This is a genomic window from Bacteroides acidifaciens (genome assembly GCF_903181435.1).
Taxonomy (GTDB): domain Bacteria; phylum Bacteroidota; class Bacteroidia; order Bacteroidales; family Bacteroidaceae; genus Bacteroides.
Map to the genome: position 1 here is coordinate 346029 of NZ_CAEUHO010000001.1, position 115343 is coordinate 461371.

At 43.8% G+C, this 115343-nt stretch carries 88 protein-coding genes, 1 pseudogene and 2 riboswitches (2 of these 91 cut by a window edge); of the genes and pseudogenes, 47 read left to right on the plus strand and 42 right to left on the minus strand.

The annotated features are described in order from the left end of the window. The 3 genes from nadD to CLIN57ABFB40_RS01425 form a co-directional block, all read right to left on the minus strand. Positions 1–379, minus strand: the 5' portion of a protein-coding gene (nadD, locus tag CLIN57ABFB40_RS01415; RefSeq protein ID WP_175628574.1) for a nicotinate (nicotinamide) nucleotide adenylyltransferase. It extends 212 nt beyond the left edge of the window; 379 of the gene's 591 nt are visible here — the first part of the coding sequence; its start codon is at positions 377–379; the stop codon falls past the left edge of the window. Positions 380–391: 12 nt separating this feature from the next. Further along, positions 392–958, minus strand: coding sequence for a guanylate kinase (gene gmk, locus CLIN57ABFB40_RS01420; RefSeq protein ID WP_175628575.1), 567 nt, complete (start codon positions 956–958; stop codon positions 392–394). Between the two features lie 71 nt (positions 959–1029). Then, positions 1030–1911, minus strand: a complete 882-nt coding sequence (locus tag CLIN57ABFB40_RS01425) for a YicC/YloC family endoribonuclease (protein ID WP_172503670.1) — start codon at positions 1909–1911, stop codon at positions 1030–1032. Positions 1912–2000: 89 nt separating this feature from the next. Between CLIN57ABFB40_RS01425 and tsaB the strand changes: the two genes are divergently transcribed. The 7 genes from tsaB to rseP all read left to right on the plus strand — a co-directional run bounded on the left by tsaB (position 2001) and on the right by rseP (position 8830). Continuing rightward, entirely contained in the window at positions 2001–2690 is a 690-nt protein-coding gene (tsaB, locus tag CLIN57ABFB40_RS01430; RefSeq protein WP_175628576.1) for a tRNA (adenosine(37)-N6)-threonylcarbamoyltransferase complex dimerization subunit type 1 TsaB, read from the plus strand. Between the two features lie 58 nt (positions 2691–2748). Next, a complete protein-coding gene (locus CLIN57ABFB40_RS01435) occupies positions 2749–3360 on the plus strand; it encodes a DUF4290 domain-containing protein (RefSeq protein WP_175630314.1) in 612 nt (203 codons plus the stop codon). Positions 3361–3399: 39 nt separating this feature from the next. Continuing rightward, on the plus strand, positions 3400–4704 hold the full coding sequence (gene murA / locus CLIN57ABFB40_RS01440; protein WP_175628577.1) for a UDP-N-acetylglucosamine 1-carboxyvinyltransferase: 1305 nt from the start codon (positions 3400–3402) through the stop codon (positions 4702–4704). Continuing rightward, entirely contained in the window at positions 4701–5255 is a 555-nt protein-coding gene (rimM, locus tag CLIN57ABFB40_RS01445; RefSeq protein WP_175628578.1) for a ribosome maturation factor RimM, read from the plus strand. The genes murA and rimM overlap by 4 nt, the downstream gene beginning before the upstream one ends. Positions 5256–5381: 126 nt before the next feature. Then, positions 5382–6242: a M23 family metallopeptidase gene (locus CLIN57ABFB40_RS01450; RefSeq protein ID WP_175628579.1), complete on the plus strand. Its 861-nt coding sequence runs from the start codon at positions 5382–5384 to the stop codon at positions 6240–6242. 2 nt (positions 6243–6244) lie between these two features. Further along, positions 6245–7429 carry a 1-deoxy-D-xylulose-5-phosphate reductoisomerase gene (locus CLIN57ABFB40_RS01455; RefSeq protein ID WP_175628580.1) on the plus strand — a complete coding sequence of 395 codons (1185 nt, stop codon included), beginning with the start codon at positions 6245–6247 and terminating at the stop codon, positions 7427–7429. Positions 7430–7474: 45 nt separating this feature from the next. Continuing rightward, positions 7475–8830 (plus strand): RIP metalloprotease RseP, encoded by a 1356-nt coding sequence (gene rseP, locus CLIN57ABFB40_RS01460; RefSeq protein WP_175628581.1) that lies wholly within the window; start codon positions 7475–7477, stop codon positions 8828–8830. A gap of 225 nt (positions 8831–9055) precedes the next feature. On the opposite strand, the gene nrdG is transcribed toward rseP, so the two are convergent. Together nrdG and CLIN57ABFB40_RS01470 are read right to left on the minus strand one after the other, a co-directional pair. After that, entirely contained in the window at positions 9056–9544 is a 489-nt protein-coding gene (gene nrdG / locus CLIN57ABFB40_RS01465) for an anaerobic ribonucleoside-triphosphate reductase activating protein (RefSeq protein ID WP_175628582.1), read from the minus strand. A gap of 120 nt (positions 9545–9664) precedes the next feature. Next, positions 9665–12058, minus strand: coding sequence for an anaerobic ribonucleoside triphosphate reductase (locus tag CLIN57ABFB40_RS01470; protein ID WP_175628583.1), 2394 nt, complete (start codon positions 12056–12058; stop codon positions 9665–9667). A 129-nt stretch (positions 12059–12187) separates the two neighbouring features. After that, positions 12188–12375, minus strand: a riboswitch (cobalamin riboswitch). Positions 12376–12753: 378 nt separating this feature from the next. On the opposite strand from CLIN57ABFB40_RS01470, the gene CLIN57ABFB40_RS01475 reads away from it, so the two are divergent. After that, positions 12754–13410, plus strand: a complete 657-nt coding sequence (locus CLIN57ABFB40_RS01475) for a hypothetical protein (protein WP_175628584.1) — start codon at positions 12754–12756, stop codon at positions 13408–13410. A 131-nt stretch (positions 13411–13541) separates the two neighbouring features. Here the strand turns inward: CLIN57ABFB40_RS01475 and CLIN57ABFB40_RS01480 are convergent, their stop codons facing one another. The 5 genes from CLIN57ABFB40_RS01480 to CLIN57ABFB40_RS01500 form a co-directional block, all read right to left on the minus strand. Next, positions 13542–13796 carry a hypothetical protein gene (locus tag CLIN57ABFB40_RS01480; protein ID WP_175628585.1) on the minus strand — a complete coding sequence of 85 codons (255 nt, stop codon included), beginning with the start codon at positions 13794–13796 and terminating at the stop codon, positions 13542–13544. Between the two features lie 165 nt (positions 13797–13961). Further along, a complete protein-coding gene (locus tag CLIN57ABFB40_RS01485) occupies positions 13962–14174 on the minus strand; it encodes a hypothetical protein (RefSeq protein WP_175628586.1) in 213 nt (70 codons plus the stop codon). A gap of 115 nt (positions 14175–14289) precedes the next feature. Continuing rightward, on the minus strand, positions 14290–14385 hold the full coding sequence (locus tag CLIN57ABFB40_RS01490) for a smalltalk protein (protein ID WP_022138898.1): 96 nt from the start codon (positions 14383–14385) through the stop codon (positions 14290–14292). 44 nt (positions 14386–14429) lie between these two features. Continuing rightward, a complete protein-coding gene (locus tag CLIN57ABFB40_RS01495) occupies positions 14430–14882 on the minus strand; it encodes an N-acetylmuramoyl-L-alanine amidase (RefSeq protein WP_175628587.1) in 453 nt (150 codons plus the stop codon). 45 nt (positions 14883–14927) lie between these two features. Further along, positions 14928–15419: an HU family DNA-binding protein gene (locus tag CLIN57ABFB40_RS01500; RefSeq protein ID WP_022138896.1), complete on the minus strand. Its 492-nt coding sequence runs from the start codon at positions 15417–15419 to the stop codon at positions 14928–14930. Between the two features lie 259 nt (positions 15420–15678). Here CLIN57ABFB40_RS01500 and CLIN57ABFB40_RS01505 point away from each other — a divergent pair, with 259 nt between their 5' ends. Beyond that, positions 15679–15915, plus strand: coding sequence for a DUF4248 domain-containing protein (locus CLIN57ABFB40_RS01505; RefSeq protein WP_175628588.1), 237 nt, complete (start codon positions 15679–15681; stop codon positions 15913–15915). Between the two features lie 357 nt (positions 15916–16272). Here the strand turns inward: CLIN57ABFB40_RS01505 and CLIN57ABFB40_RS01510 are convergent, their stop codons facing one another. Then, complete coding sequence (locus CLIN57ABFB40_RS01510) at positions 16273–18726, minus strand: DUF3987 domain-containing protein (protein WP_175628589.1); 2454 nt, start codon at positions 18724–18726, stop codon at positions 16273–16275. A 327-nt stretch (positions 18727–19053) separates the two neighbouring features. Between CLIN57ABFB40_RS01510 and CLIN57ABFB40_RS01515 the strand changes: the two genes are divergently transcribed. Further along, complete coding sequence (locus CLIN57ABFB40_RS01515) at positions 19054–19242, plus strand: hypothetical protein (RefSeq protein WP_136014629.1); 189 nt, start codon at positions 19054–19056, stop codon at positions 19240–19242. 351 nt (positions 19243–19593) lie between these two features. Here CLIN57ABFB40_RS01515 and CLIN57ABFB40_RS01520 read toward each other — a convergent pair whose 3' ends face one another. The 3 genes from CLIN57ABFB40_RS01520 to CLIN57ABFB40_RS01530 all read right to left on the minus strand — a co-directional run bounded on the left by CLIN57ABFB40_RS01520 (position 19594) and on the right by CLIN57ABFB40_RS01530 (position 24595). Next, entirely contained in the window at positions 19594–21516 is a 1923-nt protein-coding gene (locus tag CLIN57ABFB40_RS01520; protein ID WP_175628590.1) for a transglutaminase domain-containing protein, read from the minus strand. Positions 21517–21579: 63 nt separating this feature from the next. Beyond that, positions 21580–23598, minus strand: coding sequence for a DUF3857 domain-containing protein (locus CLIN57ABFB40_RS01525; protein WP_254871677.1), 2019 nt, complete (start codon positions 23596–23598; stop codon positions 21580–21582). A gap of 97 nt (positions 23599–23695) precedes the next feature. Then, entirely contained in the window at positions 23696–24595 is a 900-nt protein-coding gene (locus tag CLIN57ABFB40_RS01530; RefSeq protein WP_175628591.1) for a diaminopimelate dehydrogenase, read from the minus strand. Between the two features lie 233 nt (positions 24596–24828). Between CLIN57ABFB40_RS01530 and ruvA the strand changes: the two genes are divergently transcribed. From ruvA to CLIN57ABFB40_RS01545, 3 genes are read left to right on the plus strand one after another with little or no spacing between them, the layout of a single operon-like run. Beyond that, a complete protein-coding gene (gene ruvA / locus CLIN57ABFB40_RS01535; RefSeq protein WP_175628592.1) occupies positions 24829–25437 on the plus strand; it encodes a Holliday junction branch migration protein RuvA in 609 nt (202 codons plus the stop codon). A 20-nt stretch (positions 25438–25457) separates the two neighbouring features. Continuing rightward, positions 25458–26450, plus strand: a complete 993-nt coding sequence (locus tag CLIN57ABFB40_RS01540; protein WP_175628593.1) for a DUF3843 family protein — start codon at positions 25458–25460, stop codon at positions 26448–26450. Between the two features lie 10 nt (positions 26451–26460). Next, complete coding sequence (locus tag CLIN57ABFB40_RS01545; RefSeq protein WP_175628594.1) at positions 26461–26598, plus strand: hypothetical protein; 138 nt, start codon at positions 26461–26463, stop codon at positions 26596–26598. A 227-nt stretch (positions 26599–26825) separates the two neighbouring features. On the opposite strand, the gene CLIN57ABFB40_RS01550 is transcribed toward CLIN57ABFB40_RS01545, so the two are convergent. After that, positions 26826–27662 carry a hypothetical protein gene (locus CLIN57ABFB40_RS01550; protein ID WP_175628595.1) on the minus strand — a complete coding sequence of 279 codons (837 nt, stop codon included), beginning with the start codon at positions 27660–27662 and terminating at the stop codon, positions 26826–26828. Between the two features lie 151 nt (positions 27663–27813). Here CLIN57ABFB40_RS01550 and CLIN57ABFB40_RS01555 point away from each other — a divergent pair, with 151 nt between their 5' ends. Next, the gene (locus CLIN57ABFB40_RS01555) at positions 27814–29250 is read left to right on the plus strand and encodes a CCA tRNA nucleotidyltransferase (protein ID WP_175628596.1); all 1437 of its coding nucleotides are present in this window, start codon (positions 27814–27816) and stop codon (positions 29248–29250) included. A 206-nt stretch (positions 29251–29456) separates the two neighbouring features. On the opposite strand, the gene CLIN57ABFB40_RS01560 is transcribed toward CLIN57ABFB40_RS01555, so the two are convergent. The 5 genes from CLIN57ABFB40_RS01560 to CLIN57ABFB40_RS01580 form a co-directional block, all read right to left on the minus strand. Further along, the gene (locus tag CLIN57ABFB40_RS01560) at positions 29457–30980 is read right to left on the minus strand and encodes an arylsulfatase (protein WP_175628597.1); all 1524 of its coding nucleotides are present in this window, start codon (positions 30978–30980) and stop codon (positions 29457–29459) included. 65 nt (positions 30981–31045) lie between these two features. After that, positions 31046–32608 carry a sulfatase family protein gene (locus CLIN57ABFB40_RS01565; RefSeq protein ID WP_175630316.1) on the minus strand — a complete coding sequence of 521 codons (1563 nt, stop codon included), beginning with the start codon at positions 32606–32608 and terminating at the stop codon, positions 31046–31048. A gap of 163 nt (positions 32609–32771) precedes the next feature. Beyond that, positions 32772–33935: a M24 family metallopeptidase gene (locus tag CLIN57ABFB40_RS01570; protein ID WP_175628598.1), complete on the minus strand. Its 1164-nt coding sequence runs from the start codon at positions 33933–33935 to the stop codon at positions 32772–32774. Positions 33936–34227: 292 nt separating this feature from the next. Continuing rightward, a complete protein-coding gene (gene gdhA / locus CLIN57ABFB40_RS01575) occupies positions 34228–35565 on the minus strand; it encodes an NADP-specific glutamate dehydrogenase (RefSeq protein WP_175628599.1) in 1338 nt (445 codons plus the stop codon). 216 nt (positions 35566–35781) lie between these two features. Then, the gene (locus CLIN57ABFB40_RS01580) at positions 35782–37893 is read right to left on the minus strand and encodes a prolyl oligopeptidase family serine peptidase (protein ID WP_175628600.1); all 2112 of its coding nucleotides are present in this window, start codon (positions 37891–37893) and stop codon (positions 35782–35784) included. A gap of 171 nt (positions 37894–38064) precedes the next feature. On the opposite strand from CLIN57ABFB40_RS01580, the gene CLIN57ABFB40_RS01585 reads away from it, so the two are divergent. The 7 genes from CLIN57ABFB40_RS01585 to CLIN57ABFB40_RS01615 all read left to right on the plus strand — a co-directional run bounded on the left by CLIN57ABFB40_RS01585 (position 38065) and on the right by CLIN57ABFB40_RS01615 (position 50536). Next, the gene (locus CLIN57ABFB40_RS01585; protein WP_175628601.1) at positions 38065–41040 is read left to right on the plus strand and encodes a PEP/pyruvate-binding domain-containing protein; all 2976 of its coding nucleotides are present in this window, start codon (positions 38065–38067) and stop codon (positions 41038–41040) included. Positions 41041–41266: 226 nt separating this feature from the next. Beyond that, entirely contained in the window at positions 41267–43789 is a 2523-nt protein-coding gene (locus CLIN57ABFB40_RS01590; protein WP_175628602.1) for a DUF4493 domain-containing protein, read from the plus strand. A 22-nt stretch (positions 43790–43811) separates the two neighbouring features. Next, a complete protein-coding gene (locus tag CLIN57ABFB40_RS01595) occupies positions 43812–45077 on the plus strand; it encodes a DUF4493 domain-containing protein (protein ID WP_175628603.1) in 1266 nt (421 codons plus the stop codon). Between the two features lie 17 nt (positions 45078–45094). Then, positions 45095–47329, plus strand: coding sequence for a DUF4493 domain-containing protein (locus CLIN57ABFB40_RS01600; RefSeq protein WP_254871678.1), 2235 nt, complete (start codon positions 45095–45097; stop codon positions 47327–47329). Positions 47330–47395: 66 nt separating this feature from the next. Then, positions 47396–48079 (plus strand): hypothetical protein, encoded by a 684-nt coding sequence (locus CLIN57ABFB40_RS01605; protein WP_175628604.1) that lies wholly within the window; start codon positions 47396–47398, stop codon positions 48077–48079. 10 nt (positions 48080–48089) lie between these two features. Further along, the gene (locus CLIN57ABFB40_RS01610; protein WP_254871679.1) at positions 48090–48938 is read left to right on the plus strand and encodes a hypothetical protein; all 849 of its coding nucleotides are present in this window, start codon (positions 48090–48092) and stop codon (positions 48936–48938) included. After that, entirely contained in the window at positions 48938–50536 is a 1599-nt protein-coding gene (locus CLIN57ABFB40_RS01615) for a PCMD domain-containing protein (RefSeq protein WP_175628605.1), read from the plus strand. The genes CLIN57ABFB40_RS01610 and CLIN57ABFB40_RS01615 overlap by 1 nt, the downstream gene beginning before the upstream one ends. A gap of 300 nt (positions 50537–50836) precedes the next feature. Here the strand turns inward: CLIN57ABFB40_RS01615 and CLIN57ABFB40_RS01620 are convergent, their stop codons facing one another. The 4 genes from CLIN57ABFB40_RS01620 to CLIN57ABFB40_RS20540 form a co-directional block, all read right to left on the minus strand. After that, positions 50837–51082 carry a hypothetical protein gene (locus CLIN57ABFB40_RS01620; RefSeq protein WP_175628606.1) on the minus strand — a complete coding sequence of 82 codons (246 nt, stop codon included), beginning with the start codon at positions 51080–51082 and terminating at the stop codon, positions 50837–50839. A 274-nt stretch (positions 51083–51356) separates the two neighbouring features. After that, a complete protein-coding gene (locus CLIN57ABFB40_RS01625; protein WP_175628607.1) occupies positions 51357–52691 on the minus strand; it encodes an NADP-specific glutamate dehydrogenase in 1335 nt (444 codons plus the stop codon). 337 nt (positions 52692–53028) lie between these two features. Then, positions 53029–55320, minus strand: coding sequence for an NADP-dependent malic enzyme (locus CLIN57ABFB40_RS01630; RefSeq protein WP_175628608.1), 2292 nt, complete (start codon positions 55318–55320; stop codon positions 53029–53031). A 180-nt stretch (positions 55321–55500) separates the two neighbouring features. Continuing rightward, on the minus strand, positions 55501–55608 hold the full coding sequence (locus tag CLIN57ABFB40_RS20540; protein WP_410489598.1) for a hypothetical protein: 108 nt from the start codon (positions 55606–55608) through the stop codon (positions 55501–55503). Between the two features lie 16 nt (positions 55609–55624). On the opposite strand from CLIN57ABFB40_RS20540, the gene CLIN57ABFB40_RS01640 reads away from it, so the two are divergent. Then, the gene (locus CLIN57ABFB40_RS01640) at positions 55625–57040 is read left to right on the plus strand and encodes a glycosyl hydrolase family 95 catalytic domain-containing protein (protein ID WP_175628610.1); all 1416 of its coding nucleotides are present in this window, start codon (positions 55625–55627) and stop codon (positions 57038–57040) included. Between the two features lie 418 nt (positions 57041–57458). Further along, positions 57459–57653, plus strand: a complete 195-nt coding sequence (locus CLIN57ABFB40_RS01645) for a hypothetical protein (RefSeq protein ID WP_254871681.1) — start codon at positions 57459–57461, stop codon at positions 57651–57653. Between the two features lie 7 nt (positions 57654–57660). On the opposite strand, the gene CLIN57ABFB40_RS01650 is transcribed toward CLIN57ABFB40_RS01645, so the two are convergent. After that, a complete protein-coding gene (locus CLIN57ABFB40_RS01650) occupies positions 57661–58509 on the minus strand; it encodes a helix-turn-helix domain-containing protein (protein ID WP_175628611.1) in 849 nt (282 codons plus the stop codon). 155 nt (positions 58510–58664) lie between these two features. Here CLIN57ABFB40_RS01650 and CLIN57ABFB40_RS01655 point away from each other — a divergent pair, with 155 nt between their 5' ends. From CLIN57ABFB40_RS01655 to CLIN57ABFB40_RS01670, 4 genes are all read left to right on the plus strand, one after another. Then, positions 58665–59810, plus strand: a complete 1146-nt coding sequence (locus CLIN57ABFB40_RS01655) for an efflux RND transporter periplasmic adaptor subunit (protein ID WP_175628612.1) — start codon at positions 58665–58667, stop codon at positions 59808–59810. 18 nt (positions 59811–59828) lie between these two features. Next, positions 59829–63029 carry an efflux RND transporter permease subunit gene (locus tag CLIN57ABFB40_RS01660; RefSeq protein WP_175628613.1) on the plus strand — a complete coding sequence of 1067 codons (3201 nt, stop codon included), beginning with the start codon at positions 59829–59831 and terminating at the stop codon, positions 63027–63029. 2 nt (positions 63030–63031) lie between these two features. Beyond that, the gene (locus tag CLIN57ABFB40_RS01665) at positions 63032–64396 is read left to right on the plus strand and encodes a TolC family protein (protein ID WP_175628614.1); all 1365 of its coding nucleotides are present in this window, start codon (positions 63032–63034) and stop codon (positions 64394–64396) included. Positions 64397–64737: 341 nt separating this feature from the next. Further along, a complete protein-coding gene (locus tag CLIN57ABFB40_RS01670) occupies positions 64738–65634 on the plus strand; it encodes a hypothetical protein (RefSeq protein ID WP_175628615.1) in 897 nt (298 codons plus the stop codon). Positions 65635–65715: 81 nt separating this feature from the next. On the opposite strand, the gene CLIN57ABFB40_RS01675 is transcribed toward CLIN57ABFB40_RS01670, so the two are convergent. Next, positions 65716–66996 carry an O-acetylhomoserine aminocarboxypropyltransferase/cysteine synthase family protein gene (locus CLIN57ABFB40_RS01675; RefSeq protein WP_136014834.1) on the minus strand — a complete coding sequence of 427 codons (1281 nt, stop codon included), beginning with the start codon at positions 66994–66996 and terminating at the stop codon, positions 65716–65718. Positions 66997–67125: 129 nt separating this feature from the next. Here CLIN57ABFB40_RS01675 and CLIN57ABFB40_RS01680 point away from each other — a divergent pair, with 129 nt between their 5' ends. Then, positions 67126–68205 (plus strand): N-acetylmuramoyl-L-alanine amidase, encoded by a 1080-nt coding sequence (locus CLIN57ABFB40_RS01680; RefSeq protein ID WP_136014835.1) that lies wholly within the window; start codon positions 67126–67128, stop codon positions 68203–68205. A gap of 336 nt (positions 68206–68541) precedes the next feature. Here CLIN57ABFB40_RS01680 and CLIN57ABFB40_RS01685 read toward each other — a convergent pair whose 3' ends face one another. From CLIN57ABFB40_RS01685 to CLIN57ABFB40_RS01695, 3 genes are all read right to left on the minus strand, one after another. Next, on the minus strand, positions 68542–70161 hold the full coding sequence (locus CLIN57ABFB40_RS01685; RefSeq protein WP_175628616.1) for a RagB/SusD family nutrient uptake outer membrane protein: 1620 nt from the start codon (positions 70159–70161) through the stop codon (positions 68542–68544). Between the two features lie 25 nt (positions 70162–70186). Continuing rightward, entirely contained in the window at positions 70187–73228 is a 3042-nt protein-coding gene (locus tag CLIN57ABFB40_RS01690) for a SusC/RagA family TonB-linked outer membrane protein (protein WP_175628617.1), read from the minus strand. Positions 73229–73301: 73 nt separating this feature from the next. Then, complete coding sequence (locus CLIN57ABFB40_RS01695) at positions 73302–74078, minus strand: glycoside hydrolase family 16 protein (protein ID WP_175628618.1); 777 nt, start codon at positions 74076–74078, stop codon at positions 73302–73304. Positions 74079–74731: 653 nt separating this feature from the next. On the opposite strand from CLIN57ABFB40_RS01695, the gene CLIN57ABFB40_RS01700 reads away from it, so the two are divergent. Then, a complete protein-coding gene (locus tag CLIN57ABFB40_RS01700; RefSeq protein ID WP_175628619.1) occupies positions 74732–75766 on the plus strand; it encodes a YeiH family protein in 1035 nt (344 codons plus the stop codon). Between the two features lie 99 nt (positions 75767–75865). Here CLIN57ABFB40_RS01700 and CLIN57ABFB40_RS01705 read toward each other — a convergent pair whose 3' ends face one another. The 3 genes from CLIN57ABFB40_RS01705 to accC are packed head-to-tail and all read right to left on the minus strand — an operon-like array spanning position 75866 to position 79464. Beyond that, positions 75866–77401 (minus strand): acyl-CoA carboxylase subunit beta, encoded by a 1536-nt coding sequence (locus CLIN57ABFB40_RS01705; RefSeq protein ID WP_167966855.1) that lies wholly within the window; start codon positions 77399–77401, stop codon positions 75866–75868. A 21-nt stretch (positions 77402–77422) separates the two neighbouring features. Next, a complete protein-coding gene (locus CLIN57ABFB40_RS01710) occupies positions 77423–77932 on the minus strand; it encodes an acetyl-CoA carboxylase biotin carboxyl carrier protein subunit (RefSeq protein ID WP_175628620.1) in 510 nt (169 codons plus the stop codon). 20 nt (positions 77933–77952) lie between these two features. Further along, positions 77953–79464: an acetyl-CoA carboxylase biotin carboxylase subunit gene (gene accC, locus CLIN57ABFB40_RS01715; protein ID WP_175628621.1), complete on the minus strand. Its 1512-nt coding sequence runs from the start codon at positions 79462–79464 to the stop codon at positions 77953–77955. 134 nt (positions 79465–79598) lie between these two features. After that, positions 79599–79804: riboswitch (cobalamin riboswitch) on the minus strand. Between the two features lie 203 nt (positions 79805–80007). Between accC and CLIN57ABFB40_RS01720 the strand changes: the two genes are divergently transcribed. Continuing rightward, entirely contained in the window at positions 80008–80331 is a 324-nt protein-coding gene (locus CLIN57ABFB40_RS01720) for a thioredoxin family protein (protein ID WP_175628622.1), read from the plus strand. A 319-nt stretch (positions 80332–80650) separates the two neighbouring features. Beyond that, on the plus strand, positions 80651–81421 hold the full coding sequence (locus CLIN57ABFB40_RS01725) for an N-acetyltransferase (RefSeq protein WP_175628623.1): 771 nt from the start codon (positions 80651–80653) through the stop codon (positions 81419–81421). 1 nt (position 81422) lies between these two features. Here CLIN57ABFB40_RS01725 and pncB read toward each other — a convergent pair whose 3' ends face one another. From pncB to CLIN57ABFB40_RS01755, 6 genes are all read right to left on the minus strand, one after another. Then, positions 81423–82589 (minus strand): nicotinate phosphoribosyltransferase, encoded by a 1167-nt coding sequence (pncB, locus tag CLIN57ABFB40_RS01730; protein ID WP_175628624.1) that lies wholly within the window; start codon positions 82587–82589, stop codon positions 81423–81425. A gap of 94 nt (positions 82590–82683) precedes the next feature. Next, positions 82684–83214 carry a hypothetical protein gene (locus tag CLIN57ABFB40_RS01735; protein ID WP_175628625.1) on the minus strand — a complete coding sequence of 177 codons (531 nt, stop codon included), beginning with the start codon at positions 83212–83214 and terminating at the stop codon, positions 82684–82686. After that, a complete protein-coding gene (locus CLIN57ABFB40_RS01740) occupies positions 83214–83939 on the minus strand; it encodes a hypothetical protein (protein WP_175628626.1) in 726 nt (241 codons plus the stop codon). Before CLIN57ABFB40_RS01740 ends, CLIN57ABFB40_RS01735 begins: the two co-directional genes overlap by 1 nt. Further along, entirely contained in the window at positions 83936–84550 is a 615-nt protein-coding gene (locus tag CLIN57ABFB40_RS01745) for a TetR/AcrR family transcriptional regulator (RefSeq protein WP_175628627.1), read from the minus strand. The genes CLIN57ABFB40_RS01740 and CLIN57ABFB40_RS01745 overlap by 4 nt, the downstream gene beginning before the upstream one ends. 373 nt (positions 84551–84923) lie before the next feature. Next, positions 84924–85703: an SDR family NAD(P)-dependent oxidoreductase gene (locus CLIN57ABFB40_RS01750; RefSeq protein WP_175628628.1), complete on the minus strand. Its 780-nt coding sequence runs from the start codon at positions 85701–85703 to the stop codon at positions 84924–84926. Between the two features lie 374 nt (positions 85704–86077). Next, on the minus strand, positions 86078–87016 hold the full coding sequence (locus CLIN57ABFB40_RS01755) for a DUF1848 domain-containing protein (protein WP_175628629.1): 939 nt from the start codon (positions 87014–87016) through the stop codon (positions 86078–86080). Positions 87017–87473: 457 nt separating this feature from the next. On the opposite strand from CLIN57ABFB40_RS01755, the gene CLIN57ABFB40_RS01760 reads away from it, so the two are divergent. The 4 genes from CLIN57ABFB40_RS01760 to CLIN57ABFB40_RS01775 all read left to right on the plus strand — a co-directional run bounded on the left by CLIN57ABFB40_RS01760 (position 87474) and on the right by CLIN57ABFB40_RS01775 (position 91658). After that, positions 87474–88349, plus strand: a complete 876-nt coding sequence (locus tag CLIN57ABFB40_RS01760) for a DUF6845 domain-containing protein (protein ID WP_175628630.1) — start codon at positions 87474–87476, stop codon at positions 88347–88349. 194 nt (positions 88350–88543) lie between these two features. Further along, positions 88544–89305: a hypothetical protein gene (locus CLIN57ABFB40_RS01765; protein ID WP_175628631.1), complete on the plus strand. Its 762-nt coding sequence runs from the start codon at positions 88544–88546 to the stop codon at positions 89303–89305. A 310-nt stretch (positions 89306–89615) separates the two neighbouring features. Next, positions 89616–90908: an MATE family efflux transporter gene (locus CLIN57ABFB40_RS01770; RefSeq protein ID WP_175628632.1), complete on the plus strand. Its 1293-nt coding sequence runs from the start codon at positions 89616–89618 to the stop codon at positions 90906–90908. A gap of 42 nt (positions 90909–90950) precedes the next feature. Then, positions 90951–91658, plus strand: coding sequence for a TIGR02757 family protein (locus CLIN57ABFB40_RS01775; RefSeq protein ID WP_175628633.1), 708 nt, complete (start codon positions 90951–90953; stop codon positions 91656–91658). A gap of 543 nt (positions 91659–92201) precedes the next feature. On the opposite strand, the gene CLIN57ABFB40_RS01780 is transcribed toward CLIN57ABFB40_RS01775, so the two are convergent. From CLIN57ABFB40_RS01780 to ung, 3 genes and pseudogenes are all read right to left on the minus strand, one after another. Next, complete coding sequence (locus CLIN57ABFB40_RS01780) at positions 92202–92498, minus strand: DUF1905 domain-containing protein (RefSeq protein WP_008026284.1); 297 nt, start codon at positions 92496–92498, stop codon at positions 92202–92204. A 97-nt stretch (positions 92499–92595) separates the two neighbouring features. Beyond that, positions 92596–92925: pseudogene (locus CLIN57ABFB40_RS01785) on the minus strand (3'-5' exonuclease); the annotation flags it as partial. A gap of 25 nt (positions 92926–92950) precedes the next feature. After that, positions 92951–93613 (minus strand): uracil-DNA glycosylase, encoded by a 663-nt coding sequence (gene ung / locus CLIN57ABFB40_RS01790; protein WP_175628634.1) that lies wholly within the window; start codon positions 93611–93613, stop codon positions 92951–92953. Between the two features lie 323 nt (positions 93614–93936). Between ung and CLIN57ABFB40_RS01795 the strand changes: the two genes are divergently transcribed. The 3 genes from CLIN57ABFB40_RS01795 to CLIN57ABFB40_RS01805 all read left to right on the plus strand — a co-directional run bounded on the left by CLIN57ABFB40_RS01795 (position 93937) and on the right by CLIN57ABFB40_RS01805 (position 96243). After that, positions 93937–94239, plus strand: a complete 303-nt coding sequence (locus tag CLIN57ABFB40_RS01795; RefSeq protein WP_175628635.1) for an RNA recognition motif domain-containing protein — start codon at positions 93937–93939, stop codon at positions 94237–94239. Between the two features lie 376 nt (positions 94240–94615). Beyond that, positions 94616–95740 carry a DEAD/DEAH box helicase gene (locus CLIN57ABFB40_RS01800; protein WP_175628636.1) on the plus strand — a complete coding sequence of 375 codons (1125 nt, stop codon included), beginning with the start codon at positions 94616–94618 and terminating at the stop codon, positions 95738–95740. Between the two features lie 53 nt (positions 95741–95793). Further along, positions 95794–96243 carry a cold shock domain-containing protein gene (locus CLIN57ABFB40_RS01805; protein ID WP_175628637.1) on the plus strand — a complete coding sequence of 150 codons (450 nt, stop codon included), beginning with the start codon at positions 95794–95796 and terminating at the stop codon, positions 96241–96243. A gap of 277 nt (positions 96244–96520) precedes the next feature. On the opposite strand, the gene CLIN57ABFB40_RS01810 is transcribed toward CLIN57ABFB40_RS01805, so the two are convergent. Next, entirely contained in the window at positions 96521–97264 is a 744-nt protein-coding gene (locus CLIN57ABFB40_RS01810; protein ID WP_262886941.1) for a glycosyl hydrolase family 28 protein, read from the minus strand. A 953-nt stretch (positions 97265–98217) separates the two neighbouring features. Here CLIN57ABFB40_RS01810 and CLIN57ABFB40_RS01815 point away from each other — a divergent pair. The 9 genes from CLIN57ABFB40_RS01815 to bglX form a co-directional block, all read left to right on the plus strand. Beyond that, positions 98218–99381 (plus strand): IS4 family transposase, encoded by a 1164-nt coding sequence (locus CLIN57ABFB40_RS01815; protein ID WP_175628393.1) that lies wholly within the window; start codon positions 98218–98220, stop codon positions 99379–99381. Between the two features lie 54 nt (positions 99382–99435). Next, positions 99436–101205 carry a hypothetical protein gene (locus CLIN57ABFB40_RS01820; protein WP_175628638.1) on the plus strand — a complete coding sequence of 590 codons (1770 nt, stop codon included), beginning with the start codon at positions 99436–99438 and terminating at the stop codon, positions 101203–101205. A 111-nt stretch (positions 101206–101316) separates the two neighbouring features. Beyond that, entirely contained in the window at positions 101317–103560 is a 2244-nt protein-coding gene (locus CLIN57ABFB40_RS01825) for a DUF5722 domain-containing protein (protein ID WP_175628639.1), read from the plus strand. Between the two features lie 32 nt (positions 103561–103592). Beyond that, positions 103593–106832, plus strand: a complete 3240-nt coding sequence (locus CLIN57ABFB40_RS01830; protein ID WP_254871683.1) for a SusC/RagA family TonB-linked outer membrane protein — start codon at positions 103593–103595, stop codon at positions 106830–106832. 21 nt (positions 106833–106853) lie between these two features. Beyond that, the gene (locus CLIN57ABFB40_RS01835) at positions 106854–108692 is read left to right on the plus strand and encodes a RagB/SusD family nutrient uptake outer membrane protein (RefSeq protein WP_175628640.1); all 1839 of its coding nucleotides are present in this window, start codon (positions 106854–106856) and stop codon (positions 108690–108692) included. Positions 108693–108719: 27 nt separating this feature from the next. Beyond that, complete coding sequence (locus CLIN57ABFB40_RS01840; protein WP_175628641.1) at positions 108720–111581, plus strand: SusC/RagA family TonB-linked outer membrane protein; 2862 nt, start codon at positions 108720–108722, stop codon at positions 111579–111581. Positions 111582–111593: 12 nt separating this feature from the next. After that, entirely contained in the window at positions 111594–113399 is a 1806-nt protein-coding gene (locus CLIN57ABFB40_RS01845) for a RagB/SusD family nutrient uptake outer membrane protein (RefSeq protein WP_175628642.1), read from the plus strand. Positions 113400–113427: 28 nt separating this feature from the next. Then, positions 113428–114567, plus strand: coding sequence for a DUF4959 domain-containing protein (locus CLIN57ABFB40_RS01850; protein ID WP_175628643.1), 1140 nt, complete (start codon positions 113428–113430; stop codon positions 114565–114567). A 146-nt stretch (positions 114568–114713) separates the two neighbouring features. Next, positions 114714–115343 carry the 5' end (the start) of a beta-glucosidase BglX gene (gene bglX / locus CLIN57ABFB40_RS01855; protein WP_175628644.1) on the plus strand. 1377 nt of this gene lie beyond the right edge of the window, so the window shows 630 of its 2007 coding nt (coding positions 1–630); its start codon is at positions 114714–114716; its stop codon lies off the right edge, out of view.

The following is a 115343-nucleotide window of genomic DNA, read 5'->3' on the forward strand; positions in this document are numbered from 1 at the left end:
GCTCCGACTGATACCAACGGTCGAAGCGTGCCCAATTATCCGAACCGATAATAAAATGAAACTCGCGTTCGGGATACGCTTCGCGCAACTTCTCTAATGTATGTACACTGTAAGAAGGACGTGGCAGATGACACTCAAAATCCGAAACTTGGAAGCGAGGATAATCACCGATAGATAACCCGACCAATTGAAGGCGAAGTTCGTCACTCCATAGCTCAGCCTGTGTTTTTAAAGGATTTTGCGGGCTGACCATAAACCAAATTTCGTCCAATCCCTCATATTCACAAAGATAATTGGCTAAAGCGAGATGTCCGATATGAATCGGATTGAATGACCCGCTGAATATTCCTGTTTTTGGTTTGCTGACTTTTTCCGCCATCCCTCTACTTTGTTATTTTTCCAAGAACTCTTTGATAACCTTTAATGCTTCCATCTTAGCTATCTCCAAATTATCATTTACGATGACACGATCAAACTGCGGAGCAAAACCTAATTCATACTCTGCTTTCGCAATGCGGCTTTCAATCACTTCGGGCGCATCCGTTCCGCGACCTTCCAACCGGCAACGCAATTCCTCTACCGAAGGCGGTTGTATGAACACCGACAAAGCCCGGTCGCCATAAAACTTCTTGATGTTGCATCCGCCTACCACATCAACGTCGAATACCACATTCTGTCCCGCTTCCAGTTGCTTCTCCACTTGCGCTTTCAGCGTGCCGTAATAGCGGTCTTTATATACTTCTTCATATTCGAGAAACTCATTATTCTCTATGCGGCATCGAAACTCTTCAGGCGTGAGGAAGAAATATTCGACCCCATGTTGTTCTGTGCCCCGTGGCGGGCGACTGGTGGCAGAAATAGAAAATGCAAGATTCAAATTCTGCGTCAGCAGATAATTGATGATAGTAGACTTGCCCGACCCTGACGGAGCAGAGAAAATAATTAATTTGCCTGTCATTGGTGAAATGATTTAAATTACATTCAAGATTTGAATTACACTCAAAATTTAAATTACGTTCGGAATTTGAATTACATGACGTTCAACACCTGTTCCTTAATCTGTTCCAACTCATCCTTCATCTGAACGACGATTTTCTGCATCTCTGCGTGATTGGACTTGCTGCCCAGCGTATTGATTTCACGTCCCATCTCCTGAGCGATAAATCCGAGTTTCTTGCCCTGTCCGTTACCACTTTCCATCGTACTGATAAAATATTTCAGATGATTTCCCAAACGTTGCTTCTCCTCGTTCACGTCCAGTTTCTCGATGTAATAAATCAATTCCTGTTCCAGGCGGTTCTTGTCGTAATCCACGCTCAAAGTCTTTTCGAGGGCATCCGTAATACGCTCTTTCACCTTTTCCACACGTTCCTTCTCGTACGGAGTGATTTTTTCGAGCAAGCTGTGGATATTCTCAATCTTCTCGCGGAATTTCTTTTCCAGTGCGGCACCTTCCTGTTTGCGGAAATCTACCAGATGACCTACCGCTTCGAGCACAGTGGCATGAACCGTATTCCATTCCTCTTCCGAAAGTTCCTGAATTTCCGTTTTCGACATCACGTCCGGCATGCGGAGTAATACTTGAAGCCAGTCTCCCGGTTCCGGACGAGGAATACCCAGTTCGTTGCAGATTGAATCCAGTTGAAGGTAGTAATTTTCAAGAATAGCCTTATTGACGGGGATAGCGTCCGCACCCTCTTTCTTCTCAATCCACAGGCTGAAATCCACCTTCCCACGTTCCAGCACTTTAGAAATCTCGTTGCGGATTTCAATCTCTTTTTCACGGTAAGCCGGAGCAATACGGGTGGACAAGTCCATCGCTTTGCTGTTGAGCGACTTGATTTCTACATTTATTTTTTTATCAGGAAGTTCGGCCGTAGCTTTACCGTATCCTGTCATAGACTGTATCATATCCTTAAAGTTTTGTGCAAAAGTACACGAATATTTTAAGAATTAGAAATAATCATGTAAATTTGCGACAATTTAATAAGATGATTTTTATGTCGTGTACACTGAATATTGAAACCTCTACCTCTGTTTGCTCGGTAGCGGTGAGTCAAGACGGACAGACGATTTTTGTGAAAGAAGACTTGAAAGGCCCTTCACACGCCGTGTCTTTGGGAGTATTTGTAGATGAAGCGTTGTCGTTCATTGACAGTCATGCTATTCCGTTGGATGCGGTTGCCGTGAGTTGCGGGCCAGGTTCTTACACAGGGCTTCGGATAGGAGTTTCGATGGCGAAAGGAGTTTGTTACGGACGTAATGTTCCTTTGATAGGAATACCGACGCTCGAAGTATTGAGCGTTCCCGTGCTGTTGTATCACGACCTGCCCGAAGACGCGTTGCTCTGCCCGATGATTGATGCCCGCCGCATGGAAGTCTACGCTGCCATCTACGACCGCGGACTGAACGTGAAGCGTGCCATTGCCGCCGATATTGTGGACGAAACTTCCTACCTGGAATATCTCGACCGCCAACCAGTCTACTTCTACGGCAACGGAGCTGCCAAATGCCGCGAAAAGATAACGCATCCCAACGCGCATTTCATCGACGACATCCACCCGCTGGCGAAAATGATGTTCCCGCTCGCAGAAAAGGCAATAGCCAACGAAGATTATAAAGACGTAGCTTATTTCGAACCTTTCTACCTGAAAGAATTCGTTGCTTCCATGCCGAAGAAACTTTTATAAGTCTCGTCCATATATGAAGAATTATCCATCATCCATTGTAGAATTATCCATAAAAGATATGCAATATAATACTCAACAAAAAAGAATGCCGCTTCCCGAATACGGGCGCAGCATCCAGAACATGGTCGATTATGCGTTGACTATCGAAGACCGTGCAGAGCGTCAGCGTTGTGCCAATACCATCATCAACATCATGGGAAACATGTTTCCCCACCTACGCGACGTGCCCGACTTCAAGCACAAGCTCTGGGACCACCTCGCCATCATGTCCGGCTTCGAACTGGACATCGACTATCCTTACGAAATTATCCGTAAAGATAATCTGGTGACCCGCCCGGAACCTATTCCTTACTGCACTGCCCGTATGCGTTACCGCCACTATGGACATACGCTGGAAGTTCTGATAAAGAAAGCCATCGAATTCCCCGAAGGAAACGAAAGGAGAAACCTCATAGCCCTCATCTGCAACCACATGAAGAAGGACTATATGGCTTGGAATAAAGATACGGTGGACGATAAGAAGATTGCCGAAGACCTCTACGAACTATCCGGCGGCAAGCTTCAGATGACTGATGACATCATCCGCCTGATGGCAGAGCGTCTCAATCAGAACTATCGTCCGAAGACGAACTACACCAACAATCGTCAGAACAATAAGAGAAGATATTAAAAAATCAGTTCTTACTACTTGAAACTTAATACTTGAACAATGGCTTCATTTGTAATAGAAGGGGGACATCGGCTCTGCGGGGAGATTCATCCGCAAGGTGCCAAAAACGAAGTTTTGCAGATAATCTGTGCCACGTTGCTGACCGCTGAGGAGGTGACGGTGAACAATATACCTGACATTTTGGATGTCAACAACCTCATCCAGCTCCTGCGTGAGATGGGCGTTACCGTTGCAAAGAAAGGCATTGATTCTTATAGCTTTAAAGCCGAAAATGTAGACCTCGCTTATCTCGAAAGCGATGAATTCCTGAAGAAATGTTCCAGCCTGCGCGGTTCCGTGATGCTTATCGGACCGATGGTGGCACGTTTCGGCAAAGCGCTGATTTCCAAACCGGGGGGAGACAAGATAGGCCGTCGCCGACTGGACACCCACTTCGTCGGCATCCAAGCTCTGGGCGCAGATTTCCGCTATGACGAAGAGCGGGGATTCTATGAAATTACCGCCGGCAGGCTCCAAGGCAACTACATGTTGCTGGACGAAGCATCCGTCACCGGAACCGCCAATATCGTGATGGCAGCCGTGCTTGCCAAAGGCACCACCACCATCTACAACGCTGCCTGCGAACCTTACGTGCAGCAGCTCTGCCGCCTTCTCAACCGTATGGGAGCGAAAATCAGCGGCATTGCGTCCAACCTGCTCACCATCGAAGGAGTAGAAGCATTGCACGGCACGCAGCACACCGTATTGCCCGACATGATTGAAGTCGGCAGCTTTATCGGCATGGCAGCCATGACAAAGAGCGAGATAACCATTAAGAATGTTTCTTATGAAAACCTTGGCATCATCCCCGAAAGTTTCCGCCGTCTGGGCATCAAGCTCGAACAAAGGGGAGACGATATCTACGTTCCCGCACAGGAAACCTACGAAATAGAATCCTTTATCGACGGCTCCATTATGACCATAGCGGACGCCACCTGGCCGGGGTTGACCCCCGACTTGCTGAGTGTGATGCTCGTAGTAGCCACACAAGCCAAAGGGAGCGTGCTCATCCATCAGAAAATGTTCGAAAGCCGCCTGTTCTTCGTCGACAAACTCATAGATATGGGTGCGCAAATCATCCTCTGCGACCCTCACCGTGCCGTAGTCATCGGTCACAATCACGGCTTCAAGCTGCGTGGCGCACGCCTGACGTCTCCCGATATTCGTGCCGGTATCGCCCTTCTGATTGCCGCAATGAGCGCCGAAGGAACCAGCACCATTAGTAACATTGAACAAATAGACCGTGGCTATCAAGACATCGAAGGACGTCTGAACGCCATCGGAGCCCGAATCACCCGCATATGATAAAGAAAGAAGAAGTATATAAAATAGGATTATTCAACAAGCCGCACGGCATCCACGGCGAATTGCAGTTCACCTTTACGGACGACATCTTCGACCGTGTGGATTGTGATTATCTTGTCTGTCTGCTCGATGGCATCTTCGTGCCTTTCTTCATCGAAGAATACCGTTTCCGTTCCGACTCCACCGCCTTGGTGAAACTGGAAGGGATAGATACTGCCGAGCGTGCCCGTATGTTCACCAACATAGAGGTTTATTTCCCCGTGGCGCACGCCGAAGAAGCCGAAGACGGCGAATTATCCTGGAATTTCTTTATCGGTTTCCGCATGGAAGACATTCACCACGGCTCCTTGGGCGAAGTGGTGGACGTAGATACAACCACCGTCAACACCCTCTTCGTAGTCGAACAGGAAGACGGCGAAGAACTGTTGGTTCCCGCTCAAGAAGAGTTTATCCTGGGAATAGACCAGGAGCGGAAACTCATCACCGTGGAACTTCCCGAAGGGCTGTTGAACCTGGACGAATTGGAAGCGGATGACACGACTTCCGGATAAAATCAGGTACGGATGACGCGGTTCCCTTGCGAATCTTGATTGACCAAAACCGTGAAATCCGTGTAATCCGTGTCTGGAAACAGCACAAGTCTTTAATTTTAATTTTTAATTTTTTTATAACCCGAGATGCCGAAGAAAAGACGAAGTAAAGCTTTCTGGAAAAATTTCAAGTTCAAGTATAAACTGACGATTGTCAACGAGAATACACTTGAAGAGATTGTGGGGCTTCGTGTATCCAAGCTCAATGGCCTTTCGGTGTTGCTCAGCGTGTTGGCGGTGCTTTTCCTGATTGCTGCCTGCATCATCGCCTTCACTCCTTTACGCAACTACCTTCCGGGCTACATGAACAGTGAAGTCCGTTCCCAAATTGTAGGCAACGCCCTGCGTGTAGACTCTCTGCAAGCGGTTCTCAACCGGCAGAACCTCTACATAATGAACATTCAGGACATCTTCAGCGGCAAGGTCTCCATTGATAGCGTGCAGACGCTCGACTCGCTGACCGCTGTCCGCGAGGATACTTTGATGGAACGCACCAAACGCGAAGAAGAATTCCGCCGCCAGTACGAAGAAAGCGAGAAATACAACCTGACATCCATCACTTCCCAACCGGACGTAACGGGACTCATCCTTTACCGTCCCACCCGTGGAATGATTTCCGGACACTTCAACGCAGAAAAGAAACATTTCGGCACCGACATTGCCGCCAACCCCAACGAAAGTGTGCTGGCTACGATGGACGGAACCGTCATCCTAAGCACATATACCGCCGAAACCGGTTATTTGATTGGAGTTCAGCATAATCTGGACTTGATTTCAATCTACAAGCATTGCGGCTCCCTGCTCAAGAAAGAAGGCGACCGTGTGAAAGGTGGCGAAGCCATCGCCTTGGTAGGCAACAGCGGAACCCTCAGCACAGGACCGCACCTGCATTTCGAACTTTGGTACAAAGGTCATCCGGTGAATCCGGAGAAATATATCGTATTTTGATAATGAATATAGAAACGAATAAAAAGAAGAAACAAATAGCCATCTTAGGCTCTACAGGCTCTATCGGCACACAGGCATTGCAGGTCATTGAGGAACATCCCGACCTGTACGAAGCCTATGCGCTGACAGCCAACAACCGCGTTGAACTTCTCATTGCCCAGGCACGGAAGTTCCAACCGGAAGTAGTCGTGATAGCCAACGAAGCAAAGTATCCCGAACTGAAAGAAGCATTGAGCGACCTGCCCATCAAAGTGTACGCAGGAACCGATGCCATCTGTCAGATTGTAGAAGCCGCACCTATCGACATGGTACTGACGGCCATGGTAGGCTATGCCGGACTGAAACCGACCATCAACGCCATCCGTGCCCGGAAAGCCATTGCGCTGGCAAACAAAGAAACGCTGGTCGTGGCCGGTGAACTGATAAATCAGTTGGCACAGCAATACCGCACACCGATTCTGCCGGTAGATTCCGAACATTCTGCCGTATTCCAGTGTTTGGCAGGAGAGGTAGGCAATCCGATAGAGAAAGTAATACTTACCGCTTCGGGCGGTCCTTTCCGTACTTGCACGTTGGAGCAACTCAAGTCCGTGACCAAGACGCAAGCCTTGAAGCATCCCAACTGGGAGATGGGAGCGAAGATAACCATCGACTCCGCATCCATGATGAACAAAGGCTTTGAGGTGATAGAAGCCAAATGGCTGTTTGGCGTCCAGCCCAGCCAGATTGAAGTAGTGGTGCATCCGCAATCCGTCATTCACTCGATGGTGCAGTTTGAGGATGGTGCGGTGAAAGCACAGTTGGGCATGCCCGATATGCGTCTGCCCATCCAGTACGCTTTCTCTTATCCCGACCGTATCAGTTCCACTTTCGACCGTCTCGATTTTGCCAAGTGCACCAGCCTGACGTTCGAACAGCCCGATACGGAGCGGTTCCGCAACCTCGCCCTGGCTTATGAAGCCATGTACAGAGGCGGCAATATGCCCTGCATCGTCAATGCCGCCAACGAAGTGGTGGTAGCCTCTTTCCTCAAAGACGGCATCAGCTTCCTCGGCATGAGCCACGTGATAGAAAAGACAATGGAACAAGCTATGTTTATAGCCAACCCCACATACGACGACTATGTAGCCACCGACGCAGAAGCACGGAGAATCGCTTCCGAACTGGTGAGTCGGCAAAGTCTCTGAGCAATGATTAGTAATTTGTAAATAGTAAAATAGTAAATAATAAACATGGAAACATTTTTGATTCGTGCCCTGCAATTGATAATGAGCCTTTCGCTGCTCGTCATCATTCATGAAGGCGGGCATTTTCTCTTTGCCCGTTTGTTTAAGGTACGCGTAGAAAAATTCTGCTTATTCTTTGACCCTTGGTTCACTCTATTTAAGTTCAAACCGAAGAAAAGTGATACAGAATATGCCGTAGGCTGGCTGCCACTAGGCGGCTACGTAAAGATAGCCGGTATGATTGACGAGTCGATGGATACCGAACAGATGAAACAGCCCGAACAACCCTGGGAGTTTCGCGCCAAACCGGCGTGGCAACGTCTGCTAATCATGGTAGGCGGCGTACTGTTCAACTTCCTGTTGGCGCTGTTCATCTACTCGATGATTCTGTTCGCCTGGGGCGACCAATATATAAAGGTACAGGAAGCCCCGCTTGGTATGGACTTCAACGAGACAGCCAAGGCAGTCGGCTTCCAGGACGGTGACATACTGCTCTCTGCCGATGGTGCTCCCTTCGAACGTTATGACGGTGATATGTTGAGCCAGATTGCCGATGCCCGTGAAGTAAGCGTGCTCCGCAACGGTGCGAAAGCCTCTGTCTATATTCCCGAAGACCTGATGCAACGCCTGTTGGCAGACAGCGTCCGCTTCGCGTCCTACCGTTTCCCGTATGTTGTAGACAGCGTAATGGTAAACTCTCCTGCCGCACAAGCTGGCATCCTGCCGGGAGACAGCATCATCGCCTTGAACGGAACACCGATTTCTTTCTCCGACTTCAAGCAAACGATGGCGGAACGTAAGAAAAACGAAGCAACTATGCTCAAAGACAGCATCGACCCTCGTCTCATCACCCTTACTTATGTACGTGGCGGCGCAACGGACACCTTGACTATGCGTGTCGACTCCGCCTACATGATGGGTGTAGCCCCCTGTTTCGTCACAGACCGCCTGTTCCCGATGGTGAAAAAAGAATATGCTTTCCTCGAATCCTTTCCCGCAGGTGTTTCCCTTGGCGTGAAGACTTTGAAAGGCTACGTCGGCAATATGAAATATCTCTTCTCCAAAGAAGGAGCCAAGCAACTGGGCGGCTTCGGAACTATCGGAAGCATCTTCCCCGCAACGTGGGACTGGCATCAGTTCTGGTACATGACAGCCTTCCTTTCCATTATCCTGGCTTTCATGAACATTCTGCCTATTCCTGCCTTGGACGGCGGCCATGTGCTCTTCCTCTTCTACGAGATGATAGCCCGTCGCAAACCGAGCGACAAATTCATGGAATACGCCCAGATGACTGGTATGGTTTTACTTTTCGGTCTATTGATTTGGGCAAACTTCAATGATATATTGAGATTCTTCTTCTAGCCTTCTAGAAAATAGGTTTATTCAAGTTTCGCAAGTCGGTATATCCCGCATGGTTTCCCCTCCTTTCAAGAAGCTATGCAGCGTACTTGCGAAACTTTAGTAGGTTTAGGCACGAATTTCACGGTTTTAGCTAATTTAATAACTGAGAACCGTGAAATCCGTGCCTTTCTTATTTTCAATTCAGTTTGTCTGAATTTGTAAGATGCTATTACCTCAACTTCGGAATTACTTTAATTTCAGAATCCGCTGATTGCTGCTACCACGAAATTCCAGGTAAGGAGAAAAGAGCGACTGCTCGAAACGTCCGTCCACCAACACGTCAATGTAAGGAAGAATAGCCTTCAACTGCGGTTCCGCCTGAATCTCCTCATACGTATAACCGGTGTAGCACCACACGTTCATCCCCGTCTCTTCTTTCACACGCTTGGCAAGCAACAGGAACGCTTCCGGATGAAAAAAAGGGTCCCCACCGGAGAAAGTCACCCCGTCCAGCAACGGATTCGCCTGAATCTCTCTGATGATAGATGAAACCTTCTCTTCCGTCAACGGTTCCCCTGCCTTCGGATTCCAACTTTCTGGGTTGTGGCAACCGTGGCAATGATGAGAGCATCCGGCAAGGTAAATAGAATACCGAATGCCTGCACCGTCCACTATTGTTTCGGGATAAGTCCCTAATAAGTTGAGAGTTGAGAGTTGAGGATTGAGAGTTGTCATTGCAAATTAGAATAAGAAACTATAAATAAAAAAGAGAAGGAAGAGTTGAAACTCGAAATAGGATACCATCATCTCTGATTCTACCTTAACTCTCAACTCTCCCTTCTCCACTCTCAACTTCTACAAGTGCTTCACGCGGTCTTTTTCTTCCGCCCGTTTGGCAGAGTTCCAAGAGCTCAGGTCGCCCGTCAGATAACCGGTGATGCGGCGCATACGGAGAATGTTTTCACTTTGGCAGACAGGGCATTTGTCGAAAATCACCCCTTTGTAACCGCAGTTGTGGCAAGTATCTACCGGATGGTTGATAGAGCCGTAGCCGATTCCCTCGTCATGCATCACTTTCACGATTTTGGCGATGGCACGCACATTCTTCTGCGCTTCTCCGTCCAGTTCCACATACGTGATATGTCCGCCACGGGTGATGGCGTGGAAAGGAGCTTCACGCTTGATTTTCTCGACGATGCTGATAGGCTCTTTCACGTCTACGTGGAATGAGTTTACATAATAATCACGGTCTGTCACTCCGGGGATTTTTCCATATTTCCGGCGGTCCATCTTCGTGAAACGTCCAGAAAGTCCCTCGGCAGGAGTAGCCAGTACCGAATAATTCAAGTTATATTTCTCCTTGTATTCGTCCACTACCTTGTTCATTTCCATCACGGCTTCATACAGCGTGTCCCATGCCTTCTGGCTGTGACCGTGCCCTTTACCGTAAAGAGCCACCATCGCATTGTGTCCGCCGATAAAACCGATACCCAACGTACCGCTGCGCAATACATCTCCTACCTGTTCGTTCGGATTCAGTTCGGCACCGCCTTTCCACACGTTGTTTGCCATCATGAACGGGAACTGACGTGCCAGTGCCGTGCGCTGGTATTGGTAACGTTCGTAAAGCTGGTCGGCTACCAAAGCAGCCATATTGTGTACGGATTCGATGAAAATCTCTTTCGCTTTCTGCTCGATAGCATCCGTGTTGCGTTCGTCCTCTATCAGGTTCTCCGCCTTGATACGGGCTTCGATAGCCAGTCTCGGCATGTTCAGCGTGGTGAAAGAAAGATTGCCGCGTCCTAAAGACGATTTTTCTCCCGCCACATTTTCAAACACACGTGTGCGGCAACCCATTGTCGCCAATTCGTAGATGTAACGTTTCGGGTCGTCCGCTTTCCATTTCTCGTTCGTGTTGAAAGGCGTATCGAGGAACATGAAGTTCGGGAACAACGCCTTTGCGGTAGTCTGGCAAGCCTTCAGCAACAAGTCAAAGTTCGGAGCTTCGTAACGGTCTTTCATCGCGTCCTCTATATTCTCCGCTTTCATTGCTTTCTCAAAGTCCTTTTTCGAGTAAGACACCCCGTCCTTCACCTTGAAAATCTGAATCGGGAATACAGGAACCTCGCCCCGTGTGCCCAAGCCCTCGATGGTAGCTTTCAGCAATTCCTCAATCACCATCCGACCTTCGGCAGAAGTATCCGTACCGTAATTGATAGAACTGAACACCACCTGGTTACCGCCGCGTGAGTGCATCGTGTTCAGGTTATGGATAAATCCTTCCATTGCCTGGTGTGTATCCTTGCGGGTCTGCTGGTATGCCTTCTCCGTGATGCGTGCCAAGTGTTCCTTATCTATAATGATTTGCAGGGCTATCAAAGCGATGCGCAGCGTTTCGCGTTCCGCCTCGGTAGACTTGATAGACGGCAGATACTCCTCAATCAACGTGCGGATTGCCTTCTCGTCCGCCTGATTGCCGTTCTCCATCGCCACATAGAAATTGATGAACGAAGCTAGGTGCTTACGGAAAGATTTAGCCACCCCTTTCGCCATGAAGAAGTCGAAAGCAGGAATCGCTTGTCCGCCGTGCTGCTCGTTCTGGTTAGTCTGGAAAATGATAGTCGCCAACGTTGCGTAGCTCTGGATACTTTGCGGGGTACGGATGCTGCCGTTCTTTGTGCGGAAGCCGCGTTCAAAGAGGTCGTCCATGTCATACTGGATGCAAGTCGTCGTCTTGGTCGGATAATAATCCAAGTCATGGATATGAATGTCGCCCAACTGGTGCGCTTCGGCAAAACGTTTCGGCAACAGATATTTATAAGTATAATCTTTGGTCACTTCAGATGCAAAAGTCATCATTTGTCCGGCAGGGGTGTGACTGCTCATGTTGGCGTTGCTCAGGTTGACGTCGTTCTTGTCGATGGCAACGATACCGTCCATCACGTGCTTCATCTGGGTTTTCTTGTCCCGTTCCGTATTCCGCCATTCGCGATAGATGATATACTTCTTCGCTACTTCCGGCCGAACCTTCATCAATGCCTTTTCCACTAAATCCTGAATCTCCTCTACGGTAATCGTAGGAGTGGCAAATTGGCTGATTACATTCATCGTGATGTCAGCCACCAACTGCTGTTCATCCTGAATCCCCGTTGCACTGAATGCCTTGCTGATTGCATTCTTAATCTTACTGATAGAGAAATCTTCTCTTTTACCATCACGTTTGATGATACAAATTTCCGCGTAGTTCATAACTTTAACTCCCGAAAGCTTTAATAAATTAATAATTGAAAATTAAAAATTGAAAAATGAAGAAAGAGAATCCAATAATCATGCAGGCGTTTAGTATAGCCAGTCTTTAATTTTTTAATTCTCAATTCTCAATTTTCAATTCTTTCCGGCAGGTCTTCTGACTTATCCCTCCCTCGCAGCGCCTTCCCACACCTATCGGTGCAGTGGCATAGTGTGCGGATTCACAGAGAATTACAGCAGCGGGTACTGTCGCCGATTTGCACAGCGTTCCCTCATTGACTAAACCTCTTTTTAGCTCCGAAAACGGGTACAAAGATAGAAGATAATCCAATACCCCGGTTAGCTTTTAACATTAAATTTCGGGAAACTTTTCTTTCTTGCTGATACAGAAAGTTTTCCATTTTGGAAAACTTTTTTTTGAATTTAACTTGTGAAGTGTTTGTTTTTCGTCTGTTTCTTTTCTCTAAATCAGACATGAACCGATACGCTTTCCTCTTATGTCAACTGCAAAAGTCGGAAATTATTTTCTTATCTTCTATACAAAAGTGGAAAAAGAATCAATCATTAACACTCTTTTTTTATGTATTGCAACCAATGTTACGGAATAGGGGCAAATACATATCTTCCCAACACGGCTTTCGAGTTTTAATATAGATAAATAAATTACTGTGCAACTTAATTTTAATATGTTTATTATGAAAAAAGACTACGTCGTTTGTCCGTTGAGCGGACGTTCCCTTAGTAAAGGGTCGCGCTTGCGCCGTTTGTCAAATGTAGAAGAAATGCTGGCAAGTACTTATGGACATTTCTTCCGTCAGGTGGAACAACCTTATTCGTGTGTGGAACAGGAGATTCTCACGCGGATTATAAAGTCATTGTCTTCTTTGCTTCAGGGTGATTTGTCCCGTCCTTGCTTTTTTTGCAAGTTTGCAAAGGGTGACCTTGTATTTTGGGGACGGGTGGAATTCTTCAGATTGGAGCTTCCGGCTGAAAATCCTTTTAGTGTTTCTTCCCGTTTGTGCTGTTTGCGTGAGTTGGAAAACAAGTTGAACTGTTATTTCGTGAATGAAGGAAGAAATAAACCTTATTCGTGGAGAGAAATGCAAGTGATTCGGCGCATAAAGAAGAAGTTTGTCCATGAGCTAAGAAACACGTCAAAGTATCATTTATTCAAGGGCACTCATGTTCGTCGTGTTTCTGAAGAGGAACAACTGGAACTGAAGAATCAGAAGACGGATGAAATCCGTTTGAATCATGTATCTATCTGCCATTACAATCCGCTTTCGGAGAAATTCAAGAAGAAGAAAGAAGAGTATCTCAAGGAGATTGAAGAGAAATTTGGGAAATCATGAATTTCTGCTGTGTATGCAATTGGATATGTATTTCGAGTAGGTTGATTTGCTGGAAATAAAAAAAATTACCCTGATATAAATTGATGATTAGTCAACTTATATCAGGGTAGATTATTTAGAATATTAGGACGCTAAGAATCTTTAGAATTTTGCTTTTTCTCTAATTCCTCACGATATATTTTTTTCATATAACTAGTTGCAGACAAAGCCGTAGCACTGCCTGCCCATAATCCAAATAGCAGAAAGAATATGTAACCCAAATACGCATTCATTTCCATGCCAAAAAGATGCAAAATAATTAATATTAAAAAATATCCCCAAAAACTATAGAAAAAGCACAGGTAGGAATAATAACATAAATAATATCTAAATTTAAAATCTTTCATTTTATCTTCTTTTTTATGATAGGTATTATAATCAGTGCTAATAATAATGGTAAAGTAAAAGCTATATCCTTCATAAAAGAAGGCTCATATTCATAGAAAAACAATGAGAACAGTATTTTTATGAAACATAAAATATACAACAAGTTTTGTATACACGTTAGGTATTTACCAATTTTTCCAAAAGACATCATCTAACTTATTTTTAATAGGTTCAAATATATCATAAGCGTTTATTTGTCTAACTTCTGGAGTGCACTTCAATTCGCCCAGACCCGCAATTTCCGGACTGGGAACGTTCTTTATGGGCAGTAATTGTGCCATGCTGCCGAGATTAATACTTACCAAAAGAACAAACGCTAAAAGAAGTCTTTTATTCATATAGTTAATAATATTTGAATTTGAAATAAACCAATAATATTCCCACCATTAAGGATAGCGCGCATATCCACACGGTGAGAATATTACTTTTATTAATCTGTTACATATCTACTTTTTACAGATTCATCGCATTAGCGCCCAAAACGCCTGCTACTGCCGAAGCCACCGCGATGACTACTTTCAGAATCATGTCCCAAAGTCCTTTTTTCATTGCCATAATTTTTACACCTCCTTTCCGATACGTTAAATGGTTGATTACTTCTTTCCTGAAAATTCATCTTTCACCTCAAAGCACGGGCACGCCTTAATCCACTCTTCCGGTTCAATCTCTCCGTTTCCGTTGCGGTCCGGCGATAGGTCGCGGTGTCCGCACACCCGGGAGTCGGGAAACTTCTCTCTCAACCGGTTCACCAATTGCCATAGTGAGGAACATTGTGCCGGTGTCCGTGTGTCTGCCGGGCGTCCCAGGCAGTCCAGTCCGCCTTCATAACAGATACCTATTGAGTGAGCATTCCATCCGCGGACATGTGCGCCGATGCGGTCAATCGGACGGGTGAGATGAACCGTCCCGTCCTTGCGGATATAATAGTGGTATCCTGTCCCGTTGAAGCCACGGCGGCGGTGTTGTAAATCGAGGTCGTCCGGGGTGAGCGAACGGTCGGCGCGTGTGGCGGAACAGTGAATCACGATTAAGTCAATCTTTCTCATAATGGGGCTTGTTGAGTGTTCGTTACCTTGTTACCTGCCGGTCGGTTATGCTGCCGGATCCGGGGTCTCGCCGTCATCACCACCCGGATTCGGGTCGGGATTTCCACCCGGTTTTTCAGGGTCGCTCTTGTCTCCGTCGCTGTTTTCGGGTTTGTATTTGCTGTATTCCAGCGTTTTCAGCGCATTCTTGATTTCCTTACCGGGACGGAAACGGACACGGGCGCCTTTAATCAGTCCTTCTTTCACGTCTTTCGGGATGAGTGCGCCCGAACTGCGCAGCGTGACATAGAACGAACCGAGGCCACCCAGGCGAACGATTTCCGCTTTCTTGAAACTCTCTATCATTTCCGTCTGAAGCGCACGCAGCACGCAGAGCACGTCCGCCCAGTTCACGGTACTCGAACGCTGGATGCGTTCCGCCATCTCGTCGATATCTATCTCGCCGCTCGACTTTGTCAGGGCGTAATACATATCCGGCTTTTCCTTGTCCAGCATGTTTTTACGAAGCACGCTGGTGAATGAAAATACTTTTGCCATAAAATCCTTTAATTTTTAATCGTTAATTATTAATTGTCTTCGAGGCTCATAAGTGGTTCCTTGCTTATGACACTACGAAGGTACGGCAACGGGGATGGGGGATGTCGGTATTTGTCCGTAGGTGTCCGGCATTGTCTGTTATTGTCGGATAATGTCTTTTAATGTCTGTATCTATAAGAAAATAGAGGTTCTATTATTTGACAAATTGGCGGATTCTTACTATCTTTATAGCATTATATAATACTAATAAATAACAATAATGAACACAACGAAAGAAGAGAAAAAATTTGAATTGAGAGCGTATGATAAAGTCGAGCTGGCGTTGCTCTACTGTCCCGGACGTTCGCAAGAAACGGCGATGAAGACGCTGACACGGTGGATTAACGGGTGCGGACAGTTGGTGCAGGCGCTGCGCGATATCGGATACAATTCGCGGCGGCATCGCTTTCTGCGCCAAGAGGTGGAGCAGATAGTCCGCTATCTGGGAGAGCCTTGAGGAAAAAGGCGATAAAAAAACGTCCGTTCGATATAAGCTTGTTTATCCTACCACCCTGTCCTTCGGACATCCCTCTTCCCGAAGGAAGGAAAACCATGCGGACGAAGTGATATCGAACTTACGATAAAAAATGAAGTACTTCTCCCTTCTTCTTTCAGTACATCTTTGGGCTTGAGTCTGTACTTGGTTTGTCCGGTTGTTGTACTTCACTTCGTTGGTTCTACTACTTGTCCGCTGCGGGTCAAGTACTTGGTTTCTGTTCGGCAGGTACGTCTTTATACTACAAAAACGTACATATTAAATACTGTTTTTACCTATCCGTTTTACTGCCACTACTGACAACTGCCAACTATGGGCTTACTTGTCAGTGATTTTTTTGATACGCACATACTTATTGTCTTGTTTATCAATATATTGATTGTCTATTGCATGTTTTAGATATCTACATGCGCTTCTTTCGCTGATGCCAATTTTCTGTGCCTTGTCGATGAATTCTTTGTACGTAAATTTCTTACTAATCTGATTGATTACAGGCCCTATGCGGAAGTAAGATTTCAACGGTTTGGATTTCACCTCATCTCCCGGCAGTGAAGAAGAGAGCAGCAGACTGTGGCTGGTGGTGGTCTTCACAATGCCCATTGCCGCATGGAAATCCTCATCCGAGCAGATATACTCTTTCATCTGCAAAGTTCCTTCACACTTGCGCAGGGCGGTGAGGATACTGGCTATACGCACCACGATTAATGCGGCACGAAGCACGATAGACCCGGGAGCATCGGCCTTTTCGCAGGCTACTTCGTCCAGAAGTTGGGAGAAGTAGGAGGTATGCTCTTCCCATTGGCTGTCGCTCAAGGTGACTTCCGTAGGCGACTGTTGCAGGAATAAGAACATTTCGAGCACTTCACCGCTGAGTTTTTTGAAGAAGGTGTCGTAGTCTTCCTTGCCTTTGATGGGCGCGGCGGAACGGTACTTCCAGCGTGATTCGGCGGTGAGTATGACGAAGCGGCTGTACAGTCCGTTGCCCAAAGAAGGGATGAAGAAAGCAAGCTGGTTGGGGGTGCCGGTGAACGAGAGAGCCAGATGCGGGTCTTCGGCACAGATAATCTGGTCGTCTATCTTGTAGTCCGTTGATACGGGTTCGTGATGGAAGGCGGCGCGGAACACGTCGTCATGATGTCCGCACTTTTGTCTCATGGCACCGGATATCATATCAAGTTCGGAGGCGTTGATGATGAGCCCGAGTTTGCCGTTGGTTTTCAGACGCCTGATTAACTGGTTCTTGGATGTGCTGGGGGCGCCGCAGAGATATAGGTATTCGGGTTTTTCGGGCATGGAAGGGGGAGTGGTGGCGGCAGGCGATGCTCCTCCTTTCTTGCCGGGCTGGTTGGCTTTCTCCCAAGCCTCCAGTTCGCGTTCGTAGGCTTCTTTTTTCTTTTTGTTCTCTCCTTTCAGATAGTTGTTGATGGATTCGGGAAGCCTGCTTGCCAGTGTGAGAAGTCCTTTTCCGGAAGCCGATGAAGCAATGACGAGAAGAAAAATATGAGGGCTGTAGTAACGTTGGTCGAAACTTACGGTTACGTTGGGCATACATCCGCTCAGGTTCGCCAGTATGCCCAGCAGCAGAATGTCGCGTTCGCGGTCGGTGCGGGCGGCTATGAGGGCTCTTTGCAGGAATGAGGGGAGATGCTGGTAAACCTCTGCCGGAATACAGGGTGATGAAGAGCGAAGTTCTTCATCTTTTATTGACAGTTCTTCTTCATCGACAGTGGTATTTTCCGGATAATTCTGCCCATAGTTGGCAGTTGGCAGTGTTGGCAGTAAATTGGGGGTGTTTTTGGGGGCATATGATGAGTCAATGTATTGATATCCAGTGAATAAATCTTTTTGTAATTCTTTCAGGGTATATCCGTTTCCTACAATTTCTACTGCCATAACAGATGTTAATTTTTCAAGTTCCTCTTTTGAAAATCCCTTACGTCGTGCGCTTCTTCCCAAGGCGAGCATGGATTCGTGCCGGTTTCCTTTCTGCCAGGGGTGATATTGGAAGAAGGTGTGGACGAAGGCTTCGATATATCCGCAGGCTTCGGTGAGGGGCGGTATGGGAGAGAACTTGCCGTTGATACCTGTGGGGTAAGGGGTGCTGCTGCCGTTGGCATATGTATATTTGGGGGAGCGGACGAGTTGTGCCAGAGAAGGGTCGGTAGCCAGTTCTTCACGCCAGGGGTACGGTTCGGGAGCAGGGTTGTAGTAAGCGTTGGGGTCCCAGACGCAGGAACAGGGTTGGGTGATGCGGGCGCATTGCTCGTCGCAGGGATGTCCGGCGATGCGTTGCAGCGTTTGCTGGCAGATGGCGTAAGCGAGGGGATACTCTTCGGGGGTGTTGACATCAAGGTAAACGATGATTTTCAGCCCTTCGCCGGAGATGCTGTTGTGGGCGTAGGTCACGTAAGGCAGTTGGCAGAGCAGGTTCTTGATTTCGAGTGTCCGTTGGCCGCAGTGGTCGAGGTCGTACATGGCGAGGCTGCTCATCTTCTCCAGGTTGGCAGCTGCGTGGCTGCAATGAGGGCGGCAGATGCCTTCGACGATGACGACGGGCATTGAGTCTTTGGTCATCTTGGCTTCGTTTTCCCGGTCGGGACGGCCTTTCAGTTTCCGGTACGATTCGGTTTTGGGTTTCCATAGGGGGCTTGTTTCCTGCAGGTAGAGTTCGTGCAGGGTGATGATGGTGGATTCTTTGCTCCACAGGTTGTTGAAAAAAGAAAAAGAGAATTGCTTGCTTTGGGGTTGCGACGATGGGTCGGTTGTTTCCATGATTCGTTGTTTTTATTTATTATGATGTAGTTTGTGAGATAAAGAAAGGAAGATAGTAGTGGCAACACGAGTTTGCATAGAATGGTCGGTTCCTTAAATCGGGGGACAAAAGTAGGAACAATGTAAGGAAGATTGAAATGTTAAAAATAAGCGTAGATGTTGTATCAACGGATTTTTATTCTGCTACGATAATCTCAATGTCATAACCTATGAACGGTCCGCTCCGTCTATGGCTTATCGTTGATTTAATGATGCTTTGTTTGTATGTGTGATTGTATGTGTGTATATTTGTTGCATCAATAAGATAAATATACTGATAATCAAATAATGGCACGTCCGATTCAAAATACTCCTACTATAAAAGGTGAGGATGCTAAAAGATTTAGAAAAGAACTTTTGGAATCTCTTACCAAGAAGCTTACGCCCGAAGAAAAGGCTGCAAAGAAAAAGGAAATCAGAGAGATGGAAGAAAGTTATAATTTGTTAGTATCGATTTCTGGTGGAACATTCTATTGACTTTTGGGAGTTGCTGAAACAGGGAAAAGTAACAGTAACCCACTTAAATACAGATTATGAGTTTAAGTCGTTCAAATGTTAACGAACCTCTGTATTCTATTAAACCGTGTTATAAATCATCTTGCTTCGCCCCGAAAATTTGGAGATATGCCGAAAGTCCGTATCTTTGTACTGTGTTTTTCATAGTATTAGATTTAAGGTTAACAAAGATTGGCTGTCTGGGATAGATAGCCTTTTTTTATGTCCCTACCCTTCGTTACAGAATCAGCCAGATTGCGACTGCCGTGATACCATGTGGAACTGACATAAGAAGAAAGCATCCCTGCCAGATAGACAATTGAATTATTCCGCTTATTCCTTTTTTAGAATGATTTTGCCACCATATTGTCCTGCCACCAGTTTACGGAAACCGATGAATGCCTCGTATTCATCAGGAGCATAAATCCCTTTCGGCATGAATAAACGATGAACGATATGTATCTCCTTGTCCTTCACCTCGACACTGGAGTGGAAACTCCCGAATTTGCCCGTCACATCAATCGGTTTCGGAAGCCCTTCGATGGCATATCCTTCCGGCAAACGGATGCGGATGCTGTCTGTGTCCGAATAGCCGTAGTTGATGTGGATAGGATACGTGCGCTTCGTGACGGAAGGGACGCTGAATCCTTTTCTGAAAATGTTGGCGGGGACAAACAGGCGGTTTCCCGTCTTATGTCCGTATTGGTTGCTGTTGACGGAATAGTCGAAGGTGATGGACGGGGCTGTCTCTTTGCACTCTTTTATTTGCAGGTTCAGGATATCTGCTTGAGACAGGTTGATGTCCGCACGGATGCGGTCTTTCTGCTTGTTGGGTTGAAGGTAAACGATGCCCGCTTCGTCTTCGTATTGGAACAGGCGGGACACCTCGTTGACCGATATTTTCGCTTCCGCCGTGGGGGAGAGGGTGACTTCGGCGACGATGCATTGCGTGTTCAGCGAATCGGGATAAGTGGGCAGACGGTGTATCCTGCCGCCTTCCGGTTCTATCAACAGGGCGTCGTGTCCGGCAATGCCTTGATGGACGTAGCCGAAAGGAAGCTGCGGATTGGTACATTCCAGCCAGAGCGTATCCTGCGGAAGCGGGACTTGTAGAATGACATGGTTCATCTGGTTGGCGCTCGAAAAGTCGGGGAGCAGCCGTTCGTTGGTGGTGCTGATGACTGTGTAAGTAGAGGGAATACCCAGCTCTTTCAGCATGGCACGGGTGTAGTTGGACAAGCCTTTGCAGTCACCGAACCCCGTGCGGCAGACGTCTGCGGCGGCGATAGGCTGCAAGCCGCCGATGCCTAACTGGATACTGACGTAGCGGGTAGTCTTGGCGAGATAGTCGTAGACGGCTTTCACTTTCTCCCGGTCGGTGGAACAGTGGGCGGTCAGCTCGTGCAGTTTGGCGCGGAAAGGGTCGGTGAGCTGGTCGCGTCCGTCGAGCAGTTGGTACTGCCATTCTCCGTATTTCTGCCAGGTGCTCAAGTCTCCTTCGGATTTGTCGTACTTGAAAGCGGAAGGGGCGAAATAGACGCGGGGGAATAATTCGGCGGAGCTTGGACCGAAAGGTTCCCTGAGGATGGGAGACAGTCGGTGTGCGGTGACTTCTATCACTTGCTGGCCTTCGGGGCCGGTGGATTCTTTCGCTTCGATTCCTTTTCCCTGCGTGTTCAGTTCGCGGTATCGGCATCCCTGTCCGGCGGGAAGTTCAATCCGGTAGGCGGCTTTCTCTACGCCTTGGTTGAAGCTTGTTTGCGGGACGAAGGTGGAGTAGCCGATTAGTCCGTTGTTGCATTTCATTTCCCATTCGTACTTCACCGTGAAGGGGAAAGAGGGGTAGTTGCACTCGTAATAATAGAAATAATCGTCCGTGGTGAGCGAAGAGCTGTATTCGCTCTTTTGAAGGTCGGATTTCTTAATCTTGCGTACGGTCTGTCCCGAAGCGTTGATGATTTCTCCGGAGAATTTCTGTAAGGAACGGAACATGTCGCATCCGCAATAGAAGGCGGCGTCTTCCAGACCTTTGCGGTTGAGTATGGTGATAGTCCGGCTTTCCTTTTCTACGGATTGGGTCATTGACTTGCAGAGGATTTCTGTCCGGGCGTCCGTGACGACGGAGTTGGCATCCTTCATCGTGTCTTGTGCGCGGACGGGCGTTGCCAGAAGGCTCAGGCAAAAAACGACATAAGACAGGGTGGATACTTTCTTTATGAAGTGCTTTATGGAGTTGGATTGATTGGGATGTTTCATAATATATAAAGATTGAGCATTGTCAGTGCTATGCTTGCTCCGGCGCTACACCGGCTACGTCGGTTATATTTTCTTGAGTACTAATATCTCGTTGTTTTTCTCGGCAATCAGTTCCCAGAAGGATTTCACCAACTTGTATTCGCTGGTGGGATAAATCAGTTTGTTGGAACTGAACGAGTAGGTGATGATAAGCTGGTTGCCGTTCTGATGTACGAGGTAGCGGCAGAATCCCTGTTTGTCTTCCGTAAACGCATTCAAGGGAGCCGGCAGCTCGTCGACGGTATATCCTTCGGGGATGGTGAGGTTGGTCACTTGAATGATTTGTTCGGCATAAGGCATTTCCAGCGGCAGTTGGCGTTCGGCCTGGGTGAACGGGCATTTGCTGACATGCAGGAAAACCATCGGGTTGATGTAAATCAGATTGTCGTTCACGTTCGCTTGTTTTTCAAATTCGAGTCTCTCCTTTACGATGGAAGAGAAAGCGTTCACGTCTGTGGTTGAGAATGTTTTCACTTTGATGTTTTCTTCCGTTTCCAGTTTGCTGATAAACTCCGCGCTGTCCTTGGCAGCGTGATAGTTTCTGCGGAAGTTGGCGGCGTGCTGTCCGGTGTATCCGGTCTGGCGGGTTCCTGTTATCCGTCCGTCGGGATGAATCTGCGCATTGACGGACGAGCGGATTTGGTTCTTGCCGAGTTGGCTGAGGTCTATCCAGTTGCCCCCGTCCGCTTTGCTGAGGAGACGGGCGCGGTCTACCATCAGTACAGGTGGCAGCGTGTTCATATATCCGTTGGTGACGGAGCCGTCGAGGAATACGAAAGTGCTGTCCGTGTCCGCTATGCCGACTACGAACGTGTTCAGTTTCTGGATGGAAGGGTGCGAGAGTGGAAGAATCCCCAACGTCTTGCGGCTCATCACGGCCGGATAGCAGGGAATCTGCGCGTCACGCAGCATGCTCATGAGTACGAAGTTGATGTCCGCGTTGCTGCCGGTTCCGTTCTTTATCGCTTTTCTCACTTCGCTGCCGTAAAGTCCGTATTGACCGTTCCATGACATTTTCTTTTTGAGGAAGGTGTAGATGGCGGCAATCTTGTCCTGCCTGTCGGTCAGTTTGTCGAGCGCCAGTGCAGCCATTTCGTCGCGGTAGGGATTACGCATTTTGAGCAGGGAGCCGAAGTCCTCGTCTTCGAGCAGCATCTTGTCGATAGTCTCCCAGGTGTTGGTGAACGATTTGTAGAGTGAGCCGGGGAAGTTGATTCCACGCAGTTCGAAGCCGACACCGCTCATGTAATCGTCCGCGCACCATACGTATTTGTCGGGGCGGAGGGCAGGCAGTTGCTTGCCGGTAAAACTTAGGTGGCGTCCGCTGCAGAGGAGCTGTTCCACTTGGCCGTTTTGGTAGTGGAGCGTGTAGGAGAGGCTTTCCGACTGGTCTTTCATGTTCAGTGAATGTGTGCCTCTCATGTCGAGGTTGAACAGGAAATATTCGGGGATGGTGATGTCATATTGCGTGTGGATGACGGGGATGCTTTTCTGCGCTTCCCAGTGGTTGATGCTGTAATAGAAGTCGGAGTTGAGCTGGTATTTGTACTCGAATACGGTTCCCTCACGGACGGCGGGGATGGAGAACTTTATCTGCATATAGTTCTTGTTGAGCCTTTCTTCGAAGACGAGGTCGCGCTTCATCTTGGTGCGTACTATCTTGCCGTCTTCGAGGTTGTAGGCGGAAGCGTCGAGCTGGGTGATGTTTTCTTTCATGATGCCGCCTGCTTTTTCTTTCGAATAATAAGGTATGATGATGTCCGCATAGGATGTGCCTTCGGATTTCAGTACCTTTATTTTTATCTCGTAGGTGTATACGAGCCGGAAGTCATTGTGCAGCAGGTCGTAGCGGGCGTTGTTTTTGGCGTACAGTACGACGGCGGTTGCGGCGGTGTCCGGTGCGTAGGTGGTCATCTTCAGCTCTTCCATGGTGGGTTTGCCGTATTTCATACTGGGGTTGATGACATCTGTGGCTGTTTGCTGCGAGTAAACGGGCGACAGGAATTGGAATAGTAATGCGCAGAGAATGAATAGTTTTCCCATTGTTAGTGTTTTTTTAGTACTATTCCCGCAAAGATAAAAAAAATAGAGAAAGGTGGTACTCCTTTCTCTATTTTTTTATTTATCGTATGGAAAAATATTATACTAAGTGTCCAATCCACTCTTCACGGTCGCCCGGAAGAAGGTCGATGACGGGAACTTCCACCATAGTGTAGCATCCCGGCTGTTGTTTCATCGAAGCGCGTGCCACGCATACCAATACCTGTGCGGTCAGTGCGGGGTTGTTGATGCGCATATTAAATTCGAACAACTGGTTCTGCGTTTTTCCCGATACGCCTTTGCGAGTGAGATTTACACCGTGTCCCATGTCGAGCAGCGCGTCTACGCTCGGGACGAGTTTCACGTGCGTCTCGTCGTTCGCGAAGTAAGGGTCTGCCTTGATGGCGGCGGCCACTTCTTCAAACTTGTATCCGTCTTTCAGTTCGATGTACACCATACGGCGGTGGATTCCCGTACCGGTGGGGATGGTCATGGAAAGGGCGGCTTTCACTCCGTCGATGGCTTTCACGGCTACGGTGTGTCCCATGCTCATGCCCGGGCCGAAGTTGGTGTAGGTGATACCTTTCGGGGCAATCGCTTCGAGCATCGTACGCACGATGGAGTCACTTCCCGGGTCCCAGCCTGCGGAGATGATGGATACGGCTTTGTGTTCTTTGGCGGTTGCGTCCAGTGTGCGGCGCAGGTCGACGATGCCGGTGTGAATATCGAAACTGTCTACGGTATTGATGCCCATAGCCAGATATTCTTTTGCATATTTCTCAACGCTGCGGGTGGGCGTGCAAAGGATTGCCACGTCTACGCCTTCCAGCTCTTTAATGTCCTTTACTACTGCGTAGTTTGCCAGTTCTTCCGGTTTGTTCTCTGCTCCTGCACGACGAACTACCCCGGCTATTTCGAAATCAGGCGCTGCTTGTAGCGCTTCAAGTACGTAGTGTCCAATGTTGCCATAACCGACGATGGCGGCTCTTACTTTTTTCATTCTTTTATTGGTTTTATATGAACATTTTTCTTTATTTCTGCTGCAAAAGTAAACAAATTATTAGGAAGGATTGTTTGTGGGCGGCATTATTTTTATTTTTTTTTAGATTCGCTACGGTTTGCATGGGATACGACTCGTGTATGCGTCAGATTTTAACTGCCGGGCTCTTAAAACGAATAATCTGTAGAAAACGGGATAATCTGTGGCGGGAAAGTTTTATCTTTGTTCCCATTATGATAGAATATATTAGAGGCGAGCTTGCCGAACTCAGTCCGGCAACCGCGGTAATCGACTGTAACGGGGTGGGGTATGCCGCCAATATATCCTTGAATACCTATTCGGCTATTCAGGGAAAGAAAACTTGTAAGTTGTATATTTATGAGGCGATTCGTGAGGACGCGTATGTGTTGTATGGCTTTGCCGAGAAGCAGGAGCGGGAGATTTTCCTGTTGCTGATTTCTGTTTCGGGCATCGGCGGGAATACGGCACGCATGATTCTTTCCGCCCTTTCGCCTGCCGAACTGGTGAATGTAATCAGTACCGAGAACGCGAATATGCTGAAAACGGTGAAAGGTATCGGTCTGAAGACTGCGCAGCGTGTGATTGTCGACCTGAAGGACAAGATTAAGACGATGGGAATGTCTGCTGCGGGCGGTGTTGCCGGTGCGGGTGGCATGTTGCTGCAAGCTGCCAACGCGGAGGTGCAGGAAGAGGCTGTGGCTGCGTTGACGATGCTCGGTTTTGCCGCTGCGCCTTCGCAGAAGGTGGTGTTGGCTATCATGAAGGAAGAGCCGGATGCTCCGGTGGAAAAGGTTATTAAACTGGCTTTGAAACGATTGTAACGATTAAAACGACTGTAACGATGAAGGAACAGAAGATTTATATGCGGGCATGGACTGAGGTGCATGGTCGTGCGAAGGTGACGGCTACGGATGAGTGGTATCTTAATTTGGCTAACGAACTGTTGCCGTTGGTGGCGAACTCTTATATGTATCAAGGCAGGGAAATGGTGGAAGACCAGCGACGGGTGGCTTTGTCGTGTGCCCTGTACCTGGAAGATTGCGTGGCGGACGCGGGAAACTGGCGGGAGTTCATTCATTGGCATAAGGAGAATTACGGTCGTTACCTGCCGTTCTATCCATTGTCTGAGGACTACTTGCCGGATGAAATCAACCGTGAGGACATCGCTTTCTTGCTGTGGGCTATCAATTCGCCGGTCGGTGATGATTTCGACTGGGTGGAGAATCCGATGGACAAGGATTTGCTGGAGTTTGCGGGGGTGCTTTACGAGCGTTTGGATGCTGTTTTCGAATCGGCTCCTATCAGCGAACATCTTGCTCCGGGCTGGATGATGGAGACGGAGTTGATGCGGAAGAAACGTGAGCCTCTGCCGGTGGCTTTGCCGGGAGAGAAGATGCCGACGAATGTGGAACGTTTCTTGGAGGCAAGTAATGGAGAGCCGCTCATGTTCTTTGGTTCATACAATGCGCTGAAATTCTTCTTTGTAAATTCGTTGAAGTGGGAAGATGAGGAAGATGCTTTGTTGCCGGATTTGGCGGAGTTCGATAATTTCGTTGTTTACGGCAATCCGAAAGGATTGTTGATAGGCCCTGATGTTGCCGAATTCTTTGCTGACGGGAATAATCCGTTTTATAGTGTCGAAGAGGCTGAGGAAGGGGCGTATGAAATGTTCTGTGAAGAAGGGCTGTGTCCGTTCGACTTGCTGAAGTATGGAATGGAACACAATCTGTTGCCGGACGCACAGTTCCCGTTCGAGAACGGAAAGGCGCTGTTGCAGGAAAATTGGGATTTTGTGGCTCGCTGGTTCTTGGGTGAGTTTTATGAAGGAGAATAAGGAGTAAGCTATGCCGATAAAAAAAAGTAATAATCCTTTTGCCGGAAAGGCAAAGTCAGGAGCCGGGAAAAAGAAGAGTTCCGGAAAACGGGTGGGTAAGTCGAAGCCGGAAAAGGCTAATAATCAGTTGAATAGAAGGGTGAAGTAAGGTCAGGCTGCTATAAGGGTGTTCCGCATGGCTCGGGACTGACTAAAAAGTCGATAGTATCTAAAATTCTCCTTCCCGAAGGAGGAGAGTGGATATACTACCGACTTTTTAGTTACCCCAATGGAGTTACTCAGACTATAATGGAGTTACTCAAACTTATATTAAATTTGCATTACATTATAATCCATACTTTATATTGTTTCTAGTTGTACTCTTAATTAGGTATGTTAGTCGGCAACCTCTTCCTGCGCTTTCCGTTCTTTTTTCTTATTGATAAACTCGATTTTCAGATTGGCTTCTTCTTGTTCTTTCTTAATCTGCTGCATGGTGGAAAGAATTTGTGCCAACTCGTAGACAGATGCCGCAGCCTGGCGGTCGGTCGGACTCATGGTTGTCTTGTAGGCACGGTCGCCGAGGTATTCTACGCGTAGATTCTTGTCTTTGTTGAGGTTGATAAATCCGATAACGTTTCCGTCCTCTCCCAGTTTGTAGTCCGCTTTCTCTATCTTTTCATTCATGTCGGTCGTTTCATAGCTGTCTTTGGAAGCCGGAGTTTCGGCAAAGCTGCCGTCGGGGGCAATCACTTTGACACCTACATGATGGATATTGCCTGCACCGCAATAGATGGAAGTCATGCTCATGTTGCCCTGTTCGTCCACCTGGAAGCGGAGAAAGGAGCGGTGCATGTTCTTTTCTATGGTTTGTGCAGGGTGGAGATAATTGCCTACCTGCTGGTATTCGGCGTCCTTTTCGAGGATGAATTTGTCTTTGATGGCGTTGAACGCTTCGGTCTTCGCCTGGAAGGCGCTGTCGAGGTAAGCGAGTGTCTTCTGCTGTGCCTTTGTCTCTACATCGAGCATCAGTGCCTGTCCCGCTTTGCGTGCTTCGAAGGCTTTGGGGTAGAGGATTTTGATACTGTCGATTTGCGACTTGGCTTCTTCGTAGTCGCCACGTTCGTAGGCAGCCTTGGCAACCGCCAGTTTTTCATTGGCTTTTTTCTCAAGTCCGTTGCCGCAGGCAGCCAGTGCCAGCGTGCCGCAAAAGAGGATAATCAGTTTTTTCATCACAAGTCTTATTTACTATTTTATTGTTTACGGTTTACTGTTCAAGACAGACAGGCTGTTTCTGATTCATTGTTCACTTATTAACGGCAAAAGTACAAATATATCCCTTATTTTTGTAATTTTGCACCCTCAAAACGTATAACTAAAAGGAATGATAGAGTTGACTCAAGAGGAATTGAAGCAGCAATTCAGCGAACCCATCTTCAGACAGATAGCCGAAACGGCGGATGCGCTCGGTTTGGAGTGCTATGTGGTAGGCGGTTATGTTCGCGATATTTTTCTGCAACGTCCCTCTAAAGATATAGATGTAGTAGTTGTAGGCAGTGGAATTGCAATGGCGGAAGCACTCGGCAAACGTCTGGGACGGGGTGCGCACGTTTCTGTTTTCAAGAATTTCGGGACGGCACAGGTAAAATATAAAGGTACGGAAGTGGAATTTGTCGGTGCTCGCAGGGAATCGTACCAACGGAATTCGCGCAAACCGATTGTTGAGGACGGTACGTTGGAAGACGACCAGAACCGTCGGGATTTCACAATCAACGCTCTTGCGGTTTGTCTCAACAAAGCACGTTTCGGCGAACTGGTAGACCCGTTCGGCGGTTTGGATGATATGAAGGAGAAGACGATTCGTACTCCGCTCGACCCGGATATTACTTTTAGTGACGACCCGTTGCGCATGATGCGTTGCATCCGTTTTGCTACGCAGTTGGGTTTTTATATTGACGATGATACTTTCGACTCGCTTTGCCGCAACAAGGAACGGATTGAGATTATTTCCCGTGAGCGCATTGCGGACGAACTGAACAAGATTATTCTTTCGCCGATTCCCTCGAAAGGGTTTATCGACCTCGACCGTAGCGGGTTGCTGCCGTTGATTTTCCCGGAATTTGCAGCGTTGCAAGGGGTGGAGACACGGAACGGGCGTTCGCACAAGGATAATTTTTATCATACGCTCGAAGTGTTGGATAATATCAGCAAGAAGACTGATAATCTTTGGTTGCGTTGGGCGGCGTTGCTGCACGATATTGCCAAGCCTGCCACGAAACGGTGGGAGCCGAAGGCGGGATGGACGTTCCATAATCATAATTTCATCGGTGAGAAGATGATTCCGGGGATTTTCCGGAAGATGAAGTTGCCGATGAATGAGAAGATGAAATATGTGCAGAAGCTGGTCAGCCTGCATATGCGCCCTATTGTCATTGCGGATGACGTGGTGACGGACTCGGCGGTGCGTCGTTTGCTCTTTGAGGCGGGCGATGATATTGATGACTTGATGATGCTTTGCGAAGCGGATATTACTTCCAAGAATGTGGAACGCAAGCAGCGTTTCCTGAATAACTTCCAGTTGGTGCGCCAGAAGTTGAAAGACCTGGAAGAAAAAGACCGGGTACGTAATTTCCAGCCGCCTGTGAGTGGAGAGGAGATTATGGAAATCTTCGGTTTGCAGCCGTGCCGGGAAGTAGGCGTGCTGAAAAGTGCGATAAAGGATGCTATCCTGGACGGTGTGATTCCCAATGAATATGAGGCTGCCCATGCTTATCTGATGGAGCGGGCGAAGAAGATGGGGTTGATGCCGGTTGATAAATAGATATTCTTTATAAGAACAGGAAGTTTATCAATAAGCAGGAAGTATATTAGTAATAGGAAACTTATTAATACGTAGGAAGTGTAAATAATAAGATACCTTATTGGGTAATATTACTCAGGCTCGGATTACACAGATTAAAGTAATTTAAATCCGTGTAATCCGAGCCTGAAATATAATAATCACTTATTTCTTTATCAGTGTAGTTGTTATTTAGGCAATGTCACAGAGAAATGTGGATTCGGAGTATGCTGCTCAAAGATGATGGCTTTCATCTTTTCTACGATGTCCGGATGTTGGAGTGCTATGTCGTTATCCTCGTGAATATCAGTCTTCAGATTATAAAGTGAAGGTTTTCCATTCTTGACGATTAGCTTCCAGTCTCCCATACGTACCGCTATCTGATTCGTTTCATTGAATTCCCAATACAGGAAGTCATGCTGTTTCTGTTTTTTCTTGCCCAGCAATGTCGGAGCGAAAGAGATTCCGTCGAAATAATCCACATCTTTCTCCTTGTTGCGGTATTTCTTTTCGTAGTTCTTGATGCCGGCTATGTCGCAGAAAGTAGGCATTAAGTCGTAGAAAGCACAGATGTGGTCGTTCACCTCACCGGCAGGCACATGTCCCGGCCAACGGGCGATGAATGGAATGCGTATGCCGCCTTCGTGGCATTGGCGTTTCAGTCCGCGCAGCTTTCCGTCTCTGCCGAAGAAAGTGGGGTCGGCTCCGCCTTCTTCGTGAGGGCCGTTGTCACTGGAGAAGATGACTAATGTGTTTTCGTCCAGTCCTTTCTCTTTCAGCTTCTTCAAGACTTCGCCTACGTAATAGTCGAGGCGGGTAATCATGGCGGCAAATTGGGCATGTGTATGCGTGATAGCGTTGTAGCGTGAGCCTTCATTGCCTTTGAATACTTTGTCCGGGTCAAATTTAGCCTTGTATTCGTTCAGGATGGAATCTTCCGGCTGAACAAGTTCCGCATGGGGCAATGTGTAAGTGAATACACCGAAGAAAGGCTGTTTGGCGTCTTGTTGGTCAAGCCATTCCATTGCTTTCTCATGAATCATGTCGGCGGAGTATTGCGAGCGTTTCTGGTATTCGGGACCGTACATCGGATATTTGATGTTTTCGTCCATGATGATACGTACTACGCCCGTATCGCCCAGCGCTTTGCTGTAACGGTTGAGGAAGTTGGGATAGTAGAGATGAGCCTGGAATTGGCAGATATAGCCGTAATATTCGTCTATGCCCCGTTTGTCGGGAGTGGAGCAGGAACCTTCGTAACCGCCCGCCCATTTGCCGAACATACCTGTGGTATAGCCGTTGTCTTTCATGATTTCCGGTAGGATGATGTGGTCAGGGTCGTAAGGATGCTGTCCCACTACGGAATATTCTTTGTTGTTTCCGTACATGATGATGGGGGAATTTACCCAGTATTCCTTGTTGCCGCGTACTTCGCAGTGGCCGCTGTGTTGTCCTGTCATGAACGAAGCCCTCGAAGGAGCGCTGACGGGGCTGCCCGCATACGCTTGCGTGAAACGTATGCCTTCGCTTGCCATAGCGTCGATATGAGGAGTGCGTATGAACGGCTGACCGTAGCATCCCAAATCTCCGTATCCCATGTCATCACAAAGGATAAAAATAATATTGGGTTGGGCATTCTTTTTCTGTGCATTGGCAGACAGGGCGGATAAGAGTAGTGTGCCGCCAACTAGTGAGATTGATTTATAATCCATAATGTTGTTTGATTTTTTAAAGTTGAATGTATATTTTTTAAGGTTGAATGTATGAGTGTCCGGATTTATTTGCCTATAATATCCTTTCCGTCACGTACGCTTTGGAGAATATTTTGCAGTTCAGTCACTTTTTCAGGCATTTGGGAAGCATAGTTGGTCACCTCTTTTACTTCCTGCATTTTGTAGAGTTGTGGCTCTTTGGAGTTTCCGGTTTCTATTTTCGGTCCCCACTGAATCATTTTCGGGCCGTCGCTCGGTTCGATGTATTTCCAGTCTTTGGTGCGGACGGACAAAGTGTGGTTGGAAGCCTGTTCGATAACCCACGGGCGGTCTTTTTTGTCTTTGCCCAACCAGCTTCCGAGGAAGTCGTAGCTGTCCGGTGCTGTGTTCCTGGGCATAATAGCTCCGGTCAGTGAAGCGAGGGAAGCCAACCAGTCGATTTGTGAAACCAATAAGTCCGAAGTCATGCCTTTTTTCACTCCGGCAGGCCAACTGACGATGGCGGGGATACGGGTTCCACCTTCGAACGCGCTGTATTTGTTACCTCTTAGCGGTCCGGCGGGGCTGTGTCCGTTGAGGAGTTCTTCCGCTTTATCGTCATATCCGTCGTCTACTACCGGTCCGTTATCGCTTGAAAGGATAATGAGAGTATTTTCTCTCAGTCCCAGTTTCTCCAGTGTGTTCATGATTTCGCCGACGCAATAGTCGAACTGTACGATGGCGTCACCTCTCAACCCCATCGGGTTCTTGCCTCTGAAACGGTCGTGAGGGAAGCGGGGAACGTGTACGTCGTTCGTTGCGAAATAGAGGAAGAAAGGTTTGTCCTTGTTTTCTTCGATGAATTGAATGGCGTGGGTGGTCAGTGAGTCTGCTATATTCTCGTCTTTCCAGAGTGCCTTGCCGCCGCCTTTCATGTAGCCGATACGGGAAATTCCGTTGACAATGGACATGTCGTGACCGTGGCTGGGTTTCAGGTTATACAGCATTTCTGGATTGCTTTTTCCGGTAGGTTCGCCTTCGAAGTTCTTCTGGTAACTTACTTCGATAGGTGCGCTGGGGTCGTAGTTGGCTACTTTCCCGTTTTCGATGTACACGCAGGGGACGCGGTCGGCTGTGGCAGCCATGATGTAATGGTAGTCGAAGCCTAAATCGCCCAGTGCGCAGGGCAGGGGAGCGTTCCAGTCTTGTGTGCCCGCCTTGTCGCCGAGTCCAAGATGCCATTTGCCGACGGCAGCGGTAGTATAGCCCGTACTTTTGAACATATCCGCCATCGTGTACTGTTCGGGACGGATAATCATTCCGGCGTTTCCGGCAGCTACATCCGTTCCTTTTTTGCGCCATGCGTATTCGCCTGTCAGCATGGAGTAGCGAGAAGGGGTGCTGGTTGCGGCGGTGGCATGGGCGTTTGTGAAAAGGATTCCTGATTCAGCCAGCCGGTTGACGTTGGGCGTTTCTACGTTTTTGGCTCCGTAGCATTGCAAGTCTCCGTAGCCGAGGTCATCGGCGTAGATGAATACGACGTTAGGGGCTTTTGCCTTTTCCGATGTTGTGTTTCCCGGCGTTTTGTTCGTTGCGTTTACTGCGCAAGCAACAGAAGATGCAAGGGTTAGAATCAAAGGTTGTTTCATCATCTTGTTGGGGGAATTAAATGGATTAAAATATTGATATAATGGGCATGTCTTTCAATGTATGTATAAAAAATAAATGATTTTGCTTTGAATAACAGAGAGCCTCTTCTGGTGTTTGAGACTCTCGTTATAGTATGTTTTGAATGCTCTTGTAACGAAGAAATCAGCTTAATTCGATAATTTCCTCATTGCAATTAGTCAGCTTTTCGATTCCTTCATTGGTGACTACCCAGGAGTTTTCTATACCGACAGGACCTACACCCGGCAGAACGATTTTCGGTTCGAGGGCAAACACCATTCCCGGCTCCAGTTCTTGCTTCATGCGGGGGGCGAGTACCGGTGTTTCATTGATTTCGAGTCCGATGCCGTGACCGATAAACTTGGCTTGCTGACCTGTACCCATGAATTTATCTGCAAATCCGGCTGCGGTGGCAATTTCGATAGCTGTATCATATAGTTTCTCGCAAGAAACACCCGGACGGGCTATGGAAGCAATCTTTTCCTGAATATCGAGGCAGACTTGGTGGGCTGTATAAGCCTCTTCGGATAGCTTTCCGATAGAGAATACGCGGCTCATGTCTCCCATATATCCGTTGAAGTTGCCGCCCAGGTCTACCATGACGCTTTGTCCTTCTTTCAGCGGGGTCTTGTTGGCTCCACCCGGCAGGGCAGGGTCAAGACCTTGACCACCCAGGGCAAAGTCATACGGAGAAGGATAACCGGCATTGTCTCCGGTCAGCACACTGCCCATGAAGATTTCCATGCTGCGTCCGAATACACGGAAAATACCCAAACAGCCTTGCAGACGCATCAGACGTTCTATTTCGATAGAAAACTCGATGTCTGTCATGCCGGGGCGATATACGCTCGGTATCAGGTCGTACGCTTTTGCGTGGGCGATGCCCGAACGGCGGAACATTTCGATTTCAATAGGAGTTTTTACACTGCGTGCCTGGCGAATTAGCGGAGTTCCGTTCACAACTTCTGCTTCTGGGAACAGGCTTGCCAGACGGCAATATTCTGTGTAGGGAAGCTCATCGCCTTCCAGCATTAACTTTGCAGGCATCGGCAATCCCTGTTCTTTCAGCAAATCGACAATTTGTTCCGGTTTGCGGATAGGGAAGGCATGTTCGCCTGTGATATTATTGGGACGCTTGAAAAATAGCAATGCAGGTGAGTGGAGAGGGAGATAAATATAACCGCTGACTACGCAACCATAAGTATAAATCAAATTTGCATTACAAGTGATTAGCGCAGCATCAATGCCCTGTAACGCCATCAGACTGCGAATCTTATCGCGACGGAATTTTAATTCGGGTTGTAGCATCTTTATTTATTTGTTACATGATTATTTGTTGTAGAACTATTGGGGGTTACCCTATGATGCCACAAAGATAATTAATTCCGTGGAAAATATAGTTATTTTCAGAAAAATAGCGCTGCCCGCGTCCTGTCACAGGAGACGAGCAGCGCAAACCACAAATACAAATACAACTAAACAAAGTCTTTGAATAAATTGAAAATTAAAAATTGAGAGTTGAAAAATAAATGTTTTGCTGACTAAAGTAGTCTATTACCAAACGGTATTATTTTTTAATTTTTAATTCTCAATTTTCAATTTAAATAACGCCTTGTCCCATCATTGCGTGAGCTACTTTCATAAATCCGGCAATGTTGGCACCCTTCACATAATTAATGTATCCGTCGGGCTCCGTGCCGTACTTCACGCATTGCGCATGGATACCGTGCATGATTGCGTGGAGTTTTTCGTCCACTTCGGCGGCACTCCAGCTCAGGTGCATGGCGTTTTGAGACATTTCCAATCCGGAAGTGGCAACACCACCTGCGTTGACTGCCTTACCCGGTGCGTACATCTTTTTATGTTCGATGAAAAGGTCGATGGCTTCCGGCGTACAGCCCATGTTGGAAATTTCTCCGACGCAAAGTACGTCATTTTTTATGAGATTTTGAGCATCTTCTCCATTTAATTCGTTCTGAGTCGCGCAAGGAAGTGCAATATCCGCTTTTACTTCCCACGGACGCTTGCCTTCTACGAAGGTTGCGTTCGGATATTTTTCTGCGTAAGGAGCGACGATGTCATTACCCGAAGAACGGAGTTCGAGCATATAGTCTATCTTTTCACCGCTGATGCCGTCCGGGTCATAGATATATCCGTCCGGACCTGAGATGGTGATTACCTTGGCACCTAGTTCGGTAGCTTTGGTTGCTGCGCCCCAGGCAACGTTTCCGAATCCGGAGATGGCTACTGTCTTGCCTTTAATATCAATGTTTTTTGCCTGCAACATTTGATTGACAAAATACAGACCACCGAAACCGGTAGCTTCGGGACGAATCAGAGAACCACCGAATTCCAATCCCTTTCCGGTGAAGGTGCCTGTAAATTCACGGGTCAGTTTCTTGTACATTCCAAACATATAGCCTACTTCACGTCCGCCTACGCCGATGTCACCGGCAGGCACGTCCATGTCGGGACCGAGATGACGCCATAATTCCAGCATGAATGCCTGGCAGAAACGCATGATTTCAGCATCGCTCTTTCCACGTGGAGAGAAGTCGGAACCGCCTTTGCCGCCGCCCATAGGCAGGGTAGTGAGTGCGTTCTTGAAAGTCTGTTCGAAACCGAGGAATTTCAGGATGGAAAGGTTCACGGAAGCATGGAAACGGATACCGCCTTTGTACGGACCGATAGCGTTGTTGAATTGTACGCGATAGCCGAGATTGGTTTGCACTTCACCTTTATCATCTACCCACGTCACACGGAAAGTAAAGATACGGTCGGGTTCCACCAATCTTTCTATGATTTTAGCTTTTTCAAATTCAGGATGTTGATTGTATATATCTTCAATGGAGAGAAGAACTTCTTTTACTGCTTGAAGATACTCAGATTCACCGGGATGCTTTGCCTCTAGAGAGGACATGATTTTTTGGATGTTCATGATACTATATTTTAAAAGGTTAATTCTGATAAAATGTCAACTAACTCACTGCAAATATAGGGAAATTTTTCAAAGTTGCTTATTTTGATGCCGATATTTTGATTAAATAATGATAAAATGTCAGATTTTTCTGCTGAAAAACACAAAGCCCCGCGACCTGTAATGTAAAATACAGGCTACGGGGCTTCTATGTGTTTACAAATAGAAAGTCGCGCTTTAGAATTTCGGTTTCATTCCCAGATTATACATGATAAATCCGTAGATGTCTGCTTGTTCTTCCAGCACTTTCGCCATCGGTTTGCCGGCACCGTGCCCGGCTTTGCTGTCGATGCGTATGAGTGTGGGGTTCGTGCCGTCATTATCAGCTTGCAGGGTAGCGGCAAACTTGAATGAGTGGGCGGGAACTACGCGGTCGTCATGGTCGGCGGTGGTGACGAGGGTTGCGGGATAGTTGGTGCCCGGTTTGAGATTGTGCAGCGGAGAGTAGCCTTTGAGGTATTCGAACATTTCTTTGCTGTCTTCGCTTGTCCCGTAGTCGCTTGCCCAGTTCCAGCCGATGGTGAATTTGTGGTAGCGGAGCATATCCATTACACCTACTTGCGGGATGGCAACGCGGAACAGGTCGGGGCGTTGCGTCATGCAGGCGCCCACCAGCAGACCGCCGTTGGAACCTCCTACGATGGCTATCTTGTCCTTATCGGTATATTTCTGGTCGATAAGGTATTCAGCAGCAGAGATAAAGTCGTCGAATACGTTCTGTTTCTGCATTTTGGTTCCGGCTACATGCCAGTCTTCACCGTATTCACTGCCACCGCGAAGGTTGACTTGGGCATAGATTCCGCCGTTTTCGAGGAACGGGATGCGGATGGCGCTGAATCCGGGGTTGAGGCTGATGCCGAAGCCGCCGTAACCGTAGAGGAATACGGGGTTCTTGCCGTCTTTCTTCAGGTCTTTCTTATAGGTAAGGAACATCGGGATTTTCACACCGTCCTTGCTGGGATAGAACACTTGTTCGGTCACGAAATCGTCCGAGTTGAACTGTACTTTCGGTGCGCGGTATAGTTCGTAGGTGTTGCTGTCCATATCATATTTATAAGTAGCGCCGGGGATGGTGAAGGAAGTGAATCCGAAGAAACATTCCTTGTCGTCCTTGTTGCCGCTGAAACCTACGGAGCCGAGCGACGGTAATTCGATTTCCTGCAATTGCTTGCCGTCGAGGTTGTAAACATAGGCGTGGTTGGAAGCGTCTTTATCGTAGGTAAGGAACAGTTTGCCGCCAATCACCTCTGCGTTTGAAAGCACGGCTTCCGATTCGGGGACGAGTTCTTTCCAGTCTTCCAGTTTGGGGCGGTTGATGTCGGTCACCATGATTCTGTTTTTCGGTGCGCCATAGTTGGTGTAGATATAAATCTGGTCGCCGATTACTTCAATAGGGTAGTATTGGTAGTCGAGGTCGGTAGTCAGTTGGATGAAAGGGGAGTTGGGCTTTTTCAGGTCGCGGATGAACAGGTTGTTTCCTCTTCCGGCACCGGATTCTGTCAGGAAGAGGATGCGTTCGTCTTCACTGGTGCTGGAAGTATAGAAACGTTTCGGATAAGCCGGATTCTGATAAACCAGTTTGTCTTTCGATTGCGGTTCACCAATTTTATGGTAATAGATTTTATGATTCTCGTTTACGTTGGAGAACTCTTTTCCTTTGCTTGGAGCATCGTAAGCACTGTAATAGAATCCGTCTCCCTGCCAGGCGGCGCCGGTGAACTTAGCCCATTCGATGTGGTCTTCCAGCAGTTTGCCGCTTTCGGTGTCCATAACATAAATCTCAGACCAGTCTGAGCCGCAGCGTGAAATGCTGTAAGCGGCGTACTTGCCGTCGTTGGAGAAATAAAGACCTGTAAGGGCTACCGTACCGTCTTCCGACAGTTTGTTCGGGTCGAGGAATACGCGGGGTTCACCGTCAAGGGAATCCTGCACGTAGAATACACTTTGGTTCTGCAAGCCGTCGTTCTTGCTGAAGTAATATTTTCCATGTTTTTTGATTGGGGCGCTGATTTTCTCATAGTCGGCCAGTTCCGTCAACCGTTTCAAGAGGTTTTCCCGGAAAGGAATTTGGCTCAGGTACTCGTTCGTCACTTTGTTCTGTGCTTCTACCCAGGCGGTAGTGGCTGCACTGGTGTCGTTTTCCAACCATCTGTAAGGGTCGGGGACTTGCGTACCAAAGTACACGTCTATTGTGTCTACCTTTGCCGTCTCGGGGTAGACCAGCTTTTTCTGCTGGGGAGCGCATGACATCACCATGATTCCACTCATTAATAAAGTTACCTTTTTCATGTGAATAAAAAGTCTTTTTGAATAAACTTAAAGTTACAAATCTACAAAATAATAAGAGATAAACAAGTAAACTTTATAAAGAAGATGGTGGAAAATGAGATTTAAAGAATTAACTTTGCAAAATGTGATTTTGAAGAATGACGACTTGAATAAGAAAGGAGAATATTTTTTATGCTCAGTAAATATAAATTAAACCAGCTTTACTTCAAAGATACGCAATTCGCTAATTTAATGACCCGGCGAATTTTTAACGTGCTGTTAATAGCCAACCCTTATGATGCTTTCATGCTCGAAGATGACGGGCGCATTGACGAGAAGATTTTCAATGAATACACTTCATTGTCTCTGCGTTATCCGCCCCGGTTCTCGCAAGTGTCTACGGAAGAGGAAGCGTTGGCGCAGTTGGAAAGTATGTCATTCGACCTGGTGATTTGTATGCCGGGCACAGGGGATAACGACAGTTTTGACATCGGCCGGCATATCAAGGAGAAATACGAGCATATTCCTATCGTTATCCTGACTCCTTTTAGTCATGGTATCACGAAACGAATCATCAACGAGGATTTGAGCGCGTTCGAATATGTGTTCTGCTGGTTGGGAAATACCGACTTGTTGGTGTCTATCATTAAGTTGATGGAAGATAAAATGAACCTCGAACATGATGTGCAGGAAGTGGGTGTGCAGTTGATTCTGCTGGTAGAAGATGGCATCCGCTTCTATTCTTCCATTCTTCCGAATCTGTATAAGTTCGTTTTGAAGCAAAGCCAGGAATTCTCTACGGAAGCTCTGAATGCGCATCAACGTACGCTTCGTATGCGCGGGCGTCCTAAAATCGTGTTGGCGCGTACGTATCAGGAAGCGATGGAGATTTATCGCAAATATCAGAATAATATATTAGGTGTAATCACCGATGTGCGTTTCCCGAAAGTGGAACGGGGAGAGAAAGACGGTCTGGCAGGTATCAAGTTATGTGCCGAGATTCGTAAGGACGACCCGTTTGTACCTTTGATTATCCAGTCGTCCGAATCGGAGAACTCTTCTTATGCAGCGAAATACGGTGCGAGCTTTATTGATAAGAACTCGAAGAAGATGGACGTCGATTTGCGCCGTATCGTTTCCGACAATTTCGGTTTCGGTGATTTTGTTTTCCGCAATCCAGAGACGGGTGAGGAGATAGCGCACGTTCGTAATCTGAAAGAGTTGCAGAATATCCTGTTTGCCGTGCCTGCTGAATCTTTCCTGTATCATATCAGCCGCAATCACGTGTCCCGTTGGCTTTATTCGCGGGCTATGTTTCCTGTGGCGGAGTTCTTGAAACCTATCACCTGGAGCAGTCTTCAAGATGTGGACGCTCATCGCCGCATTATCTTCGAAGCTATCGTGAAATACCGCAAAATGAAGAATCAAGGGGTCGTGGCGGTCTTCAAACGTGACCGTTTCGACCGTTACTCCAATTTTGCCCGTATCGGCGACGGTTCATTAGGTGGAAAAGGACGTGGACTGGCTTTTATCGACAATATGGTGAAGCGTCATCCGGAGTTTGACGAGTTTGAAAATGCGCGGGTTGCTATTCCCAAGACGGTGGTGCTCTGTACCGATGTGTTCGATGAATTTATGGATATTAATAATCTGTATCAGATTGCCCTTTCGGATGCAGACGATGATACGATTCTGAGATATTTCCTGAAAGCAAAATTGCCGGACAGACTGGTAGAGGATTTTTTCACTTTCTTCGATGTAGTGAAGTCTCCGATTGCCATCCGTTCTTCTTCTTTATTAGAGGACTCTCACTATCAGCCTTTTGCCGGAATCTACAATACATATATGATTCCTTATCTGGACGACCGCTATGAAATGTTGCGTATGCTTTCCGATGCTATCAAAGGAGTATATGCTTCGGTCTATTTCCGCGACAGCAAAGCGTATATGCAAGCCACTTCGAATGTAATCGACCAGGAGAAAATGGCTGTAATCTTACAGGAAGTGGTGGGCAATCAGTATGGCGACCGCTATTATCCTTCCATGTCCGGCGTAGCCCGTTCATTGAATTATTATCCGTTGGGCGATGAAAAGGCGGAAGAAGGAACGGTAAACCTGGCTTTAGGATTAGGAAAGTATATTGTAGATGGTGGCATGACGCTCCGTTTCTCTCCTTATCACCCGAACCAGGTATTGCAAACCAGCGAAATGGAAATAGCCTTGAAAGAGACGCAAACCCGTTTCTATGCTTTGGACTTGAAGAACGCAGGGCATGATTTCTCTATCGACGACGGCTTCAACCTTTTGAAACTTCACGTGAAAGAGGCGGAAAATGACGGTGCTTTGCGCTACATTGCTTCCACATACGACCCGTATGACCAAATTATCCGGGATGGCTTGTATCCGGGTGGCCGTAAAGTGATTACGTTTGCCAATATTCTGCAACATGATGTTTTCCCGTTAGCACGTATTCTTCAATTAGTGTTGAAGTACAGTGAACAGGAGATGCGCCGTCCCGTTGAAATCGAATTTGCAGCTACGCTAAGCCGTGAGCAGGATAAAACGGGCACTTTCTATCTTTTGCAAATCCGACCTATCGTAGATAGTAAAGAGATGTTGGACGAAGATTTGAACGATATACCGGACGAGGATGTAGTGCTTCGTTCTTATAACTCATTGGGACATGGCATTATGAATGAAATTTGTGATGTCGTCTATGTCAAGACCGACGGTTACAGTGCTTCGAATAATCAGGCTATTGCCTGGGAGATAGAAAAGATAAACCAGCAATTCCTGAACGAAGGAAAGAATTATGTTCTTGTCGGGCCGGGACGCTGGGGAAGTAGTGACACATGGCTGGGTATCCCGGTGAAGTGGCCGCATATCTCCGCCGCCCGTGTAATCGTAGAAGCTGGATTGACCAATTATCGTGTAGACCCTAGTCAGGGTACGCACTTCTTCCAGAACTTGACTTCTTTTGGCGTAGGCTATTTCACCATCAACGCCTTTATGAATGATGGAGTCTATAACCAGGAATTCCTCAACGCACAGCCGGCAGTGGAAGAGACAAAATACCTTCGTCACGTCCGTTTCGAAAAACCGATGATTGTCAAGATGGACGGGAAGAAAAAGCTCGGGGTAGTCCTGATGCCGGGCATCGACAAATAAGTTCTGTTAACACTCGCAATTTGAATAAGGAAAGTTCTGTTTTTCATATGAAAGACAGAACTTTTGTGTTTTTCCTCTTTTAAAGTGGTCTGTTTTTTAGATGTAATATACTAATTGTGTTCCTATTTTCATATTTGGGAATAAAACTTTCTTTGGGTACTTTATTATAAAGAAGTAAAACTGTACTTTTGCGTACAGTTTTATATATTTTAGAGATTCTAGAGAGATGAGTAACAGACAACTAGTAAAACTAGCTTTTTGTATATGTCTTTTTCCTCTGTTTTTTTCTTGTTCTTCAGAACGTGACGAAGGTAGTGAAGGAAGTGGGACATTACATGTGCAGGTTAATGCAAATCCCGAGGTGGTAGTGGGAACCAATACTCGGGTGAGTGACGGAACGGAACAGGAAGTTCCTGATGTAAATGATTTCTCTTTTTCCATATTTAAGGGAGAAACTCTTCGTGGTGAATGGGCAACTTTGGCAGATTTTTTTGCGGATGATGAACTGACACTTCGTCCGGGGAATTATACAGCGGTCGCTTCGTATAGCGATGTCAAAAATGAAGGATTCGAATTACCATATTTTGAAGGTAATCAATCATTTACTATATCAAAAGGTAAAACGACTGATGTGAAAGTGACTTGCTATTTAGCGAATGCAAAACTAAAGATTACTTATACGGATGCTTTCAAAGAATTCTTTTCTTCTTACTCTTCCGAGGTTACTTCTTCTTTAAATAATATAGTTAAGTATGAGCAGTCGGAAGAACGTTATGGATATTTTAAACCGGGAGAGTTGCAAGTCCGTACAACATTTCGCAAAAAGCAAGGTAGCAGTCAGGAAGTGACTGTGCAAGCAAAGACTTTTTTAGCAGAATCCCGTCATGCCTATATTTTGACACTGGATGTGGATGCAGGTTCATCAATGTTGAATATATCGTTTAGTGAGGATATTCCAAATCAGGAACCAATAACAATAGATATTTCTGACGAAGCGTTAAGTGCTCCCGCTCCTTATCTGAAAGCGAATGGATTTGGGACGGAAGCATTATCTGTCGTAGAAGGTAAAAGTGCCGAATCGTCACAAGTTTATGCATATTTGAATGCGGCTGGCGGGATTGCCCATTGTAATTTGACAACTCGCTCCAATACTTTGATTGAGCAAGGATGGCCGGAATCGGTGGACTTGGCTAATGTGCCTGCCGAGATTTTAGAAAAAATGCAAGAATTAGGATTGAAAATCGTAGGTCTAAGTGACAAGAAGGATAAGATAGCGATGATTGATTTTACGGATGTTATCCCTTTTTTGGAATATAAAGAAGGGGACGCAGAACATCTTTTCACTTTAAATGCGGTTGATATTCTGTCAAAAACGAATGAAGAACCGTTGGTTCTCAAGGTGAATAGCTTGGATAATAAGTTTGCAATTACTACTGGTTCTACAATTGCTTATGGTACGACCAAAGTGAATGTGGATATGATGCTTGATGGAGATCCATTAAAAGTTAATTATTGGTTGAAGGTGGGTGATAGCAAACAAGCTATTATTCCAAAGAAAATAAACTCTGATAAGGAGCAACATCAGCTAACTTTTGTTTTGCCTGAGTCACAGACTTCCATTTTGCAAATAGAGGCTAACTATCTTCGTCGGGTGAAGTCGGTAGAAAGTACTGTTGAAGCTCCATTGTATACACTAAGTCTGGCTTATCCTGGTGATGTTTGGACAAAGAAAGCAACAGTACAAGTGGACAAAAGTATTGAGGACGGTTGGGAATTTTTATGTTTTAATGACGGGAAAGAGATAAATCCGGTTTATAGTGTTGATAATACTTCTGTGTCTATGACCGGATTACCCGCAGGGAAGAAAATAGATCTTCGTATTGTGAAAAAGGATTTGGAAGGAGATATTGTTGCAGCTTCTGATGAATTGGAAATTAATACGGAAAGTGAATTACAGATACCTAATTCAAACTTTGAACAATGGTATGAGAAGTATGTATGGAAATCAGATAAAATAAGTGGTATTAGTAATGGAAATCAGGAAATATATACTGCATATCCTTATTTAGAAGGTGAAAATGAGCCGTGGTGGGCAACACGCAATGATTTGAGTACAGCAGAATCCGATGATCAATCTTATTTTTATAGATATTATCTGAGTACTACCTATGTTAATTCTAACCATTCTGCTAGCTCAAAAATTGGAATTTCGAATAAACCGTGTAACGGTGAATATTCTGCAGAAATAGCTGTTGTAGGCTGGGGGGCAGGAAGTACTTGTTCTAAAAAGAATTCTCCTAATTGTAAAAAGAAAACATCAGGTTGTTTGTTTATAGGACAATATGATAAACAATCAGGAGAACAATATGGACATATATTTAGTTCTCGTCCTACTCAGATGTCATTTATTTATCGTTTTCATTCTATAAATGGTGAATCTGCTTCTGCTGTTGTGAAAATAGAACACCGTGAAGATGATGGAAGTATTGTTGTATTAGGTGAAGGTATGTTGGAATTGACGAGCTCAATGGCTACTACTGTTGACACTCAGGGAATAGTTGATATTGAATATAAGAATACCCAACTTTCACCGACACACATATCTGTTGAGTTTTTGGCAAGCACTGCTTCTACGCCATCTGTGAACGGATATAGTGGCAGTTTGGGACTTTTTGCTGGATTTGGAGATACTAGAGCTATTGGTAATATTTTGGTTATCGATGATCTAGTTTTAGAATATGCAAACTAATTTACATTAAATAAAAAATGATATGAAAAAAATAATTCATCTGACATATTTGTTGCTGACTGTTCTGATAATATTAATGTCAGCTTGTGATCGCGAAAATATGGATTTTGGAAAAGAATCCAATGATTATGGACAAGTGAATTTGGCTTCTATGGGACTTTCGGTAAATGTAAATGCTACTCCGGTATCTCGTGCTGAAACAGTAGATCCCAGTAATTACATAGTAGGCATCTATAATGCAGAAGATGAAACTTTAGTTTCGGAATGGAAATATAGTGAGCTTCCTGAAATTTTTCAGTTAAAGGTAGGAAAATATAAAGTGATAGCTCATGCTCCTAATGTTGGCATAGCTTTATTTGATGAGCCTTATTGTGAAGGAACCAAGAATTTTGAGATTCAGAAGGACCAGGTTACTAATATTGAAACGGTTAACTGTACATTAAATTGTATTATGGTGACTATCCAATATGATGAGAATTTTAAGAAACTGTTAGGTGAAAATGTTACTATCACAGTGGCAACTAGCAAAGAACACTTTCTTAAATTTGGAAAAGATGATACTCGTGCCGGTTATTTTCCTGCAGCAGCAAGTGGTAATGTGATTGATGCGAAGTTTATAGGTGATCTTGATGATGAACTAAATGTGCCGATTAATAAATCCTTTCCCAATATAAATATTGGCTCTCAATTGATTATTACTTATACATTGCGGGATGCCAATGGTGATCCGGGAACAGGAGGAGCTGCCAATCCGTCTGTTGAGTATGATGTTACTTGTGATATTGTAGAGTTGGACGGTTCTGTTCATCCAGGGAAAGAGGAAGGGATAGACGACTTTCCAGTAGGAGGGAATGGGGAAGGCATTGATCCTACTGTGACAAGTGGCAATAAGAATTTCGATTTGAGTACTCCAATTGACGCAAACGTCTACAATGAAGAAACTGATGGTTCCGTTGTTGTGAATTTATTGGCTCCTAGAGGCATAAAAAATATGATTGTGGAGATTACAAGTACTGATAACGATTTTGTGGCAGCTGTAGTAGAATTATTTGGTGCTACGTCCTTTGATTTGGCAAACCCGCCGGTAGATGAGGATCATAAAAATAACTTGATTTCATTAGGTTTCCCAGTTGGGGATGAAGTGAAAACAACAGAGACGGTACCTTTCAATATTACAAAATTTGTTCCACTACTGCAGGTGTATCATGGCACGCATCAATTTAAGATTACGGTGAAAGATGTAACAAATGCATCTGCCACAGCTACCTTGACATTGAATACCAAGTAAAAGTGAGGTAAAGGAGTATGATGAAAAAGATTAATAAATATATCATTTTATCCCTGTTGGCTTTAAGTGGTTGTCAGAGTGATGAAAATGTAGGCTATGGTGGAGAAGGTACGCTTCGTTTGGGGGTACAGATGAAAAATGACTTGCAGGTAGTTGTTACTCGTTCTCTGACTGCCGATGAAGAAAGTGCCTTGGTAAAAGATTGTAAAATTCGAATTTATGATACGGATAAGTTGATTCGTAAATACTTGGGTACGGCAGAACTTCCGGAAGAAGGAATAACATTGCCTTCCGGCGAATACCGGGTGCGGGTGACTGCCGGAGATTATGTGGCTGCATCGTTTACCAAAAAGTTCTATGAGGGAGTTAAACCTTTCACTGTCGAGAGAGCAAAAGTAACCCCGGTAGATGTGATATGTAATATTGCGAACACAGTAACAAAAGTTGCTTTTGGTGAATCTTTGAAAACTGTTTTTAAAGAAGAATATGCTGTGTCAATAGCTGTAAAGGCAGAAAATGGAATATTGGATTTTAATGCGGATAACTTGGAAGCAATGGGATATTTTTCTCTTCCAGCCGATTGCGATACTTTGTTTTGCACATTTTCGGCAACTGATATTGCAGGACGTCCGTACACACAGGTTGATACTATTCCACAAGCGAAAGCAGCCACTCTTTATCAGTTGACTTATGAATATAAGGATATTGAGGTGGGAAATCCTGATACCGGAGGAGCTATTTTACATTTACGAGTGGATGCCACTCCGTTGGAAATCATTGAAGAAGAGGTTGTGTATTACCGTCGCCCGGTATTTACTGCTAAATATGGAGATGAAATCTTCAATCTGGATGCCACAAGTTATGTCGCTACTGAAAGTGGTTCGGATGTTACTATAAATATTACCGGCTCTTCTGCTTTGCAACAAGTGCTTCTTTCATCTGAACAGTTTCCTGAGTTTTTGGCAACAAGTGAAAATTCTTTTGACTTGAAAAATCTGACAGAGGAACAGAAAACTCAGTTGACGGAAGGTGGAATACTGATTGATGAAAATGCGGAATCCAAAGGATATGCATTGAATCTGATTCTGTCTGCTGATTTAATTCGAAAATATACGGTTAACGAAGGTGCTTATGCAATTAGTCTGACTGCGACAGACGCAAATAATAAGATGCGTACAGCAAACTGGAAGATGGTAGTTTCGAATGCTACCGTACAAACAGAACCTGTTCCGGTCTATGAAGTGTGGGCTACCAAAGCTACTCTGTATGGTACTGTTCTTCCTGGTCGTGAGCCACAAGGTGCATTAGCCTTCCGCTATCGTAAGGCGGATGAGCAAGATTGGAAAATAGTAGATGCCGTTCGTGACGGGCAGAACGTTCAGAGCGCATCTGCTGTGACGGGATTGCTTCCTGACACGAAATATGAATATCAATTAATGGATGGTGATGTACTATCTACAGTGGTCTGTACGTTTACTACGGAAAAAGCATTGCAACTGGAAAATAGTAGTTTTGAATATTGGTCAGGAAGTGTGCCTACCTATATTGCACCTTCATCTGCCGAAAGTGATATTTTTTGGGATTCAGGAAATCATGGCTCCAAATCTGCGAGTGTCGATATTACAGTTGCTGATGCTTCTATTAAACATAGTGGAAAATATTCTGCTAAGCTAACTTCAACAGATGCCAAAGTTTTGGGAATCGGACAGTTTGCAGCAGGTAATCTGTTTGCCGGAAGATATTTAAAAACCATAATGGATGGATTGAAAGGAAATGGTGTCTTAGGTTGGGGACGTCCTTTTACAGCCCGTCCGTCAGCTTTACGTGTCTATGTTAAGTATCGTCCTAAAGTAGTAACTAACAACTCCTTGCCTGAACAAGGACTGATTTCAGGGGAGCCGGATCAAGGAATCATTTATGTGGCTGTAGGTGATTGGCCTGGAACGGGTAGTGAATATATTTCAGGATATGAATGGGCTGTCGTTGCACAGACGGATTTTAATCATCCGGAAAACACACGCACTTTTGATCCGAATGATGAGAATATAATCGCCTATGGAGAGCGTGTTTTTACGGAGGATGTTGGCGGAGACACTGAAATGGCGGAGATTATCATTCCTTTGGATTATCGGGATAACACCCGTTTGCCCAAATATATCGTGATGGTTGCTTCTTCTAGTCGTTATGGAGATTATTTTGCCGGAGCTGTGGGAAGTATAATGTGGATAGATGATGTAGAACTAGTATATTAACCATTGATTATCAAATAAATATTGCACGTGAAAAAGTTTTTAATATATATCTTGTTAATAGTGGGTATGACTGCTCAAGCACAAGAGTTTAAACGTAATATAGAGGCTCGCACCTTTGTTCCGAAAGGGCAATGGATTGTTGGTAGTTCGGTTTCTTATTCCGAACATAACGAGCAGAACTATCAGTTTCTGGTAATTGATGGATTCAATTCAGATGGATATACCTTTAAGGTGAGTCCGATGTTTTGTTATGCATTTAAAGATAATGTAGCTGCCGGAGGACGTTTCTCTTATGGACGTACATTAACAAAATTGGATGGAGTGACTCTGAATATTGACGAAGATACCAAGTTTGATGTGAATGATATGTATCAATTGAAGCACACGTACAGTGCCATTGGAATTCTTCGAAATTATATCAACATAGGGACGAGCAAACGTTTTGCTCTTTTCGCAGAAACCAGATTGGAGGTTGGTGGAAGCCAGTCTAAAGTAGTCACAAAGGATAATACTTCACTAAGCGGGACGTATTCAAAAACTACAGATTTTGGCTTGGGAGTCGCTCCCGGTATTGTTGCGTTTATAAATAATTTTACGGCAGTTGAGGTCAGTATTGGAGTTCTTGGATTGGATTTTAGTAAGGTAAAACAAACTACAGATCAAGTGTATGTCGGAGAGCGTTCGTCGGGTTCGGCAAACTTTAAAATTAACCTATTCTCTATTGGATTAGGTATAGCATTCTACTTATAAGAAGGAAATAATGAGTCGATTAATCTATATATATGTAATGGTTGTGTTGGCTAGTGTACAAATACTTTCGGCACAACAACGGGATACAGTTATAATACGTGATACCATTTATTTGGATAAAGCGGAATTGGAGAGAAAGAAAGATATTGTAGAGAACACTAACTTGATTCATATCAAACCAATCGGACGCTTTGATCGTGGAATTGTAAGTTATCGGTTTATTCCTAAGAAAAAATGGATTGGTGGTCTTACTTTCTCCTATGTTAATTTTGATAGTGATGACAGCCGTTTGCTGTTCTCCATGTTGAAGGATTTTGATTGTAACTTTAAAATGTTTTCAGTTAAGCCTTTTGTTGGTTATGCAGTGAAGGATAATGTTGTAGTCGGAATGAAGCTCGGATATAATCATGCAATTGCTGATTTAGGAAATATATCGCTTAATATTGATGAAGAGTCGGATTTCTCATTAAGTAATATGAGATATGCGGAAGACTTGTATTCCTTTGGCTTGTTCCACCGTTCGTATGTCGGGCTTGATAGGGGAAAATTATTCGGATTATTTAATGAGACGACATTAACGTATTTGAATGGGACATCGAGTTTTGCCAGAGGAGAAGGAGCGGAATATAAGCGGACGGATACAACGATAAATGAATTACATTTGGGTATCAATCCGGGCATCTCCGTTTTTATAACACAGAATGTTTGTGCAGAGCTTTCTTTTGGAGTAGTGGGTTTCAAATATAGATTGGAGAAACAAAGCAATAATTTGGGAGAAACTGGAAAACGACGGTCTAGCGGTGCTGATTTTAAGATCAATCTGTTTAATATAAATATTGGTTTAACTTTTTGCATGTAATGGTGATGCGTATTATATATAATTTATCTCTTAGTGCAGTAATCGTATGTTTACTGCAAAGCTGTATCAAAAATGATATAGGATATCCGCAGATTGCATTATCTATTATAGAAATGCAAGTGACTGGACAGCAAGGGAATGCTGTTATTTCCGAAGATAACCGTACAGTCACACTTAATATAGAAGAGACGCAGGATTTGAAAAAAGTTCAGGTTACTGCTTTTACTGTGACGGAAGGTGCTGAAAGCACACTTGCGGTGAACGATATTATTGATTTGACGAGTCCTTATAAAGTAACATTGTCACTTTATCAAAATTATCAGTGGAGTATTTTTGCTAAGCGTAATATAGATCGAACTTATAAACTCCAAAATCAAGTCGGGGTATCTGATATTAATGAAGAACAGCGGTTGGCTGTGGCTTATGTGACAAAAGATACAAAGTGGAGAGAGCTGCAATTGCTTGAACTGAAGTTGGGACCGGTAGGAGCTACTTATAATGGAAGTACTGAAATACCTTCTTTGAATTGGACTGTATATTCCAATTACGCTTCTGCCAAAATTTTGGTGAAATATAAAGATTTCTTTGAAGAAGAATGGGAAGTGCGTGCTTATCGTAAAGATAAAAATGCTGAAACGAAGCAGGCAGATGGATGGGTGAATGTAGCATGGTTATATGGTGAAGGGCTTGAAGGAGCGGATAATGGGTTTGAAATCCGTGAGACTTCCGCACTTGAATGGCAAAAAGTAGATAAATCTTATATAACATTTGATGGAGCAGCATTTACGGCTTGTGTTCCACACCTAAAGGCGGAGACAGAATATATTTGCCGAGCTTATTCAGGAACTGACTATGGTACAGAACTTTCCTTTACAACAGGAAAGGCGGTAGAAATTCCGGGTGGTTTGTTCGAGGATTGGAGTAAAGAGGATAAGGGCAATAACAAGATACTTTGGAAACCATGGGCAGAAGGAATGGAGAAAGGGTATTGGGATACGGGTAACAAAGGTGCTACTACTGTTGGTACCAGTAATACGATTCCGGTGCTTGATACATGGAATGGCTTGGGTAAGGCTGCACAGTTGAAATCTGTTTATATTGTATTGAAATTTGCTGCTGGTAACTTGTTTGTTGGAGATTATTTAAGAACAGATGTTACTGATGGAGTTCTTAGTTTTGGCAAGCCATTTACAGAACGTCCCACTCGTCTGAAAGGACATATTAAATATACAAGCGTAATTATCGACAAATCAACTTCTGAATTTAGTTATTTGAAAGGTAGACCTGATTCTTGTTATATTTATGTCGCTTTAGGTGATTGGGATGAACCTGTGGAAATTCGAACTAAGAAGAGTGAGCGTAAATTGTTCGATAAGAATGACCCGAATATCATTGCTTATGCGGAATTCATTTCCGGAAAAACTATACCTCAATACACAGAGTTGGATTTACCTTTAGTTTATCGTTCTACTAGCCGTGTTCCTAAGTATCTGGTGTTAGTATGTACGGCAAGTAAGTATGGTGACTACTTTACTGGGGGAGATGGCAGTACTCTGTGGGTTGATGATTTTAGTTTGGAGTATGATTATGATGATTGATTTTTTATCATTTTTTTCTCGAAATATACGCTTTCATTAGTTTAAAAGGAACGGGGTCTTGGTTTTAAACCAACGCCCCGTTCCTTTTAAAGGAAGAGGATGTTCCTTTAAAAGGAAAAATCAGACTTGATTTTGCTAGAATAAAACTATTTATTTATAATTTTTGGAACTTCGACTTTGTATATATGTTTTTGAAGGAAAAGACTGAAATGTAAGCTTTCAAACAAATATAACGATAGGCTAGGACGAAATGAGTGAAACTGTATCAGTAGGGAATAAAACTATGTGGGATGAGTTTGTTCAAACCTTGTGCGGTTTTGAACTAATTGTGCCGAAAATTACCAAAGCCTCAATAAAGTTTAGTTCTCCTCCTTCACATCCTTCACGGATGGTAATCATCTGTTTGACAGGTGTTTTCTGTGAACAAATAAAGAAAAGTCTTTTCTTCACGCCCTTCACGCCTTCACAATCCCCACAGTTTGCACTTTCACAGCCCGTAATCTTCGCATCGGGATTGTCAATCTTAGCAAATTGAACAGCTTGCATCCAAGAAGCTGACTGGAGTTGTCCATCTAGTCGACTGAAGTTGTCCAATCAGCCGACTATAGTCAGCCAGGTAGACAACTATAGTCGGCGATTAATAAATAGAAATAAAGTATACGATAAGACGGTAGTTTATCAGTAATAAGAAGGCTGATTCTTAATATTGGTAATGAATAAATATTCATAGCTGTCGGGAATATAATACAAAAAAGACTCCCGCTCTTCCTTTCGGAAGGCGGGAGTCCTAAACTATAGCTTACTATATCTTATAGGCTGATTATACGATACCTTGTGCCATCATTGCTTTTGCAACCTTCATAAATCCGGCTACGTTAGCACCCTTCACATAGTTCACGTATCCGTCAGCTTCAGTACCATACTGAACACAAGCTTCGTGGATATTCTTCATGATGCTCTTCAGTTTTTCGTCCACTTCTTCTGCGCTCCAGCTCAGTTTGATAGAGTTCTGAGTCATTTCAAGACCTGATACAGATACACCACCGGCGTTGGCTGCTTTACCCGGAGCGTAAAGAATCTTGGCATCCTGGAATACTTTGATAGCTTCCGGAGTAGAAGGCATGTTTGCACCTTCGGAGACGGCCATCACGCCATTGGCAACCAATTTCTTAGCGTCATCGCCGTTCAGTTCGTTCTGAGTGGCAGAAGGCAAAGCGATATCTGCTTTTTCGCCCCAAGGACGAGCTCCTTCAACGTATTTGCAACCATATTTTTCAGCGTATTCACGGATACGGCCACGGTACAGGTTTTTCAGTTCCATGATGTAATCCAGTTTTTCGCGGTCGATACCGTCCGGGTCGAAGATATAACCGTCAGAGTCGGACATAGTCAGAACCTTGCCACCCAATTCAAGTACTTTTTCTGCTGTATATTGGGCAACGTTACCCGAACCGGAAATCAGGCAGGATTTGCCTTTCAGGTCAGTACCTTTAGTTTTCAGCATTTCCATCAAGAAATAGATGTTACCGTAACCGGTAGCTTCCGGGCGAATCAGTGAACCGCCGAATTCGCGACCTTTACCAGTGAATGTTCCGGTAAATTCATGAGCCAATTTCTTGTACATACCGAACATGAAACCTACTTCACGACCGCCAACACCGATGTCACCGGCAGGAACGTCAGTCTCAGGGCCGATGTGGCGCCACAATTCCAGCATGAAAGACTGTACGAAACGCATCACTTCCATGTTTGACTTTCCACGCGGAGAGAAGTCGGAACCACCTTTACCACCACCCATAGGCAGAGTAGTCAGTGAGTTTTTGAATGTTTGTTCAAAGGCAAGGAACTTCAAGATAGAAAGGTTCACAGATGAATGGAAACGGATACCGCCTTTGTATGGGCCAATCGCGTTGTTGTGCTGAACACGGTAACCCATGTTTGTCTGAATGTTACCTTTGTCATCCATCCAAGTCACGCGGAACTGATATACTCTATCAGGAATACACAAACGCTCGATCAAGTTTACTTTGTCGAACTCAGGATGTTTGTTGTATTCTTCTTCAATAGTAGAAAGAACTTCTTCTACTGCTTGATGATATTCCGGTTCATTGGGAAATCTTCTTTTCAGATCGTCTAATACCTTTGCTGCATTCATAATCTTTTTTCTTTTATTGGTTGTTTTAAAATTCGATTATCTATTTCTCTTACGCGGTTGCAAAAGTAAAGATAAAAAATGAACTAACAAACATTTTATAAAGAAAAATGCGATAAAACATCAAATTTGATATTTTATCGCATTAAAAATAGGAAAAAAGATATTTATTTGTTCTTCTTGATCGACTTAAAGACAGGAATAAAGACTAATGCTGCCGAAATGACAAGCATTACTAGGGTCATCCCATCAATTCGTTCGGCTTTGGTAAGAACTAAATAGCAAAGCGCTAACCAAAGAAGGCTGATGCAAACTATTTGTGATTTGGATAAAGGCCTTTTCATTTGCTTTCTTTTTTCTTCTTGTCCACGATGGCGTCAATCACGGCTACAGCGGTGATATTGACGATGTCGCGTACGGAACTTTCAAAGTCAGTGAAATGGATAGGCTTGTTCAGTCCCATCTGGATAGGACCGATAAATTCTGTATCGGGGTCCATTGCCTGTAACAACTTGTATCCGGCATTTGCAGAACTCAAGTTCGGGAAAATCAGTGTATTCACATCTTTGCCTTTCAGACGGGTAAACGGATACTTGGTATCACGCAATTCGCGGTTCATGGCAAAGTTGACCTGCATTTCACCGTCGATAGCCAGTTCGGGATACTCCTTTTGCATGTAGTTTACAGCTTCGTGTACTTTTACAGGGCTTCCCGTAGTGTCAGCACCGAAGTTCGAGTAAGACAACATTGCCATTGCCGGAGTATGGTTGAAGAAGCGCACTGTCTTGTCGGACAGTTTGGCGATGTCAATCAGTGTTTCGGTATCCGGGTGGCGGTTAATCAATGTATCTGCCAGGAAGTAAGTACCTTTCTTGGAGTTCAGGATATGCATGGTTCCGAAATGTTTGAATCCCGGTTGGATGCCGATTACTTCTTTGGCAACTTTGATAGTGTTGCTGTATCTTGTATAAAGTCCGGTGATGAAGGCATCGGCATCTCCGGTTTCTACCATCATCATACCGAAGTAGTTGCGTTCGAACATCTTGTCGTTGGCTTCCTCGTAAGTGAAGCCTTCGCGTGCACGCTTTTCCGCCAGGATGCGTGAATAACGTTCGCGGCGGTCTGCTTCGTCCGGATGGCGGAGATTGACGATTTCGATGCCTTCGAGGCTGAGGTCGAGTTCTTCCGCCAGTTTGCCGATTGCTTCGTCGTTTCCTAATAAGATAGGATGACAGATACCTTCGGCTTTCGCTTCAACGGCAGCTTTCAGCATGTTGGGGTGGATACCTTCGGCAAATACCACACGTTGCGGATTGCGGCGGGCGGTATCATACAGTTGACGGGTCAGTTTGGATTCATATCCCATCAATTCGCGCAGGTGTACACAATATGCATCCCAGTCCTTGATTTCGGTGCGGGCTACTCCGCTTTCCATAGCGGCTTTGGCTACGGCACAGGAAACTTCGGTGATAAGACGCGGGTCTACCGGTTTCGGGATGAAATATTCCGGGCCGAAAGAAAGGTTGTTTACGTGGTAGGCTGCGTTTACGACATCCGGAACAGGCTGTTTTGCCAGGTTGGCGATGGCGTGTACGGCAGCAATCTTCATTTCCTCGTTGATAGCTTTGGCGTGTGTGTCCAATGCGCCGCGGAAGATATATGGGAAACCGATAACATTATTGATTTGGTTCGGATAGTCGGAACGGCCGGTTGCCATCAATACGTCGGGACGGGCTGCCATAGCTTCTTCGTAAGAGATTTCCGGCGTAGGATTGGCCAGTGCAAATACGATAGGCATCGGAGCCATGCTGCGTACCATGTCCTGACTCAGTACATTCCCTTTCGACAGACCGAGGAATACATCGGCGCCTTTGATAGCTTCTTCCAGTGTGTGGACATCCGTGCGGTCGGTGGCAAAATATCTCTTCTGTTCGTTCAGGTCGGTACGTGCTTTGCTAATCACACCTTTACTGTCCAGCATGACGATATTTTCGAGACGTGCACCCAATGAAACATACAATTTAGTACAGGAAACGGCAGAAGCGCCGGCACCGTTAACGACGATTTTCACATCTTCGATTTTCTTTCCGGCTACTGTAAGCGCGTTTACCAGTCCGGCACTGGAGATGATAGCTGTTCCGTGCTGGTCGTCGTGCATCACCGGGATATCCAGTTCTTCTTTCAGGCGGCGTTCGATTTCGAAACATTCCGGAGCTTTGATATCTTCCAGATTGATGCCACCGAAAGTAGGAGCGATAGCTTTCACTGCTGCGATGAATTTTTCCGGGTCTTTTTCGTCTACTTCGATGTCGAATACGTCGATGCCTGCATAGATTTTGAAAAGCAGTCCTTTGCCTTCCATTACCGGTTTGCCGCTCAATGCGCCTATGTCGCCCAGTCCGAGTACGGCTGTACCGTTAGAGATAACGGCAACAAGGTTACCTTTCGCAGTGTATTTATACGCGTCTTGTGGATTTTTCTCTATTTCGAGACATGGCTCTGCCACGCCGGGAGAATATGCGAGTGCTAAATCAGTTTGTGTACTATACGGTTTGGTAGGAACTACCTCAATCTTACCGGGTTTGCCCTGTGAGTGATAGAGCAAAGCGGCTTCTTTGGTTATTTTAGCCATGGTATCTGTATTTTTATTAATAAGTTATCATTTGGCTGCAAATGTAGGAATAAAAGTTTGAATCTGTCGTCTTACGGAGATAATTTCTATTAATTTTATAGCAAAATGACTAAAATAATGAGCCGATATGTAATTTAATTGTGTATTGTTTCTGGGCAATAAGTCTGTTGGCTCGTTATTTTATTCGCAATTCACATATTTTGAGGCGGATACACCAAATTGACTCTTGAAGTGTTTCCTAAAAGTTTCATAATCATTATATCCCACCATTTCAGTAATCTCTGAGATTGAAACTTATGTCAATATGATTCCTCAAGGAAAAGCATTAGCCAGAAAGAAAGGAACAAAAGACGGATTGTTAATAACCGAGGCACATGATTTTTCCGGTAACATGGTTAGTGCTAATTGGGGAAATATGACAACGAATTATACTCCGGCCAGTCAGATAAGCAAAATAATGTGGGAGTATTATGCTTATACCCAAGATCGTGACTATCTTAGGAATACAATTTATCCGTTTATGAAAGAGGCTGCAGAATTCTACTTGAACTTTCTTCAGTGGGATGATGTCCGAAAAGAATTTTATATTTATCCAGCACAACCTTACGAACATGAATGGAGTAGTAAATTGAAGAATACAATAACAGATAGATACATGATTGAGTCATTATTTAAAAATTGTATTAAAGCTGCCCAAGACCTGAATATGGATAAGTCAAAGATAAAACAATGGAAACATTTTATATCACATTTATGGGCTCCTCCGATTTTAGATGTACCCGAAAAAGGAAAGGTATTTGGATTGGCGTTTACAGAAAATAATGAAGTGTATCCGGATGCGAAAACAAATATACAAGGCTATCATTTTGACGCACATACTACAGCTGTTTTTCCGGCAGGTGTGCTTGGATTGGAGCATAAAGGGACCGATTATTTTGAAATAGCCCGAAACATTGCTTTGCATCATCCGAAAAATCGGAATGCTATTACTCCCGGAGCGATTGTTTCTGCGCGATTGGGGCTGGGAGATAAAGTGCTGGAACGTTTGCAATGTAGCGTTAATTATTTGCAACATTTCAATCAAGGGTTATTTTACAATTTAGACCATTGGCATTATTTTTCTCGTTATGTTGATCAGATTCCTAATGCCGAATTATATGCTCAGCGTGACTATATGTATGACTCAAGATTGACTTACAATCGTTCCGAAGCCGGAAAATCGGGCTTTCGGACGAAACCTTTCGTTCAATGTGGTATGGAAACAATGGGTATTCTAGGTACTACTATCAATGAGATGTTACTTCAAAGTCATGAAGGAAAGATAAGGATATTTCCGGCGATACCTTCGAAATTCGCATCTGCTTTTACTCTACGCGCTGAAGGAGCTTTTATGGTTTCCTCAGCTATAGATAGTTTAGGGAATATTCCATTTGTTGAGATAAAAAGTTTGGCAGGAAAAGAATGTCGTATACAGAATCCTTGGGATGATGATTTAGTTCAAGTTGTCACACAGAATAATCGAAATGTAAATATTGAAGTCAATAAAGACAACGTGATTTCTTTTAAAACTGCAATTGGGGAGTCTTATATAGTAAGAAAGAAAGGTACCGATGTGAATCATGCACCAAAAACATATCATGCTACACCTAATATGTTTCCAAAGAAATATGGTGAGGCTATGTTAGGTAAAGAGTGTACATTTATAGATCGTGAACACTAACTCGATTTTATTAATGTATAGATATCGCTTGTACTGATTATTGAAAAGAAAAGCGGCTGTTCCTGTATTTGGGTGACAGTCGCTTTCTTTTAAGAAACTATTTTGATGTAATTAAATTAGTTATTTATTTATCTTTTTTTTGATGTCCCTTATGTCGTACGCCAAAAAGAGTTACATCACATGTCACTTATGTAGGAGACACAGATAAAAGATGTAGGAGATACAGGTGGAACATATACAAGAGTTGCTCCGGTCAAGTACTTGTTTGGGGAAAGTTATGTACAGGGTATCTGCGTAACATGTACAACGGTTGGATGAATGATGTAATTGTTCTGAAAATGCCCGGTTTTGTTCGGATTTAGTCTATAAACAAGCAATAGAAAACGTCTGCCTTCACCCCGAATTTAAACAATTGATTATGAATACAATAATAAATAAGGAGAACTCAAAGGTATTTTTGTTGATATTATTAGGAGTCTCTCCGTTGGTAGGACTGGGAAATATCCTCTTGTCTACCGGGATGATGTTTGTTGTATACGCTGTCTGTTCACTGCTGTGCGCGTTGTGGGCAACACGGCGGACGACAGTGAAAGTAGCGGTATGCAGAGTGTAACTCTATTTTATATCGAATACTTGCTCTGATACTCTTTCGGAGAAATTCCTTCGTGCCGTTTGAAATATCTTCCCAGATAAGACTGGTCGGGGAAACCGAGTTTGTCCGCTATTTCTTGTATGGTCATTTCGGTGGACTGGAGCAATACTTTTATTTCAAGAATGGCGAATTCATCGATAATTTTCTTGGCGGAATTTCCCGTCACGCTACGGCAGATACCAGTCAGGTATTTGGTGGAGATACAGAGTTTGCCGGCATAGAAACTGACTTCCCGTTGGGAGATGCAGTTCTCGTGTACCAATGCGATGAAATTCTTGAAGATTTCATCCTGCCGGCTTCCCCCTTCTATCTCCTGTTTGTCGAAATAACGGTAACACTTATCATAAATATCCAGCATGAACGACTGGAGATGATTCTTCGCTATCTGGCTTCGGAAACGGTTTTCGCGGTCATTATAGATAGCGGTTGTTGCATGGATAAGTCCTTTGATTGCACCGGTATTTTCTTCGGGAAGGACATAACACGGCTTTTCCTTGAGAAAATGGAAAAAAATAGGTTCGAACCGTAGACAGGCTTCCCGGAACATCTCTTTTGGGAAACCGAAGAAAGAAGCGGTGAAATCACTGCTGCTGCCGTTGATGCGGATTATGGTTCCCGGTAGAAGCACTACCTGCGTGTTTTCCACGATTTCGTAATCTTTCAAATCAATCGTGGCGTGCGCCCACCCGCTTCGACAGAAGTAGATAGCTCCCCCTTTCAGTTTCCACAGGTGATGCATGATAGGTGACAAATTCTCGTCAATTCCGGCTATAAAATCTTCCCGAAGTATGGCAAGCATAGATTCTTTCTTTTCCATATACAGTTCTTGTTTAGACGGCAAAAATAGAACATTTTCACTAAATATTAGCTTTAATGTTCCGAAAATGAACAAAACTCAAAACACTATGACCAGTTTTCAATGGAGAAAAGAACCTACCTTTGCCGCGTTCAAAAAAAATAATAGGTAATACAATGAGTAAAAAGATTAGTAAAGTGAAGCAGGGGCTATTGTTGCTCTGCTGTCTGGTTGCTGTTGCAGGTTGTAAGCAAGCACTACCCGCACAAATGGAAACAGGATATGAGGTAATGATCGTTTCTCCGACCAACCGGATGATTTCGAGCACGTACTCGGCAACTATCCGCGGACGTCAGGATATTGATATCTATCCGCAGGTAGGCGGTACGCTGACAAAAGTCTGTGTGACGGAAGGCCAGCGCGTGAAGAACGGACAAACACTGTTCATCATCGACCAGGTACCGTATGAGGCTGCCTGGCAGACAGCGGTAGCCAATGTAGAAGCTGCTGAGGCTTCTCTTGCTACGGCGCAGCTGACTTATAACAGCAAAGAGGAACTGTATAAGGAAAACGTAGTTTCCTCTTTCGACCTCAACACGGCGAAGAACTCTCTCCTGTCCGCCAAAGCGCAACTGGCACAGGCAAAAGCGCAGGAAGTGAGCGCCCGCAACAATCTTTCTTATACGGTAGTGAAAAGTCCGGCGAACGGAGTGGTAGGCACATTGCCTTACCGTGTAGGAGCGTTGGTAAGTTCCAGCCTTCCCGAACCGTTGACTACGGTTTCCGACAACTCGGATATGTACGTTTACTTTTCAATGACGGAAAATCAGTTATTGGGACTTATCCGCCAATACGGCTCAAAAGAGGAAGCATTGAAAAGTATGCCTGCTATCGACCTTCAACTGAATGACAAATCGGCTTATCCCGAACAGGGACAAATCGAATCTATCAGCGGGGTTATCGACCGTTCGACGGGTACTGTCAGCCTGCGTGCCGTATTCCCCAACAGGGAAGGATTGCTGCATAGCGGTGGCGCCGGAAATGTGGTTATCCCGGTTCAGAAAGCCGGAGCGCTGGTTATTCCGCAAGGCGCAACTTTCGAGATTCAGGATAAGAGATATGTATATAAAGTGGTAGACGGCAAGGCGCAATCGAGCCTCGTACAAGTAACTCGTGTGAACAGCGGCCGTGAATTTATCGTAGACGAAGGGCTGGCTCCGGGTGATGTGATTGTAGCGGAAGGTGTAGGATTGCTTCGTGAAGGTACGCCTATCAAGGCAAAGAGCGCTGCGGCACCTGCGTCAACTACTACTGGAAATTAAACAAAGGAGGAACCATCCATGAATTTAAGAACCTTTATTGAACGCCCCGTATTATCGGCAGTCATTTCTATTACGATTGTCGTTGTGGGTATCATCGGGCTTTTCAGTCTGCCCGTTGAGCAATATCCGGATATTGCCCCGCCTACCATTATGGTGAGTACCACTTATTACGGTGCCAGTGCGGAAACTTTACAGAAGAGTGTAATTGCCCCGTTGGAAGAGGCTATCAACGGTGTGGAAGATATGACGTACATGACCTCTTCCGCTACCAATGCGGGCACGGTGAGCATTACGGTCTACTTCAAACAGGGGACAGACCCGGATATGGCAGCCGTCAACGTGCAGAACCGCGTGTCACGGGCTACGGGACAGCTTCCGGCAGAAGTTACCCAAGTTGGTGTGACCACTTCCAAACGTCAGACGAGTATCTTACAGATGTTCTCGCTCTCAAGCCCGGACGACAGTTATGATGAAAACTTCCTTTCCAACTATATCAGCATCAATCTGAAACCGGAGATTCTACGTATCTCGGGTGTGGGCGACTTGATGATTATGGGCGGTGAATATAGTATGCGTGTATGGATGAAGCCGGACGTGATGGCGCAATACAAACTGATTCCGTCCGATATCACCGGCGTGCTTGCCGAACAGAATATCGAATCGGCAACCGGTTCGTTCGGTGAAAACTCTAACGAGACTTATCAGTACACGATGAAATATAAAGGACGTCTGATTACTCCCGAAGAATTCGGGGAAATCGTCATCCGTTCTACTGACAATGGCGAAGTCTTGAGATTGAAGGACATTGCCGAAATACAACTGGGACAGGACAGCTATGCTTACCACGGTGGTATGGATGGGCATCCGGGCATATCGTGCATGGTGTTCCAGACGGCAGGTTCAAATGCGACCGAAGTGAACCGGAACATTGACAAATTCCTCGAAGAAGCCCGCAAAGACCTTCCGAAAGGAGTGGAATTGACGCAGATGATGAGCTCGAACGACTTCCTTTTCGCTTCTATTCATGAGGTGGTGAAGACGTTGATTGAAGCTATCATTCTGGTTATCCTGGTGGTATATGTGTTTTTGCAGGACTTCCGCTCTACACTGATTCCTTTGGTGGGAGTGATTGTTTCGCTTATCGGTACGTTTGCCTTTATGGCCGTGGCTGGGTTCAGTATCAACCTGCTGACGCTCTTTGCGCTGGTGCTTGTTATCGGTACGGTGGTGGATGACGCCATTATTGTCGTCGAGGCGGTGCAGGCACGCTTCGATGTAGGGTACAGGTCGTCCTATATGGCAAGTATTGATGCAATGAAAGGTATCAGCAATGCGGTAATCACCTCATCACTGGTGTTTATGGCGGTGTTTATTCCGGTGTCTTTCATGGGCGGTACTTCGGGTACGTTCTATACGCAGTTCGGTCTGACAATGGCGGTTGCCGTAGGTATTTCGGCTGTCAATGCGTTGACGTTGAGCCCGGCATTGTGTGCCCTGCTGCTGAAACCTTATATTAATGAAGACGGTACGCAGAAGAATAATTTTGCGGCACGCTTTCGTAAGGCTTTCAATTCGGCTTTTGATATACTGATAGAAAAGTATAAGAATATCGTATTGGTTTTTATCAAACGCAGGTGGCTGGCATGGTCGTTGCTCGCTTGTTCCGTGGTGTTGCTGGTATTTCTGATGAATACGACCAAGACCAGTCTGGTGCCGGACGAAGACCAGGGCGTGGTTTTTGTCAATGTAAGTACGGCGGCGGGTAGCTCGCTGGCGACTACCGACGAGGTAATGGAACGCATTGAAAAACGTTTGATGGACATTCCGCAGATTAAGCATGTGCAGAAAGTGGCTGGTTACGGATTGCTGGCAGGACAGGGGAGTTCGTTCGGTATGTTGATTCTGAAACTGAAACCGTGGGACGAGCGTCCGAATGATGAAGATAATGTGCAGGCAGTCATTGGTCAGGTGTATGGTCGCACGGCTGATATCAAGGATGCGAGTGTCTTTGCCATTTCTCCGGGTATGATTCCGGGATATGGTATGGGTAATGCGCTCGAACTTCATATGCAAGATAAAATGGGTGGCGACGTAAACGACTTCTTCACGACTACCCAGCAATATCTGGGCGTACTGAATCAGCGTCCGGAGATTGCAATGGCATATTCTACGTTTGACGTGCGTTATCCGCAGTGGACGGTAGAGGTGGACGCTGCCAAATGCAAACGTGCCGGAATTACTCCGGATGCGGTATTGAGCACCTTGTCCGGCTATTACGGCGGTCAGTATGTGTCCAATTTCAACCGTTTCTCTAAAGTATATAGAGTCATGATTCAGGCAGACCCGATGTTCCGTTTGGACGAAAGTTCGCTGGATAATGCGTTTGTACGTATGTCGAACGGGGAAATGGCTCCGTTGAGCCAGTTTGTAACGCTGACACGCAGCTATGGCGCGGAATCGTTGAGCCGCTTTAATATGTACAACTCTATTGCGGTGAATGCCATGCCGGCAGAAGGATATAGTACCGGAGACGCTATCAAGGCAGTGCAGGAAACTGCCGCACAGTCTCTTCCGAAAGGATACGGCTATGATTATGGCGGCATCACCCGCGAGGAAAACCAGCAGAGTGGTACAACGATGATTATTTTCGGTATCTGCTTCCTGATGATTTATCTTATCTTGAGTGCGTTGTACGAGAGCTTTATCATTCCGTTCGCCGTTCTGTTGAGCGTGCCTTGCGGGTTGATGGGTAGCTTCCTCTTCGCCTGGATGTTCGGACTGGAGAATAATATCTATTTGCAGACAGGTTTGATTATGTTGATTGGTCTGCTTGCGAAAACGGCTATCTTGCTGACTGAGTATGCTGCCGAGCGTCGTAAGGCAGGGATGGGGCTGATTGCTTCTGCTGTAAGTGCGGCTAAAGCCCGTCTGCGTCCGATTCTGATGACGGCACTGACGATGATTTTCGGTCTGTTCCCGTTGATGATGTCCAGTGGAGTAGGGGCAAACGGTAACCGTTCTCTGGGTACGGGGGTAGTCGGTGGTATGACTATCGGTACGCTGGCACTGCTTTTCATCGTGCCTACCCTGTTTATCGCTTTCCAATGGTTGCAGGAACGCTTGCGTCCGGTACAGAGCATGCCTACCGAGGACTGGCAGATTGAAGAAGAAATCAAGATAAGTGAAGAAGAAAAGTCTAAAGCAGGAAAAAATAATTGATAATGAGAAAAATAATAATCTTATCCGCAGCAACGCTCGTGTTGAGCAGTTGTGGTATCTATAATAAATACAAACCGGTATCGGAAGTTCCCGAAGGGCTTTATGGCAGCGAATCCCTCGCTGCCACCGATACGGCAAACTTCGGGAACCTCTCCTGGCGGGAGGTATTCACCGACCCGTACTTGCAGAACTTGATTGATTCGGCTCTGGTACGGAATACGGATATGCAGACGGCACATTTGCGTGTCAAAGAGTCGGAAGCCGCTCTGATGACGTCCAAGCTGTCCTATCTCCCTTCCCTGTTTCTCGCACCGGAAGGAGCTGTAAGCAGCTTCGACCGTAGCAAGGCTATGCAGACCTATTCATTACCAGTGACCGCTTCTTGGGAACTGGATATATTCGGAAAAGTAACCACTGCCAAGCGTCGTGCGAAAGCAGCCTACGAACAGAGCAAGGAGTATGAACAAGCCGTGAAAACGCAATTGGTATCTGCCGTAGCGAATACCTATTATACATTGCTGATGCTCGATTCCCAATATGAGATTTCCGTGGCTACCGAAGCTGCCTGGAAAGAGAGCGTGAAAACCGCTCGTGCCATGAAGAATGCCGGTATGATGGACGAAGCCGGACTGGCGCAGACCGAAGCTACCTATTATAATATCTGCACAACGGTGCTCGACTTGAAAGAGCAAGTGAACCAGGCGCAGAACTCACTGGCATTGTTATTGGCGGAAACTCCTCACGAGATAGAACGGGGAAAACTGGCTGGTCAGCAATTGCCGGAGAACTTCTCCGTAGGTATTCCTTTACAGATGCTTTCCAATCGTCCCGATGTGCGCAGCGCAGAATTCTCTTTGGCGCAGGCATTCTACACGACGAATGCAGCCCGTGCCGCTTTCTACCCTTCCATTACATTGAGCGGTAGTGCCGGTTGGACTAACAGTACCGGAAGTATGATTATCAATCCGGGCAAGTTTGTCGCCTCTGCGGTGGCTTCCTTGACTCAACCTTTGTTTAATAAGGGCGTTAACATCGCCCAGTTGAAAATAGCGAAAGCGCAACAGGAAGAAGCCCGCCTCAGCTTTGAACAGACATTGCTGAATGCAGGCGTGGAAGTAAACGAAGCATTGGTGCAGTATCAGACTGCCCGTGAGAAAGCTGCTTACTATGACAAGCAGGTTGCTTCTCTGCAAACGGCTGCCCGGAGCACCAGTCTCTTGATGAAGCATGGCAGCACTACCTATCTGGAAGTATTGACAGCGCAGCAAACGCTGCTGAGTGCACAGCTTTCACAAGTGGCGAACCGCTTCACCGAAATCCAGGGTGTGATTACTCTGTATCAGGCTTTGGGAGGTGGCAGAATGTAAGGAGGTGTGTATTGCCAAGGAGATGAAGCTTTTCTCAAAGTATTCTCACTGCTATGAGAAAAAATTCTCATCGCAGTGAGAACTTTTTCTCATAGAGATGAGTATCTTTTCTCATAGCAGTGAGAATACTCCCTTGTCAGAACATGCTGGAACGGCATATTTGATTTGTCACGAAGATAGATAAGAAAGAGAATACAGGGGGAACATAAATGTAACAGATACTGCAACAAATGTATCAATAATAAGAAGGAATATATTTCTTCAATAAAGAATTCTTTTTTACATGATACTTTAATATCTTTGCAAAACAATATAAAAAAGATAAACTTATAACTGAAAACATGAAAACAAAAACTTTACTGGGCTTCTTTCTTTTGTCTGTTATGACATTCTGTATGTCTGCTTGTCAGGATGATGCAGAGATTATTTTATTCAGCGGTTCACAACTTATCAATGAACCGGGAACTTGTACGAACACGATTTCTTCTACAACCTTGTATCTCAACGGGCGGGGTACGGAAGATATTGGGATTGCTAATGGAAAAGGAGGTTACTCTGCGCATAGTTCAGACGAAACTATTGTGACGGCAACTGTCAGTAATGACCGGTTATTGATAAATTCACATGGAAAGAAAGGAAAGGTAACTGTGACTGTCAGTGATAAGAAAGGGAATAGCGTTGTTTTACCCGTAACTGTTTCGTATGGAGTAATTTCGTTGTTCTGCAGAGAGCAGACTGGGTTTGTTGTCAGTGTTAATGATGAGCTTTTATCAATGGGGAAGGATGAGAATAAAGAACTGTTGGAATCGGTAAATGAGGTGATGATGCAGAAATATTCCTTTATAAAAGGGCAGGAAGTTTGTATTCTGCAACCGGATGATGTTGATAATTTTATGGCAGATGGCAACGGCAGTTTTATATTGAAAACGGAGAATGGCGAGATACGTGCTGAAGGAACTTATCAAGTGGGACATGATGATGATTTGATTAGTGACAAACAGTGTGTGACTTTTACTTTTAGCTACAAAGATGCTGACAATGCCGATAGACAGCATAAATTCTATTTGGAGCCCTCATTCAAACGGACCCCTTCTACCAAAAGCGTAGGCCCTACTATGATTTGCTGGATGGAAGATGTGACGGATTCTTCCTATTTGACTGAAATTTCATTACCGGAGAATGGGAAGGTGCTTTATGTTGTATTTACGAGTAGTTTTAGAATCCGACCGGCAGAATAAATGATATAACAGCATTAAAAAAAGACACGGTAGATATTTTAATTCCGTGTCTTTTTTTAGTTTTATGTCAATACAATGTTTTTATGCATTCAGCGCCTGTTCGATATCTGCGATAATATCATCCGCATTTTCGATACCTACCGACAGACGAATCAAGTCCGGGCGTACTCCTGCTTCCATAAGTTGTTCGTCCGACAACTGGCGGTGAGTATGGCTTGCCGGGTGGAGCACACAACTGCGTGCATCCGCTACGTGAGTGACGATAGCGATGAATTCCAGTGAATCCATAAACTTGATAGATACGTCGCGTCCGCCTTTCAGACCGAAGGAGATAACTCCGCAAGAACCGTTTGGCATATATTTCTGTGCTAAAGCGTAATATTTATTATCCGGCAGTCCGCAGTAGTTTACCCAAGCTACTTTCTCGTTTTTGGACAGATATTCGGCCACTTTCTGTGCGTTGCCGCAATGTTGAGGCATACGTAAGTGAAGCGTTTCAAGTCCCAGATTCAGTAAGAAAGCGTTTTGCGGGCTTTGGATGCTGCCGAGGTCACGCATTAACTGTGCAGTAGCTTTAGTGATATAAGCACCTTTACCGAATGCTTTTGTATAAGTCAGTCCATGATAAGACTCGTCCGGTGTGCAAAGTCCGGGGAATTTATCGGCATGGGCGTCCCAGTCGAAGTTACCGCTGTCTACGATACAGCCGCCTACGCTGGTAGCGTGTCCGTCCATATATTTGGTAGTGGAGTGAACAACGATGTCCGCTCCCCATTCGAACGGGCGGCAGTTAATCGGAGTCGGGAAAGTATTGTCCACAATCAAGGGGACACCGTGGCTGTGGGCGATACGGGCAAACTTCTCAATATCCAGCACTTCGAGGGAAGGATTGGAGATGGTTTCGCCGAACAATGCCTTCGTATTCGGACGGAAAGCTGCGGAAATTTCTTCTTCGCTGGCATCCGGATTGACGAAAGTTACGTCAATGCCAAGTTTCTTCATTGTCACCCCAAACAGGTTGAAAGTGCCACCGTAGATAGCGGAAGAGCAAACGAAATGGTCACCTGCCTGGCAGATATTGAAGATAGCGTAGAAGTTGGCAGCCTGACCGCTGGAAGTCAGCATGGCGGCCACACCACCTTCGAGGGCGGCAATCTTGGCTGCAACAGCGTCATTTGTAGGGTTTTGCAGGCGGGTATAGAAGTAACCGCTGTCTTCCAAATCGAAAAGACGTGCCATTTGCTCGCTGGTATCGTATTTGAAAGTTGTACTTTGATAAATGGGCAACACGCGTGGTTCGCCCTTTTTAGGCGTCCAGCCTGCTTGTACACACAGGGTTTCGGGCTTGAATTGTTTTGCCATAATGATATCGGGTTTAATGTTTTATTGCCAAAAAAAGTTTTAACGGGGCAAAAGTAGGGAAAATAATTGTATTTTTGCTCCGTTTAAGAGTGAAATGATACTCTTGAGAAGGAGATAGTTAGTGTAAATATGAAAAATAAACTCTGTATTCTTTTATTTTTAGCTTTTCTTTTTTCGGGTACGGCTCTTTGGGCGCAGCAGAAAGCGACTCCGAAGGCAGGTGAGGGGATATCTTCTTTCCTGTTGAGACACAACCGCTCTCCGAAGAAGTATTACGATGACTTTATCGAACTGAACAAGAAGAAACTGGGAAAGAATAATGTATTGAAAGTAGGAGTTACTTATGTCATTCCACCGGCAAAGAAATCATCGGGGACTCCTGCCGGGAATACAGAGGCTAAAAATACAACAGCTAAAGGTGCAGGAACCCAACAGAAATCTTCCAAAGCCAAAGCGACTAAAATAGGAACTACTATCAAAGAACCTTTGTTCGGAAAAGAACTGGCAAATGTCAAAGTCACTTCCAACCGTCTTGCAGGTGCTTGCTTTTATGTCGTCAGCGGGCATGGCGGACCCGACCCCGGAGCTATCGGACGGGTAGGGAAGCACGAACTTCACGAAGACGAATATGCTTATGACATCGCCCTTCGCCTGGCACGCAACCTGATGCAGGAAGGGGCGGAAGTCCATATCATCATCCAGGATGCCAAAGACGGTATCCGTGACGACTCGTACCTGTCGAACAGTAAACGGGAGACTTGCATGGGCGATGCGATTCCGTTGAACCAGGTGCAGCGCCTTCAGCAACGTTGCAACAAGATAAATGCCCTTTATCAGAAAGACCGTAAGAATTACTCCTACTGCCGGGCAATCTTCATCCATATAGACAGCCGTAGCAAAGGAAAGCAGACTGATGTCTTTTTCTATTATTCGAACAGGAAAGCCGATAGCAAACGCTTGGCGAATAACATGAAAGATACATTCGAATCGAAGTACGGAAAGCATCAGCCGAACCGGGGATTCTCCGGAACAGTGAGCGGACGTAATCTATACGTGCTTTCGCATACTACTCCCGCTTCCGTTTTCGTAGAGCTGGGCAATATCCAAAATACTTTCGACCAGCGTCGTCTGGTGATAAACTCCAATCGCCAGGCATTGGCTAAATGGCTGATGGAAGGCTTTCTGAAAGATTACAAAGAGAAAAAATAGACATTAAGACATCTTTTTCGTGAACAAAACCGAAATCAGAATGTTTTATATATGCAAATCGCCTGATGGCTGCTTGTAGGTATGCGAATATATACGAGTCAGTGAATATGCCTCCCCGGCATAACAGGAAGATTGCATAGTAGTTTTGTCGTGTTTTATTTTGTGTTTGTGTTGTGACGGTGCTGCGATGTGAATCGGGGTGCCGTTTTATGTATGTAACAGAAAGAAATATTTGAAACAACTGAATAATTGTTGCGTTAAAAAGAGTAAGCACGAAGCCGTAATTTGTTTCGGCTTCGTGCTTACTCTTTACTTATATATTGCAATTAGGCAATATTATTTCCATTCACTGTGCTGTTCCAACATCGGGTTTGTGTCAATCTCACTTTGCGGGATAGGCCATACCAAATCTTGTGCTCCACGCAGATTACCACGTTCTACGGCTCCGAAGCCATAGAATGACTTATCTTCCTGCATGCGTTTCTGAGCATTCTCAAAATCTTTCCAGCGATAAAGGTCGGCAAAACGTAAATCTTCAAAGGCAAGTTCTACACGGCGTTCGTGGCGTACAATGGCACGTAGCTCATCTTGTTGCAGATTAGTTCCTTCTGCTTCTTCCACAGCAGGCATGCCTACGCGGTCGCGGACTTCATTGATATACTTGGTTACTTCCGCTTGGGGGTAACCGCCTTTTTCAATCATAGCTTCAGAGAGTGATAATAGCACCTCTGCATAACGGATGACGTAGAAATCCAGACTACCGTCATACTCGTTTGCCGTATTTTCGGGAGTAAACCATTTACGGATACAGCATGTGGAGCTGGCCGGTAAGTTATTAGTGTACAACTTTCCGTTCCATTCCATTCCCGGAAGCATCAATGTTGCCTTCATGCGAGGGTCGCGGTTTTCGTAACGTCCCATATCCGGATTCTCTTTTGTATGGGCTCCTTTGTCAAGGCTACCCTTGAATAAAGGGGACTCGTCAATAGGTAATCCATCCGTGCAATAAAAATCATCACATAAATTCATTGAACCTTCGATGGCGTTCATTGGAGCAGACCAGCAAATTCCAAAGGAATTGCCTTCGCCTAATCCCGGACCTTTATAGTGAACACTCAACAGTACTTCGCCTGCAGTTTCATTCTTTTCCGTGAATAATTCTGCAAAGTTGGCTGCATAGTCACTGCCGTCACCTGATTTGAAAAGTTGAACCTTGCCAATCACATTGTTATAGGCAGTTATCGCTTCGTCCCAATGTTGGTTGAAAAGGGCTATTCGTCCCATAATTGCGTAAGCCGCTTCTTGGGAAAGACGACCTGTTTGTGCTTGACCTATAACTGGTATTTTGGGAATCCATGTTTTCAGGTCCTCCAACAGAGAAGAGATAATCTGGCTACGTTCCGTTTTGGGCGCTTGGGCTTCTGCTAAGGTAAGAGGTTTGGTCAGATAGGGAACATCGCGAAATACGGAGGTCAGATTACAATACATCAGAGCACGCAATGCTATTGCTTCTGCTTTGTATGCTTCTATCTTTTCCTGTTCCATCGGGATGCGTTCTACGTTTTCCACTAACATATTGCAACGCTTAATTACTTCATAATTAGCATTCCAGTACATTGAGAAGCATTCATCGGTGGTAGCCGAAGTACATTGTGAAATGGAACTTCCTAACATCCAGTTGCCCCATGTGTGGTCGCCATTGTCTGTGCTGGTTTCACGTCCGAGGAATCCGAATTTCCAGTCATCAATGTTATCGTTGTATAAATTAGGGCTTTGCATACCGTCGTAGCAAGCGGTCAGTGCCATCAATGCATCCGATTCTGTTTGCCAATAATTGGTTTGCGAAGGTTGATTCGGAGAATCCGTCTGTAAAAAACTATCCGAACAAGCACCGGTAGTCAATAAAGCTCCGGATAATACTAGAACTCTGCATATATATTTTGTATTCTTTACCATAATATGTTTCCTCCTTATAAATTAATTAGAATTGAATGTTTAACCCAAATGAATAAGTACGCATATTGGGATGTACGTCATTTCTTGTATCGCCCGACGACTTTTCCGGATCCCAGTTTTTCAACGGTGTAAATGTCAAAAGATTAGTTCCGGCAAAGTAAACCCGGATACTGGTAATGCCTGCTTTGGCAAGTTCGGGCTGGCGGAAGGTATAGCCGAATTCCAGGTTCTTCAGACGCAGATAATTGGATTTTTCTAGCCAGAATGAGGAATAAGAATCGTTCATCGTATTGCCCAGAGCAGGCATAGGGGCATTTATATTGTCGGCCGAATAGCGGTTTATCCAACGGTCGGTAAGGTTACCGCGGATGTCGGTAGAAGTTTCCCAACTGTAACGGTAAAGACCTCCTACTCCTTGCCAGAAAGTAGACAAATCGAAGTTTTTCCAGGAAGCTCCCAAATTAAAACTATAAGAATATTTGGGGAACGGGTTGCCTATAATGTCGCGGTCTTCAGGAGTAATATTACCATCGTCATCCAAGTCGGCATACATAATATCGCCCAATTTGGGAGCGACACCGTTTTGTTTGATTACTTCGCCTTTTGAGTTCGTGCGTTGCAAATCGGCTTCCGTACGATAGATACCTATTGCTTTATATCCGAAATAGGCACCGATAGGATTGCCTATACGGTTGATTGTATTGCCGTTGATTGTTTCTTCCAAACCACCCATTTCGAGAATCTTATTCTTTACATGCGATAGGTTGAAACCTGCATACCAACTCCAATCGCCTTTGCTATCCGTGTAGTTCACATTCCATTCCCAACCGCGGTTGCGGACTGCTCCTACGTTCTGATAAGGCGCTGAAAGAGAGCCTAGGAAAATGCCGGGCATAGCCAATTGCATCAAAATATCGGAAGTTTTCTTGTCAAACCATTCGAAAGTAGTTTGTATTCTGTTATTTAAGAACCCAAGGTCGAGGGCAACATTTACAGAACGGGTTGTTTCCCATTTAATGTTCTCATTCGGGACAGATGTCTGCACCATACCAGTCTGTTTGTCTGCATTCTGATCGAAGAAGTAATTCCCGCTTGACCCTAAAGTAGCTGAATAGGCATAGTTACCGATTTCCTGGTTACCCAATTTACCCCATGACAGGCGTAACTTTCCAAGAGAGAAGTTCCTGTAATCTTTCATAAACTCTTCGTTTGAGAATACCCATCCTCCAGATAATGAGGGAAATGTTGCGTATCGGTTGGCTTTAGGCATACGTGAAGAACCGTCATGGCGAATATTGAATTCAAATAAATACCGGTCATCATAGCTATAGTTTACACGACCGAAGAATGATTGGAGTTTATATTCTTCCGAATTTCCCTTTGCCCCCGGATTGATTGTACCTCCGTCGATTTCATAAATATTTTCGGTGGGAAATCCTTGTATGGAAGCCGTTGTTTTGTAGTAACGCGAACCGATAACTGAATGTCCCAACAATACATTAATGCTGTGTTTGTCGAATTGCTTGTTATAAGTCAGCAAGTTTTCGTTCGTCCATGTGGCATTACGGTACCAATAATCCTCTTCCTTATTTGTCTGTCCTGCAGCTTTTACAATGTTTCCGTTCGCATCATAACGAGCTGGAGATTTAGGACTATAAGATTTGGTTGCATTCAGATCAAAAGCATAGGCAAAACTGGTTTGAAACTTGAGTCCATCCCACAAATCAATACCGGCAAATGCCTTGCCGTTGAATCGCCAATATTCATTGCTACGATGACCTAAAGACATCAGTTCAATAGGGTTTTTCATCAGTTCGCCACTCAGGGCCGAACCGTCTACATAGCCATAATGTCCGTTGGAATACATTACCGGCACGGTAGGACGAGTGAACCAGGATACCAAACGCATGATACCACCTTCTCCGGAAGGTGCTATGGCAGGAGCTGTCACATTGTTTTTATTGCCGGACAAATTCAGGCCAAATGTAAAGCGTTTATAGCGTGTGTCAAGGTTTGAGCGGAAAGAGAAACGTTCTACACCTGTTTTTACCATGATACCATCTTGGTTTGAATAAGCTACCGAGGCCATGAAGTGCGTATTTTCACTACCTCCTGATACGGATAAATGATGCTGGTGCATGCTGGCATTGCGCAATACAGCGTCCAACCAATTGGTGTTTGCATAATGATCAGGATCCGAACCGTCTTTCAGTTTTTGCAGAGCTTCCGGTGAGAAAGTGTCAGGATTCACTTCATTTCTCATTAGAGCCCAGTTATAACTGTCTACATAGTCGGGCACGATGCCCGGAGTCTGTAAGGTATAGCTTCCCGAGTAGGATACTTTTACTCTACTTGAGGCCTGTCCTCGTTTGGTGGTAATCAAGATAACGCCATTGGCGGCACGTACACCGTAGATAGCTGCAGATGCTGCGTCTTTCAGTACAGAGATATTATCGATATCCGCAGAAGGAATTTCGGATATTTGTGAAAGGCTGCCTTCCACGCCGTCAATCAATACCATCGGATTGTTGTTTCCGAAAGTACCGATACCACGGATTCTTATTTCCGGATTGTCGTTACCGGCTTGTGCACCATTCTGGGTCAGTACCAATCCCGGTAGACGGCCTTGCAGCAAAGTAGCTGTATTGGCAACTGGGATGTCCTGGATATCTTTGGATGATACAGAAGCTACGGAGCCCGTTAGATTCACTTTCTTTTGGGTAGCATATCCTACTACGACCACTTCGTCAAGTTTCTTGGAGTCTTCCTCTAGTGTAACCTTAAAATCATTTTTGTTTCCTACTGGGAGGATTACATCTTTATATCCCAAAAAACTAACGACCAACGTTTGTGAAGGTTGTACCTTCAACTGAAAAGCGCCGTCCATATCGGTGATGGTTCCTTGTGTTGTACCTTGAATCACTACACTGGCTCCGATGATAGGTTCGCCCGATACATCGTATACCTTACCTGTTACTGTGTTTTCTTGTGCATATACTGTAAAAGCGAACAGTATAAGAACGCCCGCAAAGAATGTGCGGAATAAGTTTTGTTTTTCTCCGTTCATAATTTAAAGTTTAAGTAAATTAATAAATTCTTTATTGTTGAAGTTCTTGTAGCTAAGAAATAATTTTATCGTTTTATTTCCATTGGTAATGGCGTACCCAGTCCACTTCCATCTCTACGGGTAAATCGGCTGGATCTACTTTCCCAACCCAGGTTCCTCCTAATTGCATGTCGATTAGCAAATATTGAGGAATATTGAAAGGAAATTGTCCCTCCTGTTCGGTTTCAATCCGGGGATAAACAAAGTTTCGTTTTCCATTGACATGGAATACAAGACTGTCCGGCCAAAAATCCACTCCATATACATTGAAGTCTTCGGGATTAATGGGAATAGTACTTCCGTGTTTCGGGTTGTTTTCTATTCCTAATGTATAGGTATAGTGCGAGTGTACGGTTTGGTAGACAATAGAGTCATGGTTCAGACGTTCCATGATGTCCACTTCTCCTCCCATAGGCCATGAGTATTTGTCTGTTTCATAAGGCAATGTCCATATGGCAGGCCATGCTCCTTTTGCCCCGTGCAGTCTGGCACGCACTTCGATGCGTCCACCGTGGAAAGCATGCTTGCCTTTCGTCCACAATCCTCCGGTCAGGTACTTGGCTGTGTCTGTTTTAGTGTTGTCATTGATAATACCTTTTAAGATAAGAAGACCGTCACGCATTTCATAACAACGGTCGTCCGACGACTGGGTGTTTTGCCAGTCTGGTTTGCCGCGGGGGATACGGCTCCAAATAGCAGTGTCGGGTTCTGTTCCGTTAAAGTTGTCTTCCCACACCAGTTCCCATTTAGGGGTATGAGTACAAGAAAACATACTACATACCGAGAATAATAAAAGTATAACCTTTTTCATACGCTTTAATTTTGGTTCACAGAATTTACTTTAAATAATTAACACGTAGATGTGCGTTTTTTCTTTTGTGACTGACTTGGAAATTATATAATATGAGTTAAATTTTATTTAATTGAGACGATTTTAGCGCTTATTGGTGTAATAATGTAAAACTTCTGACCGATTTGGGAGTCAATGATTATATTAATCGGTTGGTTGCGTATCGAGAGGTCCGTTTAAGAAGAACTGATTATTGTTTTGTGCTATGTTCGTTTGTCTGAATAAAGAGGATGGTTATCGTTTTTTTTGTTAAAATTCCGTTCCTAACTCATTTTCTTTAAACTTTCGTGAACAAAATCCGGATTCGTCTGTTTTTAATTATGCAAATTGCCTGATAAAGCTTCTTATGGGTATGCGAATATAGATAAGCCAAGCAAGATATGCCTCCCCGGCATAACAGGAAGATTGCATAGTAGTTTTGTCGTGTTTTATTTTGTGTTTGTGTTGTGACGGTGCTGCGATGTGAATCGAGGTGCCGTTTTTTATTACAGATAGGTATAACCGGAGATTATCCGGTATAATAAAATACTGTGAACCAGTTTGATGAAAAATGGTTTCCTTTGTAGAGTTATAAACAGAGTAATAAATTCAGTATCACTAAAATCTAGTAATTTATGTTCAACGAAAAAAGAAGCAGCATGTTGCACGGTGTCTTGTTGATAGCACTGTTCTCTTGTGCGGCATTTTACATTGGTGAGATGTCTTTCGTGAGAAGTCTCTCTTTCAGTCCGATGATTGTAGGTATCATTCTGGGTATGCTTTATGCTAATAGCTTGCGGAATCATCTTCCCGAGACTTGGGTGCCGGGCATACAGTTCTGTTCGAAAAAGATTCTGCGTATCGGTATTATTCTGTATGGTTTCAGACTGACTTTTCAGGATGTGCTGGCTATCGGATTGCCTGCAATGTTGATTGATGTTATTATTGTGGTGGTGACTATCTGTGGTGGTATTTATATCGGCAAATTATTGAAAATGGACAGGGGAATTGCGTTGCTCACTTCTATCGGAAGCGGTATTTGCGGGGCTGCCGCCATTCTAGGCGCGGAGTCCACGATTAAAGCAAAACCTTATAAGACGGCAGTGTCCGTTTCTACCGTGGTAATCTTCGGTACTATCTCCATGTTCTTATATCCTTTCCTCTACCGGAATGGTATTTGTGCGCTCACTCCCGACCAAATGGGAATCTATACAGGTTCTACTCTTCACGAAGTGGCTCATGTGGTGGGAGCGGGTGACGCAATGGGAAACGGCATTTCGGATTCGGCAATAATCGTGAAGATGATTCGGGTGATGATGCTGGTTCCGGTGCTTCTGATTACTACTTATATGGTGGCAAGAGCGAGAAAGAGACAAGTACAGAAAGGGCAGAATTCTCAGAAGATTGCCATTCCCTGGTTTGCAATCGGCTTTATGGGAGTTATCGCTTTTAACTCTTTTGATTTGCTGTCTGCGCAGTTGGTTGCGGGAATCAATACACTGGATACTTTCCTGTTGACAATGGCTATGACTGCACTTGGGACGGAAACAAGCATTGATAAGTTCAGGAAAGCGGGGGCGAAACCTTTTGTTCTGGCGCTTCTTCTTTTTATTTGGCTGGTAGTAGGCGGTTATTTCCTGGTGAAGTATCTCACTCCTTATTTAATGTAATAAAAAAACGGGCTTACGTAGATTCTCAGAATGACATTCTTCAGAATTTGTGTAAGTCCGTTTTTGGTGGTGGTACTTTGACAAGTACCTATCTAGTTGTTATAAGGGCATATTTCCATGCTTCTTGGGCGGATTCGTCTGCATCTTGTTTTCTGTCATTTCCAATGCTTGAATCAGACGTTTACGGGTTTGTCTCGGATAGATGATTTCATCGATGAATCCCAGTTCGGCAGCCTGATACGGAGTGGCGAATTTTTCCTTGTAAGCTTCCAGTTCTTTAGCCTTGGTTTCTGCGTCTGCCTTGCGGAACAGGATATTTACCGCACCTTCCGCACCCATTACTGCGATTTCCGCACTTGGATAGGCAAAGTTTACGTCTGCGCCTGTCTGCTTGGAATTCATCACGATATATGCGCCGCCATAAGCTTTACGGGTGATAACGGTCAACTTGGGAACGGTAGCCTCCGCAAATGCATAAACGATTTTCGCGCCGTGGCGGATGATACCGTTGTTTTCCTGCGTGTATCCCGGAAGGAATCCCGGAACATCTTCGAAAGTAATCAACGGAATGTTGAAACAGTCGCAGAAACGGATGAAACGGCTCGCCTTGTCGCTGGCATCAATATCGAGCACTCCGGCAAGGTAGGCAGGCTGATTGGCGACGATACCTACCGAACGACCTGCCAGTCGTGCAAAACCGATGAGGATATTCTTGGCAAAGTTCGGCATAACTTCAAAGAAATAACCGTTGTCCACCACTCGCTCAATGATATCTTTCATATCATAAGGAACGTTCGGGTCTGCCGGAACGATAGTGTCCAAAGCGGCGTCTTCACGGTTGGTTTCATCCGTGCAGTTCTGCTTTTTAGTCTCGTCCATATTATTCTGAGGCAGGAACGAAAGTAGTTCGCGGATACTCATCAACAGTTCTTCTTCGGTGTTGCACATAAAATGAGTCACTCCGCTTTTGCTGCTGTGAGTCATGGCTCCACCCAGTTCTTCCTTGCTTACTTCCTCGTGGATAACGGTTTTCACTACGTCGGGCCCTGTTACAAACATGTGGCTCTTTTCTTTCACCATAAAGATAAAGTCCGTGAGGGCGGGAGAGTAGCAGGCACCACCGGCACAGGGGCCGAGAATGGCAGAGATTTGAGGAATCACACCGCTTGCCATTGTGTTCTGATAGAAAATGTCCGCATATCCCGAAAGGCTCTCGATACCTTCCTGTATGCGTGCACCGCCTGAATCGTTCAATGCGATAATCGGAGCGCCGTTCTTTAAAGCCAACTGTTGCACCTTCACAATCTTTTTCGCGTTGGAAGCGGAAAGTGAACCGCCGTAAACGGTGAAGTCATAGGCGTAAACGAATACCTGGCGACCGTCAATCTTTCCGTAACCGGATACGATGCCGTCTCCCGGAATCTTGTTCTTGTCCATGCCGTAGTTAGTGCAACGGTGAACCATTAGCTTGTCCAGTTCGACAAATGTCCCTTTGTCGAGCAACATCCCGATACGTTCGCGGGCAGTCATCTTGCCGCTTTCGTGTTGCTTCTCTATCTTCTCAACGCCCCCGCCGAGGGAAGCGATGCGGTCACGTTCCTGGAACGTGGCATATGCTTTGTTTATTTCTTCCATGATGCAATCCGTTTTTTAGTGTTATGCAATCGGTTCTAATGTTATTAATGTCTGGTCACCAGTGATGTTATCGCCTTCCTGAACCAGAATTTCTTTGATACGGCAATCCGAAGTCACTTTATAGTTGCTCTGCATCTTCATGGCTTCGATAACGATAGCGGTGTCTCCCGCTTTCACTTCCTGTCCTGCCGTTACGGAGATTTTTACTACTTTGCCCGGCATGGGGGAAGTGATGCGGTCGTTCTGTTCGTCCTCGCCTTTCTTGCGCATACGCAGGTATTTCGCCTGGCTGTCTACGATTTCAACATTGAAACTGCTGTAATGCGTGTTCACTTTATAGCTTTTCCCGTTCTCCTTGCGGATGAGTTGCGCGTTTGCGCTGCGACCGTCCATAAGGATGTTGCAGGTTCCGTTTTCCGCCATTACCACGTCCGCTTCAAACGGCTTTCCGTCGATGGTAAGTACCACTTTATTATCTTCTTTGCTGACCAGTTCCACTTCGGCCACCCGGTCACCTATATGAATTTCCATAATTAACTGCTTTTTTTTAATTAGATACGAAGTACGCCTTTATGCAATCCGAATTCTTTCCATTTGCTGATAGGACGGTTGTCGGTAGTGTCACTGCTGTTCTCTTCAAGATTCATCAGGTAATCCATGTAGGCGGCAATCAACGCAATATTCTCGGCACGCTCGCTGGTTCGCATGATGCACTGATGCAGGTGCTCACCGTTTTTGGCGATGAATCCGGTATCGTAATGGCCTTCCACAAAATCGGGCGTATCCATGATGGCACGTAGGTAACTGATATTATTCTTGACTCCCGTCAGCTTGTATTCGTGAAGCACGCGGCGCATCCGTTCGATAGCATATTCGCGGTTGGTAGCCCACACAATCAGTTTGCCAATCATCGGGTCATAATAAATAGGAATCTCGTATCCTTCGTACACATAACTGTCGATACGCACTCCGATACCGTTCGGCTCTGTTATCTGCTTGATAATTCCCGGGCTCGGCATGAAATTCATTTCCGTATCTTCAGCACAGATACGACATTCGATAGCGTGTCCGCGCTGCTTGATATCTTCCTGTTTCAGTTGGAGAACCTGTCCGTCGGCTACCTTTATCTGCTCTTTTACGAGGTCTACACCGATTACTTCTTCCGTAATGGGGTGTTCCACTTGCAGGCGGGTGTTCATTTCGAGGAAGTAATAGTTGCGGTGTTTGTCCACCAGGAACTCGATAGTTCCCGCACCAATATAATTAACGGCTTTTGCGGCAGCCACCGCTTTTTCTCCCATATCTTTCCGCAATTCCGGAGTGACGAAAACCGAAGGAGTTTCTTCCACAATCTTCTGATTGCGGCGTTGCACGGAACATTCGCGTTCGCAAAGATGAATCACGTTTCCATGCTTGTCACCCAGAATCTGAAACTCGATGTGATGAGGCTCTTCCACGAACTTCTCCAGATAAACCGTATCGTCACCGAAAGAAGAAAGAGATTCGCTTTTGGCAGTTGTATAGGCCTCTTCCACTTCTTCCGCGCTGTGGATAAGGCGCATCCCTTTTCCACCGCCACCCATAGAGGCTTTCAGCATCACCGGATAACCGATTTTGTTGCAGAGTTCCACGGCTTCTTCCACACTTTTCAGGTTTTCTTGTGTGCCGGGCACGACGGGTACTCCGGCTTCAATCATCTTGATGCGGGCGGAAATCTTGTCGCCCATTGCTTCCATCGTCTCCGGATTGGGACCGATAAAGATAATGCCTTCTTCCTGGCAACGTCGTGCAAAAGCCGCATTCTCGGACAGGAAGCCATATCCCGGATGAATGGCGTCTGCGTGGTTCGCTTTCGCCACTTCGATGATTTTTTCTATATTCAGATAACTCTCTTTAGATGCGGCGGGACCTACACAATATGCTTCGTCTGCGTAGAGGACGTGCTTTGCAGTCCGGTCTGCCTCGGAAAATATCGCGATACTCGTTATTTCCATCTCCCGGCAGGAGCGCATCACCCTCACGGCTATCTCACCGCGATTGGCTACTAAGATTCTTTTTATCATACTTTTCTAAATTAAGTACATACCTATTTTATGTCTTCCCACCTTGCGGACATACTCCACCTGATGAAAACACAGTATTTTCTTGATTTGGGGCTTAACAAACGATGTCCTTTCTCCTAATCCACGAGGCGGAAGAACGTTTTACGTGAAGTGGCAGGTCTTCTGACTGACTCTTGTCTTATTTACCTTCCCGATAGAACATCAGTGGCGTCAAATTAGTTCATTTATAAGACATTGAACAGAGCTTCACAGCAGCGGGACTGTCCGGGATTTGCACCCGATTCCCTATTAATCGTCGTCCGTTGGCTACGGATTCCGAACCATTTCGGCGACAAAGATAAATAAATTTTGAATAGAGTGTTCTCTTTTTGCACGAAAGTTGCTTTTTTGTGCAATGGGCGGCTGTCCGGATATTAGAAACGAAAGACGGTAAATGCAAATGGATTTAATAGTTAAATCTGTGTGTATTATTGTGTACCCTTTAAACTTTCTTTCTTTTCGCATTGTTGAAGTGGCAATTATTAATCAAAACAGTAATCAATTATGAAAGAGAAGAAAGTAGCCCGTGAGGAACGGAATCAAGAGAAGCTGGCTAATGCCGATTGGGTAATGGCGGAATTTTACGCAACGTGGTGTCCTCATTGCCAGCATATGAAACCTGTCGTTGAGGAATTTAAGAAACTAATGGAAGGAACGCTCGAAGTAGTGGAAGTGGACGTAGACCAGGAAACTGCCCTTACGGATTTCTACACCATCGAAGCAACGCCTACATTTATCCTTTTAAGAAAAGGACAACAACTTTGGAGACAATCCGGCGAACTTACTTTGGAAAGACTGGAAAGAGCCGTGAAGGGATTTAAATCTTGAAAAAGTATTAATAAAAGAGGTGTTATTCTTCGGAAAGTTTTAAATCATGTTATGAAACATGCTTTTTTATTTGGATAATTTGCAGATAATCGGAAAGTCCGTATCTTTGCACTGTGTTTTTCATAGTATTAGATTTAAGGTTAACAAAGGTTGGAGCAAGGCGTTGCTCCTTTTTTTATGCCCGTACCTCACTTTCTACTAAATAATATTGATTTTTACGGGATTGGATAATGACTGCTACACTCGAATGTTTATCTTTGTGGATAATATAATATCCGATACTATTTCATTAAAAGACTACTAATAAAAAACTGATACCATGAACATCGACTTTATCACGCTTACTAAAGACAACATAGGGAAAGAACATATCTGCTGTGCTTTCTCGGATAAGAAATGCCAGGAAAGTTATAACCTGAAAAAGGAATGGCTGAAGAAGCAATTTGAAAACGGGTATGTTTTTCGTCGTTTGAATGAGCGAGCGAAAGTATTTATCGAATATGGCCCTGCCGAAAACGGGTGGGTTCCTGTGAAGGCCGACAATTACTTGTTGATAAACTGCTTTTGGGTAGCCGGGCAGTATAAAGGAAAAGGGTATGCGAAAGCTCTGCTCCAAACTGCGATAGATGACGCCATGCAGCAAGGTAAGGACGGTTTGGTGACAGTAGTAGGAACAAAGAAGTTTCATTTTATGAGTGATACCAAATGGCTGTTGAGACAAGGATTTGTTGTTTGCGAACAGCTTCCGACAGGATTTAGTCTGTTAGTGAAGAAATTAAATGTTGATGCTCCGAATCCGACATTTAATGAATCTGTACGAACAGGAGAATGCCCTAATAAAAAGGGTATCACTGTTTATTTCTCCAACCGTTGTCCGTTTGCGGAATTTCATGTGACGAGTTCTTTGAAGGAAACCGCCGCTAAAAGAAATCTGCCTTTGGAGATTGTTAAATTGGAGACAATGGAGCAGGCACAGGCTGCACCTACTCCGGCTACGATATTCAGCTTGTTCTATGAAGGCAAGTTTGTCACAACGGATATCAGTGCTTGTATGGATAGCCGTTTTGATAAAGCGATAATAGGGAAATAAGCTAATTCAATCTCAATTCATGCAAACATGCCTGTACTTCTTCCGGACTACCGGTATGTTTGCCTTCGTCATCGGATAGCTTGATGCATTCCCGCCATTCTTGATTGACATTCATCTTGCATTGTGTCAGCTTCATGACAATGTTCGAAGGCTCGAATCCGGTGTCATTGGTGAGATTTGTCCCGATGCCGAAGGAACAACGGATTTTGTTCTTGCAATATTCCTGAATCTCCAGTGCTTTTGTGAAATCGAGGGCATTGCTGAAAACGATAGTCTTGGTGGTCGCGTCAATTCCCAGTTCCTTGTAACGGGATACCAGGCTGTCTATAAATTCAAATTCATTACCGGAATCGCAGCGGACACCGTCAAACAGTTTCGCCTGTTTGCGGCTGAGATTGCTGAGGAAGATACCGGAAGTATAAGTATCGGATAAGGCAATGCCCAAATCACCGTCATAGACATTCACCCAGTTTTCGAGCGCCATGTAGTTGGCGTGTTTATATCCGAATTGCGCTCCATGAAACATGAACCACTCATGCGGATGAGTACCCATCATTTTCATGTCGTACTTCATCGCAAAATAGCAGTTGGAAGTGCCTGTGCAATATTGTGCCGTTTCTTTTAATTTTCCGATAACCGTCTCCTGCACATGGACAGAGAATCTCCGCCGCGTACCGAACTCTGAGAAATGTAACTGATGTCGATTGGACAGTTCCACTTTCTCCGATAATTTGCATAAGATTTCATCCATATCGGCTACATTGCCGAAGAACTGGTTCTTTATTTCGGATACAATGGCAAGCAAAGGTACTTCATACAGGGTAGCTTTATAGAGAAAATCACTGACTTCGATGCGAAGATGATGCGCCTCATCCAAATGTATCTTGATTTTATCCGGATGAAAGCGGAAGGATGACAGCCATTCCCAGTAAACTCTCGGAAGGAACCGGCAATTCCGTGTCATATATTCCAGTTCTTCTTCTGTAAGTCTCAATCGGCTTAGCTTATCAATTTCATTTTTAAGTCTTTCCAGAAATTCTTCAGTATATTCAGTCTCATTTCTATCATGGAAGCTGAACTTCCCCATTGCATAGGGAAATAGTTTGATATAAGCGTACGATGTGGTAAACTTATAGAGGTCTGTATCCAGTAGCGTTCTAACAATCATGCCGTTCGTTCTTTCTATTAAAAACGTTGTAAAGTTAGTATTTGTTGAACGAAACTATTGTTTGATTGCCGATATTTCTTTCTTTTAATGTTTTCTAATAGGTCATTCCGACTTTCACGGTGAGGGAATGGTGTGATAATTCTTCCTTAAATTCAGTGCGGAAATACGGGGCGGCCTGTTTCTTTAACCGTTCCAACTTCTGTATTTCATAGCCTAACGCTACATTCATTTTCAGCTTTTGAGTAAGTCTTAGTTGTGCCCCCACGGAAGGCGAGAGATAAAAACCGCCGTTTGTTTCTTTGGCGGCAGCGAATGAGCCGCCGATATTACATTCCAAATAAGGAGTCAGCTTCCTGGGTTGGGTAATGAAGAACTGTGCGTTGGCATATAGCGGGATAAGCGCTTTCTCATAAACGGATAAACCACTGCCGGCACCGACGGTAAACCGCTGATTGATGTGATAATGAGCAATGATTTGTCCGATGAAAGGTGTACACGAAGGTTGGCTCATGGAGAACCCGGTTCCGATAGATACGGTATAAGAGAAATGTTTGTTATCTGTCTGTCCGTTGGCGTACATTGCGATGAGGGATAACAGAATAAAGGTGAGTGTTGACTTTTTCATTATTGTATGTATATCGTTATGCTTTTGACAATATGTAATGCAGTTGTGAGCGAAGAAGTATCTTTTGTTATATCTCCGTTGCTTCCGTCCGGACTGCTATGTCCGATTAACTTGGCTGCAAATACTTTATCACCGGAAGTCAAATCCACCTCTGCTGCATAGACAAGGGCAGGCTGCCCGCTTCCCTCCTTTCCGCCGGAATAATGGACGTCTCCTTCTTTGGCGGATTTCGGATATGCATCATTGAAATCTGTGGAATGATTGATTTCTACTTTGACAATGAACTTCTTTACCTTACCCGTGGGAGTCATTCGTACATCAAAACTGCCTTTCGGAGTTGCTCCGCTGACTCCGTCGGTGAATGGCGATTTCTTTGTCGGAAGATACAGCCCGTCCTCATATTGAACACCTCTTTGATAACACCAATGCGGCAGAGCCTCTTTTCTACGGTTTCCACCGGAAGCTTGCCAGGATTGAGTGGCTATTTTATGCGTCACATAGATAGTGGATAAATAATGTCCTTCCGTGTCTTCCGTCCAAATAGCAATTTGTGGCGGATTCTTCTTATTGATACCTAAGAATAGTGGAAAATCATGCATCCATTCCTCACCCTTTTCGATGGATATTTTGAGGTCGTCGGTGTTGTACTCTATCAATTCCTGGTTGCATCCGCTATTAATCAATAGAGAGAGGAACCATAATCCCATAATCGTCATTTTATTCATTTCGTTAAAGTTGTTTTTTGTAGCCAAAGGTCTACTAGTAAATTAATCCCCTCTTCCAGTTGTTCCCAGCCGGTTTCCTGTTGTATCTTGAGTCCGTTATATACTTGGCAGTTTTCTTCGAGTAGTGCCAGATAGCTGATAGCCGCTGTGATAATGGAAGCTACGGCGGCAGTTTCCTTTTGCGGATGCTTTGAAAGCCTGCTGACGGCTTCTATCAGCCAGAGTCCTTTCTCTTCCCGCTTGTCGCGCAGCTCTTTCACGAATTTGTTGTCTGTTGAGAGCTCCCAGCGATATAAGCGTTTCAGTGTATAACTTTCCCGCAGCCGGACGATTTGTCTTTTGAATATTTGCTTGATAAAATCGGCTAAGTGTTCCTTATCCGGGAGTTCTTCGTTGAAGTTAATCCAATAATCATTTTGTTGGATATAGGCTGCTATCAATCCATCCAATGAATTGAAATAGCGATAGATAAGCATTTTGGATACTTTCGCTTTGGCAGCTATTGCATTGATGCCCAATCCTTCGAAACCGTTTTCTTCGATGATGTCATTGACGGCTTTAATCAGGGTAAGTTCCGTTGCCTGCCTGTTTTTGGTAATCTCTTTTTCCATACTTTTATACTCTTGTTACTGGTTGGTCACAAAGGTATGTTTCCTATCGGTAACATCAAGAAAAAAAGAGAATTTTTTATGTGATTAGTTTTAACTTGGAAGAAAATGATGGGATAGGAGTGGTTGAAAGGGAATCATGTATTTGGTTATGCGATGCAATCATTAAGTTGTGGCAATGCGTCATTTAAGAAACTGCGCTTCATAAATTAATTATTCAATCTGCAATTCAGTTTTCGTTTGACTTAAGTTGAACGAACGCTTGACTTAAGTTAAACTATCTCTTGACTTAAGTCAAACGAAAACCGGATAGGCAACGGAGAAAATAATCTATATGAATGAACGTCTTATTTGTAGTTAATAAGACACTTCTTTCTTATGATAACTCCACTGTCGGGTTATGGACGGTCAAACCACCGTCTACGACGATTGTTTGACCGGTGATATAACGTGCGTCATTCGATGCCAGGAACGCGATTGTTGCAGCAACATCTTCGGGTTCTCCTAAATACGGCGTAGCGCATTGGCCGAGGAATATATTACGGACATCTTCATTCAGATTGTTTAAGGCGGCGGGGGTAAGAACCAGTCCCGGAGCTACGGCATTGCAACGGATATTTTTCTTTCCCATTTGAGTGGCGATATATTTCGTCAGGTTGATAACACCCGCTTTGCTGGCACCGTATAATGTACCGTTGGCATCGGCGGTAAGCCCGCTTATCGAAGCTACATTGACAATGTTTCCGCCGCCATTGGTTGTCATAATAGGAATGACCTGCTGAGACAGATACATCGTACAGCAAAGGTTCAGATGAAAAGCTTCATCAAAATAATTAATATCCAGCTTTTCAATATTCAGGTCACGTTTGGGGTCGGTTCCGCCTACGTTATTAATCAGTACATCTATTCTTCCATATTCATTCATGGAAAAATCAATCAGCTCTTTGCAACTTTGAAGTTCGGTAGCGGAGAAATAGACGTGGCGTACGTCTGCTCCTGCATGAGTGAGTTCGGCGGCAAGCTGTTCGGCTCTTTTTTCAGAATAATCGGCGATGACTACTTTACCGTCTTCGGAGACAATGCGGCGCGTGGTTGCTTCGCCAATACCACCGGCGGCACCGGTGATGACAACTACTTTATTATCGAATCTGTTCATATATTGGGAAATTTGATGGTTACCTTCAGTTATAAACAGATGGCGGAAGAATTTGTTAGGCTGCGTAAACTCTCTTTAATACGATAGGGCACCCGATTCGAAAACTTTTGCATCTCATTCAGTTTTTTGCTCTGATTATTTAAGAAAACTGTTAAATGTTAATGTCAGGTCACTTATTTGTTAATGCGCTCACGATTCTATTAAACCATGTTATAAGATGGGCTGCTTTGTCCCGAAAATTTGGAGATATGCAGAAAGTCCGTATCTTTGCAATGTGTTTTTCATAGTATTAGATTTAAGGTTAACAAAAGATTGGCTGTCTGGGATAGATAGCCTTTTTTTATGTCTATATGTTTGGGAATAGATGCGGAATCTTAAAACAATGAATATTGATTATTTCGCAGACTTTTCATCTCCCGTTCTTTCACTACATCATCTTCCGACAAATGTCCGATAAGTAAAGGGGAATTTTTATCATGCTTCTTCATATTATATGCCGCGGTATTATAATTGCCTTTGATGGCATAACAGTAGATACATCCGTTGAGGCAACTCTCATAAGTGCCAATATCAATACTTTCGATACAGTTGCAGACGGTACGCTGATTCTTATCTTTCTTGGCAAGGATGGGGCAGCCGATAATTCTTTCTATCAATTCCTTGTCGATACATAAGCCGCTGGGAATATTCAGATGTCTTAAATCGACTTTAGTGGTACATGTATCTAATTGGATAGACGGATATGCGTCTATCGTTTTTTTGAAAGAAACAGCTATTTCTTCAATCTCTTCTTTCGTCAAGGGTTGGATGTTGAACTGTCCTACTGCATTACGGATATGCTGGTAGTGGTCGATAAATCCCAGCATACACTTCTCGGTATGGTCTTTGAGTCCGTCGGCAATCCGGGCGAATGCCTCCTGGTGGAAAGAAACATTGTATTCCTCATTGGTCAGTATCGGGTCATAACGCCATATTACCTTTTCTTTGCCAATCTTATCCGAAAGCCGCTTGAAGGTGTCTATCCGCCGGCTGACAGACGGCAGGTTATTTTCTAATTTCTCACCGTAGGAGTTGAGAGTGAATTGAAAGTAATAGTTGTAATCCTGTAACTTATCCAGCTTGCCAATCATCGGAGCGGGATTCTTTGTCCAAAATACGATGCAATCTACCACGGCAGGGTTTAGACTAACCTTGCTAATCATTTTAGAATTGAAAGGATTGGGGACTAGCACATATCCTTCTTTAATCCGGTTGAAAAACCATTGCGAATAAAATGCCGGAATATCTGTCCGGCGGCTGGCGCTAATTATCATATTTCAAAGTTACGTAAAATGAATCTTATTTATCCTCTTTGTGGACATAAAAAAGAATAAAGTCTATTTCCGGACTATGCTGCAAGCAATGATTGTGAATGAATATGCTAAATGTTAACGTGTGAAGTCTGAAATGTTAATGCGCTTCCGAGAGTATTAAACCGTGTTATATTATCACCTGTTTTCACTCTGAAATTTGCTATTTACCAGAAAGATAGTACCTTTGTAATGTGTTTTTTTCATAAGTATTAGATTTAAGGTTAACAAAAGATTGGTTGCTCGCGATGAGTAGCCATTTTTTGTTTTTATCCCTCTTGTGATTGTTTATTCCTTAATCATCGTCAATAATATCTTGAGCTTTCCTGTTCTTTTTTAACTTATCCGATATGTATTGCTTGCTTATAACAAAAAACGATTTTTATTGTTATAGTACGAAAGACTTAATAAACTGAACATTATGAAGAAAAAAATCTTGTTTTTGGGAGCACTCGTAGGTGCTTTCTTATTGGTTTCCTGCTCGGGTGGAAGCAAGAAACAGACCACGTCCACGACCACGACCACCCCCGAAGAGTTGGACGACGCCAGTAAGGTGATAAACTATTATCATACGTCTCTCATTGTGTTGAGACACGTAGCCAATGCGAAAGATGTGAATGCTGTGTTGGGATATATGGAACAGAACGGAAAAGTACCCGAAGTTGCTCCAATCGCACCGCCGGAAGTTTCTGCAAGGGATACTGCGGAACTGATGAATCCGGGTGATTATTTTAATGCGGAAGTTCGTCAGAACCTAAAGCAGAATTACAAAGGCTTGTTTACCACACGGGCACAATTCTATGCCAATTTTGATAAATATCTTTCCTATCGGCAATCAAAAGAGACAGCGAAGGCTGCCAAACTCTTGGAAGAGAACTATCAGCTTAGTGTAGCAATGTCTGAATATAAACAAGTGATTTTCGATATTCTAAGCCCTCTGACGGAACAGGCGGAAAAGGAACTTTTGGCTGACGAGCCGCTGAAAGACCAAATCATGGCTATGCGTAAGATGTCGGGTACTGTGCAAAGTATAATGAATCTCTATTCCCGTAAACATGCAATGGACGGCATACGGATTGACGTGAAAATGGCAGAATTGAAAAAGGAACTGGAAGCCGCAAAGAAGCTTCCTGCCGTTACCAGTTATGACGAAGAATTGAAAAACTATCAGAGCTTCCTTTCTTCCGTGGAATCCTTCATGAAGGATATGCAGAAAGCCAGAGACAAAGGTGCCTACTCGGATGCGGATTACAACTCAATGTCCGATGCCTATGAATATGGTCTTTCCGTTATCTAAAGAAACAGGTTCCTGCTATCCTGTCACTACTGGCACGATAGCAGGAATTATTGTTAATAATATTTATATCCTATATAAATCAGTTGCAGTCTTGAATTCGTTCAAGACTTTTTTATTTTTTTTCCCATAACTTTGCTGCCATAAGACTAAACAATTTTGTGAAATAGGAAAAGATAAACCAAACCCTGTATGTTATGAAAAATCTGCAATTAACTAAGTTAGGCTTTTTACTATTTCTCATCCTGCTGTGTGGATGTAGTGACAACTTTGTTATTGACACTCCTGCCGAGGCGGGTAATTCTTACGAAGCCGATGTCCATGTCCTGAATAAATTCGTAGACATCAGCGAACCGGTTCAGAAGTATTACATTAATCCGAACAAGAAAAGCACTGTTCTGTCTTACATCACGAATTCCGACCTTGAAGAACTGAACGCTGTGAATTCCTTAAGTGCATCGAGGTACGAAAAAAGTCTGCTCCGGCTGAATGAAAGGATTTCGCAGAGTATATTTTCCCAAACGGTAGATTATGTAGTGATGTGTACAAGCAGCCAAATATTTGTAGACCGGATTAATGATGATTCGCCTATCGAACTGAAAAGTGCCGGTTTCACGACTTTGTCGGATAATCTGGTCGTTTCCTTACTGGATATTTCATCAGAGGGAATGTCTTCAAGAGAAATTTATTCAGGAAATCTGGTGCAGGCGGGGCTCGAACTGAATCCGTCCCTGTATGCGAGGGATAACTGGATATTCCGCATACGATGTGAGGTGGGCGAACCGACAGATAGAAAAACGGCCTGGGTACTTTTCTGCGGAGTAGGCTATTTCAGTGCCGCCTCTTTCAATTGGCTTGCGCTCGATTCTTATGATAACCGGGTTTCTTGGAACTTCACTAGCGAAAGCATGTTGGATGAAACTATGCCCTCAATCGCGCAAATGGTTTTCTTTAAATAAAAGAATGGTAGTGACGAACGCCGGAAAGGTCTGGTGCGCCCTCTTTTGTGTTTATAGATAGAGGTTCAAAATAAAATTTGCTATCTTTGTGACGTAATTGATTGATAAACCAACGATATTCATCTATTTATGAAACTCTGTATATAGCTGCGCTCAACGAATAGCATACTTCTTTAATAAAGCTATTCAGCTATTAGACAGGCAGCCACTCGCCTGCCAAAGAGTTTTATATCCATTTTTATAAACTTGCGAAACTGTGTACTGCTATGAGAATGTGGTATGCCGTATCGTGTTATTTTTAAGTTGAGCGATGAATTATACATATAAGCAAATATGGCTCATCAACTTTCCTGTGATGATGAGCATACTTATGGAACAATTAATCAATATCACTGATGCTGTCTTTCTAGGGCATGTGGGAGAAGTCGAACTCGGAGCGGCCGCACTTGCCGGAATCTATTATTTGGCTGTTTATATGCTGGGCTTCGGGTTCAGTATCGGGATACAGGTGATGGTTGCCCGTAGAAATGGGGAAAAGCACTATAAAAAGACAGGGCGTACCTTTTTCCAGGGATTATATTTTCTGTCAGGGTTGGGAATCATTCTTTGCCTGCTGCTCCACTTTGCCTCTCCCTTCATTCTGCGACAGTTGATTACTTCTAACGAAATCTATCAAGCAGTGATTCAGTATCTGGACTGGCGTAGCTTCGGACTGTTGTTCTCATTTCCTTTTTTAGCTTTACGCTCCTTTCTGGTAGGGATAACAAACACCAAGGCGTTATCCGTAGCATCTATTACAGCTATCTGCATCAACATTCCTTTTAACTATTTACTAATTTTCAAATTGGATTTGGGTATATCAGGTGCAGCTATGGCTTCTTCTTTAGCAGAGTTTGGAGCCTTTGTCATACTTCTATTATATCTGTGGACGAAGATAGACAAAGTGAAATATGGACTAAAAATAGTCTACGACGGGAAGTTATTAATGAAATTATTAAGACTTTCAGTTTGGAGCATGCTCCATGCCTTTATCAGCGTTGCTCCTTGGTTCCTGTTCTTCGTAGCTATCGAACATTTGGGAAAGATAGAGCTTGCCATCTCTAATATTACCCGTAGCGTTTCTACCGTTTTCTTTGTGATTGTCAACTCTTTTGCATCTACCACCGGTTCATTAGTCAGCAATCTGATTGGGGCGGGGCAGGGGAAAGAACTTATCCCCGTCTGCCGTAAAGTTCTTAAATTGGGCTATGCTGTGGGACTTCCACTGATAGTTCTAGCTCTTTGTGGCAATCAATGGATTATCGGATTCTATACGAGTAATGATTATTTGGTTAAACTTGCCTTGTGTCCTTTTATAGTCATGCTTTTGAATTATACATTTGCATTGCCCGGATATGTTTATATCAATGCTGTTACAGGTACGGGAAAGACACGGCTTGCATTTGTCTTCCAGTTAATCACTATCCTGGTGTATCTGATTTACCTGTATCTGCTGAGTGAATATTTTCATGCTTCCCTCACTGTGTATATGACGGCAGAATACCTGTTTGTTATTCTCTTGGGAATACAATCCGTTATCTACTTAAAGAAGAAATTCAACTAGATTATGTACTTTTGCACTCTCAATACTTGATACATTCTCAAAATGACTGAAGATATAAAGAATAAACTTTTGATGTGTGCGGAGATTTACCATTGCGCAGACTTTATAACAAACGACCCGGTGCAATTCCCTCATCGCTATACGCTGAAACAGGATATTGAAATCAGTGGCTTGCTGACCGCAATTATGAGTTTCGGCAACCGCAAACAGATATTGAAGAAAGCGGACGAACTGCACAGATTAATGGGAGATTCGCCTTATCAGTATGTGTTGTCCCGCCAGTGGGAGATCGATTTCCCTTCGAGAGTAACCAATAGCTTCTATCGTATGCTGTCGTATGCCGATTTTTATGGATACTTCCGGCGATTATATGCAGCCTATACACAGTTTGAAAGTCTGGAAGAAGCCTTGAATACGTACTCAGGAATACCTATGGAAAAGTTGTGCTCATTTCTTGAAGTATCCGCTAAAAGTCCTCAAAAGAAACTTAATATGTTTTTGCGTTGGATGATTCGTCGGGATTCGGCAGTTGATTTTGGAATTTGGAAGAGCTTTGACCGCAAAGAACTGATTGTTCCTTTGGATACACACGTCTGTCGGGTAGCCCATTATTTCAAGCTGACGGATGCGGAAACCTTTTCTTTGAAAAATGCCTGTCAGATAACGGCAGCATTGGCTGAGGTCTTCCCGGATGATCCATGTTTGGGCGATTTTGCCTTGTTCGGATTAGGGGTGAATGGGGAGATTTAATGTAAGTCTGATAAAATGAAATTCTCGATTATAATCGGAAAAGTCTACGTTAAGTGAACTGTTTTCGATTATAATCGAAAAATTAGAGAGTTGTTAAAATACTGTTAGGATAATTCATTAATATTTATTTTGTCTAATTGGGGATTTGGAAAAGTCGAGTTTAAGTAAAAGTATTCACTTCGTTTATAACGTTTAAATCCCATTTTCTTATAAAAATTGTATAACTGTTTTTTTGCGATATTACTATCCTGTTCCATTTGTTTAAGATTCATTTTAGTATTCCATTCACTCTCCTGTTTAGAAGAGTTAGGATGACTAACTTCTAATTGTAATGGAAAAGCTTTTAGGATTGTAATTCCGTATGAACTATTTAATCTAAGCAGGATATCTTTCGTGATGAGTCTACCATATCCTTTTCCACGATATTTCTTTGTCGTTTTTATCTATTTGGCTTTTATATACGTGTCAGCAAAGAAAAAAGTATTAACTTTGCTAACACGGTTTAAACTACAGTTTCGTGAGTAATTCTTCTTATCGTTTGTTTTAAATCCAAATCATAATCTCTATTTCTTTATCAGTTGTGATCTTTTCCTTTTTCCTGATTTCCGCTTTGAGAGGAAGTAAATAAGTATCAAGTTTGGTGTCAAACCAGATTGCGGTTTCCCATTGGGTATTGCCGATTTTGGCCGTCATCTTCAACCGTCCCCAGCCTTCCTCTAAGAATCCGAGATTCTCTCTTATTTCTTTGGACATCTCTTTCGGCAGGCAGGCTATGTGCCAACCGCCCGTTCCGACGGTCGATGAGTAGTTCCAAACTTTTGCAGTAAACTCGTATTTCATTCCTTTATTTTCCATTGTACAAAAATAGGTAATAATAGGAGATTAGCTATAATTTTTCTTTTAATTAATTTTCGATGTTTGTTTGAATACACATCTATTATAGGAATCGGCAACTGGGCAAAGTGGTAGAATAAGTCAAAGTCAACTTGTGCATAGCCCTTGTGGTTGCCATATAAAGCATACTTTTATCAATATTGGAATGATAGTTCTTATCATCTGTTTGCGGAATGATTACTTCGTCAAATTCCAGTCCTTTCGCCATATGGGCGGAAGTGATGATAATCCCTTTCACATAAGCAGAACTTTGATTTGACAAAAGTGAGATGTCGTTTGCATATATCTGGAGCTTTTGAACAAGTTCTTTTGCTTGGGATTCTGTTTTGCAGATGAACCCTAATGAGGTATGATGGGAGTTCTTGAAGAAGTTTCATTATTTCTCCTATTGCAAATATTTACCAATCAATTTCTTCTATTCCCTTACTATGCAAGAAAGCATTGGCTTTGCTGAAGTGTTTGCAACCGAAGAAACCATATTCGGCAGAGCGGGGAGAGGGATGAACAGTGGTTAGTACCAAATGTTTGCTGGTATCTATCAAAGATAATTTCTCTTTCGCATAACTTCCCCAAAGCATAAATATCAAATTCTCCCGTTTTTCGCTTAGTTTCCTGATAACTGCGTCTGTGAAGATTTCCCAGCCCATATTTCGGTGAGAACCGGTCTCGTGTGCACGTACGGTAAGAACTGAGTTCAGCGGGAATACCCCTTGAGCAACCCAACGGTCCAAATTGCCGGAAGTTGGAATTGGTTTTCCCAAGTCCTGATGTATCTCTTTGAAGATGTTACTTAGTGAACCGGGGATAGCTACTCCCTCAGGTACAGAAAAACAGACTCCATAATATTGTCCGGGATTGGGATAAGGGTCTTGTCCAAGGATAACTACTTTTACTTTTTCGAAGGGACAGGAATTGAATATATGAAAAATCTGATGTCCAAGAGGGAGGACGTGTGCCCGTTTATATTCATCTTTGACGAATGTAACCAACTTTTCGAAGTATGGTTTGTCAAATTCTTCTTGTAATTGTTGTTTCCAACTTGGCTCTATTCTGACATTCATAAGATGGGACTTGATAAATTATGTAAAGGCAAAAGTAGATATATTACAAGAGAATATCAAGAATGAGAGGCGAAATTGTGTATCTCGCCGATTTGAGATGAATTGTGTGCTAATTGTGCTAATAAATGATAATTATCGTCTTTCTTCCCCAAAAGAATGGGGATAAACGTATTTTTCTGATTTATTACGTTATCTTTGTTCCCAGAGTTTGAGTTACGAATCATTATCGTATAGTTCTCCTTTTAATATATTATTAGTAAGTAGGTCTTTTCTGTAATTATCCTCCTCACTCCAATTTAGTATTTATTTTAATAAAAGTTTAAATGAACATTTACATCGCAGGTTTAAGTTATCGTACAAACGATGCTGACTTAACAAATTTATTTGCAGAGTTTGGAGAAATTTCTTCAGCTAAAGTAATTTTTGATAGAGAGACTGGTAGATCCAGAGGATTCGCTTTCGTAGAAATGCCGAATGATGCAGAAGGACAAAAGGCAATTGATGAATTGAATGGCGTTGAATATGACCAGAAGGTTATTTCAGTAAGCGTAGCACGCCCTCGTGCTGAAAAACCGTCATACGGTGGAAACCGTGGAGGTGGTTACAACAATTCTAGAAGATATTAATATCCGGATTCTTGGAAAGCGGAGGAAATCTTTCTTCTGCTTTTCTATGAAGTCTTTCTATATCCGCCTTTATGATTTGTCTGCGGAGGTTGTCTTAATCTGACAGCCGGAAATGAAAATCATCTAACAATTAAGTTCTGCTAATTCTCACTCCTCTGTGTAGTGCAACTAGGATACTCCAAATCCTGATCTTTTCATGTCTAAAGAAGAATTATTAGGCTTTATTGCAATTTGAAGACTCTTGAAAATCAAGAGTGTAAGTTTAATAATTATATCACAAAGTCTATATTGATAATTGTGCTGGCATTATCGTAAACATTTGCATGAAATGTTTTCAGATGTTCCGGCGTAAGTACAGGTATAGCAAATTACATTTATGACATTTAAAGATTTAAAAATAACCGAACCGATTTTAAAAGCAATTGAAGAAAAAGGATATACTGTGCCGACTCCTATTCAGGAAAAAGCGATTCCTGCCGCATTGACGAAAAGGGATATATTAGGTTGTGCACAAACGGGAACAGGAAAGACTGCTTCGTTTGCAATTCCTATCATCCAGCATTTACATGAAAACAAAGAGCCCGGTAAGCGTCAGGGTATCAAAGCGCTGATATTAACGCCTACTCGCGAACTTGCTTTGCAAATCAGTGAGTGTATTGATGATTATTCAAAATATACCCGTGTGTGTCACGGGGTTATTTTCGGCGGTGTCAATCAGCGTCCACAGGTTGATATGTTGCATAAAGGCATTGATATTTTGGTCGCAACTCCGGGGCGTTTGCTTGATTTGATGAACCAGGGACATATACACTTGGACAAGATACAATATTTTGTGCTTGATGAGGCAGACCGCATGCTCGATATGGGATTTATTCATGATATTAAGCGGATATTGCCAAAGCTCCCGAAAGAAAAGCAGACCTTGTTTTTCTCTGCGACAATGCCGGATAGCATTATTGCATTAACAAAATCTCTGTTGAAGAACCCGGTGAAGATTTATATCACTCCAAAATCATCTACGGTAGATTCAATAAGGCAAATCATTTATTTTGTAGAAAAGAAGGAGAAGAGCCAGCTCTTAATCTCAATTTTGCAAAAAGCGGAAGAGCAATCGGTATTAGTCTTCTCGCGTACGAAGCATAATGCTGATAAGATTGTCAGAATATTAGGTAAAGCAGGTATTGGCAGTCAGGCTATTCATGGAAACAAGAGCCAGGCAGCCAGACAGTCTGCACTGGGAAACTTCAAATCGGGAAAAACCAGAGTAATGGTAGCAACCGATATTGCTTCCAGAGGAATTGATATTAACGAATTGCCGTTGGTTATTAATTATGATCTTCCTGATGTACCCGAAACGTATGTACATCGTATCGGGCGTACCGGAAGGGCAGGAAATGAAGGAACAGCACTAACGTTCTGTTCGCAGGAAGAACGCAAGCTCGTCAATGATATTCAGAAGTTGACGGGTAAGAAACTGAATAAAGCTAGTTATACTATCTAAAATCAATAATTTACAATCTCTTTAAAATTAATATAAAACTAAATAGAAATTCTATGGCAAAATTCATGACAGTTAGTAAACGTGAAAATGAAAAGAAAAGACTTGCAAAAAGAGAAGAAAAACTGAAAAAGAAAGAAAGTAAGAAACTATCAGGTAAAACGAATAGCTTTGATGATATGATTGCTTATGTGGATGAGAACGGGATGATAACTTCGACTCCACCGGCTGATGATATCCAAAAAGATGAAATTAATCCGAATGAGATAGTAATAGCTACTCCGAAGAAGGAGGAAGAGGAGCCTGTTATCTTGAGAGGTCGTGTTGAATTCTTTAATGTAGCAAAGGGGTTTGGCTTTATTAAAAATCTTGCCGGAGTTGAGAAGTATTTTTTTCATGTGAACAATACTGTGTCAGAAATTGCAGAGAATGATATTGTAACATTTGACTTAAAACATGGTCTGAAGGGGATGAATGCTGTTAATGTAACTTTGGAAAAGAAATAGATTTCCACTTGACCCGAAATAAAGACAAGAGACTGTCTGATAAAATAAAAAATCCCTTGAACTTCAAAAGTTCAAGGGATTTTTTTGGACTATCCATTTGATTGTGTAAATAGATAGTCCCTTATTTAATAATAAAACAACTTTCAGCAGGTAAAATTAGACTCATAGTTACAATAATTATTTGTAATATTAAATCTGTCGCTGAAAGTATTCCTTCTATTTCAACCATGTTGAGTATTTCTTAGGAAGAAATAAAAGGAATACTGATTAGTCTTTATTATTCTATCTTTTGTGAATTTATCGTAACATTTTTAGTCATAAAAGATTTTATAATACTTTTGTCGATATCGCCTTCTTTTGCTTGTATATGTAGATTCTGGAAATAGAAATCTGATAGTTGGTATTGTTTAGACGGTTTTACATTGAAGAAAATATTGCATTTCAAATCAATGTTGCGCATTGTGATATTCTCGGCATAGGAAAGCGGAATATCTTTCCGGTCTTTCAAATCATAAAATTGAGACCATGGAGCAATGGTTATAAAGCTTGTTGCGTTTCCTTTTATATTTTCTACTAAGATATACTCATATTTTTGTGGAGTGTCGGGACGCATCTTAAAATGCAGGAGAATTAATGCTTTGTCTACCGTACTGTGGCGAAAGATAATATTCCGGTTATGTACAGATTCACTTCCACAGGTCAGGGCACTATGGCAGTAGCCGTATTGACAATCCTCAATAATAATATCTTCATTACTGCCATTGTTTGCATCCTGGTCTGCCCAAGGCCCTTTGCCGCCTTTCAGGCATACAGCATCATCGCATACTGACATATAGCAATTTTTTATCAGCACATTTTTGCAGACGTCCAGGTCTACAGCATCTGTGCTGGGGGCTTCCATAGGCTTACGGGGAGTAGTAATGTGAAGACTCAAAAGTTTCAAATTACAGCATTTGTAGTAGTGCGTACTCCAGTAGGGCGAATTGGCTATTTTTATACCTCCTACCTGCACATTTTGCAATTGGACAAATAAATGATACGAGGTCTTTGTTCGGCCATATTAGTACATTTCGGATTCCATTTTAGACGTAGCCAAAATGCTCTCCAGAAGAGGAAGCCATTCCATTGAGTATGTCTTTTCCTGAAATAGAAAATCCGTCCACTCCGTTTGTATTGATTAATGTTCCATAGAATAGTATATTAGAGTTTGTCCTTTCATACGGTTGGTGAGCACCGGAAAGTCACTTATGTCATTGTTATTCTTTAAAACGGAATTATTGATTGTTTTTATAACGCATAATTTATAGAGCATACGCGCGTACCTTAATTATTATAATTAAAATATAAAATGGAAGAGGTTAATTACTTGTTTGGGAAATTCAAGTAGGGGAAAGATAAGACCAAAGCACTAAGTGTCAAAAATGATAGTGTTGCAATCAAAATGATTATGTTTTTTTTGAGATAAGAATATTATCTTTGCGGATGTAAAGAGTAATAGACGTGAAGATTCAATAGTAATCATTAAAAAAGTGCCTATGTAACACGTTATATGCTCGAAAGTAGTTAACCTTTAAATAGTAATATTATGTATACTTGAAATCATTTATTGCATCTTTTGGTGTAGATGCTTCCTCTTTCTTGACATTCATCATCTGTGAGTAGTCTTATTAGAAATGATATCCTGATTCTTTTTTTTACAAAAGATGTTTTCTTAATAGGTATTTATATATAATCGCAGAAGAGTAAAAATTAACTGTGTCCTCTTCTTAGCAGGTGTTTCTTTTCTATAAAGGCTACTAGCAGGTATTAGAATACGAACTTTATACTAACTAATGAATATAATTTAATTCATTAGTGTCCCGTAAAAGTGGATAAATAGTTCTTTGAAATAATTGAAATATAGTCTATTAGATACTACTTTTTAGGCGCGACGATTTGAAATCATACCTTTGAGGTCAATTAAGGTGACCTCAAATGAACCAAGATAAATATGTTTTCGCTCAGTTAGTAGAATTCTTGAACAATGATAAGTTCAGAAGACTTGTAGACAAGTATGATGGCAATCGTTATGTGAAACATTTCACTTGCTGGAGTCAGTTACTTGCAATGATGTTCGGTCAACTCAGTAATCGTGAAAGTCTTCGTGACTTGATTGTAGCTTTGGAAGCACATCAAGGAAAGCGTTATCATTTGGGATTGGGTCGTGAGCCCATTGCCAAAACTACGCTTGCATCTGCCAATCAGAATCGGGATTACAGAATCTTCGAAGATTTTGCTTTCTATATGATGAAGGAAGCATGTGAAAAACGATCGACTCACATCTTGGATATTCCAGGAAGGAAGTATGCGTTTGATTCCACTACAATTCCTTTATGTTTGGCTACATTCCCTTGGGCGAAGTTCCGTAAGAAAAAAGGTGGAGTTAAGGCTCATGTCCTTTATGACATAGAAGCACAACTTCCAGCCTTTTATACAGTAACTACAGCATCCAGGCATGATTCAACAGAAATGTCCGCAATTAATTATGAGCCAAATGCTTATTATATATTTGACAGAGCGTATGACTCGTTTAAAGAACTTTATCGGATTCATCTTACAGGTTCTTTCTTTGTAGTCAGAGCGAAGTCTAATCTGAAATGCAAGTTCTGTAAATGGAAGCGTAGAATGCCGAAAAATATCCTTTCAGATGCGGAAGTGAAACTGATAGGGTACACTTCTGGAAAGAAGTATCCTGAATCATTCAGAGTCATCCGTTTCTATGATGAAGAGGATGATCGTGAATTCACATTCCTGACGAATGCCAAACACATATCTGCACTTGATGTTGCCAATCTTTATAAGAAAAGATGGTTCGTGGAACTTTTCTTCAAATGGCTGAAACAACACCTTAAGATAAAAAGGTTCTGGGGTACTACCGAGAATGCGGTTCGAATACAGATTAGTGTTGCTATCATCACCTATTGTTTAGTAGCTATTGTACAATATGATATGCAACTGAATCGTTCAACTTATGAGGTCTTGCAGATTCTTAGCATCTCATTAACAGATAAAACGCCTTTACAAGAGCTGTTTAATAAGACTAATTTCAATGATGTCAAAGAACAATTTAATCCCCTTATTCCGGGATTATTTGATTAATTAATAACTCGTCCCGATTTTAACGGGACACTAGTGAATTTAATTATGAAATTAATGAGTAATTTAGTGAATGATGTACTTCATTTGAATGGAAAAATGCGTCACTTGATGGCATTAAGTCTGATAATGGTATTTGCTTGTCTAACCGGTTCGTGTGGCGATGATGATGACAAGCTAGTGGATGAACCTGAAACACCTGTAAATCCGGGGGGGGATGAAGGTGATGAACCGGAGCTACCTGATACTAAAGGAACTGCTTTATTCTTTGATGTAGATGGTACAACGAATTTTCCTGCTGGAGTGGAAGCGAAGAAGAATATAACAGTATCTAAAATTGAAGGCGAAAAGAACGGGTACCAACTGACATTTGCAGAAGGAGATGAACACTTTATTGTGACAAAACCATTAGAAGCAGACCTGGTAAAAAGGAACGTCAAACTGACATTCCTATATCAGTGTGACACGGAAATCAGTCGGCTTGGTTTGCAATATCTGACACCTACAGCCAGTGAAGAGGTATATAAAGGAGTGTTGGCTTCCAGTAAGAATGTAGACGTGGATGAAAACGGATATGCGGTTGCTGGTTTTGTGTTGACAAGAGATATGGAAACATATAATTGGGGAATTAAGGATAATATGATTCGTCTCAATATCAAAGTTGCCGCAAATACAATCCTTAAGATTAAGGACATCTATTTGGAAGAGACGAACGAGGATCCTGACCCTGTTGAGGATCCCGACTTTAATAAATATCCACTTACATTTACTCCGAATCGTGGAGCACACTGGAATATGGAAAACACCTATGGAATATATAGTGGGATCTCTTTTACAAAAAGTGGTGATGAATATACGCTTCTTATAGATGACAGTTATAACGCTTCGGGAATTGCTCTTGAACATTATATAGCAACTGACCCTTTGACTCGTTCTTTGATTGTAGAAGAAGAACAAGTGGTAGAGTTGATTTTTAAATACAAAGCTAATGTTGATTTTGTTTTGAATACCGGACTTTATCCCTTTGATAATCCGAGCGAAGATTGGCCGGCCTCGTTTACTGAAAGTAAGGTTACGGCAAGTGCTAACAATAAACCTGATAAGGATGGTTGGGCTACTTTTACACATAACTTGTCGCGTTCAATAACAACAAAAGTTCCTAGATGGGGACTTAATGTAGATGAAAATGACCAACAGATTCGTTTTATGATTCGTGATGTTGGCGCTGATTTTGCGCATCCAGAAAAAAACGGTCTTGATAAACTGGAACTTAAGGATGTTCATTTGTATGTAAGAGAAAAACGTGAAGATGAAAAGCCTGTTGGAGGTGAAGTGAAATTATTCCTTGAAGCTGCAGGATATCAAATAGAAAAAGGACTAACCACGTTCGACGAAAATAATGGTGAATATGATATCACTTTTACCGGTAATTTTGCGGGGCTAAATGGTGGTGAATATACGGAGTATGAAGTGTTTACAAAAGCTTTAGAATCAGAACTACTTGCTGGCGTAACCTATAATTTGGAATTCGAATATCAAATACCAATTGCTTTAGATGCATTCCGTGTATTGTATTGGCAGGAAAATGGTGGTGGAGATAATCTGCCGGAAGAAAATTCTAAAGGGACAGAAGCATGTTCGGATAGTAAGTGGAAGAAATACAGTTCGCCCCTAACGAATCGTGCTAATCATAGTAACTGGGGAGGAAAAGGACAAAAGCTCCGTATACATTTTTACAGTATCTCAATGCAAGATCCGAATGGAGAAGAGTTTGGTAAACCTTTAAATGTGAAAGTGAAAAACGTGAAACTTGTTCCTGCGCAATAAACTTGTTTCTCTTTCCAGAAGAAACTAAGATAGGAATATTGTTAGTCATTCCGAGATATGTTCGGAGTGACTAATAATTAGCATAAATACATTGAAAAAAGAAAGATTTTTATGAGATTATTATACACATATATTTTTTATTTGTTTCTTGGTGTGACTGTTATATGTGCTTGTAGCAGTAGCGATCCTATTCAAGATGAGGTAGAGGGCAATAAACCGACGTCTCCTGAACAAGAAACATCAGTCAACAACTTGAAAATAAATACAGGTTCAGTCAATGACCTGACTATAAACCAAAGCAATAATGGAGAATACAAAATACTGACGACGGGGGTAGACCCTTGGATCTGTACAGTTCCTTTGGAAAGAAAAAATCCGGAAAACTCTGTCGTCTTGACATTCGAATATAAGTCTTCCAAGAAAATAGATGGAATTCAAGTATTTTTTGCTAATCCATTGTCAGCTGAACGTATGGAAAATTGTGGCAGCGTAGAAGCTTCGCCTAGTACTTGGAAAACATTCTCGTGTAATCTGTATACCGCAATCGAAAAATATAGTTGGGGAAATTCGCAAGATTATCTTCGGATAGATTTGGGAGGCGATAAGGATGTGATGATTTATTTGCGTAACATCCGTTTGAGGGGTATGAATAGTGTGGAGCTGGAGGCTATAGAAGCGGAAAAGAACAGGCTACAGTCAATTGAGAAACTGGAAACAGAGCTAACCAACTATTTGAAGAACAGTTATGTTTCGGAAATTACCCAAGTGCAGGTGACGGCAGACAAAGTGACCATTACAGGTTGTTATAACGGAAGTGGAACATGTAGTTTAGTTGAAGTAACTCCTTATGAAAATTTGCTACTTCTGACTCAGTTGAAAAAATGCAAGACAGATATTACTAACGGAAAATTCATGGTTACGCTCGATCGCATCACCGAATATGACGGTTGCAAATATGATCGTTTGTTGTCTAAATGGGCATTGGTGCGTACTGTAAATGATAAAGATGAATTGCTCTCTTTCGGACGTTATGTGGATGCCGACCTGATTGACCAATCCAAAGCGTCTCCTATACCTGATTATCAGGGAGATATTACTAAAGGCGGAGAGTCGGGAGGTACTCCGTTGGAACTGGCGGATTTGGATGCGTTAGGACTGAAAGCTGTGATGAAGGGTATCCCGGTCACAGCTGTGATGTGGTCTTCCCAGGCAAAGGCACAAGCTGCTCATGACCAGGTGATTGTTCATCGTTATTGTGGAAAAGATTATTATTTTAGTAAAGGCTTTTTTGAAAGTACAGATCAGGAATTGTTGGAATATCAAAAACGCAATGTTGCTGTTTTTGTAGTCATTACTATTCGTCCTGAGACACCCAAGGATCCCAATGCATATCATAATTATGATCATGAATTAGGAATGCTTCTTCAGCATCCCGATTATTCCGAACCGGAAGGAATTACCGGAACTTTCTCGATGGTCAATCTTGACCAACCGGAAAGTGTGAACTATTATGCGGCAGCACTTGATTTCCTTGCTTCCAGGTATTCTGACGGTACACACGGACGTATTCACCGTTATGTCTTGCACAATGAGGTAGATGACCCTTTCAACTGGAATAACATTGGCTACAAACCATTGACTTATTACGTGGATTATCTGACCAAGTCTTTCCGTATAGGACATAACATTATTCATCAGTATAATCCTCATGCACAGATTTTAGTGCCAGTGACACAATCGTGGACACGTGAGAGCATTAAACCTACAAGAACAGAATTCTCGGTAAAGAAAATTTTCGACCTGTTGAATCAGTTTAGTGCGAAAGAGGGAGATTTCTATTGGGGGGTAGGTTACCATTCTTATCCGGAAAAGTTCAGTTCAAAAACCTGGCTTGACCCAAGCGCCACTTTCTCAATGAATACTCGCTTGTTAACTTTTAAAAATCTTGAAGTTTTGGATAAATGGATGAAAATGCCCGCCAATAAGTATAAAGGTATAAAGCAACGTGACTGCTGGTTGACAGAAAATGGATCCAGCACTCCCAATTATACAGATGAGGAACTCCAGCTTCAGGCTGCATGTGCTGCATACGCACTAAATAAAGTGAAACGTTTGTCAGGCATTCAAACGTTGATTTGGCATGCTATCTCGGATAATGATGTGGAAGGGAATCTGAATTTGGGATTGCATTATCGGAGAAACGATCCGAAGTATGGTGAATGGGGTAGAAAACCGTCATGGTATGTCTATCAGGCATTCGGGACGACGAAAGAAAGCGAAGTGCTTAATCCGTATTTAAAATATATCGGTGTCAATAGTTGGGATGAGATTATGCACGATGTAACGGATTATTGATGACTCTTAAATACTAACTAATCTGAAAAAAAATGAAGCAATTGTTTAACAGGTATAGTCACTCTACCTTACCAAGTTGTGAACAGACAGGTAAAGTAAAGATGTTACTGTTGTTCTTGATTTCCGCTTCGCTGTATTCGTCGAATATATATTCGGCAAATGAGACGGAAAGTCAGGTTTTCCTAAGCAATGTACCGGAAGAAGTAGCTCAAGTGAAAGTGCTGACCGGTAAAGTGATTGATACGAATGGTGAACCGGTAATTGGTGCCAATGTCATAGAAAAAAATGCTCATGGAAATGGTGTGATTTCCGATTTGGATGGTGCATTCTCGCTTCGTGTAAAACCGGATGCGGTTATTGAAGTGTCCTATATCGGATATGTGAAAAAAGAAATAGCCACGAAGGGACGAAACTTTGTGACGGTCGTTTTGTCGGAAGATTCAAAAGCATTGGAAGAAGTGGTAGTAGTAGGTTATGGTTCGCAGAAGAAAATCTCGGTAACAGGTTCCGTTGCTTCCATCCAGACGGAAGACTTGCTGAAAAGTTCTCAGGCCAATTTGGCAGCTGCGCTTTCGGGACGTTTGCCGGGATTGAGCACAATGCAGACTTCCGGACGTCCTGGAGCAGATGGTGTGATGCTTTATTTGCGCGGTGCCAGTACGACTAATGGAGTGAGCCCTCTGATGCTGGTTGATGGTGTTCCACGTGACGGGATTTCCACACTAGACCCGAATGAGGTAGCTTCTGTTACAATTTTGAAAGATGCTTCTGCAACGGCTGTATTTGGAGTTCGGGGGGCTAATGGAGTTATTTTGATTACTACTCGAAGAGGAGAAGTAGGTAAAGCTGAGTTAAGTGTTTCTGTAGATTATAGTTTACAGCAATTTGTAACCAAAATAGATCGGATTCATTCGTGGGAGTATGCTGCTTTACGTAATCAAGCTTTTCAGAATGACGGATCCGAAGGCGAATTACCCTATACGGACTACATGATTGATATGTATAAGAATGGATCTGACCCCGTTTTTTATCCGGACCGTGATGTCATGTCGGACTTTTTTAAGAAATGGGCACCTCAGACACGTGTCAATGTGAATATGAATGGTGGTACGGAGAAAATTAATTATTTCATCAACGTCGGGTATATTGGACAGGGCGGACAATTTAAAACAGAGTCCAAGGAATCGTTAGGATATGATCCGAGCTATAAAATGAACCGGTATAATTTCCGTTCTAATCTTGATTTCAATTTGGTATCCAACTTGAAATTGTCATTGAATTTAGCTTCTTATCTTGAAAAGGTCAATTCTCCACAATGCCGAGATTTATATAACGGAGATGTGAATAGTATGACTGCAGATATGATAGCTCGTGTTTGGGCTACTCCTCCTACTGCCCCAGGACCGGTAACGGCTGCTGGATATACAACACCGGAAGGAACAGAAGTTCCGTTTAATGAAGTGGTCGCATCTATTTTTACAACAGATGCAAAATCTAATAAATATGGAGATTTAAACAGGCGTGGTTGGCAGGAAAGTACCAATATGAATCTTAATTCATCTTTGACCCTCGATTGGGGATTGGGATTCATTACCAAAGGTCTGAGTACGAAATTCATGGTTGCATTTGATGCTGCTTCTTCTACCTCTCTTACTGCCACTCGCTTGTTTGACCTTTATCAGGCGGCACCGGCACGAACAGCAGAAGAGAAGTGTTATTATAAAGCTGTAATGGTCAACCAACAGAATGTAATCGGTGCTCCCAGTCGTTCAAATGCATCCAATTACTACTTAAACTTGCAGTATTCTATCAATTATGCCCGTCAGTTTGGTAAACATGATGTTTCTGCCATGGCGTTGATGCAACGTGATAATTGGCAAAAAGCGGCTGCCGATCTACCTTATAATATGTTAGGTGTTTCCGGACGTGCCACATACGCTTACGATAGTCGTTATTTAGCAGAATTAAATGTGGGTTATAATGGTTCCGAACAATTTGCTAAAAAACGACGTTTCGGCTTTTTTCCGGCCTTTTCTGCCGGGTGGGTTGTCAGCAACGAAGCTTTTCTGCGTGATAATAAAGTTCTTACTCATTTGAAGTTACGCGCTTCGTATGGTAAGGTTGGTAATGACAAACTGGGGGATGAACGTTTCCTATATCTAACCAATATCTCTACAGGCGGTGGCTTTGTTTCGTCTTTAGGACGTGGTCAGGCTATCAATATGGGAAAACTTGGAAATGAGAATCTGACTTGGGAAGTAGCATACAAACAAAATTATGGTATTGATTTGAAACTGTTTAATGATTTCTCCTTTTCATTCGATTATTTCAAAGAAAAGCGCGAAGACATTCTGATTGTCCGAGGTACTGTTCCAGAGTTGCAAGGAGTAGCTATCAATAATCTGCCAAAAGTAAACATGGGAGTAGTCGACAACCGGGGATTTGAAATTGAAACCGGCTATCAGAAACGGATGGATTCGGGATTGTTTTTCTCTATCAAGGGGAACTTTGCTTATAATAAAAACGAACAGCGCAATATGGATGAAGCTATTCTGAGCAAGGACTATGCATACCGATATCGTAAGACCGGTTACAGCATTGGACAGCAGTTTGGTTATCTGATAGATTACAGCAATGGAAACGGGTATATCAATACAGCAGAAGAACTGGAAGAGGCGAAGAAAATGTATAAAATTGGTACACCGCGTTTAGGAGATTTCAAGTATCAGGATGTGAATGGTGATGGTGAAATTAGTGAAAAAGACCTGGCACCTATCAGATATACGGATGTCCCACGTATTACATACGGATTGACTGGAGCGGTGGAATGGAAAGGTGCCGATTTCTCCTTCCATTTTTCAGGTATCGGTAAGGCCTCTCGTTTGTATAATAGTTGGGGAGCTACGGAATTGGGTAATGAAGGTATTTATACGGATGTACATTTACATGCATGGACTCCAGAGCGTTATGCTAATGGTGAGAAGATAGAGTACCCCGCCTTGGCCGCGGTGGCAAATACCAATCATATAGCTAACGACTATTTTATTATGGACCGCAGTTTCCTGCGACTGAAAAATATCGAATTAGGATACACTCTTCCCAAGCCATTTTTGCAAAAAATCGGGTTATCCAAGGTACGTGTCTATGTTAATGGAAATAACCTGATTACTTGGAAGAAGATCAAGACAAATACGATTGATCCGGAACAAAGTTGGGAGGTGAACTATCCGTTGACAAAAATGGTGAATTTCGGTGTGAATGTTGTATTTTAATAGAAGAAAGGAATAACTTATATGAAACTAAAATATTGGCTGCTATCTTCTGTGATAGTCCTAAGTGGATTGACTTCATGTTCGGATGTACTTGATGTGGCTCCGGACGGGACATTGACAATGGAGGAAGTCTTTTCCGACCCGGACAAGGTAGGTGCCTTCTTAAACTCTTGTTATGCGAATCTTCCGCGTAAAGGATATTTTTACTGGGGATGGGAAACAATACCAACAGCTTTGAGTGACGACGGATGGACCTCGTGGGATAGTGGAGATGCTGCGGTTGCTAGCATTTATGCTGGCAATGAATCAGCGTCCTACCATCCTCTCAGAGATGCTTGGTTAGGAGACGACCAAGTCTGGTTATGGAATACAAATAATTATTGGGGACGTTATTGGACACAGATTCGGTTATGTTCTCAATTTTTGGAACATATTGATAATGCTGCCGTACGTAGTGAAGTAGAACGTGACCGGTTTCGTGCAGAAGCGCATGTCTTGCGTGCATATTTTTACTCGGAATTGGTGAAATGGTTCGGTAAACTCCCCATTTTAAGAGAGTCCGTCAGTTTTGATGCCGATTTTTCCACATTAACACGTGAATCGGTCTATAATGTAGCTAAATTCATTGAAGAAGATTGTGATGCAGCGATTTATTCAGAACATTTGCCATGGAGACTGACTTCATCTTCTGAAGCTTTAAGGGCAACGAAAGCATTGGCATGGGCTATTAAATCGAAAATGCTGTTATTTGCTGCCAGTCCGTTGTTTAATGGAGGAGAAAATTATTGGGAGGAGGCGTATCAACAAAATAGACAGGCTGTCAACCAATTGAAAGAGAACGGGTATGAATTGTTTAAAGTATGTACAGACCCTAATACTTTCGGAACGGGCAAAGCTGCTGCTCTTCGCCAATTAATCAATCTGCAGGCCGATTACAGTGCGGAGCCTCGTGATAAAGAAACAATTTGGCAGAATAATGGGTACACTTGTTTTGTATGGCACATCGGTTATATCGGAAGTGGGTTAGACCAGACTTATTCGGCAGGTACTTGTCCTACACAGGAATTGGCTGATGCGTTTAATACGATAGATGGTGAACCTATCCTGAGTTTGGAAAAACCTTATTTGGACGAGAAGCATTTGCAGCCAAATTTTAATAGTAACAACAGTATGTATGATGAGAATAATCCATATGAAAATCGCGATCCACGTATGGTTGAAACCATGTTGTATAATGGCGCTGATTATACGTATCAGGGTATTCCGAGAAAGGTGGAGACTTTTGAGGGTGGAGCAAATGCCATTGATTTGACTCCTGGAGTAGATGACTATACCCGTACAGGTTATTATCATTGTAAGTTTGTACAGCCGGGAGCTGGTGGTGGTTCACAATATAATGTTCAGACGCCTCCTTGGAAATATTTTCGTTTGGCGGAAATTATCTTGAATTATGCCGAAGCAGCGGCAGAAGCCGGTCATCTGACTGATGCGAAAGATGCGGTAGATGAAATAAGGGCTCGGGTAGGTATGCCTGAGTTGCCGGATAATTTATCTCAGGAGGAAATGATTTTGCGTGTACGCAACGAGCGACAGGTAGAATTGGCTTGGGAGGAGTGCCGTTACTTCGACTTGCGCCGCTGGCAGAAACCTGATGGAGATTTGAAGGCTACCTGCCGTTGGTTGACTGGCATGCGCCCTATTCGGAAGCCTGACGGAACATTTGAGTATCGGAGATATAATATTTGGACAAAAGAACGTGGAGGATGCGATATGCGTGATTTGCTTTTACCTCTTCCGGTAGAAGAAGCGGCTCGTTTGGAAGCGGTTACCGGAGTTAATTGGCAAAATCCCGGTTGGTAATATTAGTATAAATAGAAAAAATAGAATATGAATAACATAAAGAATAAAATATCCGCATACGTCATGTCTGTTTGCCTGTTGGTTCCTGCAACAGCAAGTTTGGGACAGGAGGTAGCTTTCGCAGAGTCTCAGATTTCGGATAAGGATGAGAGGATTGACTTGGGATATATATCTTTGCCCAAAAGAGCGGTGACAGGAGCTGTATCGAGAGTGTTCGGAACAGAATTAGAGAAAACGCCGGATGCTAACCTTCCCCGAACATTTGTCGGACGTCTTTCCGGTCTGACGACACAGGAGAGAGATACGGAACTGTCAAGAGGTGCTTATACAACAGAATATCCAGGTATGTCCTGGTGGATACGCGGTCTTTCCTCTATCAATGGAACAACACCGATGGTTATTTTGGACGGTGTTTTATGTCCAAATACCAATTACGTTTATATTACACCGGAGGAAATAGAGTCCGTTACCGTATTGAAAGATGCCGCTGTGCTTTCATTGTATGGTATCCAGGGAGCAAACGGTGTGATATCCATTAAAACCAAACGCGGTTCTATCGGCAGGGCAAACGTGACGGTCACGTATGACCAGTCTTTCCAGCAAATGACCCGTACGCCTCGTTTTGTCAATTCAGGCGAATATGTGAATTTAAGAAACCAGGCGGGCTATAATGACGGGTTAGGACGCTATTCTCAATTCTCGCAATGGGATACCGAACAGTTTCAAGCAGGTGATAGCGAGTTGTATCCGAATAATAACTGGTATGATATGTTTGTTCGTCCGCTGACGCTGATGTCTCGTGCGGGAGTAACTGTTCGTGGAGGTAATGAGAAAGTACAATACTTTTCGAATATTAATTATTTGCATCAACAATCGCCTTTCAAAACAGTAGAAGAGCCGGATAGGAAATACAATCCGGAACCGAAAAATGACTGGTTTAATTTCCGTTCCAATGTGGATGTGAAGTTCAATTCTTATTTGAGTGGTTTTCTTCGTCTAGCAGGAAATATTAAAAACGAAAAAACCGCCGGATTCGGGAACCTGGAAATTTACAGCCATTTGTTTGCCTTGCCGCCCACTATGTACGGCCCGCTGACTCCAAGCGGAGAGGGGTATGAGAATGGAGGCCAGGTGGTGACTCATGAAGACGAGACATATCCGGTATACGGAATGTTGAACCGTTCGGGATATGTCAAGAGTCTTTCTATAAATATCACCGCCCAGTCAGGATTGAATGTAGACTTGAGTTTTTTGACCAAAGGTTTGTCTATCGGAGGGGTGATGGCCTATCAGACTAGTACGTGCAACCAAACCTTTACTAAGCAGGACTTCGAGCGTTATATCCGAACCAAAGATATGAACGGATTGTATTTCACTCAGCAGGGTTCTGCTGCCAATACCCCGCTTGTATATAGTAAAGCTTCTGCGATGGATTATAATCTGAACCTGTATGCCAATGCCAATTACAGCCGTGTGTTCGGTGACCATAGCATTGATGCCATGGGGTATATATTTTATCTCAATCAGGAGTTACAGAAAAGCAATATGCTATACAAACGCGAAAGTCTCGGACTGACTGCTACATATGGATACAAGAATCGTTATTTCATTAAGGCTGACGTGGGGTATTCCGGTTCGGAACAGTTTCATCCGGATAAACGCTATATAGCAACTCCTGCCATTTCAGGTGCATGGATTGTGTCGGACGAAGCCTTTATGAACGGAGCAGACTGGTTGAGCAATCTGAAATTGCGAGCGTCGTATGGTATTACGGCAAATGACCAGTTTGGAGGTGAGCGTTTTTTATATTTAGACTACATTGATGTAAATGGTAATGAAGGTTTGAAAGGTAATCCGAATCTGACTGCAGAGAAAATGAAGAAGCAGAATTATGGATTCGACTTAGGGCTGTTCAATGAACTGACAGTATCTTTTGATTGGTATAAGTCGCTCTGTGACAATATGCTGATAAATAGTGCTGGCACCATTCCCGAATATCAGGGTGTCTCTTTGGGTAATTATCCGCGGACTAACTGGGGAAAGATGGAGAATCACGGCTTTGAAGTAGAAGCGATGTATGCGAAACGCCTGAATGATGATTGGTCATTTTATGCCGGTGGTTCGTTCAGTTTCAATAAAAACAAAGTGATTAGTGTCAATGAATCCCCTTACTCCGCTGACTATGCTTACCGTTATCGTACTGAAGGACAAACGTTGGGACAGATTTGGGGATATCTCATCGATTATAGCAATGGTAACGGTATGTTCAATTTCAAGGAAGAACTAGAAGCCCGCGGATTGACTTACGCTTTCGGATCGCCTCGTGTCGGTGACTTTATCTATCAGGACCTGAACGGTGATAATGTGATTGACGAAAAGGATAAGGCGCCTATCGGATATTCCAACCTTCCCCGTCAAAGTTATAATTTCTCTGCCGGATTCAAGTATAAAGGGTTGGAATTCAGCGTACTGTTTCAGGGAGTCAATAAAGTGTCCCGGCTAATGAGCGGAACCGGTGTGTACGAAAATATTTATCAGGGCGTGTTCAATGATATTCATCAGCATGCTTGGACGCAGGAGCGGTGGAACAACGGGGAGAAGATAGAATATCCTGCTTTGTCGTTGAATAGTTCGACCAATCATCATCCCAACAGTTTCTTTGTGTGGGATGGCTCTTATCTGCGCCTGAAGAATATGGAGATAGCTTATACGCTGCCCCAACATATTTCTAAAAAAATTAATGCAGAAAATATCCGTTTCTCATTGAGCGGGCAGAATCTGCTTACTTTTGATAAGATGCGTTCCAAGTATATTGACCCGGAAGTGTCAGGAATGAGTAGCTTCCAACCCTACAGAGTGTATAATATCGGAGTAAGCTTAACTTTTTAATCGTATAGTATAATGAAAAAAATAATCAAATTGTTGATACTTGCCGGCGGGACGTTAATAGGTGCATCGTGTGCCGATTTGGACATCCGGTCGGACGGTCGTGTGTCTTATAAGGATATTTTCAGCCACTACGAACGGACGGTGAACTATTACAACAACTGTACCGGTCATATATTGTCGGTGGGATTCACTTATGATAATAGCCCTCTTGCTTCTTTTTGCGATGAGGCGCAAGATGCCAGTGATTATGCCGATGGGAACATTTCCAATTGGTATAATGGATATACTACATCCAGTTATAACCCTTTAGGTGATGTTTGGGCACATTATTATTCCGGCATCCGAAAATGTAATACTTTCCTGCTTTATATCAACGATCCCGAAGTGACTACTTATGATTTCCGTGAGGTGGAGAAAGAAGGTTGGGAGGCTCAGATAAGGGTGGCTCGTGCTTATTATTACCTGCAACTCATCAAACGTTATGGTGGTGTGCCATTGTTGAAAGTTCCGTACGGAACCAACCATGACTATACTGCCGACAGGCGTGCTACCTTCGAAGAGTGTGCTGACTTTATCATCAGCGAATGCCGGAAGGCATTGGCAACGGAAGAACCCACTGGTAATTTCGGTTTCCGTTGGAATATCAATGATTCGGAAAGAGGTAAGATAACACGTGCTTTTGCTTATGCTGTGATGTCGCAGACTGCGCTGTATGCCGCCAGCCCGCTGTGGAATGACGGGACAAGCAAGTATACTTGGGAAAAGGCGACGGAAATAACGAAAGAGGCGTTAGACCAATGCTTGGTTCATGGCTTTGAATTGTATGCGACTAAACCGGCGGCCAGTGTGGCAAATAACGCTTACGAATATTATTTCTTTACCCAGTCCGACCCCAGCCGTTCGTGGGACAAAGAGACTATCTATGAGTCCGGTGCTCGCACGAATGTATGGAAATGGGCGGGTACTCCGATTACACGTGGTATGGAGAAAGCAGGAGCCGGACCTTCGCAAGAACTGGTTGATGCGTACGAAACCATTGACGGACAGCCTGTGTTGAACTTAGACCGCCCTTACTTGGATGCCGATCATTTGGAACCCAATTACAATGAAGCCAATGTAAGGTATAAAAAGAATAATCCGTATGCCGACCGCGACCCGCGTTTTTATGCGTCTATCTATTATAACGGAGCAAAACGCTATTTGGACACCCGTACAGATATTGTAGAAACGTATGTAGGAGGAAATTGCGGAATCTCGGACGATGTGACGGATATTCGTTTTACACGTACCGGTTATTATCTGCGGAAGTTTAACAACTATCGTTCGGGTATCGAGATTGATGGTGACGGTTTTATCCGTATCTTCCGTTTGGCGGAACTATATTTGAACTTTGCGGAAGCGGCCTATCAGGCAAAAGGACCGGATGTTCTTGTAAAATCTACTGTAGGTGGTCAGGCTTTGTCTGCTAGAGCGGCAGTGGATGTAGTACGCGCACGTGCCGGCATGCCCGGTTTGCCACGTGGATTGTCGAAAGATGTATTTGGTAAACGATATCGGAATGAACGTCGGGTGGAACTTGCTTTTGAAGAACACCGTTTCTTTGATGTACGTCGTTGGAAGATTCTGCAAGAGACCGACGGTTTTGTGACAGGTATGAAGATTGACAGAGCTTTGGATGGCTCGTACACTTATAACCGCATCAAACTGATGCGGCGTGATACGAATTCGGATAAGTATCTGATGTCCCCGATCCGGCAGGCGGAAGTAGATAAGATGGAAGGATATACCGGTACAAGCTGGCAGAATCCGGGATGGTAATTTAATATGTAGGTATAAAAAAGAAATTATGAAAAAGTATATTTTATATTTAATCGGCATTCTGTCGTTTTTGTTTGCGTGTGGCGACGATGAGGATGTGAAGGGAGGAATGGAACCAGTGACAGAGGTAGAATGTACGCCGTTTATCGGCTCGGTTGCGATGAAATGGAAGAATCCTGTTGCCGACGATTATTACTATACGTTGCTTTCTTACAAGAATGCTGCTGGGGAAACGGTGAACAAGAAGGTGAGCCGTTATAGTGCTGATGCAGATGGTGTGACATCTGCATTGGTGACGGGTTTCACAGACACGAACGAATATGAGTTTACATTGACGGCATATGGTGTGAGTGGTGTCTCTTCTGTGCCGGTGCTTATTAAGGGCACGCCCGATGAGTGTACGGGTGCTGCAGCATACGTCATGGAGTCTGTCGGCATAGAAGCGACAGAGGCTGGCGCACGACTTTCGTGGACCAACAAAACGGAAGTGGAAGTAACATTACATCTTTCTTATATCAATGGTTTGGGGATGTTTTTGGAAGAGGAAGTGGATGCGACACTTTCAGGAAGCCATGCTATTTCCGACTTGGAGATTGGAGAAACGGAATTTACGATATATGCCCAAAACGTAGTGGATGGAAAGAAAACTCCGTCAAAAACGATAACCGTTGCTTCTATTGTCGATCCGAGAGACATCATACAGATATGGTATGATCCAGACCGTAAAGACCCCGTTAATTTTGATTGTGGTACAGTGGGTATCAACAGTGTAGAGATAGTGGATGAGTATAGTTATAAACTGACGCTTGATCCGACTGTTCCCGAACGTTACATTATTTGGGAACCGTTAGGTAGCAATATTCGTCGAAATGACTTGTCGTTATCGTTCCAGTATCGGTGTGCGGATAGCTTTAGCCTTACACTTCTTTATTATCCGTTTGACTGGGGTACGATTGCGGAGAACTATAAAGCAAAGGGTACATTATCAGCAAGCACGGAATGGAAGACAGTATCATTTGATATAAAGAATGATATTGAAACCTTACCAGGGAGATGGGGAACTACAACCAGCCAGTATCGTTTTATTTTCGGTACGGAACCTACTGTCGAAAAGAATGTTCCTGTAACGTTTGAAATAAGGAATATTAAGTTACGTCCCGGGAAATAACCGATACTCCTTTGAAGGATAATATATAATCCAGTGTCCCTATATAGAAACCGTAGTGTCTCTATATCTGCACTACAGTGTCTGTATAGGGACACTATTGTTTCTTTTTATGTGCAACCAATTGATAAAGAAAAGCAAATAAACGAATGAATATTTTACAAAAAACAGTCCGTCTGTTGTCGTTAGGAGTGTTATTCTCGAGTACCCTTTCGGCTGTCCAGCCCTCTTCGGATGTAAAGAAGGACCGTTTCATAGACCATCTGATGTCAAAGATGACGCTGCACGAGAAAATCGGGCAACTCAATCTTTGCGGAGCGGGAGATATTTATACCGGTCCGATTGTGAACAGTAATATTGCCGAACGAATTCGAAAGGGTGAAGTTGGTGGGATTCTCAGTTTGAAGGGGGTAAGCAGTATCCGGAAGATACAGGAAATAGCGGTTAAGGAAAGCCGCCTGGGCATTCCGGTTATATTCGGCATGGACGTGATTCACGGTTATGAGACGATGTTTCCCATTCCTTTAGGGCTGTCATGCAGTTGGAATATGGAAGCTATTGAGAAATCCGCTCGCGTTGCCGCCGTCGAGGCGAGTGCCGATGGCATCTGTTGGACCTATTCACCGATGGTGGATATCTGCCGGGATGCCCGCTGGGGACGTATGTCCGAAGGAGTGGGAGAAGATGTTTTCTTAGGCTCGCGGATTGCCGAAGCGATGGTGCGGGGCTATCAGGGCGACAACACGTTTCGTCGTAACGATGAAGTGATAGCATGTGTC

Coding starts and splice junctions, on each gene's coding strand:
- gmk (WP_175628575.1), bottom strand. CDS start 958: ATGACAGGCAAATTAATTATTTTCTCTGCTCCGTCAGGGTCGGGCAAG.
- CLIN57ABFB40_RS01425 (WP_172503670.1), bottom strand. CDS start 1,911: ATGATACAGTCTATGACAGGATACGGTAAAGCTACGGCCGAACTTCCT.
- tsaB (WP_175628576.1), top strand. CDS start 2,001: ATGTCGTGTACACTGAATATTGAAACCTCTACCTCTGTTTGCTCGGTA.
- CLIN57ABFB40_RS01435 (WP_175630314.1), top strand. CDS start 2,749: ATGCAATATAATACTCAACAAAAAAGAATGCCGCTTCCCGAATACGGG.
- murA (WP_175628577.1), top strand. CDS start 3,400: ATGGCTTCATTTGTAATAGAAGGGGGACATCGGCTCTGCGGGGAGATT.
- rimM (WP_175628578.1), top strand. CDS start 4,701: ATGATAAAGAAAGAAGAAGTATATAAAATAGGATTATTCAACAAGCCG.
- CLIN57ABFB40_RS01450 (WP_175628579.1), top strand. CDS start 5,382: ATGCCGAAGAAAAGACGAAGTAAAGCTTTCTGGAAAAATTTCAAGTTC.
- CLIN57ABFB40_RS01455 (WP_175628580.1), top strand. CDS start 6,245: ATGAATATAGAAACGAATAAAAAGAAGAAACAAATAGCCATCTTAGGC.
- rseP (WP_175628581.1), top strand. CDS start 7,475: ATGGAAACATTTTTGATTCGTGCCCTGCAATTGATAATGAGCCTTTCG.
- nrdG (WP_175628582.1), bottom strand. CDS start 9,544: ATGACAACTCTCAATCCTCAACTCTCAACTCTCAACTTATTAGGGACT.
- CLIN57ABFB40_RS01470 (WP_175628583.1), bottom strand. CDS start 12,058: ATGAACTACGCGGAAATTTGTATCATCAAACGTGATGGTAAAAGAGAA.
- CLIN57ABFB40_RS01475 (WP_175628584.1), top strand. CDS start 12,754: ATGAAAAAAGACTACGTCGTTTGTCCGTTGAGCGGACGTTCCCTTAGT.
- CLIN57ABFB40_RS01480 (WP_175628585.1), bottom strand. CDS start 13,796: ATGAAAGATTTTAAATTTAGATATTATTTATGTTATTATTCCTACCTG.
- CLIN57ABFB40_RS01485 (WP_175628586.1), bottom strand. CDS start 14,174: ATGAATAAAAGACTTCTTTTAGCGTTTGTTCTTTTGGTAAGTATTAAT.
- CLIN57ABFB40_RS01490 (WP_022138898.1), bottom strand. CDS start 14,385: ATGAAAAAAGGACTTTGGGACATGATTCTGAAAGTAGTCATCGCGGTG.
- CLIN57ABFB40_RS01495 (WP_175628587.1), bottom strand. CDS start 14,882: ATGAGAAAGATTGACTTAATCGTGATTCACTGTTCCGCCACACGCGCC.
- CLIN57ABFB40_RS01500 (WP_022138896.1), bottom strand. CDS start 15,419: ATGGCAAAAGTATTTTCATTCACCAGCGTGCTTCGTAAAAACATGCTG.
- CLIN57ABFB40_RS01505 (WP_175628588.1), top strand. CDS start 15,679: ATGAACACAACGAAAGAAGAGAAAAAATTTGAATTGAGAGCGTATGAT.
- CLIN57ABFB40_RS01510 (WP_175628589.1), bottom strand. CDS start 18,726: ATGGAAACAACCGACCCATCGTCGCAACCCCAAAGCAAGCAATTCTCT.
- CLIN57ABFB40_RS01515 (WP_136014629.1), top strand. CDS start 19,054: ATGGCACGTCCGATTCAAAATACTCCTACTATAAAAGGTGAGGATGCT.
- CLIN57ABFB40_RS01520 (WP_175628590.1), bottom strand. CDS start 21,516: ATGAAACATCCCAATCAATCCAACTCCATAAAGCACTTCATAAAGAAA.
- CLIN57ABFB40_RS01525 (WP_254871677.1), bottom strand. CDS start 23,598: ATGGGAAAACTATTCATTCTCTGCGCATTACTATTCCAATTCCTGTCG.
- CLIN57ABFB40_RS01530 (WP_175628591.1), bottom strand. CDS start 24,595: ATGAAAAAAGTAAGAGCCGCCATCGTCGGTTATGGCAACATTGGACAC.
- ruvA (WP_175628592.1), top strand. CDS start 24,829: ATGATAGAATATATTAGAGGCGAGCTTGCCGAACTCAGTCCGGCAACC.
- CLIN57ABFB40_RS01540 (WP_175628593.1), top strand. CDS start 25,458: ATGAAGGAACAGAAGATTTATATGCGGGCATGGACTGAGGTGCATGGT.
- CLIN57ABFB40_RS01545 (WP_175628594.1), top strand. CDS start 26,461: ATGCCGATAAAAAAAAGTAATAATCCTTTTGCCGGAAAGGCAAAGTCA.
- CLIN57ABFB40_RS01550 (WP_175628595.1), bottom strand. CDS start 27,662: ATGAAAAAACTGATTATCCTCTTTTGCGGCACGCTGGCACTGGCTGCC.
- CLIN57ABFB40_RS01555 (WP_175628596.1), top strand. CDS start 27,814: ATGATAGAGTTGACTCAAGAGGAATTGAAGCAGCAATTCAGCGAACCC.
- CLIN57ABFB40_RS01560 (WP_175628597.1), bottom strand. CDS start 30,980: ATGGATTATAAATCAATCTCACTAGTTGGCGGCACACTACTCTTATCC.
- CLIN57ABFB40_RS01565 (WP_175630316.1), bottom strand. CDS start 32,608: ATGAAACAACCTTTGATTCTAACCCTTGCATCTTCTGTTGCTTGCGCA.
- CLIN57ABFB40_RS01570 (WP_175628598.1), bottom strand. CDS start 33,935: ATGCTACAACCCGAATTAAAATTCCGTCGCGATAAGATTCGCAGTCTG.
- gdhA (WP_175628599.1), bottom strand. CDS start 35,565: ATGAACATCCAAAAAATCATGTCCTCTCTAGAGGCAAAGCATCCCGGT.
- CLIN57ABFB40_RS01580 (WP_175628600.1), bottom strand. CDS start 37,893: ATGAAAAAGGTAACTTTATTAATGAGTGGAATCATGGTGATGTCATGC.
- CLIN57ABFB40_RS01585 (WP_175628601.1), top strand. CDS start 38,065: ATGCTCAGTAAATATAAATTAAACCAGCTTTACTTCAAAGATACGCAA.
- CLIN57ABFB40_RS01590 (WP_175628602.1), top strand. CDS start 41,267: ATGAGTAACAGACAACTAGTAAAACTAGCTTTTTGTATATGTCTTTTT.
- CLIN57ABFB40_RS01595 (WP_175628603.1), top strand. CDS start 43,812: ATGAAAAAAATAATTCATCTGACATATTTGTTGCTGACTGTTCTGATA.
- CLIN57ABFB40_RS01600 (WP_254871678.1), top strand. CDS start 45,095: ATGATGAAAAAGATTAATAAATATATCATTTTATCCCTGTTGGCTTTA.
- CLIN57ABFB40_RS01605 (WP_175628604.1), top strand. CDS start 47,396: ATGACTGCTCAAGCACAAGAGTTTAAACGTAATATAGAGGCTCGCACC.
- CLIN57ABFB40_RS01610 (WP_254871679.1), top strand. CDS start 48,090: ATGAGTCGATTAATCTATATATATGTAATGGTTGTGTTGGCTAGTGTA.
- CLIN57ABFB40_RS01615 (WP_175628605.1), top strand. CDS start 48,938: ATGGTGATGCGTATTATATATAATTTATCTCTTAGTGCAGTAATCGTA.
- CLIN57ABFB40_RS01620 (WP_175628606.1), bottom strand. CDS start 51,082: ATGCAAGCTGTTCAATTTGCTAAGATTGACAATCCCGATGCGAAGATT.
- CLIN57ABFB40_RS01625 (WP_175628607.1), bottom strand. CDS start 52,691: ATGAATGCAGCAAAGGTATTAGACGATCTGAAAAGAAGATTTCCCAAT.
- CLIN57ABFB40_RS01630 (WP_175628608.1), bottom strand. CDS start 55,320: ATGGCTAAAATAACCAAAGAAGCCGCTTTGCTCTATCACTCACAGGGC.
- CLIN57ABFB40_RS01640 (WP_175628610.1), top strand. CDS start 55,625: ATGATTCCTCAAGGAAAAGCATTAGCCAGAAAGAAAGGAACAAAAGAC.
- CLIN57ABFB40_RS01645 (WP_254871681.1), top strand. CDS start 57,459: ATGAATACAATAATAAATAAGGAGAACTCAAAGGTATTTTTGTTGATA.
- CLIN57ABFB40_RS01650 (WP_175628611.1), bottom strand. CDS start 58,509: ATGGAAAAGAAAGAATCTATGCTTGCCATACTTCGGGAAGATTTTATA.
- CLIN57ABFB40_RS01655 (WP_175628612.1), top strand. CDS start 58,665: ATGAGTAAAAAGATTAGTAAAGTGAAGCAGGGGCTATTGTTGCTCTGC.
- CLIN57ABFB40_RS01660 (WP_175628613.1), top strand. CDS start 59,829: ATGAATTTAAGAACCTTTATTGAACGCCCCGTATTATCGGCAGTCATT.
- CLIN57ABFB40_RS01665 (WP_175628614.1), top strand. CDS start 63,032: ATGAGAAAAATAATAATCTTATCCGCAGCAACGCTCGTGTTGAGCAGT.
- CLIN57ABFB40_RS01670 (WP_175628615.1), top strand. CDS start 64,738: ATGAAAACAAAAACTTTACTGGGCTTCTTTCTTTTGTCTGTTATGACA.
- CLIN57ABFB40_RS01675 (WP_136014834.1), bottom strand. CDS start 66,996: ATGGCAAAACAATTCAAGCCCGAAACCCTGTGTGTACAAGCAGGCTGG.
- CLIN57ABFB40_RS01680 (WP_136014835.1), top strand. CDS start 67,126: ATGAAAAATAAACTCTGTATTCTTTTATTTTTAGCTTTTCTTTTTTCG.
- CLIN57ABFB40_RS01685 (WP_175628616.1), bottom strand. CDS start 70,161: ATGGTAAAGAATACAAAATATATATGCAGAGTTCTAGTATTATCCGGA.
- CLIN57ABFB40_RS01690 (WP_175628617.1), bottom strand. CDS start 73,228: ATGAACGGAGAAAAACAAAACTTATTCCGCACATTCTTTGCGGGCGTT.
- CLIN57ABFB40_RS01695 (WP_175628618.1), bottom strand. CDS start 74,078: ATGAAAAAGGTTATACTTTTATTATTCTCGGTATGTAGTATGTTTTCT.
- CLIN57ABFB40_RS01700 (WP_175628619.1), top strand. CDS start 74,732: ATGTTCAACGAAAAAAGAAGCAGCATGTTGCACGGTGTCTTGTTGATA.
- CLIN57ABFB40_RS01705 (WP_167966855.1), bottom strand. CDS start 77,401: ATGGAAGAAATAAACAAAGCATATGCCACGTTCCAGGAACGTGACCGC.
- CLIN57ABFB40_RS01710 (WP_175628620.1), bottom strand. CDS start 77,932: ATGGAAATTCATATAGGTGACCGGGTGGCCGAAGTGGAACTGGTCAGC.
- accC (WP_175628621.1), bottom strand. CDS start 79,464: ATGATAAAAAGAATCTTAGTAGCCAATCGCGGTGAGATAGCCGTGAGG.
- CLIN57ABFB40_RS01720 (WP_175628622.1), top strand. CDS start 80,008: ATGAAAGAGAAGAAAGTAGCCCGTGAGGAACGGAATCAAGAGAAGCTG.
- CLIN57ABFB40_RS01725 (WP_175628623.1), top strand. CDS start 80,651: ATGAACATCGACTTTATCACGCTTACTAAAGACAACATAGGGAAAGAA.
- pncB (WP_175628624.1), bottom strand. CDS start 82,589: ATGATTGTTAGAACGCTACTGGATACAGACCTCTATAAGTTTACCACA.
- CLIN57ABFB40_RS01735 (WP_175628625.1), bottom strand. CDS start 83,214: ATGAAAAAGTCAACACTCACCTTTATTCTGTTATCCCTCATCGCAATG.
- CLIN57ABFB40_RS01740 (WP_175628626.1), bottom strand. CDS start 83,939: ATGAATAAAATGACGATTATGGGATTATGGTTCCTCTCTCTATTGATT.
- CLIN57ABFB40_RS01745 (WP_175628627.1), bottom strand. CDS start 84,550: ATGGAAAAAGAGATTACCAAAAACAGGCAGGCAACGGAACTTACCCTG.
- CLIN57ABFB40_RS01750 (WP_175628628.1), bottom strand. CDS start 85,703: ATGAACAGATTCGATAATAAAGTAGTTGTCATCACCGGTGCCGCCGGT.
- CLIN57ABFB40_RS01755 (WP_175628629.1), bottom strand. CDS start 87,016: ATGATAATTAGCGCCAGCCGCCGGACAGATATTCCGGCATTTTATTCG.
- CLIN57ABFB40_RS01760 (WP_175628630.1), top strand. CDS start 87,474: ATGAAGAAAAAAATCTTGTTTTTGGGAGCACTCGTAGGTGCTTTCTTA.
- CLIN57ABFB40_RS01765 (WP_175628631.1), top strand. CDS start 88,544: ATGAAAAATCTGCAATTAACTAAGTTAGGCTTTTTACTATTTCTCATC.
- CLIN57ABFB40_RS01770 (WP_175628632.1), top strand. CDS start 89,616: ATGAATTATACATATAAGCAAATATGGCTCATCAACTTTCCTGTGATG.
- CLIN57ABFB40_RS01775 (WP_175628633.1), top strand. CDS start 90,951: ATGACTGAAGATATAAAGAATAAACTTTTGATGTGTGCGGAGATTTAC.
- CLIN57ABFB40_RS01780 (WP_008026284.1), bottom strand. CDS start 92,498: ATGAAATACGAGTTTACTGCAAAAGTTTGGAACTACTCATCGACCGTC.
- ung (WP_175628634.1), bottom strand. CDS start 93,613: ATGAATGTCAGAATAGAGCCAAGTTGGAAACAACAATTACAAGAAGAA.
- CLIN57ABFB40_RS01795 (WP_175628635.1), top strand. CDS start 93,937: ATGAACATTTACATCGCAGGTTTAAGTTATCGTACAAACGATGCTGAC.
- CLIN57ABFB40_RS01800 (WP_175628636.1), top strand. CDS start 94,616: ATGACATTTAAAGATTTAAAAATAACCGAACCGATTTTAAAAGCAATT.
- CLIN57ABFB40_RS01805 (WP_175628637.1), top strand. CDS start 95,794: ATGGCAAAATTCATGACAGTTAGTAAACGTGAAAATGAAAAGAAAAGA.
- CLIN57ABFB40_RS01815 (WP_175628393.1), top strand. CDS start 98,218: ATGAACCAAGATAAATATGTTTTCGCTCAGTTAGTAGAATTCTTGAAC.
- CLIN57ABFB40_RS01820 (WP_175628638.1), top strand. CDS start 99,436: ATGAGTAATTTAGTGAATGATGTACTTCATTTGAATGGAAAAATGCGT.
- CLIN57ABFB40_RS01825 (WP_175628639.1), top strand. CDS start 101,317: ATGAGATTATTATACACATATATTTTTTATTTGTTTCTTGGTGTGACT.
- CLIN57ABFB40_RS01830 (WP_254871683.1), top strand. CDS start 103,593: ATGAAGCAATTGTTTAACAGGTATAGTCACTCTACCTTACCAAGTTGT.
- CLIN57ABFB40_RS01835 (WP_175628640.1), top strand. CDS start 106,854: ATGAAACTAAAATATTGGCTGCTATCTTCTGTGATAGTCCTAAGTGGA.
- CLIN57ABFB40_RS01840 (WP_175628641.1), top strand. CDS start 108,720: ATGAATAACATAAAGAATAAAATATCCGCATACGTCATGTCTGTTTGC.
- CLIN57ABFB40_RS01845 (WP_175628642.1), top strand. CDS start 111,594: ATGAAAAAAATAATCAAATTGTTGATACTTGCCGGCGGGACGTTAATA.
- CLIN57ABFB40_RS01850 (WP_175628643.1), top strand. CDS start 113,428: ATGAAAAAGTATATTTTATATTTAATCGGCATTCTGTCGTTTTTGTTT.